The 114,078-nt window shown below is 69.5% G+C and carries 102 protein-coding genes and 1 riboswitch (2 of these 103 only partly in view); of the genes, 49 read left to right on the top strand and 53 right to left on the bottom strand.

The features are described 5' to 3' along the window. The 3 genes in view from ABRP18_RS05595 to ABRP18_RS05585 are tightly spaced (at most 37 nt apart) and all read left to right on the top strand, a layout consistent with a single transcriptional unit that may run on beyond the window. On the top strand, positions 1-89 hold the 3' portion of the coding sequence (locus ABRP18_RS05595; protein WP_141370193.1) for an amidohydrolase. It extends 1,555 nt beyond the left edge of the window; only the last 89 of its 1,644 coding nucleotides appear in the window; its start codon lies off the left edge, out of view; the stop codon is at positions 87-89. A 37-nt stretch (positions 90-126) separates the two neighbouring features. Beyond that, positions 127-483, top strand: a complete 357-nt coding sequence (locus ABRP18_RS05590) for a YidH family protein (RefSeq protein ID WP_127011929.1) — start codon at positions 127-129, stop codon at positions 481-483. Positions 484-496: 13 nt separating this feature from the next. After that, positions 497-868, top strand: coding sequence for a DUF202 domain-containing protein (locus ABRP18_RS05585; protein WP_227751372.1), 372 nt, complete (start codon positions 497-499; stop codon positions 866-868). Between the two features lie 88 nt (positions 869-956). Here ABRP18_RS05585 and ABRP18_RS05580 read toward each other — a convergent pair whose 3' ends face one another. The 5 genes from ABRP18_RS05580 to ABRP18_RS05560 are packed head-to-tail and all read right to left on the bottom strand — an operon-like array spanning position 957 to position 6,707. Continuing rightward, entirely contained in the window at positions 957-3,272 is a 2,316-nt protein-coding gene (locus ABRP18_RS05580) for an arylsulfatase (RefSeq protein WP_193762558.1), read from the bottom strand. After that, positions 3,273-4,064, bottom strand: a complete 792-nt coding sequence (locus ABRP18_RS05575) for an ABC transporter ATP-binding protein (protein WP_141370197.1) — start codon at positions 4,062-4,064, stop codon at positions 3,273-3,275. It abuts the gene before it with no gap. Next, complete coding sequence (locus ABRP18_RS05570) at positions 4,061-4,897, bottom strand: ABC transporter permease (protein ID WP_349885692.1); 837 nt, start codon at positions 4,895-4,897, stop codon at positions 4,061-4,063. Before ABRP18_RS05570 ends, ABRP18_RS05575 begins: the two co-directional genes overlap by 4 nt. Further along, positions 4,897-5,676 (bottom strand): ABC transporter permease, encoded by a 780-nt coding sequence (locus tag ABRP18_RS05565; RefSeq protein WP_046749066.1) that lies wholly within the window; start codon positions 5,674-5,676, stop codon positions 4,897-4,899. Before ABRP18_RS05565 ends, ABRP18_RS05570 begins: the two co-directional genes overlap by 1 nt. 5 nt (positions 5,677-5,681) lie before the next feature. Then, the gene (locus tag ABRP18_RS05560; protein ID WP_349885691.1) at positions 5,682-6,707 is read right to left on the bottom strand and encodes an ABC transporter substrate-binding protein; all 1,026 of its coding nucleotides are present in this window, start codon (positions 6,705-6,707) and stop codon (positions 5,682-5,684) included. Positions 6,708-6,847: 140 nt separating this feature from the next. On the opposite strand from ABRP18_RS05560, the gene ABRP18_RS05555 reads away from it, so the two are divergent. Continuing rightward, positions 6,848-7,459 (top strand): TetR/AcrR family transcriptional regulator, encoded by a 612-nt coding sequence (locus ABRP18_RS05555; protein ID WP_046748880.1) that lies wholly within the window; start codon positions 6,848-6,850, stop codon positions 7,457-7,459. A 20-nt stretch (positions 7,460-7,479) separates the two neighbouring features. Here the strand turns inward: ABRP18_RS05555 and ABRP18_RS05550 are convergent, their stop codons facing one another. From ABRP18_RS05550 to ABRP18_RS05530, 5 genes are all read right to left on the bottom strand, one after another. After that, positions 7,480-7,722: a GMC oxidoreductase gene (locus ABRP18_RS05550; protein WP_349885690.1), complete on the bottom strand. Its 243-nt coding sequence runs from the start codon at positions 7,720-7,722 to the stop codon at positions 7,480-7,482. Positions 7,723-7,734: 12 nt separating this feature from the next. After that, the gene (locus ABRP18_RS05545) at positions 7,735-8,970 is read right to left on the bottom strand and encodes a GMC family oxidoreductase (protein WP_349885688.1); all 1,236 of its coding nucleotides are present in this window, start codon (positions 8,968-8,970) and stop codon (positions 7,735-7,737) included. 2 nt (positions 8,971-8,972) lie between these two features. Continuing rightward, on the bottom strand, positions 8,973-10,412 hold the full coding sequence (locus ABRP18_RS05540; RefSeq protein WP_058632468.1) for an aldehyde dehydrogenase family protein: 1,440 nt from the start codon (positions 10,410-10,412) through the stop codon (positions 8,973-8,975). A 59-nt stretch (positions 10,413-10,471) separates the two neighbouring features. Next, positions 10,472-12,052, bottom strand: coding sequence for a DUF222 domain-containing protein (locus ABRP18_RS05535; protein WP_349885687.1), 1,581 nt, complete (start codon positions 12,050-12,052; stop codon positions 10,472-10,474). A gap of 162 nt (positions 12,053-12,214) precedes the next feature. Next, a complete protein-coding gene (locus ABRP18_RS05530) occupies positions 12,215-12,652 on the bottom strand; it encodes an Lrp/AsnC family transcriptional regulator (protein ID WP_058632470.1) in 438 nt (145 codons plus the stop codon). A gap of 150 nt (positions 12,653-12,802) precedes the next feature. On the opposite strand from ABRP18_RS05530, the gene ABRP18_RS05525 reads away from it, so the two are divergent. The 3 genes from ABRP18_RS05525 to ABRP18_RS05515 are packed head-to-tail and all read left to right on the top strand — an operon-like array spanning position 12,803 to position 16,388. Beyond that, on the top strand, positions 12,803-13,921 hold the full coding sequence (locus tag ABRP18_RS05525; protein ID WP_141370211.1) for a thiamine pyrophosphate-dependent enzyme: 1,119 nt from the start codon (positions 12,803-12,805) through the stop codon (positions 13,919-13,921). Next, on the top strand, positions 13,918-14,946 hold the full coding sequence (locus ABRP18_RS05520) for an alpha-ketoacid dehydrogenase subunit beta (RefSeq protein ID WP_058632472.1): 1,029 nt from the start codon (positions 13,918-13,920) through the stop codon (positions 14,944-14,946). The genes ABRP18_RS05525 and ABRP18_RS05520 overlap by 4 nt, the downstream gene beginning before the upstream one ends. Next, a complete protein-coding gene (locus ABRP18_RS05515; RefSeq protein ID WP_349885686.1) occupies positions 14,943-16,388 on the top strand; it encodes a dihydrolipoamide acetyltransferase family protein in 1,446 nt (481 codons plus the stop codon). The genes ABRP18_RS05520 and ABRP18_RS05515 overlap by 4 nt, the downstream gene beginning before the upstream one ends. Before the next feature lie 33 nt (positions 16,389-16,421). On the opposite strand, the gene ABRP18_RS05510 is transcribed toward ABRP18_RS05515, so the two are convergent. Next, positions 16,422-17,696 (bottom strand): sensor domain-containing protein, encoded by a 1,275-nt coding sequence (locus ABRP18_RS05510; RefSeq protein ID WP_193762565.1) that lies wholly within the window; start codon positions 17,694-17,696, stop codon positions 16,422-16,424. 255 nt (positions 17,697-17,951) lie between these two features. On the opposite strand from ABRP18_RS05510, the gene ABRP18_RS05505 reads away from it, so the two are divergent. The 5 genes from ABRP18_RS05505 (at position 17,952) to paaZ (ending at position 24,313) form a co-directional block, all read left to right on the top strand. Continuing rightward, positions 17,952-19,271 carry an MFS transporter gene (locus ABRP18_RS05505; RefSeq protein ID WP_349885685.1) on the top strand — a complete coding sequence of 440 codons (1,320 nt, stop codon included), beginning with the start codon at positions 17,952-17,954 and terminating at the stop codon, positions 19,269-19,271. Between the two features lie 122 nt (positions 19,272-19,393). Next, on the top strand, positions 19,394-20,584 hold the full coding sequence (locus tag ABRP18_RS05500) for an acetyl-CoA C-acyltransferase (RefSeq protein WP_349885684.1): 1,191 nt from the start codon (positions 19,394-19,396) through the stop codon (positions 20,582-20,584). Beyond that, positions 20,584-21,354 (top strand): enoyl-CoA hydratase/isomerase family protein, encoded by a 771-nt coding sequence (locus ABRP18_RS05495; protein ID WP_058632477.1) that lies wholly within the window; start codon positions 20,584-20,586, stop codon positions 21,352-21,354. Before ABRP18_RS05500 ends, ABRP18_RS05495 begins: the two co-directional genes overlap by 1 nt. Beyond that, a complete protein-coding gene (locus ABRP18_RS05490; RefSeq protein WP_058632478.1) occupies positions 21,351-22,235 on the top strand; it encodes a 3-hydroxyacyl-CoA dehydrogenase family protein in 885 nt (294 codons plus the stop codon). Before ABRP18_RS05495 ends, ABRP18_RS05490 begins: the two co-directional genes overlap by 4 nt. After that, the gene (paaZ, locus tag ABRP18_RS05485; protein ID WP_082738552.1) at positions 22,232-24,313 is read left to right on the top strand and encodes a phenylacetic acid degradation bifunctional protein PaaZ; all 2,082 of its coding nucleotides are present in this window, start codon (positions 22,232-22,234) and stop codon (positions 24,311-24,313) included. The genes ABRP18_RS05490 and paaZ overlap by 4 nt, the downstream gene beginning before the upstream one ends. Before the next feature lie 21 nt (positions 24,314-24,334). Here the strand turns inward: paaZ and ABRP18_RS05480 are convergent, their stop codons facing one another. From ABRP18_RS05480 to dhaK, 7 genes are all read right to left on the bottom strand, one after another. Next, the gene (locus ABRP18_RS05480) at positions 24,335-24,976 is read right to left on the bottom strand and encodes a TetR/AcrR family transcriptional regulator (protein ID WP_061017921.1); all 642 of its coding nucleotides are present in this window, start codon (positions 24,974-24,976) and stop codon (positions 24,335-24,337) included. A 106-nt stretch (positions 24,977-25,082) separates the two neighbouring features. Further along, the gene (gene paaK, locus ABRP18_RS05475; RefSeq protein ID WP_349885683.1) at positions 25,083-26,402 is read right to left on the bottom strand and encodes a phenylacetate--CoA ligase PaaK; all 1,320 of its coding nucleotides are present in this window, start codon (positions 26,400-26,402) and stop codon (positions 25,083-25,085) included. Between the two features lie 23 nt (positions 26,403-26,425). Then, on the bottom strand, positions 26,426-26,854 hold the full coding sequence (paaI, locus tag ABRP18_RS05470) for a hydroxyphenylacetyl-CoA thioesterase PaaI (protein WP_061017920.1): 429 nt from the start codon (positions 26,852-26,854) through the stop codon (positions 26,426-26,428). 136 nt (positions 26,855-26,990) lie between these two features. Then, positions 26,991-28,277, bottom strand: coding sequence for a hypothetical protein (locus tag ABRP18_RS05465; RefSeq protein WP_349885682.1), 1,287 nt, complete (start codon positions 28,275-28,277; stop codon positions 26,991-26,993). Between the two features lie 155 nt (positions 28,278-28,432). Next, on the bottom strand, positions 28,433-30,940 hold the full coding sequence (ptsP, locus tag ABRP18_RS05460) for a phosphoenolpyruvate--protein phosphotransferase (protein ID WP_349885681.1): 2,508 nt from the start codon (positions 30,938-30,940) through the stop codon (positions 28,433-28,435). Then, positions 30,937-31,581, bottom strand: a complete 645-nt coding sequence (gene dhaL / locus ABRP18_RS05455) for a dihydroxyacetone kinase subunit DhaL (protein ID WP_046748867.1) — start codon at positions 31,579-31,581, stop codon at positions 30,937-30,939. Before dhaL ends, ptsP begins: the two co-directional genes overlap by 4 nt. After that, positions 31,581-32,573, bottom strand: a complete 993-nt coding sequence (gene dhaK / locus ABRP18_RS05450) for a dihydroxyacetone kinase subunit DhaK (protein WP_349885680.1) — start codon at positions 32,571-32,573, stop codon at positions 31,581-31,583. Before dhaK ends, dhaL begins: the two co-directional genes overlap by 1 nt. Before the next feature lie 88 nt (positions 32,574-32,661). Here dhaK and ABRP18_RS05445 point away from each other — a divergent pair, with 88 nt between their 5' ends. Continuing rightward, on the top strand, positions 32,662-33,501 hold the full coding sequence (locus ABRP18_RS05445; protein ID WP_349885679.1) for an IclR family transcriptional regulator: 840 nt from the start codon (positions 32,662-32,664) through the stop codon (positions 33,499-33,501). Positions 33,502-33,538: 37 nt separating this feature from the next. On the opposite strand, the gene ABRP18_RS05440 is transcribed toward ABRP18_RS05445, so the two are convergent. Continuing rightward, positions 33,539-35,692, bottom strand: coding sequence for a DEAD/DEAH box helicase (locus tag ABRP18_RS05440; RefSeq protein WP_349885678.1), 2,154 nt, complete (start codon positions 35,690-35,692; stop codon positions 33,539-33,541). A gap of 118 nt (positions 35,693-35,810) precedes the next feature. Here ABRP18_RS05440 and ABRP18_RS05435 point away from each other — a divergent pair, with 118 nt between their 5' ends. The 8 genes from ABRP18_RS05435 to ABRP18_RS05400 all read left to right on the top strand — a co-directional run bounded on the left by ABRP18_RS05435 (position 35,811) and on the right by ABRP18_RS05400 (position 42,501). Continuing rightward, positions 35,811-36,230, top strand: a complete 420-nt coding sequence (locus ABRP18_RS05435) for a pilus assembly protein CpaE (protein ID WP_349885677.1) — start codon at positions 35,811-35,813, stop codon at positions 36,228-36,230. Positions 36,231-36,317: 87 nt separating this feature from the next. After that, entirely contained in the window at positions 36,318-37,292 is a 975-nt protein-coding gene (paaA, locus tag ABRP18_RS05430; protein WP_193762575.1) for a 1,2-phenylacetyl-CoA epoxidase subunit PaaA, read from the top strand. Continuing rightward, entirely contained in the window at positions 37,292-37,597 is a 306-nt protein-coding gene (paaB, locus tag ABRP18_RS05425) for a 1,2-phenylacetyl-CoA epoxidase subunit PaaB (protein ID WP_017828375.1), read from the top strand. Before paaA ends, paaB begins: the two co-directional genes overlap by 1 nt. Positions 37,598-37,617: 20 nt before the next feature. Then, a complete protein-coding gene (paaC, locus tag ABRP18_RS05420) occupies positions 37,618-38,475 on the top strand; it encodes a 1,2-phenylacetyl-CoA epoxidase subunit PaaC (protein ID WP_113680095.1) in 858 nt (285 codons plus the stop codon). After that, complete coding sequence (gene paaD / locus ABRP18_RS05415) at positions 38,469-38,963, top strand: 1,2-phenylacetyl-CoA epoxidase subunit PaaD (protein ID WP_046748862.1); 495 nt, start codon at positions 38,469-38,471, stop codon at positions 38,961-38,963. Before paaC ends, paaD begins: the two co-directional genes overlap by 7 nt. Before the next feature lies 1 nt (position 38,964). Beyond that, positions 38,965-40,128, top strand: a complete 1,164-nt coding sequence (gene paaE, locus ABRP18_RS05410) for a 1,2-phenylacetyl-CoA epoxidase subunit PaaE (RefSeq protein ID WP_113680093.1) — start codon at positions 38,965-38,967, stop codon at positions 40,126-40,128. A gap of 13 nt (positions 40,129-40,141) precedes the next feature. Next, positions 40,142-40,912: an enoyl-CoA hydratase/isomerase family protein gene (locus ABRP18_RS05405; protein ID WP_349885676.1), complete on the top strand. Its 771-nt coding sequence runs from the start codon at positions 40,142-40,144 to the stop codon at positions 40,910-40,912. A gap of 65 nt (positions 40,913-40,977) precedes the next feature. After that, positions 40,978-42,501: an ATP-dependent DNA ligase gene (locus ABRP18_RS05400; RefSeq protein ID WP_349885675.1), complete on the top strand. Its 1,524-nt coding sequence runs from the start codon at positions 40,978-40,980 to the stop codon at positions 42,499-42,501. A 58-nt stretch (positions 42,502-42,559) separates the two neighbouring features. On the opposite strand, the gene ABRP18_RS05395 is transcribed toward ABRP18_RS05400, so the two are convergent. Then, entirely contained in the window at positions 42,560-43,069 is a 510-nt protein-coding gene (locus ABRP18_RS05395) for a phosphoribosyltransferase (protein WP_046748858.1), read from the bottom strand. Positions 43,070-43,232: 163 nt separating this feature from the next. On the opposite strand from ABRP18_RS05395, the gene ABRP18_RS05390 reads away from it, so the two are divergent. Next, positions 43,233-44,882 carry a thiamine pyrophosphate-binding protein gene (locus tag ABRP18_RS05390; protein WP_141370243.1) on the top strand — a complete coding sequence of 550 codons (1,650 nt, stop codon included), beginning with the start codon at positions 43,233-43,235 and terminating at the stop codon, positions 44,880-44,882. Positions 44,883-44,971: 89 nt separating this feature from the next. Here ABRP18_RS05390 and ABRP18_RS05385 read toward each other — a convergent pair whose 3' ends face one another. Beyond that, complete coding sequence (locus ABRP18_RS05385) at positions 44,972-46,912, bottom strand: endonuclease/exonuclease/phosphatase family protein (protein WP_349885674.1); 1,941 nt, start codon at positions 46,910-46,912, stop codon at positions 44,972-44,974. Positions 46,913-47,005: 93 nt separating this feature from the next. Between ABRP18_RS05385 and ABRP18_RS05380 the strand changes: the two genes are divergently transcribed. Then, the gene (locus tag ABRP18_RS05380) at positions 47,006-47,398 is read left to right on the top strand and encodes a VOC family protein (protein WP_193762582.1); all 393 of its coding nucleotides are present in this window, start codon (positions 47,006-47,008) and stop codon (positions 47,396-47,398) included. A 24-nt stretch (positions 47,399-47,422) separates the two neighbouring features. On the opposite strand, the gene ABRP18_RS05375 is transcribed toward ABRP18_RS05380, so the two are convergent. The 6 genes from ABRP18_RS05375 to ABRP18_RS05350 form a co-directional block, all read right to left on the bottom strand. Beyond that, a complete protein-coding gene (locus tag ABRP18_RS05375) occupies positions 47,423-47,797 on the bottom strand; it encodes a VOC family protein (protein WP_349885673.1) in 375 nt (124 codons plus the stop codon). Positions 47,798-47,958: 161 nt separating this feature from the next. After that, positions 47,959-48,588, bottom strand: a complete 630-nt coding sequence (locus tag ABRP18_RS05370) for a response regulator transcription factor (RefSeq protein ID WP_061017891.1) — start codon at positions 48,586-48,588, stop codon at positions 47,959-47,961. Next, the gene (locus tag ABRP18_RS05365) at positions 48,582-49,703 is read right to left on the bottom strand and encodes a sensor histidine kinase (RefSeq protein WP_061017889.1); all 1,122 of its coding nucleotides are present in this window, start codon (positions 49,701-49,703) and stop codon (positions 48,582-48,584) included. Before ABRP18_RS05365 ends, ABRP18_RS05370 begins: the two co-directional genes overlap by 7 nt. A 28-nt stretch (positions 49,704-49,731) precedes the next feature. Next, the gene (locus tag ABRP18_RS05360; RefSeq protein ID WP_349885672.1) at positions 49,732-50,487 is read right to left on the bottom strand and encodes an ABC transporter permease; all 756 of its coding nucleotides are present in this window, start codon (positions 50,485-50,487) and stop codon (positions 49,732-49,734) included. Between the two features lies 1 nt (position 50,488). Continuing rightward, positions 50,489-51,463: an ABC transporter ATP-binding protein gene (locus tag ABRP18_RS05355; protein ID WP_141370249.1), complete on the bottom strand. Its 975-nt coding sequence runs from the start codon at positions 51,461-51,463 to the stop codon at positions 50,489-50,491. Between the two features lie 87 nt (positions 51,464-51,550). Continuing rightward, the gene (locus ABRP18_RS05350) at positions 51,551-53,422 is read right to left on the bottom strand and encodes an FAD-dependent monooxygenase (protein ID WP_349885671.1); all 1,872 of its coding nucleotides are present in this window, start codon (positions 53,420-53,422) and stop codon (positions 51,551-51,553) included. Positions 53,423-53,597: 175 nt separating this feature from the next. Between ABRP18_RS05350 and ABRP18_RS05345 the strand changes: the two genes are divergently transcribed. Further along, entirely contained in the window at positions 53,598-54,305 is a 708-nt protein-coding gene (locus ABRP18_RS05345; protein WP_058632496.1) for an IclR family transcriptional regulator, read from the top strand. 114 nt (positions 54,306-54,419) lie between these two features. Here the strand turns inward: ABRP18_RS05345 and ABRP18_RS05340 are convergent, their stop codons facing one another. After that, entirely contained in the window at positions 54,420-55,799 is a 1,380-nt protein-coding gene (locus ABRP18_RS05340; protein WP_046748849.1) for an MFS transporter, read from the bottom strand. Positions 55,800-55,949: 150 nt separating this feature from the next. On the opposite strand from ABRP18_RS05340, the gene ABRP18_RS05335 reads away from it, so the two are divergent. From ABRP18_RS05335 to ABRP18_RS05295, 9 genes are all read left to right on the top strand, one after another. Continuing rightward, entirely contained in the window at positions 55,950-57,419 is a 1,470-nt protein-coding gene (locus ABRP18_RS05335) for a fumarylacetoacetate hydrolase family protein (protein WP_113680323.1), read from the top strand. Beyond that, positions 57,416-58,144, top strand: a complete 729-nt coding sequence (locus ABRP18_RS05330; protein ID WP_058632498.1) for a GntR family transcriptional regulator — start codon at positions 57,416-57,418, stop codon at positions 58,142-58,144. Before ABRP18_RS05335 ends, ABRP18_RS05330 begins: the two co-directional genes overlap by 4 nt. Beyond that, a complete protein-coding gene (hpaE, locus tag ABRP18_RS05325) occupies positions 58,141-59,640 on the top strand; it encodes a 5-carboxymethyl-2-hydroxymuconate semialdehyde dehydrogenase (protein WP_349885670.1) in 1,500 nt (499 codons plus the stop codon). Before ABRP18_RS05330 ends, hpaE begins: the two co-directional genes overlap by 4 nt. 92 nt (positions 59,641-59,732) lie before the next feature. Next, a complete protein-coding gene (hpaD, locus tag ABRP18_RS05320; RefSeq protein WP_046748845.1) occupies positions 59,733-60,896 on the top strand; it encodes a 3,4-dihydroxyphenylacetate 2,3-dioxygenase in 1,164 nt (387 codons plus the stop codon). Positions 60,897-60,905: 9 nt separating this feature from the next. Next, the gene (locus ABRP18_RS05315; protein WP_113680325.1) at positions 60,906-61,691 is read left to right on the top strand and encodes a 2-keto-4-pentenoate hydratase; all 786 of its coding nucleotides are present in this window, start codon (positions 60,906-60,908) and stop codon (positions 61,689-61,691) included. Continuing rightward, entirely contained in the window at positions 61,676-62,476 is an 801-nt protein-coding gene (locus tag ABRP18_RS05310) for an HpcH/HpaI aldolase/citrate lyase family protein (RefSeq protein ID WP_349885669.1), read from the top strand. Before ABRP18_RS05315 ends, ABRP18_RS05310 begins: the two co-directional genes overlap by 16 nt. 113 nt (positions 62,477-62,589) lie before the next feature. Next, on the top strand, positions 62,590-63,819 hold the full coding sequence (locus tag ABRP18_RS05305; protein ID WP_058632500.1) for an MFS transporter: 1,230 nt from the start codon (positions 62,590-62,592) through the stop codon (positions 63,817-63,819). 38 nt (positions 63,820-63,857) lie between these two features. Next, positions 63,858-64,580, top strand: coding sequence for a DUF6882 domain-containing protein (locus ABRP18_RS05300; RefSeq protein ID WP_046748842.1), 723 nt, complete (start codon positions 63,858-63,860; stop codon positions 64,578-64,580). Between the two features lie 30 nt (positions 64,581-64,610). Continuing rightward, positions 64,611-65,168, top strand: coding sequence for a hypothetical protein (locus tag ABRP18_RS05295; RefSeq protein ID WP_058632501.1), 558 nt, complete (start codon positions 64,611-64,613; stop codon positions 65,166-65,168). A gap of 75 nt (positions 65,169-65,243) precedes the next feature. Here the strand turns inward: ABRP18_RS05295 and ABRP18_RS05290 are convergent, their stop codons facing one another. Together ABRP18_RS05290 and glyA are read right to left on the bottom strand one after the other, a co-directional pair. Then, entirely contained in the window at positions 65,244-66,122 is an 879-nt protein-coding gene (locus ABRP18_RS05290) for a bifunctional methylenetetrahydrofolate dehydrogenase/methenyltetrahydrofolate cyclohydrolase (protein WP_046748840.1), read from the bottom strand. Between the two features lie 168 nt (positions 66,123-66,290). Next, entirely contained in the window at positions 66,291-67,565 is a 1,275-nt protein-coding gene (gene glyA / locus ABRP18_RS05285; RefSeq protein WP_046748839.1) for a serine hydroxymethyltransferase, read from the bottom strand. Positions 67,566-67,603: 38 nt separating this feature from the next. After that, positions 67,604-67,688: riboswitch (ZMP/ZTP riboswitch) on the bottom strand. 108 nt (positions 67,689-67,796) lie between these two features. Here glyA and ABRP18_RS05280 point away from each other — a divergent pair. The 6 genes from ABRP18_RS05280 to ABRP18_RS05255 all read left to right on the top strand — a co-directional run bounded on the left by ABRP18_RS05280 (position 67,797) and on the right by ABRP18_RS05255 (position 75,448). Further along, the gene (locus tag ABRP18_RS05280) at positions 67,797-69,308 is read left to right on the top strand and encodes a family 20 glycosylhydrolase (RefSeq protein WP_349885668.1); all 1,512 of its coding nucleotides are present in this window, start codon (positions 67,797-67,799) and stop codon (positions 69,306-69,308) included. Then, on the top strand, positions 69,305-70,477 hold the full coding sequence (gene nagA, locus ABRP18_RS05275; RefSeq protein ID WP_349885667.1) for an N-acetylglucosamine-6-phosphate deacetylase: 1,173 nt from the start codon (positions 69,305-69,307) through the stop codon (positions 70,475-70,477). Before ABRP18_RS05280 ends, nagA begins: the two co-directional genes overlap by 4 nt. A gap of 736 nt (positions 70,478-71,213) precedes the next feature. Continuing rightward, positions 71,214-73,292: a sigma-70 family RNA polymerase sigma factor gene (locus tag ABRP18_RS05270; protein ID WP_349885666.1), complete on the top strand. Its 2,079-nt coding sequence runs from the start codon at positions 71,214-71,216 to the stop codon at positions 73,290-73,292. Between the two features lie 9 nt (positions 73,293-73,301). Beyond that, the gene (locus ABRP18_RS05265; protein WP_046748837.1) at positions 73,302-73,673 is read left to right on the top strand and encodes a YrdB family protein; all 372 of its coding nucleotides are present in this window, start codon (positions 73,302-73,304) and stop codon (positions 73,671-73,673) included. A 10-nt stretch (positions 73,674-73,683) separates the two neighbouring features. Beyond that, positions 73,684-75,048, top strand: coding sequence for an FAD-binding oxidoreductase (locus ABRP18_RS05260; RefSeq protein WP_046748836.1), 1,365 nt, complete (start codon positions 73,684-73,686; stop codon positions 75,046-75,048). Further along, positions 75,041-75,448: an NUDIX domain-containing protein gene (locus ABRP18_RS05255; RefSeq protein WP_046748835.1), complete on the top strand. Its 408-nt coding sequence runs from the start codon at positions 75,041-75,043 to the stop codon at positions 75,446-75,448. Before ABRP18_RS05260 ends, ABRP18_RS05255 begins: the two co-directional genes overlap by 8 nt. A 28-nt stretch (positions 75,449-75,476) precedes the next feature. Here the strand turns inward: ABRP18_RS05255 and nagB are convergent, their stop codons facing one another. From nagB to ABRP18_RS05230, 5 genes are all read right to left on the bottom strand, one after another. After that, positions 75,477-76,256 carry a glucosamine-6-phosphate deaminase gene (gene nagB, locus ABRP18_RS05250; protein ID WP_046748834.1) on the bottom strand — a complete coding sequence of 260 codons (780 nt, stop codon included), beginning with the start codon at positions 76,254-76,256 and terminating at the stop codon, positions 75,477-75,479. Continuing rightward, a complete protein-coding gene (locus ABRP18_RS05245) occupies positions 76,249-77,214 on the bottom strand; it encodes an ROK family protein (protein ID WP_349885665.1) in 966 nt (321 codons plus the stop codon). The genes nagB and ABRP18_RS05245 overlap by 8 nt, the downstream gene beginning before the upstream one ends. A 43-nt stretch (positions 77,215-77,257) precedes the next feature. Further along, positions 77,258-78,445 carry an ROK family transcriptional regulator gene (locus ABRP18_RS05240; protein ID WP_046748833.1) on the bottom strand — a complete coding sequence of 396 codons (1,188 nt, stop codon included), beginning with the start codon at positions 78,443-78,445 and terminating at the stop codon, positions 77,258-77,260. Between the two features lie 79 nt (positions 78,446-78,524). After that, positions 78,525-81,812, bottom strand: coding sequence for a family 20 glycosylhydrolase (locus ABRP18_RS05235; protein ID WP_349885664.1), 3,288 nt, complete (start codon positions 81,810-81,812; stop codon positions 78,525-78,527). Then, positions 81,803-83,020, bottom strand: a complete 1,218-nt coding sequence (locus tag ABRP18_RS05230) for an amino acid deaminase (protein WP_349885663.1) — start codon at positions 83,018-83,020, stop codon at positions 81,803-81,805. Before ABRP18_RS05230 ends, ABRP18_RS05235 begins: the two co-directional genes overlap by 10 nt. A gap of 25 nt (positions 83,021-83,045) precedes the next feature. Between ABRP18_RS05230 and ABRP18_RS05225 the strand changes: the two genes are divergently transcribed. Then, a complete protein-coding gene (locus ABRP18_RS05225; RefSeq protein WP_046748830.1) occupies positions 83,046-83,450 on the top strand; it encodes a RidA family protein in 405 nt (134 codons plus the stop codon). Positions 83,451-83,558: 108 nt separating this feature from the next. After that, positions 83,559-85,049, top strand: coding sequence for a L,D-transpeptidase family protein (locus ABRP18_RS05220; RefSeq protein WP_349885662.1), 1,491 nt, complete (start codon positions 83,559-83,561; stop codon positions 85,047-85,049). An 84-nt stretch (positions 85,050-85,133) separates the two neighbouring features. Here ABRP18_RS05220 and ABRP18_RS05215 read toward each other — a convergent pair whose 3' ends face one another. Further along, positions 85,134-87,353, bottom strand: a complete 2,220-nt coding sequence (locus ABRP18_RS05215; RefSeq protein WP_349885661.1) for an NADP-dependent isocitrate dehydrogenase — start codon at positions 87,351-87,353, stop codon at positions 85,134-85,136. Positions 87,354-87,528: 175 nt separating this feature from the next. Between ABRP18_RS05215 and ABRP18_RS05210 the strand changes: the two genes are divergently transcribed. Continuing rightward, complete coding sequence (locus ABRP18_RS05210; RefSeq protein WP_058632674.1) at positions 87,529-87,987, top strand: GNAT family N-acetyltransferase; 459 nt, start codon at positions 87,529-87,531, stop codon at positions 87,985-87,987. Positions 87,988-88,081: 94 nt separating this feature from the next. Here the strand turns inward: ABRP18_RS05210 and ABRP18_RS05205 are convergent, their stop codons facing one another. The 9 genes from ABRP18_RS05205 to ABRP18_RS05165 all read right to left on the bottom strand — a co-directional run bounded on the left by ABRP18_RS05205 (position 88,082) and on the right by ABRP18_RS05165 (position 100,005). Continuing rightward, complete coding sequence (locus ABRP18_RS05205) at positions 88,082-88,891, bottom strand: hypothetical protein (RefSeq protein WP_349885660.1); 810 nt, start codon at positions 88,889-88,891, stop codon at positions 88,082-88,084. 94 nt (positions 88,892-88,985) lie between these two features. Further along, positions 88,986-90,800 (bottom strand): ABC transporter ATP-binding protein, encoded by a 1,815-nt coding sequence (locus tag ABRP18_RS05200; protein ID WP_046748826.1) that lies wholly within the window; start codon positions 90,798-90,800, stop codon positions 88,986-88,988. Continuing rightward, positions 90,797-92,728, bottom strand: coding sequence for an ABC transporter ATP-binding protein (locus ABRP18_RS05195; RefSeq protein WP_061018546.1), 1,932 nt, complete (start codon positions 92,726-92,728; stop codon positions 90,797-90,799). Before ABRP18_RS05195 ends, ABRP18_RS05200 begins: the two co-directional genes overlap by 4 nt. A gap of 311 nt (positions 92,729-93,039) precedes the next feature. Continuing rightward, positions 93,040-94,083 carry a membrane dipeptidase gene (locus ABRP18_RS05190; protein ID WP_349885659.1) on the bottom strand — a complete coding sequence of 348 codons (1,044 nt, stop codon included), beginning with the start codon at positions 94,081-94,083 and terminating at the stop codon, positions 93,040-93,042. Between the two features lie 79 nt (positions 94,084-94,162). Continuing rightward, a complete protein-coding gene (locus tag ABRP18_RS05185; RefSeq protein WP_046748824.1) occupies positions 94,163-94,660 on the bottom strand; it encodes a methylated-DNA--[protein]-cysteine S-methyltransferase in 498 nt (165 codons plus the stop codon). Then, complete coding sequence (locus ABRP18_RS05180; RefSeq protein ID WP_349885658.1) at positions 94,657-96,168, bottom strand: AlkA N-terminal domain-containing protein; 1,512 nt, start codon at positions 96,166-96,168, stop codon at positions 94,657-94,659. The genes ABRP18_RS05185 and ABRP18_RS05180 overlap by 4 nt, the downstream gene beginning before the upstream one ends. 168 nt (positions 96,169-96,336) lie before the next feature. Next, entirely contained in the window at positions 96,337-97,944 is a 1,608-nt protein-coding gene (gene purH / locus ABRP18_RS05175; protein ID WP_349885657.1) for a bifunctional phosphoribosylaminoimidazolecarboxamide formyltransferase/IMP cyclohydrolase, read from the bottom strand. Between the two features lie 34 nt (positions 97,945-97,978). Next, entirely contained in the window at positions 97,979-98,566 is a 588-nt protein-coding gene (gene purN / locus ABRP18_RS05170; protein ID WP_058632670.1) for a phosphoribosylglycinamide formyltransferase, read from the bottom strand. Positions 98,567-98,628: 62 nt separating this feature from the next. Next, entirely contained in the window at positions 98,629-100,005 is a 1,377-nt protein-coding gene (locus ABRP18_RS05165; protein WP_349885656.1) for a DUF6350 family protein, read from the bottom strand. Positions 100,006-100,095: 90 nt separating this feature from the next. Between ABRP18_RS05165 and ABRP18_RS05160 the strand changes: the two genes are divergently transcribed. Further along, the gene (locus tag ABRP18_RS05160) at positions 100,096-101,571 is read left to right on the top strand and encodes an NCS2 family permease (RefSeq protein ID WP_046748819.1); all 1,476 of its coding nucleotides are present in this window, start codon (positions 100,096-100,098) and stop codon (positions 101,569-101,571) included. A 148-nt stretch (positions 101,572-101,719) separates the two neighbouring features. On the opposite strand, the gene ABRP18_RS05155 is transcribed toward ABRP18_RS05160, so the two are convergent. Continuing rightward, on the bottom strand, positions 101,720-102,121 hold the full coding sequence (locus tag ABRP18_RS05155; RefSeq protein WP_058632668.1) for a VOC family protein: 402 nt from the start codon (positions 102,119-102,121) through the stop codon (positions 101,720-101,722). Positions 102,122-102,197: 76 nt separating this feature from the next. Here ABRP18_RS05155 and ABRP18_RS05150 point away from each other — a divergent pair, with 76 nt between their 5' ends. Continuing rightward, positions 102,198-102,776 (top strand): TetR/AcrR family transcriptional regulator, encoded by a 579-nt coding sequence (locus tag ABRP18_RS05150; RefSeq protein ID WP_046748817.1) that lies wholly within the window; start codon positions 102,198-102,200, stop codon positions 102,774-102,776. Between the two features lie 258 nt (positions 102,777-103,034). Here ABRP18_RS05150 and sucD read toward each other — a convergent pair whose 3' ends face one another. From sucD to ABRP18_RS05135, 3 genes are all read right to left on the bottom strand, one after another. Then, complete coding sequence (gene sucD / locus ABRP18_RS05145) at positions 103,035-103,937, bottom strand: succinate--CoA ligase subunit alpha (protein ID WP_046748816.1); 903 nt, start codon at positions 103,935-103,937, stop codon at positions 103,035-103,037. Between the two features lie 27 nt (positions 103,938-103,964). After that, a complete protein-coding gene (sucC, locus tag ABRP18_RS05140; protein WP_045263776.1) occupies positions 103,965-105,131 on the bottom strand; it encodes an ADP-forming succinate--CoA ligase subunit beta in 1,167 nt (388 codons plus the stop codon). Positions 105,132-105,246: 115 nt separating this feature from the next. Further along, positions 105,247-105,600, bottom strand: a complete 354-nt coding sequence (locus tag ABRP18_RS05135) for a DUF2510 domain-containing protein (RefSeq protein ID WP_349885655.1) — start codon at positions 105,598-105,600, stop codon at positions 105,247-105,249. Positions 105,601-105,660: 60 nt separating this feature from the next. On the opposite strand from ABRP18_RS05135, the gene ABRP18_RS05130 reads away from it, so the two are divergent. Then, positions 105,661-106,323: a TetR/AcrR family transcriptional regulator gene (locus ABRP18_RS05130; RefSeq protein ID WP_046748814.1), complete on the top strand. Its 663-nt coding sequence runs from the start codon at positions 105,661-105,663 to the stop codon at positions 106,321-106,323. 62 nt (positions 106,324-106,385) lie between these two features. Further along, a complete protein-coding gene (locus ABRP18_RS05125) occupies positions 106,386-107,621 on the top strand; it encodes an acyl-CoA dehydrogenase family protein (RefSeq protein WP_349885654.1) in 1,236 nt (411 codons plus the stop codon). Positions 107,622-107,643: 22 nt separating this feature from the next. Here the strand turns inward: ABRP18_RS05125 and ABRP18_RS05120 are convergent, their stop codons facing one another. Beyond that, positions 107,644-108,933: an MFS transporter gene (locus tag ABRP18_RS05120; RefSeq protein ID WP_349885653.1), complete on the bottom strand. Its 1,290-nt coding sequence runs from the start codon at positions 108,931-108,933 to the stop codon at positions 107,644-107,646. Between the two features lie 54 nt (positions 108,934-108,987). Here ABRP18_RS05120 and ABRP18_RS05115 point away from each other — a divergent pair, with 54 nt between their 5' ends. Then, complete coding sequence (locus ABRP18_RS05115) at positions 108,988-109,785, top strand: helix-turn-helix domain-containing protein (protein ID WP_127011899.1); 798 nt, start codon at positions 108,988-108,990, stop codon at positions 109,783-109,785. Here the strand turns inward: ABRP18_RS05115 and ABRP18_RS05110 are convergent. Together ABRP18_RS05110 and ABRP18_RS05105 are read right to left on the bottom strand one after the other, a co-directional pair. Next, the gene (locus tag ABRP18_RS05110; protein ID WP_349885652.1) at positions 109,770-110,303 is read right to left on the bottom strand and encodes a GNAT family N-acetyltransferase; all 534 of its coding nucleotides are present in this window, start codon (positions 110,301-110,303) and stop codon (positions 109,770-109,772) included. The two genes, ABRP18_RS05115 and ABRP18_RS05110, sit on opposite strands and share 16 nt — an antisense overlap. Positions 110,304-110,305: 2 nt before the next feature. Next, positions 110,306-110,794 (bottom strand): hypothetical protein, encoded by a 489-nt coding sequence (locus ABRP18_RS05105; protein ID WP_113680550.1) that lies wholly within the window; start codon positions 110,792-110,794, stop codon positions 110,306-110,308. 72 nt (positions 110,795-110,866) lie between these two features. Here ABRP18_RS05105 and ABRP18_RS05100 point away from each other — a divergent pair, with 72 nt between their 5' ends. Beyond that, a complete protein-coding gene (locus ABRP18_RS05100) occupies positions 110,867-112,318 on the top strand; it encodes an NAD(P)/FAD-dependent oxidoreductase (RefSeq protein ID WP_349885651.1) in 1,452 nt (483 codons plus the stop codon). Between the two features lie 44 nt (positions 112,319-112,362). After that, on the top strand, positions 112,363-113,406 hold the full coding sequence (locus tag ABRP18_RS05095) for an ATP-dependent DNA ligase (RefSeq protein WP_058632663.1): 1,044 nt from the start codon (positions 112,363-112,365) through the stop codon (positions 113,404-113,406). Positions 113,407-113,459: 53 nt separating this feature from the next. Here ABRP18_RS05095 and ligD read toward each other — a convergent pair whose 3' ends face one another. Continuing rightward, on the bottom strand, positions 113,460-114,078 hold the 3' portion of the coding sequence (gene ligD, locus ABRP18_RS05090; protein ID WP_046748808.1) for a non-homologous end-joining DNA ligase. 455 nt of this gene lie beyond the right edge of the window; only the last 619 of its 1,074 coding nucleotides appear in the window; its start codon lies beyond the right edge, outside the window; the stop codon is at positions 113,460-113,462.

Below are 114,078 nucleotides of genomic sequence, written 5' to 3'. Positions count from 1 at the left end.
GCGATGCGATCGCCGGGCCCGCCGACGAGATCGTGCACACCTCGATCGAGTCGACGTGGTTCGCCGGTCGCCGTGTGCACGGGGACTGACCCGCGGATGCGGCGGTCGCGCCGATACGATGAGGCGATGCGACGCTTCCCCTCCTCCGTGTACGGCGTCGGAGAAGAGCCCGACCCGCGGTTCTCGCTCGCCAACGAGCGCACGTTCCTGGCGTGGACCAGGACTGCTCTCGCGCTGATCGCCGGGGGCGTCGCGCTCGAGGTGCTCGGCCTGGATCTGCATCCGGGGTTCCGCCTCGCGGCCTCGCTGCTGCTGATGGTGACCGGTACCGTGGTCGCGCCTCTCGCGTGGTGGGAGTGGATGCGGGCGGAACGCGCGATGCGGCAGTCACGGCCGCTGCCCGGCGCGCTGTCCGCCGTGCTGCTGGCGGCGGTGGTCGTGACGGTCGGGCTGCTGGTGCTCGCCGGCGTGCTGTGGCGTTGATCGGTCAGCGCGGATGATGCGACGTGCCATCGAACCGCAACGACGGTACGACCCCGGACTGCAACCGGAGCGCACCGAACTCGCCTGGCGACGCACCGCCCTCGCGATCGCGATCGGCTCGCTGCTGTCGCTGCGGGTCTTCCCGCTCGTCCTGCCGCCCGTGTTCGGGGCCTGGGGCATCGCACCAGGCGTGATCGGCGTCGGCACCGCATGCGTGCTCTGGATCGCCGCACGACGACGACAGCGCCGCACGACCGCCGTGCTCACAGAGACGGCGGCGGGGCCCCTTCCCGGTGGTTCGCTCCTGCTCGCGCTCACCGTGTTCGGGACCGGCTTCGGGGTGATCGCGGTGGTCCTCGTCGTCGTCGCACAGCTCGCGATGTGACCGGTCGGCACCGACGCCCCCTCAGACGTCGGTGCCGACCGGACCCGGTGCCAGCCGGACCCGGTGCCAGCCGGACCCGGTGCCGACCTCAGTCGGCGACCGTCAGCACGGCGCGTCCCACCGCGCGCAGCACGGTGGCGTCGTGCACGGAACGGGCACCCGGCACGTAGCGCACGCGCTGCAGCGAACCGCCGCGGAACGGATACGACCGGTGCTCTTCGTGCAGCTCCCAGTCGACGGGGCCACCGAAGTCGTAGCCGACGCTGATGCCCGTGAAGGGCGACATCCCGATCAGCATGGACACGTCGTCGATCCGGGCGTCGTCTCGCCCGTCGACCTCGACGCTCGCGCTCCAGCGCAGACCGGGCTGTTCGTCCATGCGCACCACGAGGCGATGCGGACCGGCGCCGAGCAGGGAACCTCGCGCGCGGTGCATGCGTCCGTACGCGTTGTACACGAGCAGCGGGGCGCCGCGGTCGAGCGCGAGCAGGTAGCCGCCGCCCTGGTCGCCGTGCGCCACGATCACCCCTGCGGCGTCGTGGCCGGCCTCGAGATCCACCTCGATCCGGAACGAGCGCAGCACCGTCAGCTTCGCCGCACGGAATCTCTCCAGCGGCGGGCGGAACGGGATCAGGTCGACCGGTGCCGACAACGGCTCCTCGGTGTCGGGTCGCACCCGGAACAGCGCACCCTCGTCGTCCAGCGGGAACACTGTGTTCCGCCATGCCTCGGCATGCCAACGATCTGCGAGTGCGGCGACGACCTCCGGGTGGGCATGCGCGACGTCGACGGTCTCCGTGGGATCGAGCTCCAGGTCGTACAGTTCCCAGCTCCCGCCTGCCGGTCCTTCGGCCGGTGTGGGGGTCACGGTCGAGAGCGCCTTCCAGCGGCCGTCCACGATCGCTCGCCGCCCCACGCACTCGAAGTACTGCACCTCACGCCCGTCCGCGCGAGGGTTCGCGAGCACATCCACGATGCTGCCGCCGTCCATGTCGAGCGCGGGCACGCCGTTGCGTTCGGCCAGGGCAGGCACCCCGCAGAGTTCCAGCAGCGTGGGCGCGAGGTCGGACACGAACACGAACTGGTCGCGCAGCCCGCCGCGCATCGGTGCATCGGGCCAGGACACGAGCAGAGGCGCGTGCACTCCCCCCTCGTAGGTGGTGGCCTTGAACGAGCGGAACGGGGTGTTGGACACCCGCGCCCACCCTGTGGGGTACTGCCCGAACAGGCGCGGCCCGCCGATGTCGTCCACGTCGCGCGGCACGTCGGTGACCCAGTCCTCGGGCATGCCGCCGTGGCTGCCGAACTGCGCGAAGTAGCTCCGCGTGCCGGTCGGACCGCCCTCCGCCGTCCCCCCGTTATCGCTGGCGATCACCACGATGGTGTTCTCGCGCTCCCCGCTGCGTTCGAGTCGATCGAGCAGGCGACCGACGCTCTGGTCGATCTCGTCCACGGCCGCCGCGTACACCTCCATGTGCCTCGCGAACAGGCGCCGGTCCTCTTCGGCGAGGTCGTCCCAGGCGGGGATCTGCGCACCGTCGGCTATCGCGTCCGTCGGCAGGTCGGCATGCGCCGGCACGATGCCCCGTTCGCGCTGCCGAGCGAATCGCTCCTCGCGCATCCGGTTCCACCCGGCCTCGTACCGACCGCGGTACTTCGCGATGTCGATGTCCTTCGCCTGGATGGGGCCGTGCACCGAGGTGTGCGCGTAATAGAGGAAGAACGGCTTGTCGGGGTCGTTCACGCGCAGATCGTCGATCATGCCGATCGCCCTGTCCGTGAGCTCGTCCGTCAGGAAGAAGCCGTCGGGGTACTCATGCAGATCGACCACTGCGTTGTCCTGCACGAGCCGGTGCGGGTGATGCAGCGAGGTGAAGCCGTCCATGCTGCCGAAGTACCTGTCGAAGCCGCGCTGCAACGGCCACGTGCGACGGTCGGCTCCGTCGTGCAGGCTCGACTCCAGGGTCAGGTGCCACTTGCCGACCATGAACGTCGCGTATCCCCCTGCCCGCAGCGACTCGGCGAGGGTCGGGGCGTCGGCGGGCAGCTCGCAGCTGAACCCCGGGTAACCGGGATCGACGTGCGCCACGAAGCCGAAGCCCGCACGGTGGGGGTTCAGGCCCGTGAGCAGGGCGGCGCGGGCCGGGGAGCACATCGGAGCGGTGCGGTAGTTCGTGAAGACCCAGCCGTCGGCGGCCAGCGCGTCGATGCGCGGGGTGTCGATCTCGCTGCCGAAGGGCCCGAGGTCGCTGAAGCCCAGATCGTCGATCAGCATCACGATCACGTTCGGAGCCCCCACTCTCGCGCGGCGAGGCTCCGGCCACCAGGGCTCGGAGGACGAGGTGAACTCCTCGGCGCGGCCCTGGAACCGTTCGTATCCACGGGCTTCGTACGACACGGACATTCAGCCCGCCTTCCGGATGAGCTCGAAGATGCGGGTGCGCAGCTCGGCGAACACCGGGAGGGCTCGTGTCGTGAGCTGATCACGATGACCGCTGAAGTCGATCTCGATGATCTCGGTGACCTTCGCGGGGCGTTCGCCGAGCACCACCACACGGTCGGAGAGGTAGACCGCCTCATCGATGTCATGGGTGACGACGACGATCGTCATCCCGAACTGCTCGCGGATGCGCAGGCACAGGTCCTCCAGCTCGAAGCGCGTCTGCGCGTCGACCGAGGCGAAGGGCTCGTCCATCACGAGCACTTCCGGCCGGTAGGCGATCGCCCGCGCGATCGCGACGCGCTGCTGCATGCCGCCGGACAGCTGCCAGGGGAACTTGGACTCCGCACCGGACAGTCCGACGGCGGAGAGGGCGGCGGCGATGCGCTCCTCGCGCTCCGCGGCGGGCAGGCGCAGATGCTTCAACGGCAGGCGCACGTTCTTCTCGACCGTGAGCCACGGCATCAGCGACCGGGTGTACTCCTGGAACACGAGCGCCATCTCCTCGGGAGGGCCGTCGATGGGGGTCCCGTCGATGGCCGCGCTCCCGGCGGTGATGCTCTGCAGCCCGGTGAGGCACTTCAACAGGGTGGTCTTGCCGATGCCGGAGGGACCGACGATGCAGCACACCTCCCCGGCGTGCACGTCGAAGGTGAGGTCGGCGATCACGGGCACAGGACCCGCCTTCGTCTCGTACGACTTCGCGAGGCCCTGCACGCTCAGGCGCACCGGCGCGGTGACGGTGGTGGTGGTCATGCGTTCTTCTCCTGTTGCTGGGAGGCGATGTACCAGCGCAGCACGCGGCGCCGGAAGAGGGTGAACACGGCGGTCGCGGTGTATCCGATGACGCCGAGGACGAGGATCCCGGCCCACATGTCCGGGATGGCGAAGGACTGCTGCGCGAGCAGGGTCGCCGCTCCGAGCCCCGTCGAGGAGCCGAGCATCTCGCTCGCGATCATGACGACGAACGCCGTGATCAGACTGACCTGCATCCCGGAGAGGATGCGCGGACTCGCAGCGGGGAGCATCACGGAGAACAGCCGCTCGCCGGCGCTCAGCCGGTACACGCGGCTCACCATCTCGAGTGTGGGCTCGCCGGCGCGGACGCCGTCGATCGTCGAGATCAGGATGGGGAACACCGCGGCCAGGGTGATGGAGAGGATGCGCGTCTCGGTGCCGAAACCGATGAGCGAGACGAAGATCGGCACCAGCGCGACCGGCGGGATCGCACGGAAGAAGTGGATGGTCGGCTCGGCGAACCAGCTCAGCGGACGGACGAGGCCCAGCAGCAGCCCCACGAGCACACCGATCACGGTCGCCAGCAGGAAGGACACCACCAGGTTGCCCACGGACGAGGCGATGTCGAGCAGGAAGGCGGGCGTCTGCGCGAGCTGCCAGAGCCGTTGCAGGATCGTCTGCAGCGGCGGGAAGAACGCGTTGGTCGACCCGGCCGAGGCGAACCCCCACAGCGCCAGCAGCGCGACGGGCACCGCGATCTCGGCACCGAGCAGAACGCCGCGCGGGAGTCCGTCCTGGCCGCGTCGTCGAGCGAGCCTGGTTCGGGTCTGGATCGACGAGGTGAGGGTCATCACACGACCTGCTTCCGGTATTGCGGATGCCAGTGCAGGAGCGTGCGCTCGCCCCACTGGCTGAGTCCCTGAATCAACAGGCCGAGCACGCCGAGGATCAGCACGTACGCGAAGAGCTGCGCCTGGTTGCCGGTGATCTGCGACAGCAGCAGGCTCTGGCCGAGACCCGGCCCTCCCCCGAGGAGTCCTGCCACCACCGCGACCACGAGCGATGTCGGTGCGGCGACCCGCACGGCCGTGCCGATGTAGGGCAGCGCGCTCGGGAGCACGATCCGGCCGAGGATCTCGGCTCTTCCCATGCCGTACGAGCGTCCGGTGGCCCTGGCGACCGGATCGGTGTCGAAGACGCCGGCCGAGGCCTGCACGGCGATCGCGATGAAGCAGCCGAAGAACACCAGGAAGATGCCCATGCTCGCCGTCGGCCCCATGACCAGCACGACGACGGGCAGGATCACGATCGGCGGGATGGGTTTCAGGAACTCCAGCGGCACCCGCGTCGCGTGCATCGCGAGCGGGGACGTGCCGATCGCGACGCCGAGGGCGACACCGACGACGATCGCCAAGACGAGTCCGACGAGGGCCATCGTGAGCGTGTCACCGAGGGCCGTCCACGTCGCAGGGGTTCCGAGCAGACGGATCGCCTCGCCGATCGCGGCCGTGGCTGCCGGCAGGGGTGACCCGGCGAGCGGCCCGGCGGTCGCCGACCATTCCCAGAGCGCGAGCGCCGAGACGACGCCGGCTGCTCCGATGAGCGGCGGGAGGAGAGAAGAGCGGTTCATGAGCATCATCCGGCGGCGAGGACGACGCCTTCGAGGTCGACCGGAGCCGCGAGGAAGCCGAGGGCGACGAGCTTGTCGTTCACGCGTTCGAGATCCACGGGCGCCACCTCGGCCGGCCAGAACGGCAGCTTGACGTCGTCGACCGTCAGCGTCGAGCCTGTGGCGTCGATCCCGGCCTGGATCGCGTCCTCCGGGTGCTCGTTCGCGTAGGCGTTGCTCTTGGCGACAGCGCGCTGGAAGGCGGCGATGGCATCGGCCTTCGCCGCGATCGTGCTCTTCCCCGCGGTCCACAGCCCCACGGCGCCCTCCTCGAAGAAACCGACGGACGGCGAGTCGAGCTGCACCGCACCCGCCGCATCCGCCTCCGCGGTGAAGGGACTGACGAGACCCGCCGCATCGACCGTGCCGCTCTGCAGCGCGGCGACCGCCGAGGTGAAGTCCAGGACGACCCATTCCACCGAGCCGGGGTCGACGCCGGCACGGTCGAGGGCATCGGAGATGACGACTTCGAGCTGCGCCTTGCGCGCGGGGATGGCGATGGTCGCCCCCTTCAGGTCCGCGACCGAGGAGATGCCGCTGGCGGCGGAGGCGAACAGACCGGTGTCGTCGACGGTCGCGGGGTCTTCGGCGTCAGCCGCTCCGGCGACGAATCCGTCCGCCGGTGCGACGACCTTCAGCGGGACGCCGCTGCTGAGTGCGTTCAGCAGCGGGATGCTGGGGGCGTACGCGATGTCGACCTGTCCGCCCTGCGCGGCGGCGAGTCCGGCCGGCGGGTTGGCGACCACCGAGGTCTCCAGCTTCAGCCCCTCCTCCTCGAAGAAGCCCTGCTCCTGTCCCCGTATCAGCGCCCCGTCGGAGACGAGGCCGATGGTCGCGACCTTGAGCGTCGTCAGCTCGCCGTCGCCGCCGGAGGAGGACGCGGGGCGGAGGTGCAGGCTGCGAGCGCGAGCGTCCCGGCCACCACGAGGGCGCCGGAGGCGCGACGTGCGAGTCTTGTGACGTTCATGAGAACTCCTCTTCGAGTTAGTCACCGGTTGGTGATTTTAAAGATCGTAGTCGCGCTTAGTACTTTGTTGATTACGATCGGGTTACATTAGTCACCGTTTGGTGACTAAAAACAGCAAATGGAGAATCGTGGATGTGAGAGTGCAGGACCGGAGAGGGGGGCGCGATGCCCAAGATCGTCGACCATGAGGAACGCAGGACCCACATCGCCGATGCGGCGACACAGGTGATCATCCGCGTCGGTTTCGACAACCTCACGATGCGCGAGATCGCCACGGAGGCCGGCTACGCGCATGGAGCGATCGCCCGGTACTTCCCCGACAAGAGGAGCGTCCTCACGGCGGCGTTCCTCCGTCTGTACTCGCTCGCCAACGACCGCATCCACGCCCGCATCGAGGGCGTCCGAGGACTCGAGGCTCTGGAGCGGATGTGCAGGGAGATCCTCCCCTACAGCCCGAACGGCCCGCTGTACGCCAAGGTGGTCATCGCGTTCTGGGATCACGCGTCGCAGGACGACGAGGTCACCAGGATCCACCGCGTGAACAACCTGCACTGGCGGGACCTGTTCCGCCAGTGTCTGATCGAGGCCAGGGACGACGGCGAGCTCGCCGACGGCATCGACATCGAGACCGCAGTGAACGAGATCGCGTCGCGCAATGCGGGGTGGCAGATGATCTCGGTGCTGATGCCGGACTCGGCGGGCGACGGGCGGCTGAACGACGGCCTCGACGCGCTGCTGTCGACGCTCCGTCGCCCCTCCGTCCCGCCCGCCCGCTGATCGCATCCGTCGTCCTGCCTTCAGCCTGCGAGGATGAACCGCGCGCCGCGTTCGCCGATCATGGCCGCAGGCGCGTTGGTGTTGCCGGTGGGCACGGTCGGCATGACGGAGGCGTCGACCACACGCAGCCCGTCGATCCCGCGTACCCGGAGCTGCGGATCGACCACGGACTCCTGGTCGCTGCCCATGCGGCAGGTGCCGACCTGGTGGTGGTAAGTGATGGCCGTGCGGCGCACCCAGTCCTCCACATCGTCGTCCGTCACGTCCGGCCCGGGTTACACCTCCACCGCTCCCCACTCCTCGGCGAGCGCAGGCTGTGCGCCGATGCGGCGGCACTGGCGCACGGAGGCGGCGAGGGCGTCGGCATCGCGCTGATCCTCCAGTGCCGCCAGGTCGATGTGCGGCAGGTCGTCGAGGCCGGGACCGGTGAGGCGCAGCTCGCCGCGGCTGTACGGCGTCACCAGGCCCGCCATGAGCGTGAACCCGTCGTCGCCCCGCGGTTCCAGGTCGCCCCACATCGGCACGGAGAAGTGGATGGGCTGCGTGTCCGGCTGCGTGAGGCCGTCGCGGCTGCGCCAGAACAGGTGGCTCTGCGTGACGGACACCCCCGACTGCGGCGGGCCGATGGGCTTCTTCTCGGTCGCGAAGATCACCGGGGAGAGGAGGTGGTCGTGCAGGTTCTTGCCCACAGCGGAGGCGTCGTGCACGACGGGGATGCCGAGCGCACTCAGCTCGTCGGCGGGACCGATGCCCGAGCGCAGCAGGATGACGGGCGTGCCGAGCGCTCCCGCCGACAGGACGATCTCGTCCGCGAACACTTCCTCGGTCTCATCGCCCTCCCCCAGCCGGATGCCGACCGCGCGCCCGTCGCGCACGATCACGGAGTGGACGGCGCGGCCGGTGAGGATCGTCATCCGGTCGGCGACGGGCTGCGCGTAGGCCGTCCAGGTGTTGACCCGACGGCCGTCCTTGATCGTGACCTGCTCCTGTGAGACCCCGTCGAGCGTGCCCCCGTTGTAGTTCGGGTTGCGCGGCAGCCCCTCCTCGACGGCGGCGTCGATGATCGAAGCCTGGATGGGCGAGAGCGCATAATCGTCGGTCACGGGCAGCAGGTCGTTCTCGATCGCGTCGTAGATCGGCTCGACCTCGGCCCAGCCCCATCCCGTCGCGCCGGCGGCCTCCCACGCGTCGTAGTCGGAGGCCGCGCCGCGCACCCAGATCATGGCGTTCAGCGCGTGCGAGCCGCCGGTGACCTTGCCGCGAGGGAGATGCAGACGTCGACCGGCCGCGTGCGGCTGCGGCACGGTGAAGAAGTCCCAGTCCTCGGCGGAGTGCCAGAGCTCCCCCGCCCGCGACGGGTCGTGGATGGCCGGGTTCGTGTCGTAGCCGCCGGCCTCGACGAGCGTGACGGCGACCCCGGCGTCGGCGAGACGCCGGGCGACGATGGCCCCCGAGGTGCCGGCCCCGACGACGATGGCGGAGCGCACCGCGCCGCTGTTCGCCGCGGTCACGCTCAGGCCTTCCGGCCCGGTCCGGAGACGACCTGGGTGACGGCGACGGACTTGAGTCCCTCGACGCCGAACTCCAGCCCGTAGCCCGAGCTCTTCACACCGCCGAACGGCACCATGGGGTGCAGCCCACCGTGCGAGTTGATCCACACCGTGCCGGACTGCATGCGCGCAGCGACGGCGCGGGCCTCCTCCGGGTCGCTGGCCCACACCGAGGCGCCAAGGCCCACGTCGAGGGCGTTCGCGAGCGCGAAGGCCTCGTCGACGTCGCTGTAGCGGATGACGGGGAGTGCGGGACCGAACTGCTCCTCCTGCACCAGCGCCGCATCGTTGTCGATGTCGGCGACGATGGTGGGCCGGTAGAACAGCTCGCCGAGGTCGGATGCCGGCTCGCCGCCGGTGACGATCCGGGCACCGCGGCTCTTCGCATCGTCGACCAGGCGGCTGACGATGTCGAACTGCGGCCGGTTCTGCAGCGGTCCGAGCACGTTGCCCTCGTCGAGTCCGTTGCCCATCGGCACCTGCTCGGCGATCGCGGCGAGTGCGTCCACGACCTCGTCGTAGACGGAGTCGTGCACGTAGAGGCGCTTCATGGCTGCGCAGGTCTGTCCGGTGTTGATGAACGCCCCCCAGAAGAGGTCTTCGGCGATGGCCGACGCGTCCGTGCCGGGAAGCACGATGCCCGCGTCGTTGCCGCCCAGCTCCAGCGTGAGGCGGGCGAGGTTGCCTGCGGAGCTCTCGATGATGCGGCGACCGGTCGCTGTCGAGCCGGTGAACATGATCTTGGCGATGTCGGGGTGTGACGCGAGGCGAGCGCCCACCTCACGGTCTCCGGAGACGCCGAGCAGCACATTCTCTGGCAGCACCTCGTTCATCACCGCGATCATCGCGAGCACGCTCAGCGGGGTGTACTCGCTGGGCTTCGCGACGACCGTGTTGCCCATCCGCAGCGACGGCCCGATCTGCCAGATCGTGATCATGAGCGGCCAGTTCCACGGCCCGATGGCTCCGACGACACCAGCCGCCTTGTAGACGAGCTCGGCGTGCAGCGTCTCGTCGTCGACGAGCACCTGCGACTCGAGCACGGTGCTGGCATTGGTGCGCAGCCATGCCGAGCAGGCACCGAGCTCGAACCGCGCGTTCGGGCCGTTGAGCGGCTTCCCCTGCTCCCGCGACAGGAGGTAGGCCAGACCCTCGGCGTTCGCATCGATCGCGTCGGCCGCGGCCAGGAGCAGTTCGCTCCGTTTCTCGTGACCGAGCGCCTCCCACGCGGGCTGCGCAGCCTTCGCACGGGCGATCGCGTCGTCGAGGTCGTCCACGGCGGCGACGGGTGCACGGCCGATGACCTCGCGGGTCGCAGCATCGGGGATCTCACGGCCCTCGCCTTCCGGCGCCTGGATGCGGTCGAGCAGCGCGGCGGCTGCGGAAGCTGCGGAATCGGACATCGGTGTCTCTCCTTCGAGCGTGGCGCTGACCGATGGCGGAGTGGCCGCCGGCCTTCCTCTCATTCTCGGATGCCCCTTCCCGCCGCACTTGTCGCGGAGCGCGCCGAAGATGTCCTCGCGCGAACGATGCGCCCGCTGGCAGGTGCGCGGCGAGCAGGCCTCTCGCGATCGGTTCGAGTCCCCGTCGCCGGTCGCGGGGTGCGCCATCGCCGCACCGGGTCCCACCACGCCGGCCCTCGCACCTGCGGCGCTCCCCCACGCATGCGGATCTGCCAACCTGAGGTGTCCAACGTGCGGTGATGGTGCCAGCAGAGCGCCACCCCGTTGTCGGTGTGGGTGGGACCCCCACGGGCGTACTCCGTGACGTGGTGGATCTCGCACCAGGCGGCCGGGACGTGGCACCCGGGAATGAGGCATTCGCGGTCCCGCACGCAGATCGCGCGGCGCTGCGCCGGGGTGAAGATCCGGTCGCTCGACCCGAGCCCGACGATCCTTCCGCCGGCCCCGTAGACGACCCGCTGGATCGAACCGCCGCACGCCGTGTGCGCGGCGACGCGGGTCGAGACAGGCGTGTCGACCCCGTCGACCTGCGCCCAGCCCCGCCCCGTGGCGTAATCCTCGGCACCGACCGTGACCACGAGAGTCGGGGCAGCACCGCCCAGCCGCGGCATCTCGTCGTGTCGGGCCGCTATCCCCAGAGCTGCCGCGAGAGCGTCGTGCTGCTTCTGTGCCCGCGTGCGCGCGTCGATCATCCCGCCAGGGTCCCCGGACGGAAGCACATCGTCATCCGGCGACACCGGAGCATGTGGACTCCCGGCGTCGGAATCCTCGAGCTCCGCGGACGGTACGAAGTGGACACCGGGAAGCGGCGGACCGTCGACCCTCGGGTTCAGATACGCGTCCCAGATCCGCTGCAGCTGCCCCGCGACCTCCGGCAACAGCGCGCCGCGGACCGGGATGACGCCGTCCTTGGCGCGCCCCAACACCACACCCCGCGCTCGCAACGCGATGTCCTCAGCCGGCTCCGCCCCGTCCGGGTCCAGGTACTGCACGATCAGCTGAGCTTGCACCCGCAGATCCTCGGGCGTCGGTGCCGGACCGGGCTCGTTCTCGGCACCGTCGTCGCTCTCCGCGCCACGAGCGACTCCCGCCAGGTACGCGTCCGCCTCCCACCGGTCGGCGACGCGCACGCGCGGACCGGCCTGCTCGATCGGCCCCGTCGCAGCCAGCAACCCGGTCACGCCGATCGCCCCGTCGAGGAGGGCCTCGCGCAGCGCCGGCCACCGCGCCGGCAGCCACTCTCCGGAGGAGAGGTCGACATCGCGTCGCACCAAGCGCGCGCCCTTCACAAGGCGCGCGGCACCCACCGCGTCGGTGCGGAGCACACGCTGCAGCAACTCGTTCATCGAGCGGCAGCCGAACAGTCCGCAGAACGCCGGCTCTCCCGACCCGGCAGGACGCTGATCGACGCTCGCCACGGCCTCGACGACCACGGCCTCCGCGCGTCGCTGGATCTCGCCCGCGACCCGCAGCAGGTTCATCATCTCCTGTGGGTCGAGAGCGCCCACCGCGCCCGATCGCAGAACGGCGTCGAGAGCGACGACCGTGTCGTCGAGAACCGCTGCCGGAGTGCCTTCCATACGTCGATTCAACAGAGGGCCACCGACATTCCCAGGCCGGATAACCCCCGTTCAGAGCAATATTCCAGTACGCCTGACTTACTCCTCCTGCACCCGTAGAGAGCCCAATCAACACTCCACAACACGAACCCACCTCCCCCGTCGTATCCGACAGGAGAACCCTCACACCAGGTCGGAGTCCTCGAAGATCAGGATCGTCCGTGTGGAGCGGATCGACGGGATCGCCTGGATGTCCTCCAGCACGATGCGACGGAGGTCGCGGGCGTCGTTGGCCCGCACGAGCAGCAGCACGTCGAAGTCGCCCCCGACCAGAGCCATGTGCTCGATCTCGGGGATCACCCTGAGCCGCGCGCTCACCTCCTGCCACGTGGCCTGCTCGATCGCGAGCGTCACATAGGCGCTCGCGTGGTGTCCGAGCAGTACGGGGTCGGTGCGCACCGTGTACCCCGTGATCACCCCGGCGTCGGTGAGTCGCTTGATCCGCGCGTGCGCTCCGGCGCGGGAGATGTGCACCGACTCGGCGATCGCGGTCATCGACGCGCGAGCATCCCGCCGCAGCTCAGCGAGGATCGCGCGATCCGTGTCGTCGAGCGCCGCCATGGCACCCCTCTCTCCTCCGGGAAATACTGACACTTCGGAGGCCATTCTGACACGGCGAGCGCAATCGTCCATGATTGCGCAGCGGTTCTTGGATGACTGTCGCATGCGCGGCATGCTGTCCTCATCGAGTTCGGCAAGGAAGGCGGACGGATGCACCCCCATGACATGCTCCCGCGAGACACCGCGGTACGACTGATCGACGAGGACGGGACCACCCTCCCCGACGAGGCATACGCGCTCCCCGCCGCCGACGTCCTGCTCGCCGCTTACCGCGGGCTCGTCGAAGGCAGACGCATCAACGACCAGGCGGGCGCGCTCGTCCGCCAGGGCCGCCTCGCGGTCTACCCCTCGTCACATGGTCAGGAGGCATGCCAGGTGGCAGCGGCGATGGTGCTCGGTGACACCGACTGGCTTTTCCCCACGTACCGCGACTCGGTCGCGGTGATCGCCCGCGGCATCGCTCCCGCTGAGGCGATGGTGCTCCTCAAGGGCGACTGGCACTCGGGCTACGACGTGCGCGCGCACCGCGTCGCCCCACAGGCCACCCCGCTCGCGACCCAGCTCCTGCACGCGGTCGGCTTCGCGCAGGCGGCGAAGCACCGCGGTGAGGACACCGTCGTGCTCGCGCTCTGCGGCGACGGCGCCACGAGCGAGGGCGACTTCCACGAGGCGATGAACTTCGCCGCCGTGTTCCATGTCCCGGTCGTGTTCTTCGTGCAGAACAACGAGTTCGCCATCTCGGTGCCCCTCTCCCGGCAGACCGCTGCCCCCTCCCTGGCACACAAGGCGGTCGGCTACGGCATGCCGGGGCAGCGCGTCGACGGCAACGACGTGGCCGCGGTCCTCGCGGTGCTCACGGAAGCCGTCGACCGCGCCCGCGCCGGGGGCGGCCCCTCCCTGGTCGAGGCGCACACCTATCGCATGCAGGCGCACACCAACGCCGACGACGACACCCGCTACCGCGAGCGCGAGGAAGTGCAGGCCTGGCTCGCCCGCGACCCGCTCCTGCGCCTGCGCGCGCATCTCACTGCGACAGGGGCGCTCGACGCCGCCGCCGAGGAGCGCTTCGCCTCGGGTGCCGAGGAGATCGCGGCGGCGATGAGGGCAGCTCTGAACACCGACGCAGACCTCGATCCCGAAGACCTGTTCCGCTTCGTGACCGCGACCCGCTCCCCTCAGCTCGACGAGCAGTGGCACCTGCTGCGCGACGAGATCGAACGCTCGCGTCTCGCCGACGCCGAGCACGCCACGACCGGAGGCCACCGATGACGATCGCACAGGACGACACGCGCATCGAGAGCGGAGCCACCACGACGACCACGATGACTATGGCCGCCGCCTTGAACAGGGCACTGGCCGACGCCATCGAGTCGGATCCGGACGTGGTGGTCTTCGGCGAAGATGTGGGAGCCCTCGGTGGCGTCTTCCGCATCACGGATGGACTCACCGCACGCTTCGGTGAGGACCGCTGCTTCGACACCCCGCTCGCGGAGTCCGGGATCGTCGGCACCGCGGTGGGGATGGCGATGAACGGGCTGCGCCCCGTGATCGAGATGCAGTTCGACGCCTTCGCCCTCCCCGCGTTCGAACAGGTCGTGAGCCATGTCGCCAAGCTCGGCAACCGCACGCGCGGTGGCATGCGCATGCCCCTGGTGATCCGCATCCCGTTCGGGGGCGGCATCGGGGGCGTCGAGCACCACTGCGACTCGTCCGAGGCCTACTACGCCCACACCCCCGGGCTCACGGTCGTCAGCCCGGCCACTCCGCAGGACGCGTACTCCCTGCTGCGTGCGGCCATCGCCTCGCCCGACCCGGTGATCTTCCTCGAGCCCAAGAAGCTGTACTGGAGCAAGGGCGAGGTCGACACCTCAGTCACCACGGAGCTCGGTTCGGCGCGTATCGCCCGCGACGGCACGGATGTGACGCTCCTCGCGTACGGCTCGTCCGTGCCGCTCGCACTGGAGGTCGCCGAGGTGGCCGCTGCGGAGGGGCGGAGCGTGCAGGTCGTCGACGTCCGCTCCCTCTCGCCGTTCGACGACGCCACCGTGACGGCCGCCGTGAAGTCGACAGGCCGTGCCGTGGTCATCGCGGAGGCGCCGGGCTACGTGAGCGTCGCCTCCGAGATCCAGGCACGCGTGTTCGAGCGCTGCTTCGAATACCTGGCGGCGCCCGTGCGACGGGTGACCGGATTCGACACGCCCTACGCACCTCCGAAGCTCGAGCACTGGTACCTGCCGGACGTCGACCGCGTGCTCGATGCGATCGACACCCTGCACTGGGAGGACGAATCATGAGCACTCCGGTGAAGCCGCAGACGGGCACGCGGGTGTTCCGACTGCCCGACCTCGGCGAGGGGCTGACCGAGGCCGGACTCGTACAGTGGCTCGTCGCGGTCGGCGACACCATCGTGACGGACCAGCCGATCGCCGAGGTCGAGACCGCGAAGAGCATCGTGGAGCTGCCGTCGCCGTTCGCCGGAGTCATCACGGCTCTGCACGGCACCGCCGGGGACACGATCGACGTCGGCGCCCCCGTGCTCGAGGTGGCGGACTCCCCGTCTTCCGCGGCGGCTCCCGAATCACCGGCGACTCCCGCTCCACCGGCCCAGCCCGAGCACGAGGCGTACCGCGAGGAGGAACGCGCGGGCTCAGGGAACGTCCTCATCGGCTACGGCACCACCGCTCGTGCGACCAAGGGACGGCGGCGCCCCCCGGTCGCATCGACGACGATTCACCCCGCATCGACGACGATCCACTCCGCATCGGGGACGCTTGCGGGCACTTCGCCCGCTGGATCGTCCGAGCGGCGCCCCGTCGCCGTCCGCTCCCCACTCGTGCGTCGTCTCGCGCGAGACCTCGGTCTCGACGTCCACTCGATCACAGCGACCGGCGCCGATGGTGCCATCACCCGCGCCGACGTGCTGCGTGCCGCGGTGGACGGCGCGGTCGACGCAGTGGCCGACGGCGCCTCCGCACACGACAGCGGCCGGACGACGCCAGGAACAGGCATGGGCCCCGAAGCAGGCGAGACGGTCGACGGTCTCGAGGTGCGCGCGCGCGAGCGGATGTCGCCGCTGCGCAAGGCTGTCAGCGCGAAGCTCTCCCGCAGCCGGTCCGAGATCCCCGAGGCCACGGTCTGGGTGGATGTCGACGCCACCGAGCTGTGGGATCTGCGTGCGCGGATGGCTCCGGAGGGAGGCAAGGCGCCGTCGGTGACCGCACTGCTCGCCCGCTTCGTCCTGCTCGCCCTCGAGGAGTACCCCGTGCTGGCCTCGCGCCTCAGCGAGAACGGGGACGAGATCCTCTCCTTCGACGGAGTGAACCTCGGCATCGCCGCCGACACCGAACGAGGGCTCCTGGTCCCGGTCGTCTCCCGCGCCCATGCCCTCTCCGTGACCCAGCTCGACTCGGCGCTGCGCGAACTCACCACCACGGCCCGCACCGGCGCGATGCCACCGGAGCGGCTGCGGGGATCGACCTTCACGCTCAACAATTACGGAGGCCTGGGCGTTGACGGTTCGGCCGCGATCATCAACCATCCCGACGTGGCCATCCTCGGGATCGGCCGGATCATCGAGCGCCCGTGGGTCGTGGACGGAGCGATCGCCGCCCGCCGCATCGTGCAGATCTCGCTGGTGTTCGACCATCGGGTATGCGACGGAGGCTACGCCGCGGGCTTCCTGCGCCGGGTGACCGAACTCATCGAGCATCCGTTGCGGGCATTCGGGAGGGTGTAGGCGCTGCGCGCTCGGTTGAGCCGCGCCTCCGGGTCAGCCGAACACGAGCGGACGCTTCGTGGCGTCCTCCACCGTGATGCCGATGATCGTGGCGCCCGGCTCCTCGACATCGCGATCGGCATGGAACCGCAGCAATCGACCATCGCGCGACGCCATGTCGTACCAATGCTCCTCGGAGGAGACGACCGAGACCGTCGTGCCCTGCGGGTACGCCGCGACCACGTCCGCGACCGGAGCCCCCACGCGAAGTCCGTCGATCGCCGGGAGGTCCGCGCCGACCTGAGTCGTCCCGGAGACGGAGCGGGCGTCGCCGACGGTGACGGATGCGACGGCGGCGCCGTCTTCGGTCGCCTGGACGAGCATCGAGCTCGTGCCCGCGTCGTTCACGAGCTTCGAGGGGTCGCCCGGGAAGGGCGGGGGGATCACCTGCGCCGCTCGCGCCGCAGAGATCGCCTCGTCGACGGGGTCTCCGAGACGGATCGGCCCGACACCGCCGGCCGTGATCATCCAGTCACCCCAGGGGGCCGAGGCATTCTCAGCAGGTTCCGGTTGCTCCGTCGGGGGGTTCGCGGTGAGCTTGTCCATCAACGCGGCGCGAGCTTGTTCCGCTCGCTCCTGGAGCTTCTCCGCGACGGCTTCGGCATCCGGCCGGGCCTCTCCGTCGAGCGACTGCGATACCTGCACGAGAACGTTCCCGACCGTGGCGTAGGCACTGAACGTCGACCATCCCCCCTCGATCTCCGGCAGCGTCAACGTGCCGGCCAGTGCGCGCACGTTGTCCGAGGCCGCGGGAGTGACGGATTCGAACGAGGCAGGGCCGTTGTAGTCGAAGCTCGCGCACTGTGCCGCCGCGTCGACGAGCTGGTCCAGTCGCGCCTGTGCATGCGCTTCATCGGCGAACTGGAGAGCAAGCATCTGCCCGAAGCGATAGTCCGAGTCGGCCGTCGTCGTCCACGACACGTTGCGCGACCCGACGCTCCACAACGATTGCTCGGCGAACAGCGCGCCGCAGACCTCCGGGACGATCGCCGGGCCGCCGCCATCGGAGATCTGCTCGAGAACGGAGGACGGCTCACCGATGTCGGTCGAGCCGGGAAGGAGCGAACCGATCTCGTCGGCGGTGAACAGGAATCCTTCCAGTTCCTCACCGACGAAGATCGCGGGCCCCGTATAGGGCTCCGGTGGCGACGTCGTCTCCGGAGCAGCGGTCGGCTCGGGATCGGCCCCCGGCGCGCAGCCGGAGAGCACGAGAAGTGCGGCGACCGCTATTCCTCCGACGTGGATGCGAGCGATTCCAGAACGCGCCATGCGAACCCTCCGATTTGTCATACAGCGCCGATCCGGCGCCCCCTGCGTTGATCGTAGGGTTCCCGGACTCGATGGCGCGAGAAGGGCGACCGTGTCGAGATCAGACCGAGACCGATCGCATGCCCTCGAACGCATACGTTCCACGCAACCCCGATGCGGTACGCTCGGCAATTACTGACCGATCATTCGGTTAGGAAAGTCCCGAGCACCGCCACAGTGCTCTCTCCCCCGGAATCGCAGAACAATGGAGTTCTCATGACGTCAGCAGTCTCCGACCGCACCCCATCCACACGGATGCCCGCCGAAGAACGGCGCGTACTCGCCGGCACCCTCGTGGGCACGTCGATCGAGTGGTACGACTTCTTCATCTACGCGCAAGCAGCGGGGCTGGTGCTCGCGCCCCTCTTCCTGGCTCCGATCGCACAGGAGAACCCCGGCTTCGCCCAGGTGCTCTCGTTCGCGACAATCGGCATCTCCTTCCTCTTCCGCCCGCTCGGCGCGATCGTCGCGGGCCACCTCGGCGACAAGCTCGGTCGCAAGAAGATGCTCGTGCTCACCCTCGTCATGATGGGCCTGTCCACGTCGTTGATAGGCCTCCTTCCGACGTATGCCGCGATCGGCGTGGCCGCGCCCATCCTGCTGATCCTGCTCCGCATCGTGCAGGGATTCTCCGCGGGTGGCGAATGGGGCGGAGCCGCCCTGATGGCCGTCGAGCACGCGCCGAACAGCCGCAGAGGACTCTTCGGGGCGTTCCCGCAGATCGGCGTCCCCGTCGGCATGATCCTTGCCACTTCCACCCTGTGGGTGCTCACCAGTTCGATGTCGCCGGAGGCCTTCCTCGAGTGGGGCTGGCGCATCCCCTTCCTGCTCTCGATCGTGCTCATCGCGGTCGGCTACGTGATCCGACGCGCGGTCGATGAGAGCCCGGTGTTCGAGGACCTGCGGCGCCGCCGCAAGGAGGCATCCGCTCCCCTGCGCCGGCTCTTCCGTCAGAACACCAAGCAGGTCGTCCTCACCGCGATCATCTTCATCGCGAACAACGCGGCGGGGTACCTGCTCATCGCGTTCTTCGCGACCTACGCCGTCACCACCCTCGGCATGGACCGACCCCCGGTGCTGCTGGCGACCACCCTCGCCTCGTTCGGGTGGCTCATCTTCACCCTGTGGGGCGGACACCTCTCCGACCGGCTCGGCCGCATCCGCACGTTCCAGATCGGCTATGTGGCGCTCGCACTCTGGGCGGTGCCGATGTGGTTCCTCATCGACACCGCGAACATCCTCTGGTACTTCGTGGCACTGTTCGTGATGACGTTCGCGCTCGGACTCTCTTACGGCCCGCAGGCAGCCCTGTACGCGGAGATGTTCCCCGCGAACGTGCGCTATTCGGGCGTCTCCATCGGCTACGCCCTCGGTGCGATCCTCGGCGGAGCGTTCGCGCCGATGATCGCGGAGGCGCTGATGAACCAGTTCCACGCGGCCTGGACGATCGGCGTGTACATCGCGGTGGCATCCGTGATCTCGCTGATCGGCGTCTCGCTCGTCAAGGAGACGAACGGCGTGGACCTGCTCAGCTGAAGCCGCCCCGATCGCGGCGCCGGCCACACCTGTGACATAATTACCGGACGATCGGTCAGTAATTCGGGCCGATCGTCCGGACAACGGGCAACCCGTCGAGACAACGCAGTCAGGAGTTCCGCATGACCGAGGCCTACCTCGTCGGAGGCGTACGCACCCCGGTCGGTCGCTACGGCGGAGCCCTGGCCTCCGTCCGTCCCGACGACCTCGCAGCGATCGTCGTCCGCGAGGCCGCGCGACGCGCAGGCGTCGACCCCCTCCAGGCCGAGATCGACGAGGTCATCCTCGGCGCCGCGAACCAGGCGGGCGAGGACAACCGCAATGTCGCCAGGATGGCGGTCCTGCTCACCGGCCTTCCCGACAGCGTCCCCGGCATCACGGTCAATCGACTGTGTGCCTCCGGCATGTCCGCCGTCACGATCGCCGCTCAGGCGATCCGAGCCGGCGACGCCGACCTCATCATCGCCGGCGGCGTCGAATCGATGACCCGCGCACCCTGGGTGCAGGCCAAGCCCGAGAAGGCATGGGCGAAGCCCGGCGCCGCCTTCGACACCTCGATCGGCTGGCGATTCCCGAACCCGCGGCTCCTGGCCCGCGAGAAGGCGACGTACACGATGCCGGAGACCGCGGAGGAGGTCGCGCGCGTCGACGGCATCGGACGCGAAGAGGCGGACGCGTTCGCCCTGCGCTCGCAGCAACGGGCCGCCGCGGCGATCGCAGACGGACGGTTCGAGGCGGAGATCGTCGGAGTCCCCGTCGGCTCGGGTGAGGTGCTCGTGGACGAGGGCCCTCGACCGGAGACGACGCTCGAAGGCCTCGCCCGACTGCGGCCCGTCGTCGCGGGCGGTCAGGTCGTCACCGCCGGAAACTCCAGCGCGCTCAACGACGGTGCCTCCGCGATCATGGTCGCGAGCGCGGAGGCGGTCGAGCGGCACGGGCTGACACCGCGGGCGCGGATCGTCGTCGGCACCAGCGCAGGACTCGCGCCCGAGATCATGGGCCTCGGACCGGTGCCCGCCACGGAGAAGGCGCTGCAGCGCGCCGGGCTCTCCATCGACGACATCGGCTCCGTCGAGCTCAACGAAGCGTTCGCCACCCAGTCCATCGCCTGCCTCCGACGCCTCGGGCTGGACGAATCCCGCGTGAACGCCGATGGCGGAGCGATCGCGCTCGGTCACCCGCTCGGCTCGTCCGGCTCCCGCCTTCTGGTCACGCTCCTCGGACGCATGGAGCGCGAGGGCTCCCGCTACGGACTCGCCACCATGTGCGTCGGCGTCGGCCAGGGCGCTGCTCTGATCGTGGAGAAGGTGTGATGCCGCGGTCTCCCCTCGGCGATACGCAGGCGCACGACGAACCCCTCCTCGTCGAAAGGCGTCACGACCGCGTGGTCGCCACCCTCAATCGGCCGCACAAGCGCAACGCGATCGACCAGGCCACGATCGACGCGCTGCACGCGCTGTGCACCGAGCTGGAGACCGTGCCGCTCCCGCTGATCCTCACCGGCGCCGGCGGGGTCTTCGCGGCGGGTGCCGACATCGCCGAACTGCGCGAACGGCGTGCCGCCGACGCGCTGCGCGGGATCAACGCTCACGCGTTCGTCCGACTCGCCGAACTGCCGATGCCCGTCATCGCGGCGATCGACGGCTACGCGCTCGGCGGTGGAGCCGAGCTCGCCTACGCGGCGGACATCCGCATCGGGACGCCGACGCTCGCGATCGGCAACCCGGAGACCGGACTGGGCATCCTCGCAGCGGCCGGCGCGAGCTGGCGTCTCAAGGAGATCGTCGGCGACGCCAGGGCGATCGAGCTGCTGCTCACGGGTCGCACGGTGAAGGCAGAGGAGGCGCTGCGCATCGGGCTGGTCTCGGCGATCCACGAGACGACGGACCTGCTGCCGACCGCCCACGCCATCGTCGACCGCATCGCCCGCAACGACCCCGCAGCGACCATCGCGACCAAGCGGGTGTTCCGGGCACCCCGCGACCACCATCCCGCCGCCGATCTGGAAGCCCAGGCCGAGCTCTTCGAGAGCCCGGAGAAGTTCCGACGGATGACCGACTTCCTCGAACGGAGAGACCGATGACCGAGAGCACGTTCATCGCGCCCGAACAGGTGGGGGTGCTCGGCGGCGGACGTATGGGCGCGGGCATCGCGCACGCCTTCCTGCTCGCCGGCTCCCGGGTCGGCATCGTCGAACGCGACGCCGACGCGGCAGAGGCGGCCACGGCACGCGTGCTCGAGTCCATCGACGCCTCGGTCGCACGCGGCACGGCCCTCGACTCCCCCGAGGCCTATCGGGCGCGCCTGACCACGGGCACGGATGCCGCCCTGTTCGCGCAGTGCACGCTCGTCGTCGAAGCCGTTCCGGAGGACCTCGCCCTCAAGGTCGACGCGCTCCGTCGGGTCGAGGCGCAGATCGCACCGGACGCCGCCATCGCCTCGAACACCTCGTCCATCTCGATCGATGAGCTGGCTGCGGTGCTCGATCGCCCCTCGCGGCTGCTGGGCATGCACTTCTTCAATCCGGTGCCCGCCTCCACCCTCGTCGAGATCGTCCATGGTGCGAGCACCGCTCCTGCGCTCGTCGATGCCGCCCGCGGCTGGGTGGCCGCCATCGGCAAGACACCGATCGTCGTGGCCGATGCTCCCGGATTCGCGTCGTCCCGCCTCGGCGTCGCGATCGGGCTCGAGGCGATCCGCATGCTGGAGGAAGGTGTGGCCTCCGCCGAGGACATCGACGCCGCGATGACGCTCGGATACAAGCACCCCGTCGGTCCGCTGCGGCTCACCGACATCGTGGGCCTCGACGTGCGCCTGGGCATCGCCGAGTACCTCTCCGCACAGCTGGGTGAGCGCTTCGAACCTCCGGCCCTGCTGCGACGCCTGGTCGCCGAAGGCCACCTCGGCCGCAAGAGCGGACGCGGCTTCTACGAATGGGACGCCTCAGGAAGGGAACAGAAATGATCGAGATCCTCCCCAGCTACGTCGAGGGAGCGTGGTGGACGCCGTCGTCCGACGCCGAGGCCACGGATGTCCGTGACGCCTCAACGGGAGAGGTCGTCGCCCGCGTCTCGACCGACGGGCTCGATCTGGGGCCCGTGCTCGACCACGCCCGCACCGTGGGACAGGCGTCGCTGGGAGAGCTCACCTTCCATCAGCGCGCCGTGGTGCTCAAGCAGCTCGCCCTCGCCCTCACCGAGCGCAAGGCCGAGCTGTACGAGCTGTCCAGCCGCACCGGTGCCACAGCGCAGGACTCCTGGGTCGACATCGACGGCGGGATCGGCGTGCTGTTCGCGTACTCCAGCAAGGGCCGGCGCGAGCTGCCCAACGCGAAAGTGTACGTCGACGGGGGTGTCGAGAACCTCTCCAAGGACGGCTCGTTCCTCGGCCGCCACATCTACACGCGACTCCGCGGCGTCGCCGTGCAGATCAACGCCTTCAACTTCCCGGTCTGGGGGTCTCTCGAGAAGTTCGCACCCGCGTTCCTCGCCGGCGTCCCCACCGTCGTGAAGCCGGCCACCCCCACCGGATACCTCGCCGAGGCCATGGTGCGCGTGATGGTGGAATCGGGGCTCCTCCCCGACGGGTCGCTGCAGCTGGTCTCCGGCAGCGTGCCGGGTCTCTTCGACGAACTGCGGCTGGGCGATCTGGTCGCCTTCACCGGCTCCGCGTCGACCGCCGAGAGCCTGCGTGCCCACGATGCCGTGCAGACGGGAGGGGTGCGCTTCACGAGCGAGACCGACTCGATCAACGCGTCGGTCCTCGGAACGGATGCCGTCTCGGGCACGCCGGAGTTCGATGCGTACGTCAAGCAGCTGGTCGCCGAGATGACCACGAAGGCCGGGCAGAAGTGCACCGCGATCCGCCGGGCGATCGTGCCGGCGGAAGCTGTCGACGACGTGATCGCCGCGGTCCGCGAGCGGCTGTCGTCGCGCGTGATCCTCGGCGACCCGCGCGCCGAAGGGGTGACCATGGGCCCGCTCGCCTCCACCGCGCAGCGTGAGGAGGTGCTGCGCCAGGTCGACCGCCTGCAGGCCGGAGGCGGCGAACTGGTGATCGGCACGACCGACGCGCCGATCGTCCGCCATGCCGACGGCACCGAAGGAGCAGCCCCCGACGGCGCCTTCGTGGCGCCGATGCTGCTGCGCTTCCCCGATCCCACGAGCCCCGCCGTGAACGAGATCGAGGCGTTCGGACCCGTGTCGAGCATCGTCGGCTATCGCACCCTCGACGAGGCGAGCAGCCTCGTGGCTCGCGGCGGCGGCTCGCTCGTGACGAGCGTGGCGACGCACGACCCCGAGGTGGCCGTCGCCCTCGCCACCGGCATGGCCGCCTACAACGGGCGCGTCCTCTTCCTCGACCGGGACGACGCCCGCACCTCGACGGGGCACGGCTCTCCACTCCCGAACCTCGTGCACGGTGGCCCGGGCCGCGCGGGCGGAGGTGAGGAGCTCGGCGGCATCCGGGCGGTGCTGCACCACATGCAGCGCACCGCGGTGCAGGGTTCCCCGGAGATGATGACCGCGCTCACGGGAGTCTGGCACCAGGGCGCGAGCTCGCGCCCGTACGAGCGGGGCGACGGCGTGCACCCGTTCCGAAAGTCGCTGGCCGAACTGCACGTCGGCGATCAGGTGGCCAGCGGCTCGCGCACGGTCACCCTCGACGACATCGAGACGTTCGCGGCGTTCACCGGCGACACGTTCTACGCGCACATGGACGAGGACGCTGCCTCCGCGAATCCGTTCTTCCCCGGACGCGTGGCGCACGGATACCTGCTGGTGTCGTGGGCTGCGGGGCTGTTCGTCGACCCGGCTCCCGGCCCCGTGCTGGCGAACTCCGGGCTGGAGAATCTGCGATTCGTCACGCCCGTCTCCCCCGGCGACGACATCAGGGTCGAGCTGACCGCGAAGCAGATCACCCCAAGGGAGACCGACGAGTACGGGGAGGTGCGGTGGGATGCGGTGCTGAAGAACCAGCACGATGACATCGTGGCCACGTACGACGTGCTCACCCTGGTGGCGAAGGAGCGTGCGGCGGCGTGACGCTGAGCGCCGGAGCCCCGGTCAGACGACCGCGGCTCCCGCGCCATCGTCCGTGCGCAAGCCGTCCAGGGCGATGGCCACCACGTCGTCTGCGAGACGGTCGGCGCCCTCGCGCCCGCCGGGCCGATACCACTCGACGATCGAGTTGATCATCCCGAACACCAGACGCGCCACCACACTCGCGTCGATGTCGGCCCGCAGCTCCCCCTCGCGCTGCGCCTCAGACACGAGAGCGGTGATCCGACGGTCGAACGCCCGGCGACGGATGAGAGCCCTGCGCTCCACCTCGGTGTTGCCCCGCACCCGCAGCAGCAGCGTCACGGCCGGCAGCTGCTCCACGAGCACCCGGACGGCGCCGCGCAGCACCTGCTCGAGCCGGTCGACCGCGCTCGATGCCCCTTGAGCGGCAGCCGAGTCGGGAATCGGGCCGTCCACCACGGCTTCCAAGCCGCTCAGCGCCGCGTCCAGAGCGAGGTCGAGGATCTCGTCCTTCGAGCCGAAGTGATGGTAGATCGCCGACTTCGACAGACCGAGGCGCTCGGCGAGCATCCCGATCGACGTGGCGTCGTACCCGTACTCGTTGAACGCGGCGACGGCGACGGCGAGGATCCCCTGCTGGTCGTACCCCGGTCGGCCTCGTCGCGTGCTCTGCATCTCGGACATCACCCCACAGTCTCGCACTCGAAGCGGCGGGCGGGCGGGAGCACCGACCGCGAGGCGGGCGCGACGACTCTCCGTGTCAATCCCCGCATCGCCCGCATCGCCCGCATCAGCGCAGGTCGTACACCCGCTTGTACTTCCCCTCGCTCCGGGGCAGCGCTCCCGGCTCCTCGAGTTGGACGGCCACCGTCGATCCGACGAAGATCTTGATCCGCTGCGCCAGCACCTCCGCGGCGCTGCGGCAGGTCTCGACGGACAGGTCGGGGTGCCGCTCGATGCGGACCTTCAGCGTGTCCATGCGCCCCGCCTTCGACAGCTCGAGGATGAAGTGCGGGGTCAGCTGCTCGATCCCCAGCACCAGCTCCTCGATCTGCGTGGGGAACAGGTTCACGCCCCGCAGGATGATCATGTCGTCGTTGCGGCCGGTGATCTTCTCCATCCGCCGCATCCCGGGCCGGGCCGTCCCGGGAAGCAGGCGGGTGAGGTCGCGGGTGCGATAGCGGATGACCGGGAACGCCTCCTTGGTCAGAGAGGTGAACACGAGTTCTCCGAGTTCGCCGTCCGGCAGCACGGCGCCGCTCTCTCCGTCGATGATCTCCGGCAGGAAGTGGTCCTCCCACACATGCGGACCATCCTTGGTCTCGAGGCACTCGTTGCCCACACCGGGCCCCATCACCTCGCTGAGACCATAGATGTCGAGCGCGTCGATGCCGAGGCGCTGCTCGAGCTCGTGACGCATCTCGTTCGACCAGGGCTCCGCTCCCAGAACCGCGACCTTCAACGAGGTGGAGCGCGGGTCGACTCCCTGCGCGGCCATCGCATCGGCGATCGTCAGCAGATAGCTGGGCGTGCACAGGATCGCGTCGGGCTCGAAGTCGAGGATCAGCTGCACCTGGCGTGCGGTCTGGCCGCCGGACATCGGGATGACCGTCGCGCCGAGCGCTTCGATGCCCGCGTGTGCGCCGAGCCCGCCGGTGAAGAGTCCGTAGCCGTAGGCGTTGTGCACCTTCATGCCGGGGCGGATGCCGCTGGCTCGCAGCGAACGCGCGACCAGCGCGCCCCACCGCTGGAGATCGCCTCTGGTGTAGCCGACGACCGTCGGGCGGCCGGTGGTGCCGCTGGAGGCGTGGATGCGGGCGACGTCGGACATCGGCACAGCGAACATCCCGAACGGATAGGTCTCGCGCAGATCCGCCTTGGTCGTGAAGGGAAGCAGCCGCACGTCGTCGAGCGTGCGGATGTCGTCCGGGTGCACGCCGGCCTCGTCGAACTTGCGCGTGTAGAGAGGCACGTTCGCGTAGGCGTGGCGCACGGTCTGCTGGAGTCGACCGAGCTGGAGCGCGGCGATCTCGTCGGGCGACATCCGCTCTTCCGCGTCGAGCTCGGCGGATGCGGGCGGGTGGACGTGGGAGGGTGTTGCGGTCGTCATCGACACGAGGTTCTCCGGAGCGTTCAGAAGGTCTGGCTGGTGGTGCGGGAGCGCCCGCGGAACTCGGCGACGGGATCGCCGCGTTCGTCGACCACGGTCACGTCGTAGATGCCGGAGCGTCCGCTGAGCGACCGTCGGACGGCGGTGGCGGTGAGGGTCTGTCCCGATACGGTCGGCTTCAGGAAAGAGATGTCCGCGCCGGCGGCCACGGTGACCCTGTCGTCCTCGTTGCACGCGATCGCGAAGGCGGTGTCCGCCAGGGCGAAGACGAAGCCGCCGTGGGTGATGTGGAAGCCGTTGGTCATGTCGTCCCGCACGCGCATCGAGACGACCGCGTGGCCGGGGTCATCGCGTTCGACCACGAGGCCCAGCGAAGCCGAGGCGCGGTCGCGCTCCATCATCGCGCGGTTCGGGCGCGCGTCGTCCGTCGTCCGCGCCGTCGCTTCCGTCATCGTCGACCTCCTCGTCGAGCGGGTTCGGGCGCTGCACCTGCGGTACCCGATCCGCTCATACTAACCGACCGATCGTTCAGTTAGTCAAGCAGGTCAGCCTCGTCTGCTCCGGGATCCCGGCCTGTGGACGAACCCCTCAGCTGAAGTCGGGAAGCCGGCGCAGTGTCGCATCCTCCGTCAGGATGCCGGTGATCACGGCACTCGGGTCGCCGTCGTCGCGATCGACGCGGAACCGGATCGCCGCTCCCTCGCGCGTCGTCCACTGATAGACGTACTCGCCGGAGGACACGATACGGATCGCCGTGCCCCCGGGGAACGCATCCTCGGCCTCGCCGACGGTGTCGCCGATCCGCACCTCGCCTGCCGTCGGCAACGCGGCAGGATCCTCCTGGGGCTCGTTCCCGACGTTCGCGGAACCGATGGATGCGGCATCGACGACGGAGTCGCCCGCGTCGGTCCACAACAGCACAGAGGCCGAACCGTCCGGACTGACGATCCGCGTCTGCCCCCCGTCCCACTCCGGCCTGATCACCGTCGCTCCCGGGACGGCCGCGATGGCCTCGTCGAGGTCGGAGCCGAGGACGATCGGCCCGATCCCGGTAGCGCTCACCTGCCAGCTGCTCCACGCCGCAGCAGGGTCGACAGCAGGCGGCGTCGCTGCGGGCGCGGGCGGGTTCGCGGTCAACTCCTCGATCAGCTGCGACCGAGCGTCGGACGCCTGGTCGCTCAGGAACGCGGCGGCCCGCTCAGCGTCGAAGGCGGCGTCGCCGGTGAACGGCTGCCAGAAGTTCACGAGGACGTTGCCGACCGACGCGTACCCCTGGTAGAGCCGGTGTCCGCCGCCGAGTCCGTCGTCGAGCACCAACGCTCCGGTGACGGCGCGGATCCCATCCCCGGAGTCGAGCGTGGTCGAGTCGAACGTCGACGCGCCGCTGCCGTAGGTGAAGTCCGCACACTGCTTCGCCACCTCGACGTACCGGTCCATCAGCCCCTGCGCCGTCGCCTCGTCCGCGAACTGGAGCACATGCATCCAGCCGTCCCGCCCATCGGGGAGGGAGCTGGTCCACGTGACCGAGCGCGCGCCGATCGACGCCTGGGAAGGCTCGTAGAGGAAGAGGTTGCAGATCGCCGGCGAGAGCTCGGGGCCGCCTCCGTCGGAGATCTGGATCAGCGACGGTGACGGCGACCCCACGTCGCCGACGTCGGGGAGGAGACCGGCGATCTCGTCGGCGCTCGGCAGGAACCAGTCGAGCTGGTCTCCGACGAACACCGTCGGACCGTCGTACGGCGCCGGAGCAGGGCTCTCGGTTGCCGGAGTCGGCTTCGGTGTGGCTTGCGGTGCGGGCACGCACCCCGACAGGGCGATGATCGCCCCCGCCGTGAGCACTCCCAGGACAGTTCGTGACGACCACCGTGTGGACATGGACCCTCCGATTGCTCGCGACGCCACGATCGACGCCCCCTCGCTGACGAGCCTAGAGCCGGATCCATCGCCCTCACGCTTCTGGACCATGTCCATATCAGAATGGAACGAAACGCATGCCGAGATGCGCATACGACGTGGCAGGACCGTCTCGTTCACCCCTCGACGAGAGCCGAGGAAGCGGCAGCGCGCGCGGCATCCGCAGAGCTCGTACCGACCGCTGCCTCCGCGGCTCGTCGGCAGTCATCGACGGACAACTCCTGCAGGCGCGCGGCCACGCGACCGAGCGATCGCGGCGCCATGGACAGCGACGTCACCCCGAGGCCGATCAGGACCGGAGCGAGCGCGGGGTCGCCGCCTGCTTCGCCGCAGACGCCCACCGACTTTCCGGCAGCCCGACCTGCGGCACCGACGGCGGCGATGAGTCGCAGCACTGCAGGCTGCCACGGATCGTTGAGGTCGCCCAGATCGCTGAGCAGCCGATCCGCCGCCATCGTGTACTGGGCGAGGTCGTTGGTGCCGAGGCTCACGAAGTCGACGACCTCGAACAGCTCCGCGGCGAGCAGTGCGGCGGACGGGGTCTCGATCATGATGCCGACCCTGTCGAGCCCCGCGGACCGACAGCGTTCGGCGAAGTCCCTGGCCTCGTCGACCGTCGCGACCATCGGAGCCATCACCTCGACCTCCGCCGCTTCCGCCGCAGCCGCTCGTGCGAGGGCGACCAGCTGATCATCGAGCAGCTGCGGGCGGCGTCGGGCGATCCGCAGCCCGCGCACGCCGAGCGCGGGGTTGTCCTCGCTGTCGGAGTTGGCGAAGGGAAGGGGCTTGTCGCTCCCCGCGTCGAGGGTGCGCACGACGACCTTGCGCCAAGGGAAGGCGGACAGCACGCCGCGATAGGCGGTCACCTGTTCGTCGATGCTCGGCGCCTCGGCGCGGTCGAGGAAGCAGAACTCCGTGCGGAAGAGTCCAACGCCCTCCGCATGCGCCGAGGCCGCCACCGTCGCGTCCGCCGCTCCTCCGACGTTGGCGAGCAGCGGTATGCGCTGCCCGTCGGAGAGCGCTCCGACGCCGTCGAAGTCGACAGCGGTCGCCGAGGCGCGCGCTTCGGCGACGCGGGATTCCGCCGGGGCGACCTCCACCGTGCCGCGGTCGCCGTCCACGAGGACCATCGTCCCCACCGAGATCGCCTGGGCGTCGACGACACCGACGACAGCCGGCAGCCCCAGGGAGCGCGCGATGATCGCCGTGTGCGAGGTCGGTCCGCCCTGGACCGTGACGAGGGCGACGCATCGGCCCCCGGCGAGCAGAGCGGTGTCAGCGGGAGCGAGGTCGGCGGCCACCAGCACGAAGGGATCGTCGCGCTCGGGGACACCCGGCATGTCGACTTCGAGGATCTCGGCGATGATCCGGTCGCGTACATCGCGGATGTCGGCGATGCGCTCGGCCATCCGACCCCCCAGCGCGGCGAGGGCCCTCTCGTGGACGACGGCGGTCTCCCAGACCGCACGGGCGGCGGTGCGCCCCTTGGAGAGGACCAGAGCCGTCGCCTCGGACACCAGCTCGGGGTCGGAGGCCAGCAGGCGCGAGGCGTCGAGGATGGCCTTGGTCTCTCCCGTCGCCTGCGCCGTGCGTGAGCGGAGCTGATCGGCGACCGCGACGGCGGCCCACTCGATCGCCGACACCTCGGAATCGCGGTCGGCGGGGGGCACCAGCACGTCCGGATCGGGTTCGGGAAGCGGCGGTGCGAGATGCACGACGGGGGCGGCGGCCCGGCCGGAGCTCACCCCGCGCCCGCGGAGCACGGCGCCCGGCGCGACGGTTCGCGTCGGCTCCTCCTGCGCACGCGATTTCGGTTCATCCGCGCGCGTCGGCAGACCGGGTGCGGGTGCGATCGCGGTCGAAGTCGCGTCGCCATCGGGTCCGGTCTCCTCGGTCCCCTCCCCGAAGCCGTCATCGAACAGAGCGACCAGGCGATCCAGCGCCTCCTCTCCCCCATCGCCCCGTGCGGTCAGCTCGATCTCGTCCCCCTGCCGCGCACCGAGCACGAGCAGCCGCGTCAGGCTCGCCGCCGACGCGTCGGGGCCGTCGGGGAGCCGGCGCACGCGCACATCCGCGCCGGACGACGCCTTCGCGATCAGTGCCGCAGGACGCGCATGGATCCCCTGCGGGTTGCGGACCCGCACTCGTCGCACCTGCGCGTCATCGTCCTTCGGAGCATCGGAGGTCTCCGCCTCGTGCGCCTCCTCGACACCGAGGGCGCCGGTCTTCGCCGCCAGGGCCGTAGAGGCCTCAGCCGCCACGGTGTCGAGCGATCCGCCCGCCGCAGCGGACACGACAGCGGCGAGAAGCCCCTCCACGAAGGGTGCGGGAGCGAGCCGGACGGGCACGTCGCTCGAACGCAGCTCCACCGCGAGTTCCGCGCTGAGCACGGCTGAGCCCAGATCCATGAGCACGAGGACGCCGTCGCACTCCGTGGCGAGCTCATCGATGGCGGCGGACACCGCGACAGCGTCCGTACCGAGGATCGGTACGCCCTCGGCGTCGACTCCGGCGCCGGCGGCGACCCGCACCCGCACCTCGCCGTCGTGGACCATCTGCAGGGCGAGCTCCAGCGCCGCCTCCCCGAGCCGTGCACTGTGGGAGACGGCGACGATGCCGATCATCTGGCGCTGTCCTCGATCGTCTCGGCGAGCGTCTCGAAGAGGATCGCCGTCGAGGCCGCTCCGGGGTCGAGGTGTCCGGCGCTGCGCTCGCCCAGGTAGCTCGCCCTGCCCTTCCGGGCGACGAGAGGGAGGGTGGCGTCCCGACCTGCCGCCGCGGCATCCGCAGCGGCTCTGGCGGCGTCGGAGACGGAGGTGCCCGCGGCGAGCGCGGCATCCATCGCGTCGACCGCCGGCGCCATCGCGTCGAACATCGTCTTGTCCCCCGCCTCGGCCTTGCCGCGCGCGACGATACCGTCGAGCCCTGCCCGCAGTGCGGCCGCGAGAGCGTCGCCGTCGAGATCGGACACGGCACCCGCGGCCATGCCCATGCGGAGGAAGAACGTGCCGTACAGAGGCCCGCTGGCACCGCCGACCGAGCTCACCAGCGTCATGCCGACCGTCTTCAGGAGCTCGTCCACCGTTGCCGGCGCGCCGGCGGACAGCTTCTCGCCGACAGCGCCCATGCCCCGAGCCATGTTGGCCCCGTGATCGGCGTCGCCGATGGCCGAGTCGAGTTCGGTGAGCCAGTCGCGCTTCTCCGTCACGGCGGCGCCGAAGCGTGCGATCCAGTCGGCGAGGAGCGTGGTGTCGACCGCGGCCATCAGACGCCCCATCGCAGACCGGGGGTGTTCACCGGGGCATCCCACAGCCGCAGCAGCTCATCGTCGGCTTTGAGCAGGGTCACCGAGCACCCGGCCATGTCGAGCGAGGTGATGTAGTTGCCGACGAGGTTCCTGGCGACCTGCACTCCGGCCTTCTCCAGCAGCGCGGCGACCTCGCCGTACATGAGGTACAGCTCGATCAGCGGGGTCGCACCCATGCCGTTGAGCATCACGATCGCAGGACCGGTGCCGTCGATGTCGGCCAGGATCGGCTCGACGAGCTGCCGGGCGATCTCGGAAGCCGGGGCGAGGGGTTCGCGATGCCGACCCGGCTCCCCGTGGATCCCTATGCCGATCTCCATCTGATCGTCCGGAAGGTCGAAGGTGGGCTTGCCCGCTGCGGGCACCGTGCAGCTGGTGAGGGCCATTCCCATCGAGCGGCCCTGTCCGTTCACCTTCTTCGCCAGCTCGACCACGGCCGGGAGGTCGCGCCCCTCCTCCGCTGCCGCACCGAGGATCTTCTCGAGCAGCACGGTGAGGCCCACCCCGCGGCGTCCCGCGGTGTACAGGGAGTCCTGCACCGCGACGTCGTCGTCCACCGTGATGCTGCCCACCTCGATGCCGTCCATGGCGGCGAGCTCGGCGGCCATCTCGAAGTTCAGCACGTCACCGGTGTAGTTCTTCACGATGTGGAGCACACCCGCTCCGCGATCGACGGCCTTGGTCGCGACCTGCACGCGGTCGGGGGTGGGCGAGGTGAAGATCTCTCCGGCGACAGCGGCGTCCAGCATCCCGGTGCCGACGAAACCGCCGTGCAACGGCTCATGGCCGGAGCCTCCGCCGGAGACGATCGCGACCTTGCCCTGCGCCTTGGGCGTGGCGCGCGTGATGACGTGGGTCTCCAGGTCGACGGAGAGCTCGGGGTGAGCGAGCGCGACGCCTCTCAGCGACTCGACGAGAACGTCTTCCGGGGCGTTGATGAGCTTCTTCATCGTTCGATCTCCTTTGATCTTTCGCGGACTCTTTCGCAGAAATCCGAAAGCAATTCGTTAATGTCGAATATGCTCGGAGCCTGCCGGGTTGTCAAGATCAATCGTGAAGCCCGGCTCCATCGACACCGGCTCGACGACGCACCGGAAGGAGGCCCTCCCCGTGATCCAGGCGATCGACCGCGCGGCGAAGATCCTCGAACTGCTCCAGGGGGCACGCCACCTCGGCATCACCGACCTCTCTGCAGCCCTCGGCCTGCCGCCGTCGACCGTGCACGGGATCGTGAAGTCGCTGCGCGCGCACGGGCTCGTCGCGAAAGAGCGGGGTGGCCAGCGCTACATGCTCGGCCCCACCCTGCTGCGCCTGAGCAACGTCTACCTCGACACCCTCGACGTGCGCGCCAGAGCCATGCGGTGGACGCAGGAGCTCGCACGCCGCACCGACCTGTCCGTACGGCTGGGCGCTCCGCACTTCACCGATGTGCTCGTCATCCACCACAACCTGCGCCCCGATGACAGCCAGCAGATGCTCGAGACCGGTGTCGCCATCCCCGCCCACGCCTCGGCGATGGGCAAAGTGCTCCTCGCCTACGACCTCGGGTTCCAGCGGAGCGTCTTCGAACAGCCGCTGCGCAGCCTCACCGGCGACACCGTCACCGACGTGGCGCGCCTGACGCTGGAGCTGCCGTCGATCGCCGAACGCGGCATGGCCGGGGAGTTCGACGAGGCCGTCCTCGGCGAGTCCTCGATCGCCGCCCCCGTCGCTGACGCGTCGAACGACATCGTCGCCGCGGTCGCCGTCGTGTTGCCCACCTCGCAAGCGCCGGCGTCGGATGCGATCCTCAACGCACTGCGGGAGACGGCACGCAACATCTCACGCGAACTCGGCGCCACCGCCTGGCCCCCGCGCATCGCGCCCGCCGACGACTGACACCTGTCCCACGCAGCGCCACCCCGACGGCCGGCTGTCAGCCGCGCAGCGCCAGCGCGAAGGGCAGCACGCCCGTCGCCCCGGCACGACGGAGCTCACGCGCCGCGACGGTCATCGTCCACCGGCTGTCGACGAGGTCGTCGACGAGCAGCACCGGCCCGGTCGGCACATCCAGATGCCGAGCGCTGAAGCGCTCCCAGAGTCCCGCCAGGCGGAAGACGCTGTTCCCACCCGGCCCACCGGAAGGCCCTCCTCCCACGAGTTCGAGCGCCCCGAGATACGGCAGGCGCCCGACATCGGCGAGTCCGCGCGCGAGCGAGTCGACCAGCAGCGGGTGCGAGCGCGAGGGCATCGCAACCACCGCCACGGGGCGCTCCTCCCACCCCCATCCTGCGAGCACGCGGACGCACGCCTGCAGCAGCTGCGGTGTCACCGCGGCATCGGGCGCCCCGGCCGCGAACAGCTCGCGCAGCGCCCCGCCCCAGCCCAGATCGGTAAGACGCGCGAGTGCACGCCCCTCACTCGCCTGCTCGTCTGCCGGGATGCGCCCCTTGACCGGCACGTCCAGCCGGTCCGCACCGGTCGGCCAGGCACGACGAGGCTCGATCGGCACTCCGACGCGGTCGAGCGATTCCACGGCCTGCGAGCTCGCGGAGGCGCCGATCTCCCGCGGGAACCACTCTCCTGCGCAGTTGTCGCACCTCCCGCACGGAGCGGCCGTGTCGTCGTCGAGCGCGCGCTGCAGGAACTCCATGCGGCACCCGTCGGTGTGCTCGTACTCGATCATGTGCTGCTGCTCGGCCACACGCTCGGCGGCGATGCGCTCATACCGCTCGGCGTCGTAGCTCCAGGGTGCACCGGTCGCGACCCACCCGCCCTGCACGCGCCGGACCGCCCCGTCGACGTCGAGCACCTTCAACAGCAGCTCGAGCGGCGTGCGGCGGATGTCGACCATCGCCTCGAGCGCCGGCGTCGAGATCGGAACGTCGCCGAGGGCCCCGATCACCCGCTCGGCTCGTTCACGATCGGGCATCGAAGCTGTCGCGAAGTAGTGCCAGATGTCACGGTCCTCGACGCCGGGGAGCAGCAGCACGTCCGCGCTCTCGCTGGCACGTCCGGCACGACCCACCTGCTGGTAGTACGCCACGGGGGAAGACGGCGCGCCCAGGTGCAGCACGAAACCCAGATCGGGCTTGTCGAACCCCATGCCCAGCGCGCTCGTGGCGACGAGAGCCTTGACCTCGTTGCGCTTGAGCATCCCCTCGGACTCGGCGCGCTCGTCGGGGTCGGTCTGCCCGGTGTAGGCACGCACGTCGTGGCCGTGCTCACGCAGCAGGCGTGCGGTGTCGACGGCGGCCGCGACCGTCAACGTGTAGATGATGCCGGAACCGGGAAGGTCGTCGAGGTGGCTCAGCAGCCAGGCGAGGCGACTCGCCGAATCGCGCAGGCGCAGCACTCCCAGTCGCAGCGACGTCCGGGCGAGCGGCCCGCGGATCGTGAGCACCGGAACCGCATCGGCGTCGGCGGCCGTCCCGTCGTCCGCTCGGAGGCTGCCGAGCTGCTCGGCCACGTCGGCCACGACACGGCTGTTGGCGGTCGCCGTGGTCGCGAGCACCGGCACGTCAGGCGGCATCTGGGCGATCAGGTCGCGCAGGCGGCGGTAGTCGGGACGGAAGTCGTGCCCCCAGTCGCTGATGCAGTGCGCCTCATCGACGACCAGCATCCCGATGCGCCGGACGAGCGCCGGCAACTGCTGCTCACGGAAGGCGGGGTTGTTGAGCCTCTCGGGAGAGACCAGCAGCACATCGACCTCATCGCGATCGAGCTGCGCGAGCACATCCGACCACTCGTGCGCATTGGTGGAGTTGATCGCCACGGCCCGCACCCCCGCACGTTCGGCGGCGGCGATCTGGTCGCGCATGAGGGCGAGCAGCGGAGACACCAGCACGGTCGGGCCCGCCCCCTGCCGACGCAGCAGGAGCGTGGCGACGAAGTAGACAGCGGACTTGCCCCACCCGGTGCGCTGCACCACGAGCGCGCGGCGGCGTCCTTCGACGAGCGCCTCGATCGCCTCGTACTGTCCGTCGTGGAAATCGGCATCCGGGCGTCCGACGAGTTCGCGCAGCGCCGCACGGGCGGACTCGCGGAGGTCGGCGGCCTCGGGGGATGCTGCAGCGGCGTCGGCGGTCATCCCCCCACTCTGCCCCACACCTCCGACACCTCCCACACCTCCCACACCTCCCACACCCGTGGTCGCGTTCCACAGGTTCGCCGGGCCCCGGGCGAGTGCCGTCGTCTAGCGTGAGGGGATGATCACACGCGAGCTCGCCGTCGCCCTGCGGGACACCGGACTGATCTGGCATCCGGCCGATGGCGACCGCTTCCAGCTCGATCTCCCCGACGACGTGGAACTCGAAGCGGAGGCCGACGTCTTCACCGTGAGTGAGATGACGATCGAGGCCCGTCAGACGCCGAGCGGCACCGATCTGGCGTTCAACGGCACGACGGAGTGGGCGCTCGACGCGGTGACGCTCGCGGACGCCGTATGGCTGCCGCGGGAGGACCAGCTTCGCGATCTGCTCCGCGGCACGTTCCGTTCGCTGGTGCGCCTCGAGGACTCCTTCCGCGTCGAGATCGAGGTCGGGGGCGAGCCGCTCGCTTTCGAGCACCCCGACCCCTCGGAGGCGTACGGCCGCGCCCTCCTCGATCTGATCTCCCGCTCGCGCTGACCCCGCCGTCTTGAATCCGGCAGTCCACTGTGTCAGAATTACCAAACGATCGGTCAGTAAAGATGGCCCGATGCCGAGGAGTCGATGATGACCAGTCCAGCAGACCTGTCCCTGGTGGGCGAGATCTCCGATGAGGAGCGCCTGTTCGACGAGCTCATCGCCAACGAGCAGCGCATCGAACCCCGCGACTGGATGCCCGACGCCTATCGCAAGACACTGGTGCGGCAGATCTCGCAGCACGCGCACTCCGAGATCATCGGCATGCAGCCGGAGGGCAACTGGATCACGCGCGCGCCGAGCCTCAAGCGCAAGGCGATCCTGATGGCCAAGGTGCAGGACGAGGCCGGTCACGGCCTCTACCTGTACTCCGCCGCCCAGACCCTCGGCACCACGCGCGACGAGATGATGGACCAGCTCATCAGCGGCAAGGCCAAGTACTCGTCGATCTTCAACTACCCCACCCCGACCTGGGCGGACATGGGCGCGATCGGCTGGCTGGTCGACGGCGCCGCGATCTGCAACCAGGTGCCGCTGTGCCGGGCGTCCTACGGCCCCTACGGCCGCGCCATGGTGCGCGTCTGCAAGGAGGAGTCGTTCCACCAGCGTCAGGGCTTCGAGATCCTGCTCACCCTGATGCAGGGCACCGAGGAGCAGCGCGCGATGGCTCAGGATGCGGTGAACCGCTGGTACTGGCCGAGCCTCGCCATGTTCGGGCCGCCCGATGACCAGTCCCCCAACTCGGCGCAGTCGATGAAGTGGAAGATCAAGCGGTTCTCCAACGATGAGCTGCGCCAACGCTTCGTCGGCATGCTCGTGCCCCAGGCCGAGATCCTCGGCGTCACGCTGCCCGACCCCGACCTGCGCTTCGACGAGGAGAGCGGACAGTACGTGATCGGCGAGATCGACTGGAACGAGTTCTTCGAGGTGGTGCGCGGCAACGGGCCCTGCAACGCCGAACGCCTCGAACGCCGCCGGACGGCTCATGAAGAGGGCGCCTGGGTGCGCGAGGCCGCGGCCGAGTACGCGCGCAAGCAGTCGCCGAAGACGAAGGCGGTGGCGTGATGGCGACGCCCGGCGCCGACGAGCGCGAGCCCTGGCCGCTGTGGGAGGTCTTCGTCCGAGCGAACCGCGGACTGAGCCACGTGCACGTCGGCTCGCTGCACGCGCCGGACGCCGAGATGGCGATCCGCAATGCGCGCGACCTGTACACGCGTCGTGGAGAGGGCGTCTCGATCTGGGTCGCCCCCGCAGACGCGATCACCACGAGCGACCCCGACGCCAAGGGCGCCTACTTCGAGAGTCCCGCCGGCAAGAACTACCGCCACGCCGTGTACTACACCGCCTCAGAGGGAGTGCCGCACCTGTGAGCACGGCACACGAGGACACAGTGCACGAGGAGACAGTGCACGAGGAGACGGTGCACGAGGACATCGACGTGCACGGGAACGTCTCGGTCGACGAACTCGACCTGGCGCAGGAGCTGTCAGGCACCGGCGCGGTCGCCGCATCGGCCGACGTGGCGGAGTACGCACTTCGTCTCGGCGACGACGCGCTGATCCTCTCGCAGCAGCTGGGCGCGTGGATATCCCGCGCTCCCGAGCTCGAGGAAGACGTGGCCCTGGGCAACATCGCCCTCGACCTGCTCGGTCATGCGCGCTCGTTCCTCCACTACGCCGGGTCCTTCGACGGGCGCAGCGAAGACGATCTGGCCTTCTTCCGCGACGAACCCGATTTCCGCTGTGCATGGATCGTGCAGCAGCCCAACGGCGACTTCGCCCAGACCATCGCTCGCCAGTTCGTGGTGGCCACGTACATGTTCGAGCTGTACTCGGCCCTGCGCGGCAGCAGCGACGAGACGTTCGCCGCGATCGCGGAGAAGTCGCTCAAGGAGGTCGACTACCACCGCGACCACGCCGTGCAGTGGATCCTGCGTCTCGCCGGAGGCACGGAGGAGTCGCGCGCCAGGATCATCCGCGCACTCGGCGACGTGTGGCCGTACGTCGATGAGCTGTTCCGCGACGACGATCTGATCGCGCGGCTCGGCGACGCGGCCGTGGTGCCGTCGACGCTGCGGCCTGCTTTCGACGGCGTGGTCGAGACGGTGTTCGCGGAAGCGGAGCTCTCGGTGCCCGCCGTGATGTCGTCGTCGGCCGGCGGGCGCACCGGTGCGCACGCGACCCCGCTCGGCCACATCCTCGCCGAGATGCAGGTGCTCGCCCGCAGACATCCGGGGGCGACATGGTGACTCTCACGCCGACGCAGGCCGCGTGGCGGATCGCTGCCTCCGTGCCCGACCCCGAGGTTCCTGTGCTCACGATCGAGGACCTCGGTGTGCTCCGCGCGGTGGAGGTCGACGGCACCGCGGTGCATGTCGACATCACCCCGACCTACAGCGGCTGCCCCGCGATGGACACGATTCGCGACGATGTGGTCCTGGCTCTCACCGCCGCCGGCTTCGACGAGGTGTTCGTGCGCCTGGTCCTCTCCCCCGCCTGGACGACCGACTGGATGACACAGGCGGGCAAGAGCAAGCTCGCCGAGTACGGCATCGCACCGCCCTCGGGCCGCGCCGCCGTGTCGACCGGCCCCATCCGCCTGGCGTTGAGCGTGCGCTGCCCCCGCTGCGGGTCGCTCGACACGCGCGAGGTCTCCCACTTCGGCTCCACGTCATGCAAAGCCCTGTTCGAGTGCCGCGCCTGCCTCGAACCCTTCGACCACTTCAAGGTGCACTGACATGTCGCTCTTCACCTCCGCGCCAGCGCCCATCCCGCAGGCGACGACGCCCCGCGAGACCGCACCCCGCAAGCGCGCCCGGTTCCACACCCTCACGGTCGAAGACGTGCGCCCGCTCACCGACGACGCTGTCGAGGTGACCTTCACGGTTCCCGCCGCCCTCGCCGACGAGTACGACCACCTGCCCGGTCAGTACGTCGCGCTGCGCACGACACTCGACGGCGTCGAAGTCCGGCGTTCCTACTCGCTGTGCCGCGCCCCGGAACACCGCGGCGACGGTCAGGACACGCGCTTGAGCGTCGCCGTGAAGCGGGACGAGGGAGGTCTCTTCTCCACGTGGGCGCAGACCGGTCTCCACGCCGGCTTCGAGATCGACGTGATGAGCCCGCAGGGCACCTTCACCTCCGCTCTGCCCGACCTCGACGACCGGCACGTGGTGGGGATCGCGGCCGGCTCCGGCATCACGCCGCTGATGGCCCTCGCGCACACTGTGCTCACCCGGTCGGACACGTCGCGATTCACCCTGCTGTACACGAACCGCGCCACGCTCGACGTGATGTTCCTGGAAGATCTCGCCGACCTCAAGGACCGCTACCCCACCCGACTCGTGCTGCACCATGTGCTGTCCCGTGAACAGCGGGCCGCTCCCGTCCTCTCCGGGCGCATCGACGAGGAGAAGCTCCGCACGATCCTGGCGACCCTCATCCCCCCGTCGACCGTCGACGAATGGTTCCTGTGCGGCCCTCTCGCTCTCGTCGACCTGTGTCGCGAGGTGCTGGCCGACCACGGTGTCGACCGCTCCCACATCCGCTTCGAGCTGTTCACGACGGGTGATGAACCCGTGCGCGCGGCACGGCCGGTGCAGGTGCGTGCCGGCGAGAAGACGGTGCGTATCGAGGTCACTCTCGACGGCGTCTCGTCGACCGTGGAGAGCCCCGTCGACGCCAGGGAGTCGGTGCTCAATGCGGCACTGCGCGTACGGCCCGACGCTCCGTTCGCCTGTGCCGGCGGAGTCTGCGGCACCTGCCGCGCACGCGTGATCGAGGGCAGCGTGACGATGACCGAGAACTACGCCCTGGAGCCCGACGAGCTCGAGCGCGGCTTCGTGCTCACCTGCCAGTCCCACCCCACCAGCGACCGCGTGGTCGTCGACTACGACGTCTGATCGAGGAGCGCCCATGATCGACCTCACCATCGCCGACGACGTGGCCATGATCGTGCTGGACGCGCCATCGAAGCTGAACGCTCTCGACGAGAGGGCACTCGCCGAACTGGATGCCGCCTATGTCGAGGCCGAGGCTGCGGGAGTGCGAGCACTCGTGCTCCGTGGCGAGGGGCGCGCGTTCTGCGCGGGGCGTGACATCTCCGGCGTCGACCCACGGGACGACGATGTGCTCGGCTATCTCGGCGGTCTGGTGACCCCTCTGCTGCAGCGCATGTCGAGGTTCCCCGCGCCGACGTTCGCTGTCGCCCACGGCGCCTGCCTCGGCGTGGGCCTCGGCCTGCTGATCGCGACCGACGTGGTCTATGTGGCGGAATCGGCGAAGATCGGCTCCCCGTTCGCCGCCCTCGGTGCGACGCTGGACTCCGGCGGACACGCGCTCTTCCTCGATCGGCTCGGCGCGCACAAGACGCTCGACCTCATCTACACGGGACGCCTGATGAGCGGCACCGAGGCCGTGGCGTCCGGCCTGTTCTCCCGCGTGTTCCCCGATGATGGGGTGGTGCAGGCCACGACCGACGCGGCCGCCGCCGCCGCTCGCGGTGCGACGGCGGCGTTCCTCGCGAGCAAGGAGCTCATCGCCCGCATCCGCGACGAGCGACTCGCCCTGTGGGATGCGGTCGGGATCGAGAACGCCGCACAGGCCGCGCTCTGCGACACCGACGACTATCGCGAGGGCTTCGCGGCGTTCCAGGAGAAGCGCAGGCCCGAGTTCCGCGGGCGCTGACGCCCGGGTTCCCGCTTTTCGGCAGCGTCGTCTCCAGCGTCGGAGGCCGATGCGACAATACGGAGATGATGCTCTCCGAGGTCGTCTCCACGGCAGAAGAGGTCTCCGCCACGGCGTCCCGCCTCACGAAGATCGATGCCCTCGCACGGCTGCTGGCGCGTTCCGCAGCGGACGAGCTCCCAGCCGTCATGGGGCTCCTGCTGGCCGCTCCGCGCCAGGGACGGCTCGGCGTCGGTTGGCGGGGACTCGCCGCCATCGAGATCACGCATGCGGAAGATCCCACCCTCACGGTGAGCGACGTCGATGCCTCGCTCACCGCCCTCGCCGCCGCCTCCGGATCAGGCTCCGCGGCAGCCCGCACCGGGATCCTCGGCGAGCTCGGCTCGCGAGCGACGGCCGCCGAGTGGGACTTCCTCGTCCGCGCCATGCTCGGCGAGCTTCGCACCGGGGCATTGTCCGGCGTCCTTCTCGACGCGGTCGCGAAAGCGTCCGACCGGCCACTCTCCCTCGTCCGCCGCGCCGCCATGCTCTCCGGCGATCTCGGCGAGACCGCTCGTGTCGCCCTCACCGAAGACGCAGACGCGCTGGACGCGGTCGGCCTCGAAGTCGGTCGCCCTGTCCTTCCCATGCTCGCCTCCACCGCGGCGACGCCATCGGCTGCACTCGAGATCACCGGCACGGCGTCGGTGGAGTACAAGCTCGACGGTGCTCGCATCCAGGTGCACCGTCACGGCGACGACGTCGGCGTCTACACGCGGAGCCTGGCCGACATCACCCACCGCGTACCGGAACTCGTCGAGATCGTGCGCGCTCTCCCCGTGGACGATGTCATCCTCGACGGCGAGACGCTGTCGCTCGATGAAGACGGTGGGCCCAGGCCCTTCCAGGAGACGATGTCGAGGTTCGGTGCCGATGCCTCCCGCGAACTGGTGCTGCGGCCATGGTTCTTCGACGTGCTGCACGTGGACGGACGCGACCTGATCGACGAGCCGCTCTCGATCCGCCTCGCCGAGCTCGAGCGCGTGGCCGGCGACTGGCGGATGCCCGGCATCGTGACCGACGACCCGGATGCCGCGGAGCAGCTGTCGCACGAAGCCCTCGCCGCCGGCCATGAAGGCGTGGTGGTCAAGGGTCTCGACGCGCCCTACGCCGCCGGCCGTCGGGGCAAGTCCTGGGTCAAGGTCAAGCCCGTGCTGACCTTCGATCTCGTCGTGCTCGGCGCGGAGTGGGGTTCGGGCCGCCGCCGGGGATGGCTGTCGAACCTGCACCTGGGTGCGCGCGACCCCGACGGCGAGTTCGGCGACGCCGGGGAATTCGTCATGGTGGGCAAGACCTTCAAGGGCCTCACCGACGAGCTGCTGCGCTGGCAGACCGAGGAGTTCCCCGAGCATGAGACCCACCGCACGGCGTCGACCGTGTTCCTGCGCCCCGATGTCGTGGTCGAGATCGCCATCGACGGCGTGCAGCGCTCTCCGCGGTATCCGGGAGGTGTCGCGCTGCGTTTCGCCCGGGTGAAGGGCTATCGGCCCGACAAGTCGCCGGCCGAAGCCGACACGATCCAGACGCTGCGCTCCCTGCTGCGCGGCTGACGAACCACGCGAGTCAGGCAGACCGCGTTCAGGCCGACGGCATTCAGGCCGACGGCATTCAGGCCGACGGGGCGAGTCCCAGGTCCTCTTCCCGCACGGTGCCGCGGAACGACCACGGGAAGTTGATCCAGAGGTCTGTGTCCTTCCATGCGAAGTCGGGCTGGATGATCGTGGAGGGCTTGGTGTAGATCGTGACCGACCGCACATCGGCGCCCTTGTCCTTCAGCAGCTGCACGGCCAGGGCGAGCGTGCGTCCGGAGTCGGCGACGTCGTCGACCAGCAGCACGCGGCGGCCATCGAGGTACGCCATGTCGAGCTCGGGAGGCAGCACCTCGGGCGCGTCGAGCACCGTGCCGATGCCGGTGTAGAACTCGACGTTGATGGCGCCGCAGTTCTTCGCACCCAGCCCGTAGGCGATCGCCCCTGCCGGGAGCAGGCCGCCCCGGGCGATGGCGACGACGACCTCCGGCATGAAGCCGCTGTCCAGGATGCTTCGTGCCAGATCGCGCGTCGCCTCCCCGAAGCCGTCCCAGGTGAGTGTCTCGCGCTCGATCTCCGCATCAGTCATTCCTGCATTCTCCCGCATCTCTGCGGGCTCGCTCGCCGATAGACTGAGCTGGTCCGGCCAGGCCGGTGCCTGAAAAAGAGGCACGAAGCACTTCGCGAAGACGCGGAGGCGAGACACATACGGATCCCGCAGTTCCTCCGTCCCTGTCTCGAAAGGCTTTCCCATGCCCTCCGTGTCCGCCCATGTCGCCCTCACCCTCGCCCAGCACATCGATGCCGTCTTCGGGGTGATGGGCAACGGCAACGCCTACTTCCTCGACGCGATCGAGACGCAGACGGATGCGGTGTTCACCGCCGTCCGTCACGAGCAGGGTGCTGTGGTCGCAGCCGACGCCCACTTCCGCACCTCGGGTCGCATCGCCGCAGGCACCTCGACGTACGGAGCCGGCTTCACGAACACGCTGACCGCCCTCGCCGAGGCCGTGCAGGCGCGGGTGCCTCTGGTGCTGGTCGTCGGCGATGAGCCCACGTCCGGCCCCCGCCCATGGGACGTCGATCAGATCGCCCTCGCCTCGGCCGTCGGCGCCCGCACCTATACGGTCGGACGGGCCGACGCCGCCGCCACCACGGTCATCGCGATCGAGCACGCCCTCACGTACCGGGTGCCCGTCGTCCTCGCGATCCCCTATGACGTCGCAGCGCTCGAAGCCGGTGAGGTGCCGGAGGCTCCCTCACCCCGGATCCCGGCCCCGCTCGCCCCTCGCGGCGAATTCGCCGATGCGATGCTCGACGAGATCGCCACCGCCCTGGCCGGGGCAGAGCGCCCGTTCCTGCTCGCCGGTCGCGGCGCGTGGCTGTCCGGTGCGAGCACCGCGCTGGGAGAGCTGGCCGCGGCCACCGGCGCTCTCACCGCCTCTTCCGCTTTGGGCCGCGGAGTGTTCCCCGACACCAGGTACGACCTCGGTGTGACCGGTGGCTTCGGGGCGGACGGAGCGATGGAGCTCGTGCGATCTGCAGACGTCGCCGTCGTCTTCGGAGCGGGCTTGAACCAGTTCACGATGCGTTTCGGCGACCTGTTCGCGCCGGGGACCCGGGTCTTCCAGATCGACATCGCGGCGGCGGCGACGCACGCCCACGTCGGAGGCTTCGTCCGTGCGGACGCCCGTCTCGCCGCGGAAGAGCTCGTGGCGCGGATCGGAGACGCCGGCTCGGCGCACTCCTGGCGCGAGAGCGTGGACGTGGCGGCCGCACGCACCTACGACCGCGGCGACGACCTCGCCCCCGACGGGCGTCTCGACCCGCGCTCCGCCGCTCGTCGCATCGCCGAGCTGCTTCCGGAAGACCGCGTCGTGGTGTCGGACGGCGGGCACTTCATCGGGTGGGCGAACATGTACTGGCCGGTCGCCGCCCCCGACCGCATGATGATGGTCGGCACCGCTTTCCAGTCGATCGGGCTCGGTTGGCCGAGCGTGGTCGGGGCCGCTCTCGCGCGCCGCGAGTCCACCGTGGTACTCACCTCCGGCGACGGCGGCGGGCTGATGGCCATCGCTGATCTGGAGTCGGCCGTCCGGGCGGCTGGAGGACGCGGCATGGCGGTGGTCTGGAACGACGCGGCCTACGGAGCCGAGGTCAACCTCTACGGTCTCAAGGGACTGGCGGAAGGACCGATGCGCATCCCCGAGGTCGATTTCGCCGCGTTCGGCGCGGCCGTCGGCGCAGAGGGCGTCGTGGTGCGCACGCTCTCCGATCTCGACCGTCTCGCCAACTGGGTCGAGGAGGACCCGTCCTCACGGCCCTTCCTGCTTCTCGATCTGCGCGTCTCGGGCGATGTGATCGCGCCGTACCAGCAGGAGATCATCCGCGTGAACTCCTGACGCCGCGGGACAGTCGGCAACGCGAGGGGGCCGGCACGACGCGAACGTCGTGCCGACCCCCTCGTCGCACCCGAGCGTCGTTCAGTCGCTCACCCGAGACGCCAGCGCCTGCGCGCGATGCCGAGGCCCGCTCCGACTGCCAGCAGCAGCACCCCGGCGAGGAGGAACGGGACGCTGTCGGCTCCTGTCGCGGCGAGGTCGCCGTTGCTCGTCGTGCCGGGGCCGGAACCCGCGTTCCCCGACCCGTCGGCGGGAGCACCACCCGGAGCGCCACCGGGAGTGCCTCCGCCTGGGGTTCCGCCGCCGGGAGGTGTGCCACCGGGCGCAGCCGTGACGGCGATCGCCGCCGTCGTCTCCACGCCGTCCGGGTCGATGAGCACGATGCTGTGGGTGCCGGGTTTCGTAGCGGCCGGAACGGTCACGGTCACGCGGAACCCGCCGGTCGCGTCCGTCGTCACGGCACCGAGCGGAACCGGCGTCGAACGCAGCTCGATCCGCAGCGCTGTGGCGGCGGGGAAGCCGGCGCCGGAGATCGTGATCGCATCGCCCGCGGCGACCGATGCCGAAGCGAGCGTCACGGTCGGCTGCTCGGGCTCAGGCGTCGTGCACCCGCCGCCGCAGACGGTGAAGTTCGCCAGCACCGCCTTGTGGTCGGAGGGCCAGACGGCATCCGGCGTCAGGATCTCATCGGCACTGTCGTCGACGACACGCTGATTGCGCACGATCGTCGACTGCGGTCCCACCACGCTCGCTCCGTCGATCGACAGTCGCTCGTCCGGCGTGGCGAAGACGTAATCGATGCGGTCGCGCTCATCGGCGTCGGGAGCCCAGGTCAGAGATGACGTGGGGAACAGAGGATTGTCCGACGGCCACGTGAAGCCCGGGTTCGCCGCGGGATCGGGATGCACGGTGCGGAAGGCATCGACCAGTCCCCCGTCGAGCAGCGTCTGCGTCGTCTGCCAGGGAACGACGACGCCGTTGTGGTCGAACAGCTCGGCTGTCGCCGCGGTCCAGTCCTGCGACGGCGGCTCGTTGAAGTCGCCGCCCACGATGGCGATCCGTCCAGTCGTGCGCTCTGCGGCGATGTCGGCGAGCAGCTCGGCAGCGGCGGCCGGTCGGCCCGACTGCGCGTTCGCCGCCAGGATGGCCTCGACGTCGGTCACCGGGGCGTCGAGCTTGTTCCAGGTGTTCCACCCGGCCGGCCAGTCGCCGTGGATCTCCCCGCCGTAGCCGCGCGGGAGGTACGTGGTGTACCAGCGGTACTCCAGGTGGCCGCCGTACACCACGACCTCCGATCCGTTCACGTCGAGAACCGCCTTCGACCACCAGCGGCCGATCGTGTCGGTGGAGACGATCGGGTAGCGCGAGACGATCCCGGTGTCGGTCGCCGTGAGGTGCTGGTAGCCGAGCAGTGCGGCGACCTGAGCGGGCGCCTGACCCACTTCGGGGAGGAACGTCACGTCGGCGTCGGTCTGCGTGATGACATCGGCGATCTGACGCGCACCGTCGGCCACCTGGGTGCCCCCGTGCCAGACGTTGAAGGTGAGCACGTTCAGGCCGCTCTTCCCTCCGACCTCGGGCTTCGGTTCGGCCGGGGCGACCGGCTGCGCCTCCTCGTCCGTGACGGTGAGATCGATCGGCCCGGCCAGCACGGTGTAGCCGTCGTCTTCGAGGAGGTAGACGTCGTACTCGCCCGCCCCCATCGTCGCCGAGTTGCGGGTCCAGCCGTCCCGACGCGAGGCGTTCCACGTGACCTGGCCGGTCTGGTCTGCGACGTATCGCCAGTCGAGGGATGCCGGACCGCCGGGCACCGCGCCGTCACGATAGATCCCGATCCAGTTGCGATCGTGGACCGCCGAGCCGGCGTCGAACGAGAACGTGACCGTCTCGTCGAGCCCGATGCGGGGCGTGTCCAGCGTGAGCATCCCTTCCGCCGCCTGAGCGGCGGGAACGACGAGGAGACCGGCGAGAACGATGCCGGTGCCGAGCAGGGCGAGGAGCCCCCGCTTCGGCCGAGTGGCGGAGGTCATGACGACAAGGTCCTTTCGACGACGTGGCGCATCGAAAGCTACGGCCGCCGGATGACCGGACCGTGACCGTGAGGTGAATGGCAGAATCGGACGATGCCTGGTCTCCATCACGTCGAGCTGTGGATCGCCGACCTCGATGAGGTGCGCGCGCAGTGGCGGTGGATCCTCGAGCGCGTGGGGTTCTCCCTGACGAGCGAATGGAGCAGCGGCGAGTCGTGGGCCGCAGGGGGCAGCTATCTCACGCTCACGATGTCTCCGAACCTGTCGAGCTCCGCGCACGACCGTCGACGCGCCGGCCTCAACCATCTGGCATTCCAGGGCGGTGATCGCACCGCGGTGGATGCGCTGATGGCCGAGGCCGAGCGCCACGGCTGGCGACCGCTGTATGCGGAGCGCTACCCGCACGCCGGCGGCGACCAGCACTACGCGGGCTGGCTCGAGAACGCCTCCGGCTTCAAGATCGAAGTGGTCGCGGACCCGTCGTAGCCGAGCCGGCCTGCTGCCGGACCCCTAGGCGCCGTAGTCGGGCAGCTCCTGCAGCGTCCAGGTGTTCCCGTCGGGATCGTCGAACGACACGAACCGTCCCCAGTCGAGGTCCTGGACGCCACGGGCCTCGACGCCGAGCCCCTGCAGGTGCGCGAGCGCCTCGTCGGCATCGGGGACGACGACCTGGATCGAGTTCTGCTGTCCCGGCTCGAGCTCGATGCCCAGCCCGGTGCCGAACGCGATCGAGCAGGCGGACCCCGGCGGCGTCATCTGCACGAAGCGCAGCCCATCGACGGGCGTCTGGTCGTGATCGGGGGTGAATCCGACCCTCTCGTAGAACTCCTTGGACCGGTCCACATCGGTGACCGGCACGAAGATGAGTTCGATCTTCCAGTCCATCACGCACTCCTCCTGTCGGGCTCCGTCGCCCGTCGGCACCCACGGTACGCGGGGCCACCGACACCGCAGAGACACCGACACCGCACAGTCGCCGATCGTGCATGGACGCCGAGACCTCAAGGACACCGAGACGCGATGTGGAGCCGCCGCGAACCTCGGCGTCAGATCCACCCCTTGTCGAGCGCGATGCGCACCGCCTGCGCACGATTGGCCGCACCGGTCTTGCCGATGGCAGCGGACAGGTGGTTGCGCACGGTGCCGGCCGACAGGAACACCTCGGCGGCGATGGCGGCCGCCGAGCGCCCGTCGGCGGCGAGTCGCAGCACCTGGCGTTCCCGGTCGCTCAGCGGATTCGCTCCGTCGAACAGGCCGTCGGCGGCGAGCTGCGGATCCAGCACCCGCAAACCCGAATGCACGCGGCGGACGGCGTCGGCGAGCGTCTCGGCGGGAGTGTCCTTCACGATGAATCCGCTCGCCCCGGAGTCCAACGCGGAGCGCAGATAGCCCGGGCGTGCGAAGGTGGTCACCACGAGGACGCGCGTCCTCGTGCTCACCTGTCTGATCCGCCGCGTCGCCTCCACACCGTCCATGCCCGGCATCTGGATGTCCATCAGGCACACGTCGGGGTGCAGCTCCTCAGCGAGCCGCACGGCCTCCGCGCCGTCCGAGGCCATGCCGACCACGGTCAGGTCGGGCTCGAGGTCGAGCAGCGCACCGAGCGCACCACGCACGAGCGCCTGATCGTCGGCGATCAGCAATCGGATGGACCCATCGTCAGGCGCCGTCACCATGTCACCTCCACGCGGGTTCCGTCCTTCTCGGTCGAGCCGAGGGCGAACGCCGCCCCCGCAGCCGCCGCGCGCTCCCGCATGCCGCGGATGCCGTTGCCCTCTGCGGTGGCGATACCCGCGCCGATGCCCACTCCGTCGTCCTCCACGGCGAGCCGTCCCGGCCACAGGATGACCCGCACGGTGCGGGCACCCGAATGCCGCAGGACGTTGGTCGTCGCCTCGCGGAGGATCCAGCTCGCCGTGATGGCCTGCACCGGCGACAGCGCCTCCGGCTCCCCCTCGACCCGCAGCTCGATGTCCGCCGCGCGGAGCGAATCCCGCGAGGAAGCGAGCTGCTCGATCAGGGTGGTCGCCCGCGCGCCCGCGACCGTCGAGCGCACTCCGGCGATCGCCTCGGCCGTCAACCGCTCGATGTCTGCGAGCTCGGCCCTGGCGCGTTCCGGGTCGGAGTCCATGAGTCTCCGCACCAGCTGCGCTTTGAGACCCACCACCGTCAGCGAATGCCCGATCAGATCGTGCACATCGCGGGCCACGGCTTCGCGTCCCTCGCTGGTCGCGAGCTCCAGACCGAGCCGCTCCGCCTCGGCCGAACGCAGGATGAGCCACGTCGACACCGTGTTGACCACACCGAGCAGCGCGACGATCGCGAGCACCGACAGGTAGCTCAGCCCGCCCGGGAGCAGGAACACGCAGAGCGCCGTCACGGCGACCGCCGCGATGGTCGTGATCCAGTGCCATACGCGCGTCAGGCCGTAGGACGCGAACGACATAATGAAAGGCAGGAAGCTGAGCGCCGATCCGCCTTCGGCCGGCACCGAGACCAATGCGCAGACGATGAGCGCGGCGAACGTGGCCCACTGCCGCTTCGAGGGAGTGCGCCCCAGCCCGCCACCCCCGCGCATGCCGTGCATGAACCCGGTGACGTACAGCACGACGAACGTCACCAGAGCGACCCATCCCCCGACCACCCAGGCGAGGGGCGCCTCGGAACCGAGCAGGGCGATCACGGGGTAGACGAGGAACACCAGCCAGACCACCGCCATCAGCCAGCCGAACCGCGCCCACGGGTCCTTTCCCGTGGCGCGGCTCGTCGTGCGCTTCTCGTGCGGGGTCATCCGTCCAACCTAGTGTCGCCGCGTGCCACTACTGCCGCGCCCGCGAGCGCTTCATTCCCATCGCGACGAGGAGCGCGAAGAGGACGAGCCAGACGGCCACGTTGAGGAACAGCATCCACAGCGGATCGGTCTGCCCCGTCGTGAGCATCCCGTCGGTGAGGGGCCAGCGGCTCAGGGCCACGAAGCCGTACAGCGGGGTGAACCGGGCGATGTCGAGCATCACGCCGTCGAGAGGCATGAACACGTTGCCGAAGAACGCGAAGAACGTCATCGAGATGGAAGCGAGCGCCGCGGCCGAGTCCGAGCTGAAGAACAGTCCGACACCGAGGCCGAACAGCCCGTACATGAGACCGATCCCGAGGATGATGCCCGCCGTCGCGACCCACCGCCAGGCGTCCTCGGCCTGAGCACCGGTCATCATCCCTGCCACGAACACCGCGACCAGGGCGAGCGCGGCGAAGGACACGGCAGTGAGCAGTTTGGTCAGCGCATACCCCGCGGTGGTGAGCGGGGTCATCGCGAGCTGCCGTCCCCACCCCTGCTTCGCCTCGGTCGCCGCGAGGGAGGTGAGCGAGCTCATCGCGACAGCGGTGCCGTACGCGGCCATCGAGGTCATGACGTAGAACGAGACGTTCCCGTGGCCGGCAGAGAGCGAGCCGTATCCCATCCCGGCACCGAACAGCAGGTACATCGCGACGGGCATCGCCAGGGTGAACGCGAGAGTGTAGGGGTCGCGCAGCTGGCGGACGCCTTCGATGCGCAGCATGGTGGGTGAGACGAGCATGTCAGTTCTCCGTCAGAGCCGTGAACGCGGTTTCGAGGGTGGGGGCGGCGATCTCGAGGTCGTGCGCGCCGCCGGCGAGGAGGATCCGCGCTGCCGCATCGGAGTCCGTCGCGCGCAGGCTGAGACGATCACCGTCCACACGCACAGCCGCGATCCCCTCCGTCGACGTCAGCGTCGCGACGAGCGCGGTCGGGTCGTCGTCGACCGTGGCGGACACCGTCCGCTCCCCGAGGCTGGCGCGCAGCAGCGCGGTGGGGGCGTCGGCGACGACCGTTCCGCGATGCATCACGACGGTCCGCCGAGCGAACTGCTCCGCCTCTTCGAGGTAGTGGGTGGCGAAGACGATCGTGCGGCCGGCGTCGGCATCCGCACGCATCACGTCCCAGAAGTGGCGGCGGGCCGTGACGTCCATCCCCGCCGTCGGCTCGTCGAGCACCAGGATGTCGGGGTCGGAGATCATCGCGAGCGCGAACTTCACGCGCTGCTGCTCGCCACCCGAGCACTTCGACACCCGTCGGCGGGCGAGAGCGGTGAGGTCGGCGCGCGCCATGACCTCGTCGACCCTCCCCCGCGCCTCGTCTCCGTAGAGGGAGGCGATGAGGCGCACGGTCTCCCCGACGGTGAGGTCGCCCAGCAATCCGCCCGTCTGCAGCACGGCGCCGATCGCACCGCTGGAGGTCGCACGATCCGGAGTCACCCCGAGCACGCGGACGGTGCCGCTGCTCGGTTCGGTGAGGCCCAGCAGCATGTCGAGCGTGGTCGTCTTGCCTGCCCCGTTCGGTCCCAGCAGTGCCACGACCTCGCCCCGCCGGATGGACAGGTCGACCCCGTCCACGGCCTGCACACGGCGCTCCCCTGCGCCGAAGTGTCGTCTCACGGCGCTGAGCTCCAGCACCACGGGGTCATCGATCGGGGCAGCGGAAGCCGGTCGCGCGATGACCCGCGTCGCCGATCCGTCCCTAGAGGTGTCGTCCATGCCTCCAGCCTCGTCCGATGCCGACGAGGAGTCCGGAGGGCGGTGTCATCTCCTCGACGTGACACGTGTCATGTCGAGACCCTCGGCTCATCGTGCCGGGAGCAGCGCCCCCTCGAGGAATTCGGAGAGCTCTGCCGTGTCGTCCAGCGGCAGGATCGCCGCCACGTACTGGTCGGGGCGCACCACGACCACCACACCGTCGCGCGAAAGCTCACGCGCTGCGAAGATGTCGGTCTCCGTCCACTTGCTGGGGCCCGCCGCGTAGACCTTCTCCCAGTCGGTGAGTCCGAGCGGGCCGGTCTTCGGCTGGAACAGCTCGGGTGCCGAGGTGACCTCGACCTCCTCGAAGGGCTGCTGGTAGACGGCCTTGACGTCGAAGATCGCATCCACGTCGGCATCCGTCGGAGTGAAGCGCGCGAACAGCGGAGCGGCCTGCTCCGCCCAGGCGGCGAGCGCCTCGCCGGTGCGGTCGCCGAACGCGTACACGCGCCAGCGCCCGTCGGCCTTCGCGTGGTGTCCGAGGTGCACCACATTGCCGTCGCCGACGCGCACGACCTCGGCCGATTTGAACCGCTTGCCCAGCGGGTAGCCGGGCGCCAGCGCCTGGTGCGCGGCGGTCCCCGTGATCATCGAGGAGGTGTACTGCGTCATGAACCCGGACGGGAACTCGGCCGTTGCGAGGTAGTACGTGGCCAGTTCGTTGGGGTCGGAGATCTCCTCGGGCTTGCGGGCCATCAGGCTCGACCATTCGCGGTCGAAGTCGATCAGCTGCTGGGCGACGGGGCGTCGTTCGGCGCCGTACGTGGCCAGGAGCGCCTCGGGAGCGCGGCCCGTGAGCACAGACCCGAGCTTCCATCCGAGGTTGAAGCCGTCCTGCATGGAGACGTTCATGCCCTGCCCGGCCTTGGCGCTGTGCGTGTGGCAGGCGTCGCCGGTGAGGAACACGCGGGGTGTGCGTCCGGAGCCGTCGATGACGTCGTCGAAGCCGTCGGTCACGCGGTGGCCGACCTCGTACACGCTGTGCCAGGCCACTTCGCGCACGTCGAGCGTGTACGGGTGCAGGATCGCGTTGGCGCGACGGATGATCTCCTCGATGGGCGTCTGGCGCACCCGGTGGTCGTCGTCCTCCGCGACCTCGCCGAGGTCGATGTACATGCGCGAGAGGTATCCACCCTCGCGCGGGATGTGCAGGATATTGCCCGCCTCCGAGTTGATGGCGCACTTGGTGCGCCAGTCCGGGAAGTCGGTGTTCACGAGCACGTCCATCACACCCCAGGCATGCGCGGCGGAGGCGCCGACATGCGTGCGGCCGATGGCCTGTCGCACACCGCTGCGTGCGCCGTCGCACCCGGCGACGAACTTCGCGTGGATCGTGCGTTCTTCGCCCGCGCGCTCACCGGCGACGTAGCGGATCCCCACCTCGACCGGGTACTCCCCCTCGTCGTGGACCGTGAGCCCGGTGAACTCGATCCCGTAGTCGGGCACGATCCGCCCCGGGCCGTTGGCCGCGGCTTCGGCGAAGTAGTCGAGCACGCGCGCCTGGTTCACGATGAGGTGCGGGAACTCGCAGATGTCGTAGGCGTAGTCGGCCGTCCGGGAGGTGCGGACGATCTCGTCGCGCTTGCCGGGGTTCGGGCCCCAGAAGTTCATCCAGCCGATGTTGTAGGCCTCGGCGATGATCCGCTCGGCGAACCCGAACGCCTGGAACGTCTCGACGCTGCGCGGCTGGATGCCGTCGGCCTGGCCGAGCGGGAGGCGGCCGTCGCGCTTCTCGATGATGCGGGTGGAGATCTCGGGGTACTGCGCCATCTGGGCGGCCAGCAGCATTCCTGCAGGCCCCGATCCGACGATGAGCACGTCGATCTCGTCAGGGAGGTCGGTGGGGCGGGCTGCGCCGATGCCGGCGGCGTCCTGCACACGCGGGTCAGCGGACACATAGCCGTGGTGGTGGAACTGCATCGTCGTCGATTCCTTCCGGACGTCTTCGTCGGGTCAAGCGCGTCGGGTCATACGCTTCGGGTCGTGTGTGAGGAGCTCTTGCGCGAAGAACAGGCGTGTTCTATATTCGAACAGAGAGTTCTACTATTGAACACAGCCTAAACCGCGCCGTCCGTCATCGCAAGGGAGTGCCCCCATGCCCGGCAGCACCACCTCTCCCGCTTCGCAGACTCTGAGCCGCGGCATCCGGATCCTCGAGGTGCTGGCCGATGCCCGCACGCCCCTGTCGATCGACGAGCTCGCGTCCCGCCTCGGCGTGCACCGCTCGATCGCCTATCGACTGCTGCGCACGCTGGAGGACCACGGTCTCGTCACGCGCGACGCCGCAGGGGCCGTGAGCCTCGGCGCCCGGATGGCCGCACTCGCCGCCGGCGTCGCGCACGACCTCCAGGCCGAGGCGCTCCCCGAGCTCACGGCCATCGCCAACGAGCTCGGCATGACCTGCTTCCTCGGCGTGCTGGACGGCGAGGAGTGCATCACCCTCGCGAGCGTCGAGCCCCGACATGCAGTCGCGAGCGTCGCCCAGCGCCCTGGCGCCCGTCACCCGGTCACGGTCGGCGCACCCGGCAAGGCCATCCTGTCGCTGCTCCCCGAGGATGAATGGCCGGACGTCGTGCCGCCGACCCTCGCCGGCGATGTGGAGTCGACCCGCATCCGCGGCTATGCGACGAGCCACGACGAGGTCATCCCCACGGTGCAGGCCGTCGCCGTCCCCCTCGCCCTGCGCGGACAGCGCCCCGCCGCGATCGCCGTGGTGCACGTGTCCACAGACCTCGACGACGCCGAGATCGCCGCACGGCTCCAGCGTGCAGCATCGGACATCCGCGACGCTCTCGACGGCTGACGTCCGGCTCCGCCGAGACCGCGCACAGACGAACACTCCCGCCGCGCTTCCGGTCGGTCGCCGTAGGGCAGATGACAGGGAGCGCGACGGGAGCAGGTCGACGAGCGGCGCGGCTCAGGCCTTCGCGAGTCCGTAGATCGGGCTGACGGACTGCTCCTCCTCGTGATCCGGTCCGAGCGGGATGCCCGAGCGGTCGCGCAGCAGCAGGGTCGCGACGAGGCCCAGCACGGTCATGCCGGCCAGGTACCAGGTGACGGCGCCCGTCGAGCCGGTCGCCTTCACGATGGCCGTCGCGATCGTCGGGGCGAACGCGCCGCCGGCGATGGCACCGATCGCGTACGAGATCGAGACACCGGAGAAGCGGATGCTCGCGGGGAACAGCTCGGCATACAGCGCCGCCTGCGGGCCGTAGGTGAATCCGAGGCCGATCGTGAGGATCGCGAGTCCAGTGAACAGCAGCCCGATCTCGCCGGTGTTGACCAGCGGGAACAGCGTGAACACACCCACCAGCTGCAGCACCCAGCCGACGATGTACGTGGTGCGGCGGCCGATGCGGTCGGAGAGCCACCCCGCGAGGAGGGTGGTGAGCAGCCAGGTGACCGCAGACCCGGCGACAGCCCAGAGCACGGGGCCGCGCTCGAGGCCGATGGGACCTGCGGGGTCCGTGGCGTACCCCTGGATGTAGCCACCGGTGGTCATGTAGCCGACCGCGTTGTTGCCGGCGAAGACGAACGCGGCGACGATCACGAGCAGCAGGTGCTTGCGGAACAGCTGCGCGATCGGCATCCTGGCCTTCTCCTTGCGGGCCGCGAGCTCGGTGAACACGGGGCTCTCCTCGACCTTGCGACGCACGTAGTAGCCGACGAGGATCAGCACGACGCTCAGCAGGAACGGCACGCGCCAGCCCCACGCGAGGAACTGGTCGCCGGGGGCGATCACCGTCATGAGCGCCATCACGCCCGAGGCGAGCAGCAGACCGAGCGGCACTCCGATCTGCGGCGATGCGCCGAAGATGCCGCGCTTCTTGCGGGGAGCATGCTCGACGGCCATCAGCACCGCGCCGCCCCACTCGCCGCCCGCCGAGATGCCCTGCACGATGCGCAGCAGCACCAGCAGGATCGGCGCCATCAGCCCGATGGTCTCGTAGGTGGGGAGGATGCCGATGAGGGCAGTGGCCGCGCCCATCAGGATCAGCGTCCACATCAGCACCGTCTTGCGTCCGAGCTTGTCACCGTAGTGACCGGCGAGGAAGGCGCCGAGGGGGCGGAACAGGAAGCTGACGCCGACCGTGGCGAAGCCGATCAGGGCGCTGTTCTCGCCGAGCGGGGCGAAGAAGAGCTGCCCGAAGACGAGCCCGACCGCCGTGGCGTAGATGAAGAAGTCGTACCACTCGACGGTGGTGCCGACGACGGTGGCGAACACGACACGGCGCCGATCAGCCGCTGTCGCGATGGTTCCGGTGGGCGTGAACCCAGCCTGTGACTGCCCGCTCATGGGGTGTCTCCTTTGGTTGTGACCGCATTGTCACGGCGCGCGGCGGACGTGAATCCGAAGTGCTTGCCGAGGGGTGAACCGATAATATATGATTTCGAATACGACGCACAAGGCGTCGCGCAGGACACTGACAGCGCGAGGAGGCGCCCCGTGACGGAACCCATCGACCGCCCCGGCAAGATCATCGCGATCCACCTGAGCTACGCCTCCCGAGCGGATCAGCGCGGCCGGCGCCCCGCCGCCCCCTCCTACTTCTTCAAGCCGGCCAGCTCCGTCGGCGTCTCCGGCGGCACCGTCGAGCGGCCGGCCGGTACCGAGCTGCTCGCGTTCGAGGGAGAGATCGCGCTCGTGATCGGCTCGGCCGCGCGCCGCGTCTCCCTCGACGACGCCTGGTCCCACGTGGGCTGGGTGACCGCCTCGAACGACCTCGGCCTGTACGACCTGCGCGCCAACGACAAGGGCTCGAACGTCCGCTCCAAAGGCGGCGACGGCTACACCCCGATCGGCCCCGAGCTGATCGATGCCCGCACCGTCGACCCCGCGGCGCTGCGCGTGCGCACCTGGGTCAACGGCGAACTCCGCCAGGACGACACCACGGCAGGACTGATCTTCCCGCTTGCCCAACTCGTCGCCGACCTCTCCCAGCACTTCACGCTCGAACCCGGCGATGTGATCCTCACCGGCACCCCCGCCGGCTCATCCGTCATCGTCCCCGGCGACGTCGTCGAGGTCGAGGTGGACGCACCGGATGCACCGGGAGCCCCGAGCTCGGGACGGCTCGTCACCACCGTGACCCAGGGCGAGACTCCGTTCGACGGACAGATCGGCTCGCTCCCCGCCGTGGACGACCTGCAGCGCACCGAAGCATGGGGCTCGCGGGCGGAAGCAGGACTGCCTCCCGTCGAGAAGGCTCCCGGCCTCTCCCCCGAACTGCGCGCACAGTTGCTGGAGGCGCCGACGGCCGGGCTCTCGGCGCAGCTCCGCAAGCGCGGACACCACTCCTGCTTCATCGACGGGGTCTCGGTCAACATCCCGGGACAGAAGATCGTCGGCACCGCGAAGACGCTGCGCTTCGTCCCGTTCCGCGAAGACCTCTTCGCCTCGCACGGCGGCGGCTACAACGCCCAGAAGCGGGCGTTCGACGCCGTGGAGGACGGCGAGGTCATCGTGATCGAAGCTCGCAGCGATGCCACGACGGGCACGCTCGGCGACATCCTGGCCCTGCGCGCCAAGGTGCGAGGCGCAGCGGGAGTCGTCACCGACGGCGGCGTCCGCGATTACGACGCGGTGGCCGAGATGGGCCTTCCCGTGTTCTCGCAGGGCGCGCACCCGTCGGTGCTCGGTCGCAAGCACGTGCCGTGGGACGTGGACGTCACGATCTCCTGCGGCGGCGCGACCGTGCAGCCCGGCGACATCATCGTCGGCGACAGCGACGGCGTGATCGTGATCCCACCGGCCCTGGCCGCCGAGGTCGCGGCGAGCGCCGTCGCGCAGGAGATCGAAGACGCCTGGATCGCCGAGCAGGTCGCCGCAGGACACCCGGTCGACGGCCTCTTCCCCTTGAACGCCGAGTGGCGGGCACGCTACGAGAAGGCCGTGTCCGACGGGAGCACACGATGACCACGACGGCCGCGAGCAAGTCCGAGGTCGCGTACGAGTGGCTGCGCTCCCGCATCACGGGACACATGTTCAGCCCCGGATACCGGCTGGTGCTGGGATCCATCGCCGACGATCTCCAGATGAGCGTCGTCCCCGTGCGCGAGGCGATCCGCCGTCTCGAGGCCGAAGGGCTCGTGACGTTCGAGCGCAACGTCGGCGCGCGGGTGACCCTCGTGGATGAGAGCGAGTACGCGCACACGATGCAGACGCTCGGCCTCGTCGAGGGCTGCGCCACCGCCCTGTCCGCTCCCCTGCTCGACGACCAGGCCCTCGAGGAGGCCGCCCGGATCAACGACCGGATGGCGCAGATGCTCGACCACCTCGACGCGCACGCCTTCACCGAGCTCAACCGCCAGTTCCATTCGGTGCTGTTCGAGCCGTGCCCCAACCCGCACCTGCTCGATCTCGTGCACCGCGGCTGGTCGCGACTCTCCGGCATCCGCGAGACGACCTTCGCCTCGATTCCAGGGCGCGCTCAGCACTCGGTCGAGGAGCACACCGAGATCCTCGACCTCATCCGAGCAGGCGCCGATCCGCTCGAGATCGAACTCGCCGCGCGCAACCACCGCTGGCGCACCATGGACGCGTTCCTCGACGCCCTGCACACCCGTTCCGCCCAGACGACCTCAGCTCAGACGACTTCATCACAGACGACTTCCGCACAGACGACCGGAGAAACCTCATGACCGATTCGCGCATCCCCGCCGACCTCCCCGACCACATCCAGCACTACATCGACGGCGCCTTCGTGGATTCCGTCGACGGCGACACGTTCGACGTGCTCGACCCGGTGACGAACAAGACCTACACGACGGCCGCTGCCGGCAAGAAGGCCGACATCGAGCTCGCGGTGGCCGCAGCCAAGCGCGCCTTCGACGAAGGTCCCTGGCCGCGCATGCTGCCGCGCGAGCGCTCCCGGGTGCTGCACAAGATCGCCGACATCGTGGAGTCGCGCGACGCCCGGCTCGCCGAGCTGGAGTCGTACGACTCCGGCCTGCCGATCACACAGGCGTTGGGGCAGGCCCGCCGCGCCGCCGAGAACTTCCGCTTCTTCGCCGACCTGATCGTCGCGCAGTCCGACGACGCCTTCAAGGTGCCGGGCAAGCAGATGAACTACGTCAACCGCAAGCCCATCGGCGTGGCCGGACTCATCACACCCTGGAACACGCCGTTCATGCTCGAGTCCTGGAAGCTCGGTCCCGCCCTCGCCACCGGCAACACGGTCGTGCTGAAGCCGGCCGAGTTCACGCCGCTGTCGGCATCCCTCTGGGCGGGCATCTTCGAGGAGGCCGGCCTCCCCCAGGGTGTGTTCAACCTCGTGAACGGCCTCGGCGAAGACGCGGGCGACGCCCTGGTGAAGCACCCCGACGTGCCGCTCATCTCGTTCACCGGCGAGAGCCGTACGGGACAGATCATCTTCGGCAACGCGGCCCCCTTCCTCAAGGGGCTCTCGATGGAGCTCGGTGGCAAGTCGCCCGCCGTGGTCTTCGCCGATGCCGACCTGGAGGCCGCCGTCGACGCGACCATCTTCGGAGTCTTCTCCCTGAACGGCGAGCGCTGCACGGCAGGTTCGCGCATCCTCGTCGAGCGGTCGATCTACGAGGACTTCGTGGAGCGCTACGCGGCGCAGGCGAAGCGCGTCAAGGTCGGCTACCCGCACGACCCCGCCACGGAGGTCGGAGCGCTCGTTCACCCCGAGCACTACGACAAGGTGATGAGCTACGTCGAGATCGGCAAGGGCGAGGGCCGCCTGGTCGCCGGCGGTGGCCGTCCGGAGGGCTTCGAGGAAGGGAACTTCGTCGCACCGACCGTGTTCGCCGATGTCTCCCCCGATGCCCGCATCTTCCAGGAGGAGATCTTCGGTCCGGTCGTCGCGATCACGCCCTTCGACTCCGACGCCGAGGCGCTGTCGCTCGCGAACAACACGAAGTACGGTCTGGCCGCCTACATCTGGACCAACGACCTCAAGCGTGCGCACAACTTCGCGCAGTCGGTCGAGGCCGGCATGGTGTGGCTGAACAGCAACAACGTGCGGGACCTCCGCACCCCGTTCGGCGGTGTGAAGGCATCGGGCCTCGGCCACGAGGGCGGCTATCGCTCCATCGACTTCTACACCGACCAGCAGAGCGTGCACATCACGCTCGCTGAGCACTCGCACAACCCGACCTTCGGCAAGAACTGACCACAACCCCTCCGCTCCGGTCGCGATATGACAGGCTTCTCGCCCGAATTCCCTGGAATATCGCGACCGGAACCGTAAGCAAGGACGCTGACATGACACACCGCGACGACATGACCCTGACCTCCTCGGGCTTCTACGTCTCCCAGGAGGCGCCGATCCGCTCGGACAACCCCATCGCGACGCCGCAGAGCTCGCCTCCGGACATCCTGCGCTGCGCCTACATGGAGCTCGTGGTCACCGACCTCGCCGCGTCGCGCCAGTTCTACGTCGACGTCCTGGGTCTGTACGTGACCGCGGAGGACGACGAGGCGATCTACCTGCGCTCGACCGAGGAGTTCATCCACCACAACCTCGTCTTGCGAAAGGGACCGATCGCCGCCGTCGCCGCGTTCTCGTACCGCGTCCGCACGCCGGAGGACCTCGACCGCGCCGTCGAGTTCTACACCGAGCTGGGCTGCGACGTGCGCCGCAAGGAGGGCGGCTTCGTGAAGGGCATCGGAGACTCGGTGCGTGTGGTCGACCCCCTCGGCTTCCCGTACGAGTTCTTCTACGCCACCGAGCACGTCGAGCGGATGTCGTGGCGGTACGACCTGCACATCCCCGGCGAGCTGGTGCGGCTCGACCACTTCAACCAGGTCACCCCCGACGTGCCGCGCGCCGTCGGCTTCATGCAGGACCTCGGCTTCCGCGTCACGGAGGACATCCAGGACGAGGAGGGCACGGTCTACGCCGCCTGGATGCGCCGCAAGCCCACCGTGCACGACACGGCCATGACCGGCGGCGACGGACCCCGCATGCACCACGTGTGCTTCGCGACGCACGAGAAGCACAACATCCTCGCGATCTGCGACAAGCTCGGAGCTCTGCGCCGTTCCGACTCGATCGAGCGCGGTCCCGGCCGTCACGGCGTGAGCAACGCGTTCTACCTCTACCTGCGCGACCCCGACGGGCACCGCGTCGAGGTGTACACGCAGGACTACTACACCGGCGACCCCGACAACCCGGTCATCACCTGGGACGTGCACGACAACCAGCGCCGCGACTGGTGGGGCAACCCCGTCGTCCCGTCCTGGTACACGGATGCGTCTCTGGTGCTCGACCTCGACGGCAACCCGCAGCCCGTGGTCGCCCGCACCGACTCCAGCGAGATGGCAGTGACCATCGGTGCCGACGGCTTCTCCTACACGCGAGCGGAAGACGACAAGGACATGCCCGAGTACAAGCAGGGCGAGTACAAGCTCGGCCACCAGCTCTAGGAGGATCCGATGCTGCCAGAGGAGACGATCGCCGCGATCGCCGCAGAACTCGCCGATGCCGACCGCGCGCACAGCGTGATCCCGCGCATCACGGCGCGGTACCCCGAAGCCACGGTCGAGGATTCCTACGCGATCCAGGGCGTCTGGAGGGACTCGCAGATCGCTGCGGGACGTCGCCTCGTGGGGCGCAAGATCGGCCTGACCTCCAAGGCCATGCAGCAGGCGACGGGGATCACCGAACCGGACTACGGCGTCATGTTCGACGACACCGTGTACGAGTCCGGCGCCGCGATCCCCGTCGACCACTTCTCGAACGTGCGCATCGAGGTCGAGCTGGCCTTCGTGCTGAAGACGCCGCTCGAGGGGCCGGACTGCACTCTCGAGGACGCTCTCGCGGCGATCGACTACGCGGTGCCGGCGCTCGAGGTGTTGAACTCGCACATCGAGCTCGAGGGCCGGACGATCGTCGACACCATCAGCGACAACGCCGCCTACGGGGCGATGGTGCTCGGCACGGTGCACAGGCGTCCGGACGAGATCGATCTGCGCTGGGTGCCCGGCGTGCTCTCCCGCAACGGAGAGATCGAGGAGACCGGTGTCGCCGCCGGGGTGCTCGGGCATCCGGCCACCGGAGTGGCATGGCTCGCGAACAAGTTCCACCAGCACGGCGCGCGTCTCGAAGCGGGCGAGATCATCCTGGCAGGATCGTTCACGCGCCCGATGTGGGTGTCGCGCGGCGACGAGGTGCTGTGCGATTACGGACCGATGGGAACAATCGCATGCCGCTTCGTCTAGCTCCGTCCTTCCGCGAGCAGTTGGCCGACTCCGACCGATCGCTCGTGGGGATGTGGGTCTGCTCCGGCAGCCCGCTGCTCGCCGAGGTCGCCGCGGGGTCGGGTCTCGACTGGCTGCTGATCGACATGGAGCACTCGGCGAACACGCTGGAGTCCGTGCTGGTGCAGCTTCAGGCGGTCGCCGCCTACCCGATCGCTCCCCTCGTTCGGGTGCCGTCGAATGACACCGTCGCGATCAAGCAGGTCCTCGACCTCGGGGCGCAGAACCTCATCGTCCCGATGGTGTCGTCCGCCGAAGAGGCGCGCACCGCCGTCGCCGCGACCCGGTACCCGCCGGAGGGCGTGCGCGGAGTGGGCAGCGCTCTGGCCCGCAGCGCCCGCTGGAATCGCGTCGACCGGTATCTGCAGGAATCCGCGCAACACGTGTCGTTGACGGTGCAGATCGAGACGGCTGCGGGCGTCGAAGCCGCCGCCGACATCGCCGCGGTCGACGGGGTGGACGCGGTGTTCGTCGGTCCCTCCGACCTCTCCGCGTCGATGGGATTGCTCGGCCAGCAGACCCACCCCGAGGTCACGGCCGCTGTCGAGAGGGTCTTCACCGCCGTCAAGGCTGCAGGCAAGGCCGTGGGTGTGAACGCCTTCGACCCCACGGCCGCCGATGCCTATCTCGCGGCGGGCGCCGACTTCGTGGCGGTCGGAGCCGACGTGGCGCTGCTCGCCCGAGCCTCCGAGGCCCTGGCCGCCCGCCTCATCGCCGTGGATGCCGCCGACCGCGCCAGCTACTGACCGTTCGACTCGCGCGAATCGTCGTATCCAGGTCCTGGATGCACCCCTTTGCGCGATTCGAAGGATTCCGGGCCGTGGCAGGATAGCCGGGTGCACAGAGGCGAGGTCGTGAGGTGATCCGCGGGCTCGCCGCGATGCAGGACCGCAACTTCCGCTGGTTCTTCCTGGCGCGCGCCATCACGATGATCGCCGGCTCGATGTCGTCGATCGCGCTCGCGTTCGCGGTCCTCGAGATCGACAACGACGCCAGGTCGCTGTCGTTCGTGCTCGCCGCCTTCACGATCAGCAACATCGTGTTCGTGCTGTTCGGTGGAGTGATCGCCGACCGTCTCCCCCGTGCCCTGATCATCCAGGCCTGCTACGTGGTCGACATCCTCTCGATCGGCACGATCGCGGCTCTGCTGTTCACCGGCACCGCCACGATCCCCCTGCTCATCGTGCTGTCGATCGTGAACGGCGCCTCCACGGCGTTCGTGCTGCCCGCGATGCAGGGCATCATCCCGCAGCTGACGACGCCGGAGCACCTGCAGCAGGCGAACGCGATGCTGTCCTTCGTGCGGTCCGCCGTGACCATCGGCGGCCCGATCATCGCGGGCGTCCTGGTGGCGACGGCGGGGCCGGCGTGGGCGATGGTGGTGCAGGCCGCCGGCTGGGTGATCGCGATCCCGGTGCTGGCGCTCGTGAAGCTCCCGCCGCCATCGCACGCGGGCGGCACCACGATGTTCCACGACCTCCGCATCGGCTGGCGGGAGTTCTGGAGCCGGTCGTGGCTGTGGACGATCGTGCTGGCCTTCATGATCATGAACGCCATCCATGTGGGCGCGTGGGGCGTCGTCGGTCCGTACATCGCCAAGAACAACGACCTGCTGGGCATCACCGGCTGGGGATGGGTGGTCAGCGCCGAAGGCGTCGGGGTGCTGCTGATGACCCTGCTGCTGATGTGGTTCCCGCTGCGACGACCGCTGCGCTACGGGATGATCGGCATGGCCGCGTTCGCGATCCCCGTCACGATGCTGGGCGTCCACCCCGCCGTGGTCCTGCTCGCCATGGCCGCCTTCATCGCGGGTGCCGGCGCCGAGGTGTTCAGCACCGGCTGGAACCTCGCGATGATGGAGAACATCCCCGGCGAGAAGCTCTCCCGGGTGTCGAGCTACGACATGCTCGGGAGCTTCGTCGTGATGCCGATCGGAACCCTGGTCTACGGCTGGCTGATCACGCACGCGGATCCGGCGACCGTTCTGATCACGTCAGGGGCGGTCTACGCGGGTGTCGCGCTCGTCACGCTCGCGGTGCCGAGCGTGTGGCGGATGGGCAGGCCGCAATCCGCGACGCTCCCCGTATGAGCGAGCGGATTCATAGCATCGACCGCGAGACTGTGGGCATGACCTTCGCCGCGCTCCAGCCCCTCGCCGATCGTGCCGCTCTCTTCGTCGCACTCCGTCAGGACGCCCTGTCCGCCGCTGCCGACGCCCTCGGCGAGCACCGCTGGGACGCCGACCTGGCCGCCGGCACGATCACCTTCACGTCCGACGCGGATCCGTCTCGCCAGCTGGTCGCCCGCGCCCACCTGATCGCGACGATCGCGCCGGGCCCCCGCTCTCTCCTCTGGGCCTGGGCGCATCCGAGCGGCGACCCGCAGGGCGTCGCGGGTCAGCTGCACGCCTATGGCAGCGAGCACGGGATCACAGAACTGACGACGGCGGAGGTGCCGTTCCCCGACGGCGTGTCCGGCGACGACGCGTGGATCGCTCAGGCTGCGCACACGATCGGCGGTGTCGCCGTCGAGCTCACTGGCCGCTCCCCGTACTACTCCGCCCCGGTCGGCAACGGAACCCGCGCCGTGTTCCTCCTCGATGCCCCGCTCGCACCGCTCACGGTCGCGGATGCGGTCATCGCACTGCCCCGTGTCCTCTCCGCCACGGCACTCCCCGACGCGCGCACGGCGGTCTGGGACCTCGCGCGTCTCGCGGGGTGGACCCTCACCTGGACGGACGAGGCGTTCTCCGGGGCGACGGTGTCGGATGCCACGGGAACCGCGAGCTTCCGCTTCGACGAGCAGGCCCGCATCAGCGGGATCGAGAGCACCCTGCAGACCCAGGGGTGATCGCTCCCTGAGGTGTGGGATTCTGGTCGCATGAAGAACGGAATCGTCCGGTTCGCCGCGCTCTACGTGTTCAACGTCGCGGTCCTGTTGCTGATCGGTCTGCTGCTGCCGGGCGTCTCCGTCGGCCTCAACGCCCTGTGGGCATCGGTCGTCCTGACTCTCGCCGCCCTGTTCGTGAAGCCCCTGCTCGCCGGGGCCTTCCGCAGATCGGCGGCGAAATCGGCGGCCGAGCGCACGAAGACCGGCGAGAAGATCGTGCAGTACGTGCTGGTGTACCTCGTCGAACTCATCATCTGGGTGCTCACGGTCTGGCTGAGCGGTGTGCGCGCTTCCGGGTTCTGGGCATTCGTGCTGCCGCCCCTGGCGCTGCTGTTCGGGTGGATGATCTACGACCAGATCGACGATCGCCTGCGGGCGAAGGCCGGCGAGATCTACGAGTCGGTGCAGGCGAGGATGAAGGGCGGGACGAAGACCGCGCCCTCCGCCGCCGCGCCCGTCCCCGAGACCCCCGAGACCCGAGCCGCACGTGACGAGCTCGGAGACGGTCTGACGGCCGAGCAGCGTCGGATGCTCGACGAGCTGGGCTGATTCGACCCCGCTCCGCGAAGACGAGAGGCGCCCATCCTCCAGGATGGGCGCTTCTCGTTTCGAGTTCGGTCGTCGTCAGAGCGACCGCTCAGCGGCCTCCACGACGTTCGTCATGAGCAGGGCGACCGTCATGGGGCCGACGCCGCCCGGGTTCGGGGAGATGTACCCCGCGACCTCGGCCACATCCGGTGCGACGTCGCCGAACACGAGGCTCTTGCCGGTGTCGGGGTCGGTCTCGCGCGTCACGCCCACGTCGAGCACGGCGGCTCCGGGCTTGACGTCTTCCGCGCGGATCAGGTGCTTCACCCCGGCGGCGGCGACGATCACGTCGGCTTCACGCAGGTACTTCGGCATGTCGACGGTGCCGGTGTGGGTGAGTGTGACGGTGGCGTTGAGGTCGCGTCGGGTCAGCAGCAGGCCGATGGAGCGACCGATGGTCACCCCGCGTCCGACCACCACGACGTGCTTGCCCTTGAGGTCGTAGTCGTTGCGCAGCAGCAGCTCGATCACACCGCGCGGCGTGCACGGCAGCGGGGTGTGGATCGGGCTGTTGACGTTCAGCACCAGCCGACCGAGGTTGGTCGGGTGCAGGCCGTCCGCGTCCTTCGCCGGGTCGATCCGCTCGAGGATCGCGTCCGTGTCGATGTGCTTCGGCAGGGGCAGCTGCACGATGTAGCCGTGGCAGGCGGGGTCGGCGTTGAGCTCGTCGATCAGGGCCTCGACGTCGGCCTGCGTCGCATCGGCGGGCAGTTCACGCTGGATCGAGTTCATGCCGATCGCCTCGGACTGCCGGTGCTTCATGCCTACGTACAGCTGCGACGCCGGATCGGCACCCACGAGCACCGTCGCGATTCCCGGCGTGATCCCCTTGCTCTTCAGCTCGGCGACACGCTCGGTGAGCTCGGCACGGATCGCCGCAGAGGCCGCCTTCCCATCGAGGATCTTCGCGGTCATGTCTTCTTCCTTCTTTCCCTGTCGTGTCCTGTTCCTGCTCACCTTGCCCCCTCGCCCCACTCGGCCCGTCGAGTGCACCGGTACTCGGCGAGTGCACGGCCGGTTCGCGTGAACGAGCCGTGCACTCGGCGATATCGCGTGCACTCGCGGAGCGAGGAGCGAGAGGTGCTACTGCTGCAGGTCGGGGTAGAGCGGGAAAGCGGCGGCGAGGGCGTCCACGCGCGCGCGGAGGGCCTCGATATCGGCACCGGGGAGCAGCGCGAGCGCGATGATGTCGGCCACCTCTGTGAACTCGGCATCACCGAAGCCGCGGGTCGCGAGCGCGGGCGTACCGATGCGCAGACCCGAGGTCACCATCGGCGGACGCGGGTCGTTCGGCACGGCGTTGCGGTTCACCGTGATGTGGATGTCGTGCAGGAGGTCCTCGGCCTGCTTGCCGTCGATCTCGGCGTCGCGCAGGTCGACGAGCACGAGGTGCACGTCGGTTCCGCCTGAGCGCACGGCGATGCCGGCGTCCTGAACGTCCTGCTGCGACAGACGCTCGGCGATGAGCTTCGCACCGCGGAGCACGCGCTCCTGGCGCTCCTTGAACTCCGGCGTGCCTGCGAGCTTGAAGGCGGTCGCCTTCGCGGCGATCACGTGCATGAGCGGCCCGCCCTGCTGGCCAGGGAACACCGCGGTGTTGATCTTCTTGGCGAGCTCGGCGTCGTTGGTGAGGATGAAGCCGGAGCGCGGTCCGCCGATGGTCTTGTGCACGGTCGAGGAGACCACGTGCGCGTGAGGAACCGGGTTCGGGTGCAGACCTGCGGCGACGAGGCCGGCGAAGTGCGCCATGTCGACCCAGAGCAGCGCCCCGACCTCGTCGGCGATCGCACGGAACGCCGCGAAGTCCATCGTGCGCGGGTAGGCGGACCAGCCGGCGATGATCACCTTGGGCTTGTGCTCGATCGCGAGACGACGCACCTCGTCCATGTCGATCGTCGAGGTCTCAGGGTCGACCCCGTAGGCGACGATGTCGTAGAGACGACCGGAGAAGTTGATCTTCATGCCGTGCGTGAGGTGGCCGCCCTGGTCGAGCGACAGGCCGAGCAGGGTGTCGCCGGGGCGGGCGATCGCGTGCAGCACAGCGGCGTTCGCGGATGCACCTGAATGCGGCTGGACGTTCGCGAACTCCGCGCCGAACAGGCTCTTGGCGCGGGAGATGGCGAGCTCCTCAGCCACGTCGACCTCTTCGCAGCCGCCGTAATAGCGACGACCGGGGTAGCCCTCTGCGTACTTGTTGGTGAGCACGGAGCCCTGCGACTGCAGCACCGAGACGGGCACGAAGTTCTCCGATGCGATCATCTCGAGGAAGGTCTGCTGACGCTTCAGCTCGCGGTCGAGCACCTGGGCGATCTCGGGATCGACCTCGGAGAGCGGGGCGTTGAAGTAACGGTCGGTCATGACGTGCTCCTTTTGACGACGGATTCGAAAGGGGTGTTCCTATCGGCCCAGGCGCGCGGTCGAATTCCGTGGTCAGTCGCTCCCCGGTGGTAGTCCACCCAGACGCCAGTCGCGACGGTTACGAGCATAGCCGATCAGAGCCGGCGCGCACGTTGCTGATCCGGCCATCGTCGCAGAATCGATTCGATCTCGACCATTCCCCTCGACGACACCGACGGGTAGGTTTTGTTCATGGTCCTTCCTCATCCTCTCCCTCTGGTCCCCGCACCCGTTTCGCCCGTCCCGCGCGAAGGACGGATGCCGATCACCGCGACGACGCGTGTTCTCGGCTCCTCCCCTGCTGCCGACCAGCTGATCGAGGCGGTCGAGCGTCGCAGCGGTATCCGCCTGTCGCTCGCGGACGAGGCGCCCGCCGACATCGAGCTGCTGATCGATGCGACCTCTTCCGCACCCGAGGGGTACACACTCGAGGTCGGCGAGCGGGCTGTCGTCGTGGGTGCCGACGAGGCGGGACTGTTCTACGGCGTGCAGACACTGCTGCAGCTGCTGCGCCAGGACGAGTCCGGCTGGGGCCTGCTCGGCGCGGACGTCGCGGATTCCCCCCGCTTCCCGCGGCGCGGAGTCATGCTCGACGTGGCGCGTCACTTCTTCGGCGTCGACGACGTCAAGCGGTTCATCGACAGCACCAGCGCCCTCAAGTTCAACCACCTGCACCTGCACCTCAGCGACGACCAGGGGTGGCGCGTGCACATCGACTCCTGGCCCCTGCTGACCGAGCGGGCATCCCTCACCTCGGCGGACGGCGACCCCGGCGGCTTCTACACGAAGGACGACTACCGCGAGATCGTGAGATACGCCGCCTCGCGTCACATGATCGTCATCCCCGAGATCGACCTTCCCGGCCACACCCACGCGATCGGCGTCGCCTACCCCGAGCTCGTCGAGGCACCCGTGCTGAACGACAACCTGATCGCGGAGTCGGAGCGGCTCGGCCATCCCCTCCCCGTCGCCGGTGAGACCTACCTGGGGTGGGGGGTCGGCCACTCCAGCGTCCGCATCCACGATGAGCGCACCTACGACTTCGTGCGCGACGTCGTGCGTGAGCTCGCCGAGATGACCCCTGGCCCATACATCCACATCGGCGGCGACGAGTCCCTCGGAACACCTCAAGCCGACTTCGATCTCTTCGCGGAGCGCGCGACCGCGATCGTCGTGGAAGCCGGCAGGATCCCGGTGGCCTGGCACGAGATGGGCTCGGCGGCGCACATCGCCGAGGGCACGGTCGGACAGTACTGGGGGAAGACCACCCCCGAGGGCACACACGCCGAGGAGGCCGCCCACTTCGTCGAGCGCGGCGGCGCCCTGATCATGTCGGCGGCGGACGTCACGTATCTCGACATGAAGTACACCGAGGACTTCCCGCTGGGCCTCACCTGGGCAGCGATCATCGATGTGCGCTCCGCCTACGAGTGGGAACCCACCGACGTCCTCGACGTGCCGGACAGCGCGATCCTCGGCATCGAGGCTCCACTGTGGTCGGAGACCACCCGCACGCTCGACGAGGTCGAACAGCTGGTCTTTCCTCGCGCAGCCGCGCAGGCCGAGGTCGCCTGGTCGCCGAGAGAGGCACCGGAACGCGCGTGGGAGTCGTTCCGCGTGCGCGTCGGGTCGCTCGCCCCGTTGTGGAAGGCTGAGGGGGTCGACTTCCACCCCGCAGACGAGATCCCCTGGAGCGCACGTTGAGCACCCACTCCTCCGCGACCGGTTCGCTGGTCATCCACTCCGCACGGATCGTCGACCACGGCGACATCGTCGAGGACGGCTGGGTCCGTATCGACGACGGCATCGTGACCGAGCGCGGGACCGGTCCGGGGTGGACGTCCGCGGATGAGGTCGTCGACGCGACGGCCGTCGCCGGTGCCGGTGCTCTGCTCACCCCGGGATTCGTCGACATCCACGGCCATGGCGGCGCCGGCGCGGCGTTCGACGACGGGGCGGAGGCGATCCGCATCGGCCGCGATCTGCACCGGGAGCACGGTACGACCCGCGCCGTCGTGTCGCTGGTCACGGCGTCGCTGGATTCGCTCGCCCGCAGCGTCGGGCTGATCGCCGACCTGACCGAGACGGATGCCGACATCCTGGGCTCGCACCTCGAGGGCCCGTTCCTCGACCCCGGTCACCACGGTGCGCACGAACCGTCACTGCTGCGCCATCCGACGACCGCCGACGTCGCGCGACTGCTGGACGCCGGACGTGGCACCATCCGCCAGGTCACGATCGCTCCCGAACTTCCAGGCGGGCTCGACGCGATCAGGCAGATCGTCGCAGCCGGTTCGGCGGCTGCGGTCGGACACACCGACGCGGACGCGAGCATGGCGGTCGCGGCGTTCGAGGCCGGCGCTTCCATCCTCACGCACGCGTTCAACGCGATGCCGGGCATCCATCACCGTGCCCCCGGACCTGTGCTCGCCGCGGCGGCAGACCACCGTGTGGTCCTCGAGGCGATCGCCGACAACGTCCACCTCGACCCGCACGTCATCAAGCTGGTGTTCGACTCCGCGCCGGGACGAGTGGCGCTGATCACGGACGCGATGGCGGCCGCAGGAAGCGCCGACGGCCACTACGACCTCGGCGCGGTGAGCGTGACGGTCGAGAACGGAGTCGCGAGAGCCGATGACACCGGGTCGATCGCCGGCTCCACGCTGACGCAGGATGTGGCTCTGCAGCGCGCCGTGCAGGCAGGGGCGAGCCTGGCGGAAGCCGTCCGGGCTCTCACCGAGACCCCGGCGCGTGCGATCGGGCGCGACGCCTTCCTGGGAAGACTCAGTCCCGGGATGCTCGGCGACGCCGTGCTGCTGGATGCGGAACTGCGCGTCGCGCGCGTGTGGTCAGGACCACGGCTGCTCGTCTGAGACGGCGCCGCGCGCGACGCGCAGCTCTGCGCTCTCCGGTCATGCATTGGTGGGGTGGGAGGCCGCCGTTCCCCAGTTCGGCGGCCTCGTCCCCCCTCGTGAGACGGGCGGCCGGGTTCTCCTCCCCCGAGGATCCCGACCCGCCCGACCGGCGCGAATACCCCCCGCACCAGTGCCTGGATCCCGCCCCCCGGTGGGATCGCTACGGCTGTCTACATGGGATGAGACGTGGCACATCCCGATTCATTACGCGACTTCCCGAAAAAACTTCGAGAAATCGCTCTCGATCATCTGATCAACGTGTGGGAGGCCGCCGTTCCCCAGATCGGCGGCCTCGTTCCCCCTCGTGAGACGGGCGGCCGGGTTCTCCTCCCCCGAGGATCCCGACCCGCCCGACCGGCGCGAATACCCCCCCCGCACCAGTGCCTGGATCCCGCCCCCCGGTGGGATCGCTACGGCTGTCTACATGGGATGAGACGTGGCACATCCCGATTCATTACGCGACTTCCCGAAAAAACTTCGACAGCCCGAAAAGACGTCGTCGATCCCCGGCCCCGCACATCGCACGCCCGCTCGGCGGTGACAGTGCCCGAAGCCGGGCATCCGCTTGGAGTTCCGACGGAGGGTGGCTTACCTGGGAGATTCGCGAGAGAATGATGAAGTCGCGTGATGAGAGGCGCTCTCCTGCGTCTCTTCCGGTGGAGGCGCAGCTGCGCCCCGCGACAGATGGATGATTGTGCACGAAGAGAACACGACTCACGACGAAACGATCGGCGACGCCGACCTGATCCTCCGCACCCGCTCGGGAGACACGGGGGCGTTCGGTGAACTCTGGCGCCGACACTATCCGTCCGGACTCTCCGTCGCGCGCTCCGTGACCTCGTCGATCGACCCGGACGATCTGGTGCAGGAGTCGTACACGCGCATCTATCAGGCGATCCTCAAAGGCGGCGGCCCCAACGGCTCGTTCCGCGCCTACCTCTTCACGAGCATCCGCAACACGGCCGCAGGGTGGGGGCGCGCGCGCCGCGAGACGGCGATCGACGAACTCGACACCGTCGCCGACCCCGACAGCACCGACCAGGCTGCGAGCGAGGCACTCGACCGCAGCCTCACCGCTCAGGCGTTCCGCAGCCTCCCCTCCCGTTGGCAGGAGGTGCTCTGGTACACCGAGATCGAGCAGATGAAGCCGCAGGAAGTCGGGCCCCTGCTCGGCATGAAGGCCGGCGCCGTGTCGCAGTTGGCCTTCCGCGCCCGCGAAGGCCTGCGTGAAGCGTGGATCCAGGCCCATCTGCGCAGCGCCGAAGACGGCTCAGAGTGCCAGTGGACCATCGAGCACCTGGGCGCGTACTCGCGCGGCAACCTCAGCACTCGCGATCACAAGCGCCTCGAACTGCACCTGGACGAGTGCGCGCGGTGCATGATCGTCGCGGCCGAGGCGAAGGACGTCTCCAAGCGTCTGGCCCTCGTGCTGCTGCCACTCGTCCTCGGCGTCACGGGCGCCGCGGGGTACCTCGCCACGCTCCAGGGCGCCGGCACGCCGATCGTCGCCCTGGCGGCGATGCCGTCCAGCATTCCCGGTGCCGTCTTCGCCGGAGACCCGGGCGCCACGCATGCCGCAACCGGTCTCGCCGCGGCCGGCGGTTCCGGTTCTGGTTCCGGTGCCGGCGGCTCAGCGGGTGGAACGGCCGGCGCTTCGTCAGGAGCCGGATCCGCAGGTGGCATGTTCACCGGTATCGGTGCACTGGTGGGAGTGGGATCCGCCGCTCTGGTCGTGGCCGGTGTCGTCGCCGCCGCCGCGATCGTCCCCGGGCTCGCCGGTGCCGATCCCGCGACGTCGCTTCCGAACGCCGGCGATGAGGACCCGTCCTCGATCTCTGCAGATGTCGGACCCGACGAGACGATGAACCTCGACGAGCCCGTCGTCATCGAACCCCCGGTCACCGTCCCCGACGAGACCCCAGCGCCGCCGGCCGCAGAACCTCAGCCCGGCGCAGATCAGGTGGGCGCACCCGTTCCTGTACCGCCCGCCACCGTCCCGCCCGTCACGGTCCCGCCGGTCATCGTTCCGCCGGTCGTCGTCCCGCCTGTCGATCCCGTGGACCCGGTCGACCCTGTGGACCCGGTCGACCCTGTGGACCCCGTCGACCCGGTGGACCCCGTCGATCCGGTGGACCCCGTCGATCCGGTGGACCCGGTCGACCCTGTGGACCCCGTGGACCCCACGGAGGCACCTACGTGGCAGACCGCCACCATCTGGTTCAACGGACTCCAGGTCCACTACAGCATTCCGGTCTCGGGTGTGGCCGGCCAGAGGGTCGAGGCGCTCCTGGACGACAGCACCGGCGGAGGCGACAGCATCCTGCTCGACGAGTCCGGCTTCGGAGTCATCGATCTCCGTCCCACCTTCTGGCAGTTCATCGACGCCGACCTCACGACCGTCACGTTCCGATACGTCCTCGCATCCGGCACGGGCCCTTCCGCGGTCACCACCCTCCTCGATCTCGAGCCCAACCGCCCCGAGACTCCGGGTGAGGTGGTTCCGGTCGAATCGGCCACAGCGGAGCCCTCCACGACGAGCGACGTTTCCGCGTCGTCTGTGCCGTCCGAGTCTGCTCCGGTCGCTACCGAGCCGGAGGCACCCGCGTCAGACCCGACACCCACACCGGTCGAAGCAGCACCGGCACCGATCGAAGCAGCACCCGCTCCGGTCGAGACGGCCCCCGTCCAGACTCCGCCGGCCGAGACCACGCCCGCAGCAGCGCCCACGGAGGCGCCCGTTGCACCGGCTGAGGAAGCCCCCACCGGCGAATAGACTGGATCCATGTCCTCGGATCCCGCTCCCGTTCCCGGCGTCGACCGTCCGGTGGTCACCGCACTCGACATCGTGCGCGCTGTCGTCCTCATCGTCGCCGTCGCCTCTCTGGCCTTGTGGGGCTTCGCGAGCTGGGATCTCCCGTGGAACATCGTCATCGGTATCGGCGCGCCGGTACTGGTGATCCTGGTGTGGGCTCTCTTCCTCTCGCCGCGACCTGTGCTGCGCGTGCACCCGTTCCTCCGCGCCGCGGTCGAGCTGCTGATCTACGTCGGCGTGACGATCGCCTGGTGGTCGATGGGGCAGGCACTCATCGGCACCGCCTTCGCCCTCGTCGCCGTGGTCGCCGGTGTGCTCAGCGGCCGGCGCGCATTGTCGTGAGATCTCCCTCATGAGTGTGCTCGCGCTCCTTGAGGAGTCCCTCGGAGCGCTCGTCGACACCGATGAGGCGACGCTCGAGGAAGCCAGAGCCGACCGCTCAGGGCACGCTGCCGCCGGCAGACCGCTCGCTGTGATCCATGCGGAGCGGGTCGAGCACGTGCAGCAGACCATGCGCATCGCGACCGCCACCCGCACACCGGTCGTGGTGCGTGGTGCCGGCACGGGTCTCGCCGGTGCCGCGAACGCCGGTACGGGCGAGATCGTCCTCTCCCTGCGCAGGATGACCGCGATCAACGAGATCCGTGCCGACGATCTGCTCGCGGTCGTCGAACCCGGCATCCTCAACGCCGACCTCAACGCCGTGCTCGCGGCTCACGGGCTGTGGTGGCCACCTGACCCCGCCAGCCGCGACATCTCCACGGTGGGTGGGAACATCGCGACAGGTGCCGGAGGGCTGCTCTGCGCCAAGTACGGGGTGGTTCGCGACGCCGTGCTGGGGGTGGACCTGGTGCTCGCCGACGGGCGCCTGCTGCACCTCGGACACCGCAGCGTCAAGGGAGTGACCGGGCTCGATCTCACCGCGTTGGTGGTCGGCTCGGAAGGCACGTTGGGCGTCGTCGTGGGCGCGACCCTCAAGCTCCGCAGGCTCGTCCCCGGGGAGACCTGCACGATCGCCGCGACCTTCTCGGGGGTGCGTCACGCTGCCGCCGCCTCGGCCGCTGTGACAGCCGCCGGCGTGCAGCCAGCCATCATGGAGCTGATGGACGCCGCGAGCCTCACCGCCGTGCACGCGCTCCTCGCTCTTCCCATCCCGCATCAGGGAACAGCTCAGCTGACCATCCAGACCGATGGTCCGGCCGCCGCGGCCGAAGCGGATGCGATCGCCGCGATCCTGCGCGCCCATGACGGCCTCACTGTCGTCTCACACGACCGCGACGAGGGCGAGCGCCTCCTGGCGGTGCGCCGTTCGATGCATGCAGCGATGGCCTCGCTGGGGACGACGCTGATCGAAGACGTCTCGGTACCACGGAGCGCCATGCCGGCGATGTTCGACGAGATCGCCCGCATCGAACGCGAGTACGACATCGTCATCCCGACGGTGGCACACGCAGGCGACGGCAACCTGCACCCGAACTTCATCTTCGAAGGGACGCAGACGCCTCCGCATGTGTGGGCGGCCGCCGACGAACTGTTCCGCGCCGCCATCCGCCTCGGAGGAACCCTCACCGGGGAGCACGGCATCGGGGTGCTCAAGCGCCGCTGGCTCGCCGACGAACTGGGCGACGACCAGTGGCGACTCCAGCGCCAGATCGCCGCGGTCTTCGATCCTCTCGGCATCCTCAACCCAGGGAAGGTCTTCAGCCCCGATGCCTGACATCCACGTGAGCGCGGCCGTGATCGTCGATGAAGCGGGGAGGGTGCTCGTGGTCCGCAAGCAGGGAACGACCATGTTCATGCAGCCCGGCGGCAAGCCGGAATCCGGCGAGTCCCCGGCGCAGACGTTGATCCGCGAGATCGAGGAGGAGCTCGGGGTGGTGCTCGATGAAGCGGCGCTCCGTCCTCTCGGCACGTTCGTCTCCGCCGCAGCGAACGAACCGGGTCACCGTGTCGTCGCCGAGGCCTTCGCGACCTCCATCGATCCCGCGACCGTCGCCGTCCAGGCCGAGCTCGCCGAGCTGCGCTGGATCACGCCCGCAGACGTCGGAACGCTCCCGCTGGCGCCGCTGAGCCTGGAGCACCTGCTCCCGATCGCCTGGCCCGCCCCGGCGAACTGAGTTCACCAGGGCAGGCATCAGGCACGTCTCAGATGCCCTGCCAGGCCGGCTTATTGGCGAACGTGTACCGGTAGTAGTCGGCGAGCGCGAGACGCGACGCAGCCGCTTCGTCGACGACGATCGTCGCGTGCGGGTGCAGTTGGATCGCCGATCCGGGCAGGATCGCCGACAGCGGGCCCTCGACTGCACCGGCCACAGCCTCTGCCTTGCCCTCGCCGAAGGCGAGCAGCACGAGGTGGCGCGCCTCCAGGATGGTGCCGAGCCCCTGCGTGATGCAGTGCATCGGGACGTCGTCGATCGACTCGAAGAAGCGGGCGTTGTCCTCGCGCGTCTGCTCCGTGAGGGTCTTCACACGCGTACGCGATGCGAAGGAGGAGCCGGGCTCGTTGAACCCGATGTGCCCGTCGGTGCCGATCCCGAGGATCTGCAGGTCGACTCCACCGGCAGCCGCGATGGCCGCGTCGTAGTCCTCACCCGCATGCTGGATGGTGGCCTCCGCGCCGTTCGGCACGTGGATGCGCGCGGGGTCGAGACCGAGCGGCTCGACGACCTCGCGGGTGATGACCGAGCGGTAGCTCTCCGGGTGCGCCGGGTCGATGCCGACGTACTCGTCGAGGGCGAAACCACGCACCTGTGAGACGTCGCGGCCTGCGAGCTGCGTGCGCAGCGCCTGGTAGACCGGCAACGGGGTCGACCCCGTTGCGAGGCCGAGGACCGCGTCGGGACGACGCGCGATCAGCTCCACGATCTCGGTGGCGACCAAAGCGCCTGCGGCCTCGGCATTCTCGACGATGACGACCTCAGCCATGCGGGACGATCTCCTTCTCGGTGGTGGAGGCGCCGACGAGTGCGGCGCCGAATGCGGCAGCGGGGGAACCCGCGGGAAGCAGTTCGATTCTCTCATCCAGGCGGAGCGACCGCATGAACGGCGAGGCCTCCGCGCCGGCATGCAGGGCCGCGCGGAGTCCGTTCTCGAGTCGGTCGCCGAGAGCGGTCAGCCCTCCCCCGATGACCACCCTCTCCACGTCGGCGGAGAGCACGAGAACACGCACTGCGGCGGCGGCCCCGTGATAGAGGTCGTCACGGAGGGAGACAGCATGCGGATCCCCGGCGTCCGCCGCATCGAAGATGTCCCTGATGGGCAGAGTGCCGGGTCGGCCCCAGGCCTTGGCCAACGCCCCTCCGCCGCAGAACGTCTCGACGCACCCGTACTGCCCGCAGCCGCACAGGCGCCCTCGCGGATCGACGGAGAGATGACCGACCTCCCCCGCGGTTCCGCGTGCGCCGCGCCAGATCCGTCCGTCGATCACGATCCCGGCAGCGACGCCGGTCCCGAGATTCAGGTAGGCCATGGAACCGGCGACTCCGCTCAGCACCGCAGCGCCGAGGGCCGCGGCCTTCACGTCGTTCTCCACGCGGAACGGGACTCCGAGAGCGAGTTCGGCCCTGACGGCGAGGTCCAGGGACTCCACGCCGAGGTTGACCGCGTGGTCGACACGGCCGGTCTCGGCGTCTACGAGGCCGGGGATGCCGATCCCGACGGAGCCGACGTCGACAAGGGGGAACCCGTTCTCCTCCGCGAGTGCCTTCACGGCCGTGACGATGCTCTCGACGACCGCGTCATCGCCCCAACCCGTCGGTCGGCGCAGGCGTCCGCGGATGGCCCCGGAGGGGTCCACGGCCACCGCGTCGATCTTCGTGCCGCCGACGTCCAGGCCCACTCGAATCGGCCGACCGGCGCGGTCGGCAGTGCTCGCACCCGTCATCGGATGCTGCTCCCGGCCGTGCCGTCCACGGTGCAGATGACGTTCACGACACTCCCAGCTGTCCCGAGAGCACCATGACCGCAGCGCCGCGCAGGACGATGTCCTCCTGGTGCGTCAACCGCACGACGACGTCTTCGAACACGCCCTCGAGGGTGCGCGCGCGCAACGTCGCGATTGCGGCCTCGATCAAGATGCCGTCGAGCAGCTCCGCCGGACCGGAGATCACCACCTCGGAGAGGTCGAGGGCAGCGACGATCGGAGCGGTCGCGATCGCCATCCGCGTCCCGGCATCGCGGAGGATCTCATCGCGTGCCTCGGGATCAGCGGCGATCGCCGCCTCGAGCCGACTCACGCTGAGCCACGCCTCGAGACAGCCGTCCTTCCCGCACGCGCAGCGAGGGCCCCCGTCGGTACCGACGACGACGTGACCGATCTCTCCCGCGGCGAAGCGGCTGCCCAGCAGAGGCTGGCTGCCGGTGATGAGGCCGGCGCCGACACCCTTGCCGATCTTGATCAGCATGAAGTCGGCCTTCGCCTCGCCGAACGTGTACTCGGCGAGCACCGCCGCGTTGGCGTCGTTGCGGGCGAGGACCGGAAGGTCGAGATCGACGCCGAGCTTCGCCTCCAGCGGGAAGTTCGTCCAGCCGAGGTTGGGAGAGCTCAGGACGAGCCCGTCGGGACGCACGACACCCGGGGTGCCGATGCCGACGCCCAGCAGCGGCTGAGTCGAGGCCTCGACCAGCGTCTGTGCGAGTTCCCGCAGCGCCGCGTATGCCGCCTCCCCGTCGGGGGATTTCGGACGCGGCACCTCGCGCCGCTCCAGCACGTCTCCGTCGAGGCTCAGCACCGCCCCGGTGAAGGCGTCGGGGCCGGAGAGATCGAGGCCGACGATCTGATGGCCGAAGCGATCGATGTCGATGAGGATGGGCGGCTTGCCCGGCCCCACCGCTTCACGGACGCCCATCTCGATGACGATCCCATCGGCGATGAACTCGGCGACCAGGTCGGAGATGGTGACACGGGTGAGGCCCGTCTCCCGGGAGAGGTCGGCGCGACTCATCGCCCCCGCGTGGTACAGCGTCTGCAGCACCAGTGCACGGTTGTGACCGCGCGCATGCTCTGGCAGCACCTTTGATCGCGAGCGCAGGTGGCGCCCCGGGCCGAAGGCGTGCGCATTCGCACCGGCGTACTCTGACGGCGATGCGGAACGCTGTTCATCCGAAACGGACATGTTTGTTAGTAGACCTTACGAACAAAATTTGCGCAACCTCTGCCCGCGGACGCGCTGGCAGGGTTACCGAAACGTTACATTACTTTCGATCGTCGACGACGACCGTGCGCGAGCGCCCGATGAGGCGCTCGACCAGGCCTGCGACGATCTGCTCCCGCGCCTCGATCGTGAGCGGCTTGCCCGGCACGCCGGGACGGCGCTGCTCGGGCTCCGGCCCGTCAAGGGGACGATACCGCACCCCCGCTGCGGCGAGCCGGCGCAGGTGCATCGGCAGACGCCGCTCGAAGTCGGCGTAGGGTCCCGGCTCCCCGCCGTCCCACAGACGCTCCGCGATCGCGGCGAGTCGAGGGAACATCGCGAAGTCGACGCGGTCCCTGGTGGGCAGGTGCTCGCTCCACACGTTCGCCTGCCCGCCCACAGCGCCGTCTTCGACACGCAGGGAGTACGCGCGCTCGATCGTGAGAGGCGGGCCCACTCTGATCGGCTCCTCCTCCGACTCCGACTGCGGGTAGTCGAGGTAGACCTCGAGGTCGGGGCACGCGACGACCTCGATGCCGAGCCGCAGCGCCTCACGCATCGCGGCGGGACCCCGCCACGCGAGGATGCGCACGCCCTCGGGCACGTCGCCTTCGAGGACCTCGTCCCAGGCCAGTGCCGTGCGGCCTCGTCCGCGGACATGCGCGACGAACTGCTCCGTGAACCACGGCTGCACGTCGTGTGCAGACTCGAGTCCGAGTTGTCGCATGCGCTCGGCCGCCGCGGCGCTCTGCTCCCACTCGGTCACCGGCACCTCGTCACCGCCGATGCCTATCCACTCCGAGTCGAACGCATCGCAGAGAGCATCGATCGCGGCGAACCCGAAGGCCAGGGCCTCGTCCGTCGGGGCGAGGGTGCGCGGATTGACCCCGAAGCGCTCCCATGCAGACAGCACAGGCTCTCCGACGTCGACGTTGCCGAGCTCCGGATACGCGGCGAGACCCGCTTGGATGTGTCCGGGCAGCTCGACCTCCGGCACGAGCGTCACGAAACGTTCTCGCGCATAGGCGACGAGCTCTCGCAGCTCCGCTGTCGTGTAGAAGCCCTCGTGCACTCCCGGCTCCACGGTGGACAAGGGGCCGTGTCCGAGCTGGGTGGCTTCCCGTCGCGCGCCCACTTCCGTGAGCCGGGGGAAGCCGGGCACCTCGAAGCGCCACCCCTGATCGTCTGTGAGATGAAGGTGCAGCACGTTCAGGTGATGATCGGCGAGGAGATCGACCAGACGACGGACCTCGTCGACGGTCCGGAAGTGCCTGGCGACGTCGAGCATCGTCCCTCGCCAGCTGTACGCGGGCGCTCCCTCCCACACTCCGGCGGGGATGTGGGCCGATGCGGCGTCCGGATCCCGCAGCTGCCGCAGAGTGGTGGCACCGCGGAACACGCCGGCGGGGCTCGCTCCTCTGATCTCGACTCCGGCTGCACTCACGCTCACCCGGAAGGCCTCGTCACCGACACGTCCTCGCGCCGCGGCCTCAGCGCCGAGGTTCTCGTCGACCATCAGTCGGATCGGCGGGAGTTCGGCGTCGCCCGCGCCGGCGAGACCGCCCAGCCGGGCGGCAGCGGCGACGAGCTCAGGGGCCGAGAGGATCGGCGTGCGCTCCGTCCACGCGAATCCGGGGGCGACCGGATCGATGCGGGCACCCATGTGCGGCACGGTGGCGCGATGCGGCGGGGGCGGCATCCGCAGTGCGCGTCCGGGGGTCCGCCCCGTCGCCTCGCCCTCCGACACCACCGGCACTCCCCCGACAAGTACCTCGATGATCCCGCGCGGCGGTGCGAAGGGGGAGTCGAACGTGGCCCCCGCCTCGACCGTCTCCGGGTCGAAGAGCACGAGGTCGGCGGTCGCTCCCCGCCGGACGACGCCCCGAGGTGCGTCACCCCGGTCGAGTCCCAGCCGATGCGCCGGCGTCCCCGACAGGTGTCGGACGGCCTCCTCCCAGGTGAGGATGCCGAGCTCGCGCACGTAGTGTCCGAGGTACCGCGGGAACGTACCCCGCCCACGCGGATGAGGCCGCGCCCCGATCAGGATCCCATCACTGCCTCCCGTGTGCTGCGAGTGACGCATGATCGTCCGGACGTTCTCCTCGTCTCCGATGTGCATGAGGATTCCGGTGGCGGCGGCGTCCTCCACGATCGTGTCGAGCACCACATCGACGGCACGGCGACCGGTCGTGGTCGCGATCTCGGCGATCGTGCGGCCGATCAGACCCGAGAGGGCGGGGTTCACGGTGCCGGAGACCTGGATCTGCGTCCAATCGGCCCTCTCGCCGTGGAATCCGTCGCAGCCGACGTCTTCCAGTTCCACGCGGACGGCCTCCCTGCCCGCTTCGTCGAGCTCGGAGACGGCAGCGAGCAGGTCGCCGGATTCCGCCAGCCTGCTCGGCAGCAGAGCGGAGAGCGTCGTGGCGCCGGGCAGATACGGGTACGTGTCGAGCGTCACGTCGACACCGTCCTCGATCGCCTCGTCGATCAAGGCCAGGAGCTCATCGGCGCGGCCGCGGTTCGGGGCGAAGTTCATCGTCGCGTGTGTGAGATGCACGGGGCACCCGGTGCGACGACCGATGTCGAGCGCCTCCCGGTAGGCCTCCAGCGCCGCTCCCCCGTAGCTCCGGGTGTGCGGCGCCCAGTAGCCTCCTCGCTCGGCGACGATGCGGCACAGCGCTTCGAGCTCCGCCGTGTCCGCGTACATCCCCGGCGTGTAGGTGAGGCCGCTCGACATCCCGAAGGCTCCCGCGTCCAGCGCGCGACCCAGGATCTCCCCCATCGCGGTGAGCTCCGCAGCGGTCGCTCGACGGTTCTCGTGGCCGACGACCATCATCCGCAGATTCCCCTGGGGGACGAGGACGGCGGCGTTCGCGACCGCTGCGGCGTCGATCGCCGCGAGCAGGTCGCCCATCGTCCGCCACGGCACGTCGGACGGAGTTCCGTTCCACCCGGCGATCTGCGCGGGGATGATCGCCGCCGCCGCATCGTCGAGGGGCGCATAGCCCAGGCCGTCCTGACCGAGCACCTCGGTCGTCACACCCTGGCGGATCTTGGCGTCGTGCGCCGCGCCGCTCAGCACTGCGAGCTCGCTGTGCGCGTGCATGTCGATGAATCCGGGCGCGAGGACGAGTCCCTCTGCCGCGACCTCCACGGCGCCCTCGGGAAGTTCGAGTTCGGGGAGCTCGAGTTCAGGATTCACCGCATCGGCCGGGAGGATGGCGACGACCCTCGCGCCCTCCACCGCGACGTCGGCCACGTACCGGGGCGCCCCCGTCCCGTCGATGACGGTGGCTCCGCGGTACACCCGCACCTGTCCGGCGGCGGCCTTCTCGGCACTCAGAAGCACGTCGCCACCGCCCCGATCACGCGCGGATCGGCGGCATCGGGGTCGTCGATCACGGCGACGACCCTCCACTTGTCGAAGGCGGTGCACGGGTGGGAGAGCCCGAGACGGACGACATCGCCCACCGCGACCGTGTCATCGCCCGTGAGGCTCAGGAACGCATGCTGATCGTTCAGCGCCGTGATCTCCCCCCGCACCCCCTGCGGGATCGGCAGATCCAGGTCGAAGGGCACATCGCGCCGTCCGGCGTCGAGGAGCGCAAGGCCGTCTTCGGGCTGCGACACCACCCGCGACCAGGCGTGCATCCCCGAGCGCAGAGGCGCGGTGCCGACGAGCGGTCCGAACGGAGACATGCGCGAGTAGAAGCCGTCGTCGTGGATCTGGAACGCCCCCGAACGCAGGACGACGTCCACCTCGTCCCCGGCGGCTGCGAGGACGGCGGCCGCCCGATCAGGGAAGGCGCTGCCTCCCGCGCTGAGAATCGGACGGAGACCGTGCGGGTACTCCAGTCGGGCGTGCAGATCCACGAGCGTCTGCAGGTACGCGTCGACGGCGGCGACCGAGGCATCGGAGCGATCGGGACCGAAGGGCCCCTCGTATCCCGCGACGCCGGCGAGGCGCAGCCCGGATGCGTCCGAGACGGCCTTCCCGATCCGCTCGCCCTCCTCCACGCTCCGTGCGCCCGTGCGGCCGTGCGCGCCGCCGAGTTCGACCAAGACATCGAGCGGACGCGCGGCATCGTGCATCCCCCGCGCGAGGATGGCCACTCCCTCGAGAGAGTCCGCCCAGCACAGCACGCGCAGGTCGGGGTCGGCTGCGAGCAGTGCCCCCAGGCGACGCACCGCAGTGAGATCGGTGACCGCGTTCGCGATCAGCACGGTCGAGACGCCCGCGTCGACGGCGACTTCGGCCTGCCAGGGCGTCGCCACGGAGATCCCCCATGTTCCCGCGTCGAGCAGTCGCTGCCAGAGGGCCGGAGCCATCGTGGTCTTGCCGTGTGGTGCGAGGAGCACCCGGCGCTCCCTCGCCCATGCGAAGACGGTCTCCTCGTTGTGCGCGAGGGCGCCCTCGTGCACCGTCAGCACCGGCGTCACCAGGTCGGAGAGATGCAGATCCGCATCCCCCACCTGCGAGAGGCGGAGTCCCGCTGCGTGCGCAGGAAAGCCCTTCGTCCAGGTGCCGAGAACGGGATCCGGAATTTGTAGAGGCATCTAACAATGCTACTAGGCTGGCGGCATGACCGCGAAGATCCGAGTTTCCACCGACGCCGCCCCCGCCCCCGCCCACACCTTCTCGCAGGGTATCCGCAAGGGCCCGTTCGTGCAGGTCTCCGGCCAGGGACCCGTCGACCCGAAGACCAACGAGTACCTGCACCCCGGGGACGTCGCTGCCCAGACCACCCGCACGCTCGAGAACGTGAAGGCGATCGTCGAGGCGTCCGGCGCGACGTTCGACGACGTCGTCATGCTGCGCGTCTACCTGACCAAGCGCGAGGACTTCCCCATCATGAACGACGCGTACGGCGCCTTCGTGACCGCTCACACGACCAACGGCGTCCTGCCGTCGCGCACCACGGTCTTCACCGGCCTGCCGCGCGAGGAGATGCTCGTCGAGATCGACGGCATCGCCATCATCGACTGACGTCTGCGTTGCGGGGAGGCACGTTATCACGGACCGTTGCCTCCCCGTTACCTCCCATCCCGTACCATTGGACGTCAGGACACGTTTGAGAGCCGGGGGGTGAAGTTCGTGACCGATCTGATTTCTGCGCCGGGCGCAGCAGCCGAGGCGCGTGGAGACGACTCCGCGCCCACTGCAGTGCTCGCGCCGACGGACGCTCCCACGGAGACCGTCCCGCCGACCACCGGTGACCAGCCGCTCGCCTGGGCTCCGATCGAACCGTCCCCCAAGAAACGTCGCCTCGGCCTCTGGATCGGCCTCGGGCTGGGAGTCGTCGCGCTCGGCGCCGGAGCCGCGTCGATGATCCTGATCGCACCGGGAACCACGGTCGCCGGGATCCCGGTCGGTTGGATGACCCCTGGTGCCGCCGCCGACGCCATCGACGCCCGCCTCGCTCAGACCGAGATCACGCTCACCGGCGCGGGAGACGGCACCGTCCTCACCGGCGCCGACCTCGGTGCGGACGTCGACGCCACCGCTCTCGCCGACAAGGCTTTCGCGGAGCACCCGCTGTGGAACCTCGGCGCCTGGATGGGCGACCCCGTCCCCGCGGAGATCGCCTTCGACACCGCGAAGGCGGACGCTGCGCTGCGCGGCTCCGTGCCGACCAGCTTCGACGACCCGGTGGATGCCGGTGTCGTCTTCGATGCCGCCAGCGGCACCTTCGTGATCACACCGGCAGAGGCCGGAACAGGGATCGACCTCGCCGACCTCAACGCCGCCTTCACGGCAGCCGTCGGAGAGGGTCGCAGCGCGCTCGAGTATTCGGGAGACGCCGCGGAAGCCGCGCCGGCCGTCTCCGATGACGACGCCACCGCCACCGCCACCGCTCTCAACACGATGCTTCCCACCGTCGGCTTCTACGTCGGCGAGGAGCGGACCGTCCCGGTCGATCCCGCCGTCGCCGCCTCCTGGCTCACGGTCGTCGATGACGACGGACAGCTGAGCATCAAGGCCGACCCCCAGGCGATCCAGGCCACCGTGGACAGTCTCCCCTCCGTCGTCGACCGCGCGCCGGTCAACGCGACCAACATCGTCGACTCCGCCGGCACCGTGCTCCGTGCGGAGCAGGAGGGTGCCACCGGTCGAGCGCTGGGAGACACGTCAGGCATCGCGGACCAGTTCGCCGAGCAGCTGGCAGCCGGAAACGGAGCCTTCGCGCTCTCGGTCACCGAGACGCCCTTCGAGACGGTGAACCTGTTCCGCCGCATCGACATCAACCTCAGTTCGCAGCGGGCCGTCCTCTACGAGAACGGCGCTGTCGTGAACTCGTGGGCCGTGTCCACCGGGCTGCCAGGGACTCTGACGCCCACCGGCAACTTCAAGGTGTTCGCGCACACGCGTATCCAGGACATGGGCTGCTACGAGGGCGCCCCGTACTGCACGAAGGACGTGCCCTGGATCACCTGGTTCGCTCCGAACATCGGCTTCCACGGCACGTACTGGCACAACAACTTCGGCCAGCGCATGAGCCACGGTTGCGTCAACCTGCCGATCGACCTCGCCAAGTACGTCTACGACTGGTCCCCCAAGGGGCTCGAGGTCTCCGTCCACTACTGACGAAGCGCTCCGCGCTCGCTCGGGCAGACGGGCCGAACACGAAGAAGGGGGCGGATGCCGAAGCATCCGCCCCCTTCCCTCGTCTCAGCGCAGGGCGTCGACGATCGTGTTCAGCGTCGTGGACGGGCGCATGACGGCCTCGACCAGCTTCTCGTCCGGACGGTAGTACCCGCCGATCTCCGCGGGCTGTCCCTGCACGGCGTTGAGCTCGGAGACGATGGCCTCCTCGTTCGCGGCGAGCTTCTCGGCGATCGGCGCGAAGGCCGCAGCGAGCTCGGGATCCTTCGTCTGCGCTGCCAGCTCCTTCGCCCAGTACAGGCCGAGGTAGAAGTGGCTGCCGCGGTTGTCGATCGTGCCGAGCGCACGGCCGGGCGAGCGGTCCTCCTCGAGGAAGGTTCCGGTCGCGGCGTCCAGCGTCTCCGCAAGCACACGGGCCTTGTCGTTGCCCGTGCGGTCGGCGAAGTGCTCGAGCGAAGCCGCCAGCGCGAAGAACTCACCCAGCGAGTCCCAGCGCAGGTAGTTCTGCTCGACCAGCTGCTGCACGTGCTTGGGAGCGGAACCACCGGCACCCGTCTCGAACAGCCCACCACCGGCGAGCAGCGGCACGATCGAGAGCATCTTGGCGCTCGTGCCGACCTCGAGGATCGGGAACAGGTCGGTCAGGTAGTCACGCAGCACGTTGCCGGTCACCGAGATGGTGTCGAGCCCGTGACGCATGCGGGCGAGCGTGTACCGCGTGGCCTCTTCCGGCGCGAGGATCGTGATCGTCACGCCCTTGGTGTCGAGCGTGGCGAGGCCCTGGTGCACCTTCGCGATGATCTGGGCGTCGTGCGAGCGGTTCGCGTCCAGCCAGAACACGGCGGGGTCGCCGGTCGCGCGTGCACGCGTCACGGCGAGCTTGACCCAGTCCATGACGGGGATGTGCTTGGTCTGCGTCGCGCGCCAGATGTCGCCCTTGCCGACCTCGTGCTCGATGAGCACGGTGCCCTCGCTGTCGAGCACCTGGACGATGCCGTCCGCCGCGATCTCGAAGGTCTTGTCGTGGCTGCCGTATTCCTCGGCCGCCTGCGCCATGAGACCCACGTTCGGGACGGTACCGATCGTGGCGGGGTCGAGCGGGCCGTTCGCGATCACATCGTCGATGACGGCCTGGTAGACGCTCGCGTAGGACGAGTCCGGGATGACCGCGATCGTGTCGGCCTCCTCGCCGTCCTTGCCCCAGAGCTTCCCACCGTTGCGGACGAGGGCGGGCATCGACGCGTCGACGATGACATCGCTGGGCACGTGGAGGTTGGTGATCCCCTTGTCGGAGTTCACGTACGACAGGCGCGGCCCCTCGGCGATGGCCTTGTCGAACGCCGCAGCGATCTCCTCGCCACCGGCGACATTCGACAGCCCCGCAAGGATCGAGCCGAGGCCGTCGTTCGCGCTGAGTCCGGCTTCGGCGAGCTGCGTGCCGTACTGGTCGAAGACGTCCTTGAAGAACGCCTTCACGACGTGACCGAAGATGATCGGGTCGCTGACCTTCATCATCGTGGCCTTGAGGTGCACGGAGTAGAGCACGTCGTCGGCCTTGGCCGCCTCGAGCGTCTCCGCGAGGAACGCGTCCAGCTCCTTCGCGGAGAGGAACGTGGCGTCGATGATCTCACGCGGGAGGACCTTGAGGCCCTCCTTGAGGATCGTGACGGTGCCGTCCTGCGCCGTGTGACGGAACGAGAGGACGTCGTCGTGGGCCGCGACCCACGAGCGCTCGTTGTGCTTGAAGTCGTCGTGGCCCAAGGTCGCGACGCGGGTTTTCGAGCCGTCCGCGAAAGGCTTGTTGCGGTGCGGGTGCTTCTTGGCGTAGTTCTTCACCGCGAGCGGTGCGCGACGGTCGCTGTTGCCCTCGCGCAGCACGGGGTTCACTGCGGAGCCCTTGATGCGGTCGTAGCGGGCGCGGACGTCCTTCTCCTCCAGGGAGGTCGGCTCGTCCGGGAAGTCGGGGATGTCGAAGCCCTGCTTCTGCAGCTCGGCGATCGCACCCTTCAGCTGCGGGATGGACGCCGAGATGTTCGGCAGCTTGATGATGTTGGCCTCGGGGAGGGTGGCGAGGCCACCGAGCTCGGCGAGAGCGTCACCCACCTGCTGCTCGGGAGTGAGCTTCTGCGGGAAGGCGGCGAGGATGCGTCCGGCCAGCGAGATGTCGCGCGTCTCGACCTCGATGCCGGCCTGGCCGGTGTATGCCTGGATGATCGGGAGGAACGAGGCGGTGGCGAGCGCCGGTGCCTCGTCTGTGTACGTGTAGATGATGGCGTCGTCGGTCACCGGGAGGTACTCCGTTCGCGGGGAAATTTGTCTCGATACCAAGATACCTGAGCCGGTCTGGCCCTGTGGTCCGCGCCTGCGACCGCCGACCACCCCATGTCGACGAACGGCCACAGAGAGGCGAAATCTTCGTCGGAAACGTGTCCCGCCTCTCCGGAGGGGTTAGCCTGGGTCCATGTCCGAACTGCGCATGGTCGAACTCTCCGCTGCGACGATCGTCGCCGTGAACAACCTGTCGCTCAAGCCCGGACAGGAGCAGTTCCTCGCTCCGGTCTCGTACGGGATCGCCGCGACCGTCATCAACCCGCAGACCTCCTGGCAGCGGGTGATCCTGGACGGCAACGAGGTCGTCGGCTTCGTCAGCGCCAACTTCGACGACGAGGCCCCGGAGGAGCACTTCCGCTCCGTGCTGTGGCGCATCAACGTCGACGCGGACGACCAGGGTCGCGGCGTCGGCCGCTTCGCCGTCGAGGCGCTCATCGACGAGGCGCGTGAACGCGGAGTCGACCACGTCAACGTGATCTACGAAGCCGGCGAGGACGGCCCGGAGGCCTTCTTCCGTCGCGTCGGCTTCACCCCCGTCGGGGAGACGGCCTACGGCGAGGTCATCGCCGAGATCCGGGTCACATCCTAGACCGGGCGGCGGGGTCTCGAATCCCCTCCCCCATCGAGACCTCGTCGCCCTTCACTCCCCTTCGGGGGAGCGCTCTCACAGCCCTGGCGGGTTCTCAGGAACGGTCGTCGGGGGTGCCCCCGGGTTTCCGCCGGCTCGTCCACGATGAGAGAGCGGCCGCGGCCGCTCCGGCAGCGCGATCGATGGCCTCGGCGGAACGGTTCAGCATGTCTTGAGCGGCGTCCTGCCACGCCGGCGCCTCCCCCGCGTGCACCTTCGCGGCGTGTTCGGCGGCTTCGAACGCCCGCTCGAGCTCGGCGACAGCGTCACGATAGGCGGCGAACTCAGCCGGGGTGATGCGTCCGGAGGCCGCGCGGCGCATCTCCGTCGCGTGTCCGGCGGCACGGAAGTATGCGGCCGTCTCCGCGGACTTCACGTCGGTCATCGCCGGATAGGAGATCTGCAGAGCGGGGTCGGTCTCGTAACGCATCCAGCGTGCCGTCACCGCGTCATGCGCGGCGTGGAGTCGCTCGATCGGGCGCGGCTCCGCCGCGGAAGGCACGGCGGCGCGAGCCGCGTTCAGCCGCACCTGGCGCGCGCGCACATCGGCCGACGCGGCCTTCGCATCGCGCTCCCGCTCCTTCAGCATCCGCCGAGCCCCTGCCACCTGTTCGGGCGTCGCTCGCTGGGCCGCCCGCTCCGCCGTGACGCGAGCCAGGTCGGCGCGCGCGATCTTCCACGCGGTGCGCCGCTCGGCGGCGACCAGCTGTGCCTCTCTCAGATCGTGGCGGGCGGCATCGACCGCGAGCCTGCGTCCGCTCACCGTGCTGTTGCGACGTCGCATTCCCATCACACCCACCGTTCCCGCGGCGACTGCCGTCGGCGCGATCCACCACCACTCGGCGACGAGCAGCAGGGGGTCCATACCTCGATGCTACCCAGACGCAGACGACTTCCGGTCGCGATATGACAGCTCAACTGCGCCAGACGGCTGTCATATCGCGACCGGAAGAGGCAGATCAGACGAGGGTCTCCTGCCAGGCCGCATGCAGCTGCGCGAACTTGCCGGTACCGCCGATCAGGGCAGCGGGAGTGTCGTCCTCGATGATGCGGCCGTGCTCCATCACCAGCACCCTGTCGGCGATCGCGACCGTCGACAGGCGGTGCGCGATGATGATCGCCGTGCGGTCCTTGAGCAGGGTCTGCAACGCATCCTGGATCAAGCGCTCGGATGGGATGTCCAGCGAAGCCGTCGCCTCGTCGAGGATCAGCACCGCGGGGTCGGCGAGGAAAGCCCGGGCGAACGAGATGAGCTGACGCTGCCCCGCCGACACCCGACCACCGCGCTTGTTCACATCGGTGCCGTATCCGTCGGGCAGCGACGAGATGAACCCGTCGGCGCCCACGGCCCGTGCCGCGGCCTTGATCTCGTCGAGCGTCGCATCCGGCTTGCCGAGCGCGATGTTGTCGGCGACGGTGCCGCTGAACAGGTAGGCCTCCTGCGTGACCATGACGATCGCGCGGCGAAGGTCCTTCGGGTGCAGCGACCGCAGATCGACGCCGTCGAGCGTGACCCGCCCTTGGGAGGGGTCATAGAAGCGCGAGATGAGCTTGGCGAGCGTCGACTTCCCGGCGCCGGTCGTTCCGACGAGGGCGATCGTCTGCCCCGCCGGGATGTCGAGGGAGAAGTTCGGGAGGATCGTCTTCTCTCCGTTGTATCCGAAGGTCACCTCGTCGAACTCGACATGCCCACGGGACTCCCACAGGTCGACGGGGTTCTCGGGGTCGGGAACCGTCGGCACCTCCTCGAGCACGCCCGAGACCTTCTCCAGCGCGGCCGTGGCCGACTGATAGGAGTTCAGGAACATCGCGATCTCCTGCATCGGCGCGAAGAAGTTGCGGACGTAGAGCACTGCCGACAGCAGCACACCCACGGTCAGCGCACCCTCGGAGACGCGGATGCCTCCCCACAGCACGACGATGCCGAGCACGAGGGCCGCGACGCCCATCAGGCCGGGCTCGAACGTGCCGAACAGCAGCATCGAGCGACGGTTGACGTCGCGGTAGTCGCCAGCGATCTCCTGGAACGCCTTGTCGTTGCGCGGCTCCTTGCGGAACGCCTTGACGGCGCGGATGCCGGTCATCGTCTCGACGAACTGCACGATCACCTTCGCACTGATCACGCGCGACTCGCGGTAGACGAGCTGCGAGCGCGAGTAGAACCAGCGCATCAGGTAGAACAGCGGCACTCCGCCGATCGCCAGGATCAGGCCCGACTGCCAGTCCCAGAAGCACAGCGCGATGAAGGTGAACAGCCCGAAGAGCACGCCGGAGACGAGTTCGTTCAGGCCACCGTCGAGCAGCTCCTTGATCGAGTCGAGGTCGCTGGTCTGACGGGAGATGATGCGCCCCGACGTGTACGACTCGTGGAACTCCAGGCTCAGGCGCTGGGTGTGCAGGAAGATGCGCTTGCGCAGGTCCAGCAGCACCGCCTGCGTGAGCTTGGCCGCGATGATCACGTACCAGGCGATCAGCACCGCAGCGAGGGCACCGGCCAGCAGGTAGATGCCTCCGATCATGAACGTCGGCATCCAGTCGGCACGCTCGATCACCGCAGGCAGCGCTCGGTCGAGGCCCAGGCTGATGAGGATGGGGCCGGCGACCTGGAGCGCGGTCGACACGACCAGCACCGCGGCGGCGAGCACGATCCTCGGCTTCAAGGGGCTGACCAGGGATCCGAGCAGTCGGAGGGATCGACGACGGATCTCCCTGCTCTCCTCGCGGGTGTACTCGGAACGATCCTCGTTCCTGGTTCCGGTGATGGCGGAGCTCATCGCTGCACCTCCTTCTCGGTGATGGGGTCTTCGTCGGCGGCCTGGATCCCGAGGCCCGCACGGACCTCTTCATCGATCTCGGACTGCTCATCGCGGATCACCGGGATCGTCCCGGTGCGCGCCGCCTCCTCCGCCTCGAGGCTGGAGATGACATGACGGTAGTGCCGACTGGTCTTCAGCAGCTCGGAGTGCGTGCCCACCGCCGTCACGCGACCGGCCTCGAGCAGGGCGACGCGATCGGCGAGCGCGACGGTCGAAGGGCGGTGCGCCACGATCAGGGCGGTGGTGTCGGCGAGCACGTGCCGCAGCGCCTCCTCCACGAGGGCCTCGGTGTCGACGTCGAGCGCCGACAGCGGGTCGTCGAGCACGAGCACCTTCGGATTCGCCGCCACCGCACGGGCGAGGGCGAGCCGCTGGCGCTGACCGCCGGAGAGGCTGAGCCCCTCCTCGCCGATCACCGTCTCGACGCCGTCTGGCAGGGAATCCACGAACGAGGCCTGAGCGACGTCGAGAGCTTCGCGCAGCACACGCTCGCCCTCTTCGCCGTGCACGTCGAGCTCGGCACGACCGAGCAGCACGTTCTCCCGGACCGTCGCCGAGAACAGCGTCGCGTCTTCGAACGCCATGGCGATGTGCCGACGGAGCTCTGACAGCGGCAGGTCGCGCACGTCGACGCCGTCGAGGGTGACCCTGCCTCCCGTCACGTCGTACAGACGCGTGGGCAGCGTGGTGAGGGTGGTCTTGCCGCTGCCGGTGAGACCGACCAGCGCCATGGTCTCCCCTGGTCGCAGCACCAGGTCGATGCCGTCGAGCAGGTCGCGTTCGTGCGCGCCGGCGTCCTGATAGCGGAAGTGCGCGTTCTCGAACGTGAGCTCTCCGCGCGGGTTCTCGATGTGCACCGGGTGCTCGGGGTCGGTGATGGTGTTGGTCTCCGAGAAGATGTCGAACACGCGGTCGGTCGCCGTGCGCGCATCGAGCATGAACGAGAACAGGAAGCCGATCGACTCGATGGGCCAGCGCAGCACGACGGCCATCGCGAAGAAGGCGAACAGTTGCGCCTCGCCGATCTGCCCGACGGAGATCAGCCAGATGCCGGACATCAGGCTGAGGCCGAACGCGATCTGCGGCATGAGGTCGAGCCAGAACCAGATCGACGCGATCGCACCGGCCTTGCTCATCTCGGTCTCGCGCAGCGTCTCGGCCTGCCTGCTGAAGCGGCTCAGGGCGTGCTTGCCGCGCCCGAAGGCCTTCAGCACGCGGATGCCGTGCACGCTCTCCTCGACGCTGGTGGCGAGGTCGCCGGCCTGATCCTGGCTGCGACGGGTGAGCGCGCCGTAGCGCTTCTCGAAGAGGTAGCCGCGGATCCACAGCGGGATCGCCGTGACCAGGAAGATCGTGCCCAGCAGCCAGTGCCACCGGAACAGCAGCACGGAGCCGATGATGATCGTGAGGATGTTGACGACCAGTAGCACGAGGCCGAACGCGAGCCAGCGGCGGATGAGGCCGATGTCCTGCATCATGCGGCTGAGCAGCTGTCCTGAGCCCCACCGGTCGTGGAAGGACACCGGGAGGGTCTGCAGGCGCGAGTAGAGCTCCGTGCGCATCTTGTACTCGACCTGCGTGGCCGGGTTGAGCACGAACTGACGTCGCAGCCATACCATGAGGGCCTCGCCCAGGGCGAGCGCGAACACGGCGACAGCACCCCAGATGATGGCGCTGATCTCACCCGAACGGACGGGTCCGCTGATGATCTGCTCGAGGACGATCGGGATCATCAGGGCGATGACGGCGGCGATGAGCGCGCTGGCGGCACCGCCGGCGAGCCGCCAGATGACCGGCTTCACGAAGGGCTTCAGGCGCCACAGTGCGGCCGGAGTGGAAAGGGTCGATGAAGGCGAGGGATTCTGCGCGGAAGGCGAGGAGGACATGTCTCTCAGACGAGTTTCGTATGGACAGCGGTTGCGGAAGGGGACGGATGCGAGAGCGGACCCACAGGGTCCGGCATCCGACGGAGAAGGGGCGGGGTGGCTCTAGGAGAGCGGACGCGCCGGGGTCGAGCCGAGAGCTGCGATCCGCGCGGTGGCGATCGTGAACATGGTGTCCTCCTCAGGGGCTCGGCGATGTCGTCCGGTTGGCGCGACAGCCCACCAGCCTATTGCTGTGAACCAGCTGAAAGCAAGAGTCATTCCCGATTCGCCCTGCTCTTTCCCGGCGACCGCGGCGAGGTGGCTCGGGTGGCTCACCCCTGGACAGCGAGCCCGGTTCGGAGAAAGCGCTGCAGGTTGCCGCCCAGCACGGCCAGGACATCGGCGTCGCGCCAGCCGCGACGCAGCAGAGCCTCGGTGACGAGCGGAAGCCCTTCCGGACCCTCGAGCCCGGGAAGGTACCGATCGGCGGGGACGCCCTCGATCGTCGTCTGCACGCAGCACGGGGCCGTGGTGTCTGCGAGCACCTCGCGGACGAAGTCTGGTCCCATCCCGACGTGGTCCACCCCGGCGACGGACACCACCCGCTCGAAGTGGTCGATCAGGGTGTCGATCGTGTAGTCGCTCGCATGCAGATACGGGGCGAAGAAGTTGACGCACACGACTCCCCCCGTCTCCGCGACTCCGGCGATCTGCGCATCGGTGAGGTTGCGGTGGTGATCGAACAGGGCGCGGGCGGACGAATGCGTTGCCATGACGGGTCGCGTGGCGAGCTCGAGCACGTGGTCGACGCCGCCCGCTCCGAGGTGGCTGACATCGAAGATCATGCCGATGCGCTCCATCTCGGCCAGCGCCTGGACGCCCGTGCGCGTCAGCCGGCTGCCCGCGGCGTCTTCTCCGCTTCCGTCCGCGAAGGCGCTGCGACCGAAGTGGGCGACCGAGCCGACGCGCACTCCGAGCCGATGCACCGTCTCGAGGAGCTCGACATCGTCGGCGATGCCGGGCATGCCCTCGAGAGCGAGCACCAACGCGATGCGCCCCTCACCGATCACCCTGTCGATGTCGTCCCCGTCGAGGCAGAGCCCCACCGCATCCGCGTTTCCTTCCGCCACCCGGTGCGCGGCTTCGATCATGCGGAACGTACGACGCAGCGCGCCCTCCGGCCGGTAGACGTCATCGACGAACACGGGCAGGACCTGCAGGTCGACACCACCCGTGCGCAGCTGCGGCAGCCACTGGGCCCGGAAGTAGTCCGACCACTCGGCGGGCGGACGACTCGTCACCGAGCAGAGCAGATCGTTGTGCGCATCGGCAACGACGGCGCGGCGGTGGAGATCGAGGGCATCGATGGCGGTCACGGCTCGAGCCTATGGCCGCGTCGGAACGGACGGTTCGTCGTAGCGCACCATCACCGGTGCCGGATCTGGTGCTCCTGGCTCACGCCGCGGCACTCTCGCGGGCCAGCAGACTCTCCTTGACATCGACGCCCCACGCGAAACCGCCGAGGCTCCCGTCGGTGCGCAGCACCCGGTGGCAGGGCACGAAGAGCGCCGGGGCGTTGCGGGCGCAGATGGACGCCGCAGCCCGAACGGCCCGGGGGTTGTCCAGGCGTGAGGCGAAACCGGTGTAGGTCAGCGGCCCGCCCGGCTCGATCTCCCGGAGCGCCGACCAGCCGGCGAGCTGGAGTGCCGTGCCGGTCTGCTTCACGGCGACATCGTCGATGGCCGAGAGGTCGCCCGCGTAATAGGCGACCACCGCGTCCGCGGCGTCCGTCGCACCATCGCGCAGCGCCTCCGGACGGTTCGCCGCCGACAGCCGCCCGAGGATCGCCTCGACGTCGGACGTCCAGCCCGAGGCCAGCACGCGCTGATGGTCGTCGGCGAGGATCGTGAAGGCGCCGTCCGGCGTCTCGATGGTCTGGATGAGGGCGGTCATGAGTTCTCCTTCGTCGTGATGTCGGTGGGACGGTGCGCTGCGGGGACCCGCCGCGGCCCGACGGGGCGCACCGGAGCGGCGCGCCACAGATGCGCGCTCAGATAGCTGCGCCATGGTGCCGCGCGCAGGGCCCAGTCGGTGAGCGCCCGTGGCTCGCCCGGCACGCCGGAGGCCGCCGCGCCGGCGCGCAGCGCGACGTCTCCCGGGAGCAGCACATCCGGATCGCCGAGCACACGCATGCGCACGTAGTCGGCTGTCCAGGGTCCGATGCCGGGCATCGCGAGCAGGGCAGCACGCTGGTCGACGCCGTCATCTCCGACCGTGAGCGTCAGGGATCCGTCGGCGAGAGCGGCCGCAGCGCCGGTGATCGCGCGGATACGGGCGGCCGGCCCTCGCAGCACCTCGGCTCCGTGGGCGGCGATCGCCGTCATCGTCGGGAAGAGCAGTCCGTTCTCGGTGCGCTCCCCCAGCGCCTCGGTGAGTGCCGTGAGCGCGGTTCTGGCGGCGACCACGGTGATCTGCTGCCCCACCATGGCGCGGATGAGCATCTCATGCGGATCAGCCGACCCCGGCACGCGGATGCCGGGGGTGCGCGCGACGAGCGGCGCGATCTCGTCGTGTTCCGAGAGCGCCTCGTCGATCGCCAGCGGGTCGGCATCGAGGTCGAAGATGCGTCGCACGGTCGAGACCAGCGGTGCCAGGTCCCCCAGCCGCGCGACGCGTGCCCGCAGGTGCAGGCGCTCACCCTCCTCCTGACGCACCTCGAACCAGGCGGGACCACCGGCCATGCGGAGGTGACGCGAGAAGGACGTCGCCGTGGTCTCTTCGACGCCGGGGATCGCACGCGCCGCCATCCAGGCAAAGACGCCGCTCGCGTCGAGTGGACCGCGATAGGGCAGCACGAGGTCGATCGAGCCGGGAGCCGCGGACGCCGGAAGCCGTCGCCGCGCCCTGAGCTCCCCCGGCGTGAGGCCGAAGACCTCGCGGATCGTGTCGTTGCACTGTCGGATGCTGGCGAACCCGGCGGAGAACGCGACATCCGAGATGGGCATGTCGGTGCCGACGAGGAGCATGCGCGCGGTGTGCGCCCTGTGTGCCCGCGCCAGTGCGAGCGGCCCGGCGCCGAGTTCGGTGGTCAGCAGCCTCGTGAGGTGCCGACCGGAATAGCCCAGTCGCGCGGCCAGGCCCGGCACGCCCTCCCGTTCCACGACGCCGTCGGAGATCAACCGCATCGCTCGCGCGGCGGTGTCGCCGCGGATATCCCACGCCGGCGAGCCGGGAGCGGCCTCGGGCAGGCAGCGCTTGCAGGCGCGATACCCGGCCTCGTGCGCTGCGGCGCTGGTCGGATAGAACGTCACGTTCTGGGGTTTGGGCGTGCGCGCGGGGCAACTCGGACGGCAGTAGATCCCGGTCGAACGGACGGCCGTCACGAACTGCCCGTCGAAGCGGGTGTCGCGCGCGCTGATCGCACGGTAACGCTCGTCGAAGTCCGTCACGGGGAAGCTCATGCCTCCACTGTGTCACGCCCCACCGACAACGACTGGCGGAAATCGGACATGACTGTCCGGGCCCGAACGCCGAGACCCACCCGCCTCGCCGACACCCATCGCCGCCGCAGTGGGCGCGTGTGGGTCTCGGCGTGGAGAGTGGGTCTCGAGGTATGCGCAGGCGCGCGTTCAGTGGAAGAAGTGGCGCTCACCGGTGAAGAACATCGTGACGCCGGACTTGCGCGCCGCGTCCACGACCTCCTCGTCGCGCACGGAACCGCCCGGTTGCACGATCGCCGTGACGCCGGCATCGATCAGCACCTGAGCGCCGTCGGCGAAGGGGAAGAACGCGTCGGAGGAAGCGACGGATCCGGCCGCCCGGTCCCCTGCACGCTCGACCGCGAGGCGGCAGGAGTCGACGCGGTTGACCTGGCCCATGCCCACGCCCACCGTGGCGTTGTCCTTCGCGAGCACGATCGCGTTCGACTTGACCGCTCGGCAGGCCTTCCACGCGAAGATGAGGTTCTCCATCTCCTCGTCGGTCGGACGCTCACCCGAGACCAGCTCCCAGTTCTTCGCGACGGAGACGATGTCGTCGGGGAACCGGTCGGCATCCTGCAGCAGCAGCCCACCGGAGACGAGACGCACGTCCATGCGCTCCTGCTGCCAGTCCTCGGGCAGCTGCAGCAGTCGCAGGTTCTTCTTCGCCTTGAACACCTCGAGCGCCGCGGGTTCGAACGACGGCGCGACGATGACCTCGGTGAAGATGTCCTTGAGGTTCTCGGCCATCTTCAGCGTGACCGTGCCGTTGGCCGCGATCACACCACCGTATGCCGAGACGGGGTCGCACTCGTGCGCACGCAGGTGGGCGCTGGCGATCGGGTCGAGCGCGTTCGGCGCCGTGGTCGCGATACCGCACGGGTTGGCGTGCTTGATGATGGCGACAGCCGGCTTGACCATGTCGTATGCCGCGCGCAGGGCGGCATCGGCGTCGACGTAGTTGTTGTACGACATCTCCTTGCCCTGCAGCTGCGTGGCCTGGGCGATGCCGTGTCCACCGGCGCGCGTGTAGATGGCGCCGCGCTGGTGCGAGTTCTCGCCGTAGCGGAGAGTCGCGAGCCGCTCAGCCTGGATCGTGAGATGCGTCGGCAGGTCGCCGTCGTCCTGCAGCGTCCCCTCGGCGAACCACGAGGCGACCGCGGTGTCGTATGCCGCTGTGTGCGCGAATGCTCGGGCGGCGAGCTCACGACGCTGCGTCAACGAGGTGCCGCCCTCGCCGATCGCCGCGATGATGCCGGGGTATGACTGCGGCGAGACGACGATCGCCACGTTCGCGTGGTTCTTGGCCGCGGCGCGTACCATCGCGGGGCCGCCGATGTCGATCTGCTCGACCACGTCGTCGCCGACCGCGCCGGAGGCGACGGTCTCGATGAACGGGTAGAGGTTCACGACCACGAGCTCGAAGGGAGTGATGTCGAGGTCGGCGAGCTGGCGCTCGTGGTCCTCGAGACGCAGGTCGGCGAGCAGGCCGCCGTGGATCTTCGGGTGCAGCGTCTTGACGCGACCGTCGAGCATCTCTGCGACGCCGGTCACGGCGGCGACGTCGGTGACCTCGAATCCCGCCTCGCGGATGGTCGACGCCGTCGAACCCGTCGAGACGATCTCGATACCCGCCTCAGCCAGAGCCGCAGCCAGCAGGAGCAGGTCGGTCTTGTCGCTCACCGAGACGAGCGCGCGCCTGATCGGCACGGTGTCGCGATCGCGGTAGAGCGTGGGGTCGTGGCGGGGGCCGGCCATGATGGGCTCCTTCGTGCGGGGCGTCGGGTGGGGGTCAGGAGGAAGAGCTGAGGACGAGGTCGCCGGTGGCGATTCCGCGGACCACGTCGATGAGCAGTCGGCGCTCGACGGGCTTGATGCGCTCGTGCAGGCTGTGCTCGGTGTCGCCGTCGAGGATGGGGACGCGCTCCTGGGCGAGGATCGGACCGGTGTCGACGCCGTCGTCGACGACGATCACGCTGGCCCCGGTCTCGGCGACGCCGGCCGCGAGCGCGTCGCGGACGCCGTGGGCGCCGGGGAACTCGGGCAGGAACGCCGGGTGCGTGTTGATGAGGCGCGGCGAGTACTGTGCGACGAGCGACGGCGGAAGCAGGCGCATGAGCCCGCTGAGCACGACGAGGTCCGGCTTCCAGACGGCGAGCTGGCCGGCGAGTTCCGCACCCCACGCCTCGCGACTCTCGTGCTCATGCCACGGCACCGTGAAACTGGGGACGCCGAACTCCTCGGCATGGGCGAGCCCCTCGGCTTCGCGATCGGCGCCGACCACGATCACCCTGGCGGGAAAATCGGGATGACGAGCGGCCTCGAGGAGGGCGCGAAGATTCGAGCCGGTGCCCGAGATGAGAACGGCGACCGTGAGCACGCGCCCAGTCTACCGGGGCGCCGAAGCTCGTTCCGCCTGCGTCGCACGCACACCGCGAGCCGTCAGTCGCGGTCGTCCCTCGGCGGCGTGAAACCGCGGACATCATCCAGCGGAGCCGTGTCATCGAAGGCCTGCGTGTGGGGGAAGGGGATGCCAGGCACCGGGACCACGGACGCTGCGCTCGGATCGAGCTCGGACATCTCGGCTATCCACCGATCGGTGCGCTCCTCCGCCAGTTCATCGCGATGTCGTGGGGACAGGAGCAGGATCGCGGCGCCGACGAGCACCTCGAGGCCCAGGGCGAGCATGAAGGGCAGCGCCGCTGGTCCGACGTCCGACAGCCGTCCCGGTCCCATCGACCCGCTCGCCAGCACGGCGGCGATCCCGGCGATACCGGCGGTGACGACCGCGATCCCCACCGCGATGACGGCACGCTGCGCCGTTCCCAGCGGAGTGCCCTCCCAGACGAGACGGGAGCGAACCGCCCACCCCGCGAACGCTCCGGCGGCGATCGGGACGAGCACCACGATCAGCATCCACATCGAGCTGTTCTCGGGCAGCAGTCCGAACATGGGGATGCCGGGCACGACTCCCAGCTGGGTGCCCGCTGGCGACACCGCGGTGCCGACGCCGACGGCGAACCCGGGGCCGGCGAGCCAGGACGCGACCCAGACGATGAGGGTCGGCAGGTACACCAGCTGCGCCAGGGTCATCACCGTCGCACCCAGCGCATCGACGCGCGAGGCCTGGAACAGCGCGACGACTTCACCTCCCCGGAACAGCGTCACCACCGCGAGGGCCAGAGCAGAAGCGCCGACCACGCCCATCAGGGTGAAGGCCGCGCCTCGAACGACGGCGGCGGGGACCGGTGCCCAGTCGTCGCGGACGTCGATGCGATCGTGCAGACGGTCGAGGATGCCGCCGTCGCCCTCTTCCCAGGCGATCCGGACGGCGCCGCACAGCGCGCCGACGAAGTAGACCGCCGCGGGAAGGGCGATCGCGAGCAGGAGGGGCGTCTGCGCCGCATCCAGCCGCGCCGTCAGCGCGACACCGGCGGAGATCGCGGTGAACACCACGGTGCCGGACACCACGCCGAGCAGCCAGGTTCCCGCCGTGGCGGCTCTGGCTCCGGAGCGCGCGGCGAACAGCAGTGTGAAGAGCAGGAATGCCAGCGGGGTGATCGACACCGCGAACGAGGCGGCCTGGGCGGGGATCGCGAGGGCGACCAGAAGCTCGTCAGGAATCGTCACCGCCAGCGGCACCCCGTGTCCGAACTCCCAGAGCGTGCCGGTGAGCGGCCAGAGCGCACCCCAGTCGGCGCTGATCCCGAAGGCGAGAGTCCACAGCAGTGTCAACGGCGCGAGCAGCACGACGAGACCGACCGCCGCGGCGATGGCGGCGTCGAAGGCGGCGAGGAGCGCGACGAGGAGGCGTTGCATAGCGCTTCGAGACTACGACGAGTTCCCGACGAAGCCCCGGGGGCGCGCGTGGGGTCGGCGACACGATAGCGTTTCTCCGGAGGTTTCCCGATGACAACTGCCCCGCCCGCCCCGGCACCCACCGAGCCCAAGAACTCCCTGGACCGCTTCTTCGAGATCAGCAAGCGCGGATCCACGATCGGCACCGAGATCCGAGGAGGTCTGGTGACGTTCGTCACGATGGCCTACATCGTGATCCTCAACCCGATCATCCTCTCCGGCAAGCCCGACGTCGCCGGAGACATGCTCAGCTTCAACGCCGTCGGCGCCGCCACCGCGTTGACCGCCGGCGTCATGACGATCCTGTTCGGTCTCGTGACGCGCCTGCCCTTCGGTTTCGCCGCAGGACTCGGCATCAACGCCTTCGTCGCGTTCTCCGTGGTCGGGCAGGTGACCTGGCCCGAGGCGATGGCACTCGTGATGATCAACGGTGTCGTGATCGTGCTGCTCGCGGCCACCGGGCTGCGGAAGGCGATCTTCGACGCCGTGCCCTTCCAGCTGAAGATCGCCATCACGGTCGGCATCGGCCTGTTCATCGCCTTCATCGGCTTCGTCAACTCGGGCTTCGTCACCGCGACCGGCGCCTCGTCCCCTCCGGTCGGGCTCGGCGTCAACGGTTCGGTCGCGACCGTGCCGACCCTGCTGTTCGTGATCACCCTGCTCCTCACCGGCATCCTCGTCGCCCTCAAGGTCAAGGGCGGCATGCTCATCGGTCTCATCGGCGGCACCGTGCTCGCAGTCATCGTCGAGGCGATCTGGCACATCGGCGCCCGCGGCTTCGACGACGAGGGCAACGTGGTCAACCCCGGCGGCTGGGGCCTCACGGTCCCGGCACTGAACGGCTCCCCCGTCGGCATCCCGGACCTCAGCCTGATCGGCGCCGTCGACTTCAGCTTCGACCTGAGCAAGGTCAGCCTGGTCGCGATCGTGATGATCGTCTTCACGCTGCTCTTCACGAACTTCTTCGACGCCATGGGAACCATGACCGGCCTGGCGAAGGAGGCGAATCTCGCCGACGACAACGGGGACTTCCCCCGCATCAAGTCGGCACTGGTCGTCGAGGGCGTCGGCGCGATCGCCGGTGGTGCGACCTCGTCGTCCTCCAGCACCGTCTTCATCGAGTCGGGTGCCGGCATCGGCGAGGGAGCCCGCACGGGACTCGCGAACGTCGTCACGGGTGTCGTGTTCCTGATCGCGATGTTCCTGACCCCGCTGACCTCCATCGTCCCGACCGAGATCGCGGCCGCGGCCCTGATCATCGTGGGTGCGATGATGATGGCGCAGATCCGCTACATCGACTTCAGCGACTTCCGCGTGCTGCTGCCGGTGTTCCTCACCGTCTCGGTCATGCCGCTCACCTACTCGATCGCGAACGGCATCGGGGCGGGCTTCGTCAGCTGGGTGCTCATCCACGCGTTCTCGGGCAAGGCGAAGACCATCAGCCCGCTGTTGTGGGTCGTCGGCGCCGGCTTCCTGATCTTCTTCGCGAGAGGCCCCATCGAGGCGCTGTTCGGCGTCGGGATCTGACGCGAGAACACGAGGGGCGGATGCTGCGGCATCCGCCCCTCTTTCTGTTCGGTACCGTCGCCCGGATGCATGACCGTCGCACGGATGCATTGCCCACACGGAGTCCTCGGTCATGCAGGTGTCGGCCGATCATGCATCCGACAGGGTCTCAGGAATAGGCCTCGGCGAACTCCGCTGACGGCTCGATGGGCTCGATCACGTCGATCAGCACACCCCCGGGCGCCTCGACGATGAAGTGACGCTGCCCGAAGGTCTCGTCCCGAAGCGCGAGGCGCTCGACCAACCCGTGCTCACCCACGAGCCGACGGTGCGCTGCCGTCGCGTCGACGACCTCGACGTTGAGCAGCAGACCTCGGACGGGCTCACGGAAGCCGTCGGGGATCGTCTCGTGACCCCGGTCGAGGAGCGCGAGCTCTCCTCCTTCGACGCGCAGGCTCACGTACCAGTCCGCCTCGAACGTCGTCTCGAAGCCCAGTTCCTCACGATAGAACTGCGCGGCAGCGGCGACGTCATCGACCATCAGAACCGGGTAGAAGCTCGTGATCTCCATGAACTCTCCTTTACATACAGTGTGTTTGTAACATCGGTGGCTAGAATACATACAAGTCGCACGTAAAGGAAGTCCCATGCCGCGAGCATCCGCTGCCGACGCCGCCGAGACGGCGCGACGCATCCTCGAGACCGCCACCGCGCACTTCGCCGAACACGGCTACGCATCCTGTTCCGTCGATGACCTCGCACGCGCCGCCGGAGTGACCCGCGGGGCCGTGTACCACCACTACGCATCGAAGCCGGGACTGTTCGCCGCGGTCGCCACCCGCCAACAGCAGAGCGTCGCCGAGGCGATCGTGGCCGCGACGAGGGACAGCACCCCGGAGACCGCACTCCGCGAGGGGAGCCATGCCTACCTCGACGGCATCACGGGCAGGACGGCCGCGCGCGTACTCCTCATCGACGGACCCTCCGTGCTCGGCTGGGAGGAGTGGCGCCGCCTCGACGCGGAGGGGCCGGAGCGCGAGCTGCGGACGGGACTGCGTGAAGCAGGAGCCCCGCCCGCGCTCCTCGACGCCCTGACCGCAGCCCTGTCCGGCGCCATGAACGAACTCGCCCTCTGGCTCGCCGTTCGCCCGGACGACGCGGAGGCACGACAACAGGCCCACCGCGCACTCGACGCGCTTCTGGACACGGCTGCCAGCCGAAGCTGAGCGGTGCTTGCGCGGCCACCGTCGACCGCGCGAGGGTGGAAGCTCGACGACCGGGAGGAGCTGCGTGCACATGCCACACGACCATCACGCCCCCTCTCGAGGCAGCTGTCGGCACCGTCGCCCGGATGCATGAGCGTCGCACGGATGCATGACCCACACGGGGTCCTCGGTCATGCAGGTGTCATCGGGTCATGCGGCCGGGCATGAAAGAAGGCCCCGGGGTGGAGCCCGGGGCCTTCAGATCAAGCGTAACTCAGATCAGAGCGACTCGATGATCGCGCGCATCAGATCCGCCGTCTCGGACGGCGTCTTGCCGACCTTGACGCCGGCGGCCTCGAGGGCCTCCTTCTTCGCCTGAGCGGTACCGGCGGAACCGGAGACGATCGCACCCGCGTGACCCATGGTCTTGCCCTCGGGGGCCGTGAAGCCCGCGACGTAGCCGACGACGGGCTTGGTGACGTTCGCCTTGATGTAGTCGGCCGCCCGCTCCTCGGCGTCGCCGCCGATCTCGCCGATCATCACGATCGCCTTGGTCTCGGGGTCGGCCTCGAACGCGGCGAGCGCGTCGATGTGCGTGGTGCCGATGACCGGGTCGCCGCCGATGCCGATGGCGGTCGAGAAGCCCAGGTCGCGCAGCTCGAACATCATCTGGTAGGTCAGGGTGCCCGACTTCGACACGAGGCCGATCGGACCCTTGCCGGTGATGTTAGCGGGCGTGATGCCGACGAGCGCCTCACCGGGGGTGATGATGCCGGGGCAGTTCGGTCCGATGATGCGGGTCTTGTTGCCCTTGCTCTGCGCGTACGCCCACGCCTCGGCCGAGTCGCCGACGGGCACGCCCTCGGTGATCACGACGAGCAGCGGGATCTCGGCGTCGATGGCCTCGATCATCGCGTCCTTCGTGAAGGCGCCGGGGACGAAGGCGATCGACACGTCGGCGCCGGTCTCCTTCATGGCCTCGGCGACCGATCCGAAGACGGGAAGCTCTACGGCGTTGCCGTCCTTGTCCGTGTGCGAGACCGTGGTACCGGCCTTGCGGGCGTTGACGCCACCGACGACCTGGGTGCCGGCCTTGAGCATCAGCGCGGTGTGCTTGGTGCCCTCGCCGCCGGTGATGCCCTGGACGATGACCTTGGAGTCCTTGTTGAGGTAGATAGACATAGCTCTGGTTCCTTGTGTCTCAGGCGATCAGGCGTTGGCGAGCTCGGCGGCCTTGTCGGCGCCCTCGTCCATGGTTGCGGCCAGGGTGACAAGCGGATGCGCGTACTCGGCGAGGATCGCGCGACCCTCGTCGACGCGGTTGCCGTCCAGACGCACGACGAGCGGCTTGGAGGCCGTGGCGCCGAGCGTCTCGAGCGCGCCCTTGATGCCGTTGGCGACGGCGTCGCACGCCGTGATGCCACCGAACACGTTGACGAACACGCTCTTGACCTGCGGGTCGCCGAGGATGACGTCGAGGCCGGCGGCCATGACCTCAGCCGAGGCTCCACCACCGATGTCGAGGAAGTTGGCGGGCTTCACGCCGTTGTGGTTCTCGCCGGCGTAGGCGACCACGTCGAGCGTCGACATGACGAGTCCCGCGCCGTTGCCGATGATGCCGACCTCGCCGTCGAGCTTCACGTAGTTCAGGCCCGACTCCTTGGCCTTGGCCTCGAGCGGGTCGGCGGCGTCCTTGTCCTCGAGCGCCTCGTGCTCGGGGTGGCGGATCTCGGAGGCGTTGTCGTCGAGCGTGACCTTGCCGTCGAGCGCGATGATGTCGCCCTCTTCGGTACGCACGAGCGGGTTGACCTCGACCAGCGTCGCGTCCTCACCCTTGTACACGTCGAACAGCTTCACGAAGACGTCGGACACCTTGTCGACGAGGTCTTCGGGGAAGTTGGCCGCACGAGCGATCTCGACGGCCTTCTCCTTGTCGATGCCCGTCAGCGGGTTGACCTCGACGCGCGCGAGCGCCTCGGGGCGCTCGACCGCGAGCTCTTCGATCTCCATGCCGCCCTCGACCGAGCACAGGCTCAGGTAGGAGCGGTTGGCACGGTCGAGCAGCACGGAGAAGTAGAACTCCTCGGCGATACGCGCACCCTGCGCGACCATGACGCGCTTGACGACGTGGCCCTTGATGTCGAGGCCGAGGATGGCCTTCGCTGCCTCGTACGCCTCGTCGGGCGTCTTGGCGACCTTGACGCCGCCCGCCTTTCCACGGCCGCCGGTCTTCACCTGAGCCTTGACGACGACCACTCCACCGATCTTCTCGGCGGCCGCCCTCACCTCTTCAGGGGTGTCCGCGACGATGCCGGCGAGGACCGGCACTCCGTACTTTTCGAAAACGTCTCGTGCCTGGTACTCGTACAGATCCACTGTGGTTCCTTCACTGGGCTGCTGTCTGGTAATTCTCTCGATGTCGAGACATCGACCAGTCCCCCAGCCTACTACCTCGGCCTGGGCGCTCCTGCGGCCGCGAGGCCGCCCTCCCTCAACGCAGCGGGGGAACGCCGACTCGTCGCGCCGGCACGCCGGCCAAGCGGAGCTGACGCCTGATCGCGAACGGCGTGAACACGAGCGCGGCACCGACCGCGACGATCAGCGGACGCACGACGACCACGGGCAGACCGCCCACGAAGGCGACCAGGATCGCGACCACGAGGACGACGGCCAGCACGACCTCGACCATCAGGAGTTGGCGGCGCACCGAGGCCCCGTCGTCCGCCAGGGTGGTCTCCCGCCCCCGCACCCGGATGTGCTCGGTCCACCGCACCCCGTCCCACCACCGCCGGGTGCCATGTCGCCGCGTGTCGAACCAGCCGGCCGGGATCCCGTCGTCTCTCACGCTCCTCAGTATGACGGCGATGCCTGGGCGTCTCCGCGCGCTCCGGTCTAGGCTTTCGCCATGCACGAATCCGCAGAACTGCGCACCGGCGTCGTCGCCGCCGCGCTCGAACTCTTCAACGCCCAGGGGTTCGACCAGACCTCGGTGGAGCAGATCGCGAAGGCCGCCGGGGTCTCCCGCTCGACGTTCTTCCGTCAGTTCGGCGGCAAGGAGGACGTCGTCTTCGCGGATCACGAGGTGCTCCTCGAGCAGCTCAGGGAGTTCCTCGACGAGGGTCATGACGATCCATGGGGTGCCGTGTGCGCCGCCTCCGAATCCGTCTTCGCGCACTTCGCCCGCGACCCGGAACTCGCCAGGCGTCGCTACCAGATCGTGCGCCAGGTCCCCGTGCTGCGCGAGCGCGAGATCATCACGGTCTTCCGCTACGAACGACTGTTCGACGACTACCTGCGCAGCGCGCTTCCCGGCGTCGATCCGCTCGACGCGGTCGGCTTCGCCGCTCTGGTCACAGCGGTGCACAACCACGTGCTGCGCCAGCTGCTGCGCGGCCGCAAGAAGGTGCCGCTGTCCACGCTCCAGACGGCGCTGGTCGATGTACGCCGGCGCTACGGTGTCGCGGCCGATGAGGCCGCGTCCGCTCCGGATGACATGGTGGTCGCCGTCTTCCCCCGCTCCATGCCCATCGCAGAGGTGAGCCGCAGGCTGCAGTCCCAGCTCGACTGACGCGTCCCGGTCGTGGAACCCAGTATCGAGGAGTACGATACTTGGTGCCACGAAGGAGCCCCATGAGCACTGCAGCCTCCCCCTTCCCCGGCGAGCGCGTCTCGTCGTACGACATCACCGGACGTCAGGACAGCGACTACTACGCGGTCTTCACCGACATCCCCTCCGCCGACCGGGAGGCGTGGGACCGCGCGAAGGCCTACATCGACGAGGTCGCCCCGCAGATGGCGGATGCCTGGGACCGTGCCGAGTACCCGCTCGATGCCGCACGCCGGATGGGCGAGATGGACCTCGTCGTCGACGGGGTCCAGCACCCGTCGCTCACGAGCCTGTCACCGCTCGCCGCAGGCCTCGTGAACATGGAGATCTCCCGCGGTGACGGCTCGCTGGGCACGATCCTCGCAGTGCAGGGCGGACTCGCGTTGCGCACCCTGGCCCTGTTCGGCTCCCCCGCGCAGCAGGAGCGATGGCTGACGGCCCTCGCCGACGGTTCGGTGCTCGGTTCGTTCGCTCTGACCGAGCCTGATCACGGCTCCGACTCGGTATCGCTGGAGACGGTCGCCCGCCGCGACGGCGAGAGCTGGGTCATCCGCGGCACGAAGAAGTGGATCGGCAACGGCGCCTCCGGCGGTGTCACCTTCGTCTGGGCGCGTGTCGACGACGAGGGCGCCGACGAGCACGGTGCCGTCCGGTGCTTCCTCGTCGAGCAGGACACCCCCGGCTACACCGGCACCGTGATCCGCGGCAAGGCCTCGCTGCGCGCCATCCACCAGGCCCACATCGAGCTCGACGACGTGCGGGTGCCGCTCGATGCCGTACTGCCGGGGACGAAGAGCTTCAAGGACGCATCGACCGTGCTCTACGCCACCCGCTCCGGTGTCGCCTGGTCGGCGCTGGGGCACGCGACCGCCTGCTACGAAGCGGCGCTGGCCTACGCGACCCAGCGCGTGCAGTTCGGAAAGCCCCTGGCGAAGTTCCAGATGGTCCAGGAGCGCCTCACCCACATGCTCGAAGACCTCACAGCCATGCAGCTGTACTGCCGGCGCATGGCCGACCTCGAGACGGCCGGCGAGCTGCGTCCGACTCAGGCGTCGCTGGCGAAGTACCACAACACGCGTGCCGCGCGCCGGATCGCCTCGACCGCCCGTGACCTGCTCGGCGGCAACGGCATCCTGCTCGAGAACGGCGTGATGCAGCACCTGGCCGATATCGAGGCGATCCACACCTACGAGGGCACCGAGAGCGTGCAGGCCCTGCTGCTCGGACGCGACATCACGGGTATGAGCGCCTTCGCCTGAGCCTCCGTCCGCGAGGACCGGTTCACCTGCGCCGCGCGCGCACGTGACGCTCGCGACTCGCTGCCGCCCCGGCCACGGCCTGCACGCCGAGCAGCAGGACCAGCGCCACGACGGGGACGCCCCACCCTCCGACGGCAGCGTGCAGCACGCCAAGACCGATCGGGCCGAGCCCTGCCAGCAGGTAGCCGATCCCCTGGGCCATGGTCGACAGGTGCGCGGTGTGCTGTGCGTCGGGGGCACGCAGCACGATGTAGGTCAGCGACAGCGCGATGGCCGCACCCTGACCGAGTCCGAGGAGGGTCATCCACACCCAGGGCGCGGCTCCGCCCGGCGCGACCAGAAGGCCGATCAGACCTGCCGCGCACAGGAGTGCGGAGAGCAGGACGGGAAGCCAGGTCGGCCGCAGGTGTCGCTGCATCGTCGGCACGAGCAGCGCGGCGGCGATCCCCGGGAGACTCGAGTACGACAGCAGCAGTCCCGCCTCGGACACCGGCACGCCGGCGTCCTGCAACATGGTCGGGATCCAGGTCAGGGCTGCGTAGTAGCTCAGACTCTGCAACCCCATGAATCCGGTGACCGCCCAGGCGACGGGATCACGCAGCAGAACCGACATCCGCGGCTCGTCTCGAGGCTCGACGATCGCATCCGCGGGAGCGCCGGTCGCGGGCGAGCGGACCGGCGCTCCCGAGACCCCGCGCAACGCCCACGGCAGCCACACCAGCAGTGCGAGCACGGCGGGAATCGCCCAGACCGCGAGGGCACCACGCCAGGAACCGTCGAGAGCGGTCATGAAGGGCACCGTGAGGGCCGCAGCCGCCGCAGCACCGAGGAAGAGCGCGGTCGAGTACAGCCCCATCATGAGCCCGACGCGGTGGGCGAAGTCCTGCTTGATGACAGCGGGCATGCACACGTTCGCCACTGCGATGCCCGCGCCGACCAGCACAGTGCCGCCGAACAACGCCACGGGTGAGGGAAGCAGGCGGACGCCGATGCCGATCGCCACGACGACCATGGTCAGGGCGAGCAGCCGATGCAGGCCCACCCAGCGCGTCAGCGCCGGCGTCAGGAAGGCGAAGGCGCCGAACGCGAACACCGGGATCGTGGTCAGCAGTCCTGCCGCGGCTGCCGGGAGCCCGAGGCTCCGCTCCATCGCGGGGAGCACGGGCCCGACCGAGGCGACGCCCATGCGGAGGTTCAGCGCGATCAGGAGCAGGCCGACGCCGACATATATCCCGGTGAGGACTCCACCACGACGAACGGACGGCGTCAGTGGGGTCGGGGCGGTGTCGAACGGTTCCTGCATGGTGGTCATGCTTCGAGTCCAGCATCCGCGCCGTGCGTCAGGAAACACGTACACTGCAGTCTGATGTCGAATACCCGCCAATCCCGAATGGTCGACCTGCACCTGGTCGATTTCGACGCGCTGACCACTCTCCCCCTGGAGGGCGCCTACCGGTTCGCGCACGCCGAGACATCTCCGCGTCATGCTCATCCGCTCGGACATCTGGTGCATGCCGCCTCCGGTGTGCTCTCCCTGCTCACCGACGACGGAGCCTGGATCGCGCCCTCCACGCGCATGGCCTGGGTGCCCGCCGGCGCCGAGCATCGCCATCGTGCGCACGGTCGCACCGACATGCGCATCGTGCACCTGGACGACGAACTCGCAGCACTCCTGCCCTCCGCTCCTGCCGTTCTCGTCGCCACGCCTCTTGCGCGGGAGGCGCTGCTCGCGATGACGTCCGACCGCCCCCGCAGCTCCAGCGCACTGGACCATCTGCGTCATGTCGTCGTCGACGAGGCGGTGACGGCGCCGGAGCAGCCGCTGCATCTGCCCGAGCCCCGAGATCCGCGACTGCGCAGGGCGGCGCGCATCGTCGAGCATGACCTCGCCCGCCCCGTGCCGCTGGGTGAGCTCGGCATGCGCACCGGTACGGCCGAACGGACGCTGAGCCGCCTGTTCCAGCAGGAGACCGGGATGGGCTATCGGCAATGGCGTCTCCAGCTGCGGGTGCACCGCGCACTCGTCCTGCTCGCGGACGGAGCTTCGGTCACCGGGACGGCTGCCGCGTGCGGCTGGGCGACGACGAGCCAGTTCATCGAGCAGTTCACGCCGCTCGTGGGGATGACCCCCGGCCGATACCGACAGTCTCAGCCCGCGGTGTGAGACAGCTCCATGCACACGAGGCGCGCACGCTCGTCCCAGGACGGGACGCGTTCGAAGCCTCGCGATTCATAGAGGCGCACCGGCCCGGCCCGCCAGGCCCAGACCGACAGGCGCACCCGCGCGGCGCCGAGGTCGCGCGCGTCGTGGAGCGCGGCGTCGAGCAGTGCGGACCCGACGCCTCGGCCACGCACCTCCGGCACCGCCCACAAGCGCTTGATCTCGGCCACGTCGTCGCTCACGGAGAGCACGACGACCCCGACGACGCGATCGCCGAGCTGGGCCACACGCACGCGGTGACCCGCGTAGGCCGCTGAGGGGTCATCGATCTCGCGGCGATAGCGCTCGGGAAGTGCTCCGGAGGGATCGGGCGCGCTGCCGCCTTCCTGCTGCCTCTTCTCACGCTCGGTCTGCAGCAGATATGCCCGCACCGCAGCGCGGACCTCGTGCGCATCGGCTCCGGACAGGTCGGCGAGCCGGATCACCGGTCGATCCGCCTCGGGTCCGAGCGCGACGCTCACGCTCAGTCGCAGCCGCAGCCGCCGGACGGCGTCTTCACCATGAAGCACACGTCGCAGACGCCGTAGTCGCGCTCCTCGACGGGCTTCGGCGCCTTCTCCGCGCGGGGGGCGGAGACGCGAGGAGTCGTCGCACGCTTCGCCGCACGCTGCGGAGTCAGCGGGATGAACTCGCTCGGGTGACTGACGTAGAAGTACGGCGGGCGCCCCTCACTGGGCTGCAGTCGCAACGGCGCGGAACCGACGATGAGTCGCTCGTCTTCCGTGAAGCCGTTCGTGTAGGTGCGGCCGATGTGGAGGGATGCTCCCTCGCCACGACGGATCGCCTCGATGTATCGACCGCGGTCGATGAACGAACTGATCCCGATGGCCTCGACGATCGCCGTGATGAACGCGTGGTTCGACGGGTCGATGCGGTGCGCGCGCAGCGCCTCCGGGAGCGAACGGTATGGACGGGAGGTGCCTGCGGGGGTCGGGCCCTGTACTTCTTTCATCCCTTCCAGGATCCCACGCCGCGAGGGGTGCGGCCGACCGTTTTCTCCTCGTATACGTGCCAAACTGACGTCATGGCTCAGGCGACGATCATCGGATCCGGCCCGAACGGCCTCGCGGCGGCGGTGTCGCTCGCTCGTGCCGGCTACACGGTGCGCGTCCTCGAAGGCGCGGACACGATCGGCGGCGGGGTCCGTACCCGCGAATCCACGCTCCCCGGCTTCCAGCACGACGTATGCTCCGCCGTGCACCCCGCTGCCCTCTCCTCTCCGTTCTTCCAGGCGTTCGGTCTCGATCGGCGGATCGAGTGGATCCGGCCGGAGGCGTCCTACGCGCATCCCCTCGACGACGGACGTGCGGCGGTGGCATGGCGCGATATCGATCGCACCGCGGCACAGCTCGGCGTCGACGGCGGAGCCTGGCTGTCCCGACTGCGGCCTCTGAGCCGGCACATCGAGGGGGTCGTCGACTTCACGGGCAATCAGCTGCTCCGGATCCCGCGCGATCCGGTGACCGCCGTGCGCTACGCCCTGCGGATGCTGGATCAGGGCACGCCCCTGGCCGCCGCGGCGTTCCGCACGGAGGAGGCCGCCGCACTGATGTCGGGGGTGGTGGCGCACGCGAACTCCCCGCAGCCGTCGCTGGCGGGCGCTGCCGCAGGGCTGCTGCTCGCCGCACTCGGTCACGCGGGAGGCTGGCCCTATCCGCGCGGTGGTGCGCAGCGCATCGCCGACGCCATGGTCGCCGACCTCGAACACCACGGCGGCACCATCGAGGTGAGCACCGCCGTCTCCGATCTCGCGACGCTGGACTGGGGCGACCCGCAGCGCGGCGACCTGCTGCTGCTCAACACCTCGCCGCGACTCGCACTCACGCACCCCGACGTCCCCGCAGGCTACGCCCGCTCCGTCCGTTCCTATCGCTACGGCCCGGGTGCCGCGAAGGTCGACTTCGCCCTCGACGGCCCGGTTCCGTGGACGAACCCCGACGTCGCCGGCGCACCCACCGTGCACCTGGGGGGCACCCGCGCGGAGGTCTGGGCGAGTGAGAACGCCGTCGCCGCAGGCCACGTGAGCGATCGCCCCTACGTGCTCGCCGTGCAGCCCTCTGTCCTCGACGACTCCCGTGCTCCCGCCGGGAAGGCCGTGTTCTGGGCCTACATCCACGTCCCTCCGGGCTCCGACCTCGACCCCACAGAGCTCATCACCGCGCAGGTGGAGCGCTACGCCCCGGGTTTCCGCGACCTGATCCTGGCACACCACGCGGTGCCGGCGTCGTCGCGGGAGGCGATCAACCCGACCGAGATCGGCGGCGACATCTCCGGCGGAGTGTTCGACATCCGTCAGGCGCTGCGTCGCCCGGTGCTCTCCCCCGCCCCGTGGCGCACCCCGATGCACGGCGTGTATCTGGCCTCCGCCTCGACGCCCCCCGGTCCGTCCGTGAACGGGATGGCCGGTTGGCACGCCGCTCGCACCGCGCTGCGGGATGCGGGAGAACCCGCGGCGCTCTCCGACCTGTTCGGCTGACCGCCCCTCTTCCCTCGCCGATCACGCGCAGCCAGGATGGGAGCATGCGCTACGACATCCCCGCGCCGATGCTCGCCAAAGCGGTGCCCGCGGTGCCCGACCCCGCGAAGACCCCGGGTGGGCTGCTGTACGAACCGAAGTGGGACGGCTTCCGCGGACTCATTGCGTGGGACGGCGAGACGGTGGAGATCGGCTCGCGGGGCGCCAAACCGCTGACCCGCTACTTCCCCGAACTGGTCGATGCGATCCCCCAGCTGCTGCCTGAACCGTGTCTGCTCGACGGGGAGATCGTCGTCGCCACCGGTCCGCACGGATCGCAGCGACTGGACTGGGAGGCGCTGAGCCAGCGCATCCATCCCGCTGCCTCGCGCGTGGCGAAGCTCGCCGTCGAGACACCGGCGATGTTCATCGCCTTCGATCTGCTCGCCGCCGGCGAGGACGATCTGCTCACCCAGTCGTTCGAGACCAGGAGAGCGCGCCTCGAGACGCTCCTGGAGACCGTCGAGCACCCGCTGCACCTCACCCGCGCGACCCGCGATCGCGACGCCGCGGTGCGCTGGCTGGCCGAGTTCGAGGGAGCCGGACTCGACGGCGTCGTGGCGAAACCGCTCGATCAGCCCTACGCACCCGGCAAGCGCACGCTCTTCAAGATCAAGCACGCCCGCACGGCCGACGTGGTCGCGCTCGGCTACCGCGTCCACAAGTCCGGCTCGGGCGTCGGCTCCCTCCTGGTCGGGCTGTACGACGAGGACGGGACTCTTCGCCAGGTCGGCGGTGTGGCGGCGTGGAGCGATGCCCGTCGGCAAGAACTCGTCGAGGAGCTCGCCCCGCTGGTCGAGCGCGATGAGGCGGGCGAAGCCGTGACCGCGGAGGGCGAGCGATCGCGGTTCAGCGGATCGAAGGATGTCTCGTTCGTGCGGTTGCGTCCTGAGCGCGTGCTCGAGGTGCGATACGACCAGCTCGAAGGCGCTCGCTTCCGTCACACCGTGCAGTTCGAGCGCTGGCGGCCCGATCGCGATGCCCGCTCGTGCACCTACGAGCAGCTGGAGACCGTCGCGGGCTACGACCTCGCAGACGTCCTGAGCTGAAAAGCGCTAGCTGAAACCGTCGTGCGCTGAGGTCCCCGACTCGACGGCGGGGGTCAGCCCTTCTCGGCCGGGGTGCCGTCGTCGTCCCAGTTCGCCGCGACCTTCTTGCTCGGCTGCACCCGCGGGGGCTCGCCGGGCATCTTCGGGAACTCCGGCGGGAAGGGCAGCTCGCCCAGCCCGTTCTCCTTGTCGCGCTCCCACCACTCCAGCAGCGTGTCGATGCGTCCTGGGCTGTCCTGCAGCGATGCCCACGGATCGCCGATGTCATCGAGGCGCTTCGGAATGCTCCGGACGGTGAACGCCGTCGGGTCGAGGCCGTCGAGTTCCTCCCACGCCACCGGTGTCGAGACGGTCGCTCCCGGCAGGGCACGCGGGCTGTAGGCGCCCGCCATCGTGCGGTCGCGGTTGGCCTGGTTGAAGTCGACGAAGATGCGCTCGCCCCGCTCCTCCTTCCACCAGTTCGTCGTGACCTGCTCGGGCATCCGCCGCTCGAGCTCGCGTCCGGCGGCGATCACCGCGTGACGCACATCCAGGAACTCGTGAGTCGGTTCGATCGGCGCGAACACGTGCAGCCCGCGGTTGCCGCTCGTCTTGGCGAAGGCCTCGAGTCCGGCCTCGCGGAGCACCTCGCGCAGCGTGTGGGCGGCTGTCACGGCGTCTGCGAAGTCGGTG

The sequence above is a fragment of the Microbacterium sp. WHRI 7836 genome (assembly GCF_040223885.2).
Lineage (GTDB): Bacteria > Actinomycetota > Actinomycetes > Actinomycetales > Microbacteriaceae > Microbacterium > Microbacterium oxydans.
The sequence above is the reverse complement of the archived record's forward strand: the minus strand, read 5'-3'. Positions and strand labels throughout refer to the sequence as shown.

Excerpts from the sequence above, each read along its gene's own strand:
- ABRP18_RS05330 (WP_058632498.1), top strand. The coding sequence starts at position 57,416 with ATGACCACGACGGCCGCGAGCAAGTCCGAGGTCGCGTACGAGTGGCTG.
- ABRP18_RS05380 (WP_193762582.1), top strand. The coding sequence starts at position 47,006 with ATGCCTGGTCTCCATCACGTCGAGCTGTGGATCGCCGACCTCGATGAG.
- ABRP18_RS05395 (WP_046748858.1), bottom strand. The coding sequence starts at position 43,069 with ATGACTGATGCGGAGATCGAGCGCGAGACACTCACCTGGGACGGCTTC.
- paaK (WP_349885683.1), bottom strand. The coding sequence starts at position 26,402 with ATGACGACCGCAACACCCTCCCACGTCCACCCGCCCGCATCCGCCGAG.
- paaE (WP_113680093.1), top strand. The coding sequence starts at position 38,965 with ATGTCGCTCTTCACCTCCGCGCCAGCGCCCATCCCGCAGGCGACGACG.
- ABRP18_RS05155 (WP_058632668.1), bottom strand. The coding sequence starts at position 102,121 with ATGGAGATCACGAGCTTCTACCCGGTTCTGATGGTCGATGACGTCGCC.
- dhaL (WP_046748867.1), bottom strand. The coding sequence starts at position 31,581 with ATGGCCGCGGTCGACACCACGCTCCTCGCCGACTGGATCGCACGCTTC.
- ABRP18_RS05370 (WP_061017891.1), bottom strand. The coding sequence starts at position 48,588 with ATGGTGACGGCGCCTGACGATGGGTCCATCCGATTGCTGATCGCCGAC.
- ABRP18_RS05095 (WP_058632663.1), top strand. The coding sequence starts at position 112,363 with ATGCGCTACGACATCCCCGCGCCGATGCTCGCCAAAGCGGTGCCCGCG.
- ABRP18_RS05205 (WP_349885660.1), bottom strand. The coding sequence starts at position 88,891 with ATGGACCCCCTGCTGCTCGTCGCCGAGTGGTGGTGGATCGCGCCGACG.
- ABRP18_RS05535 (WP_349885687.1), bottom strand. The coding sequence starts at position 12,052 with ATGGAAGGCACTCCGGCAGCGGTTCTCGACGACACGGTCGTCGCTCTC.
- ABRP18_RS05520 (WP_058632472.1), top strand. The coding sequence starts at position 13,918 with ATGACGATCGCACAGGACGACACGCGCATCGAGAGCGGAGCCACCACG.
- paaA (WP_193762575.1), top strand. The coding sequence starts at position 36,318 with ATGACCAGTCCAGCAGACCTGTCCCTGGTGGGCGAGATCTCCGATGAG.
- ABRP18_RS05555 (WP_046748880.1), top strand. The coding sequence starts at position 6,848 with ATGCCCAAGATCGTCGACCATGAGGAACGCAGGACCCACATCGCCGAT.
- paaZ (WP_082738552.1), top strand. The coding sequence starts at position 22,232 with ATGATCGAGATCCTCCCCAGCTACGTCGAGGGAGCGTGGTGGACGCCG.
- ABRP18_RS05500 (WP_349885684.1), top strand. The coding sequence starts at position 19,394 with ATGACCGAGGCCTACCTCGTCGGAGGCGTACGCACCCCGGTCGGTCGC.
- ABRP18_RS05405 (WP_349885676.1), top strand. The coding sequence starts at position 40,142 with ATGATCGACCTCACCATCGCCGACGACGTGGCCATGATCGTGCTGGAC.
- ABRP18_RS05490 (WP_058632478.1), top strand. The coding sequence starts at position 21,351 with ATGACCGAGAGCACGTTCATCGCGCCCGAACAGGTGGGGGTGCTCGGC.
- nagB (WP_046748834.1), bottom strand. The coding sequence starts at position 76,256 with ATGGCTGAGGTCGTCATCGTCGAGAATGCCGAGGCCGCAGGCGCTTTG.
- ABRP18_RS05540 (WP_058632468.1), bottom strand. The coding sequence starts at position 10,412 with ATGTCCGATTCCGCAGCTTCCGCAGCCGCCGCGCTGCTCGACCGCATC.
- ABRP18_RS05105 (WP_113680550.1), bottom strand. The coding sequence starts at position 110,794 with ATGAAAGAAGTACAGGGCCCGACCCCCGCAGGCACCTCCCGTCCATAC.
- ABRP18_RS05360 (WP_349885672.1), bottom strand. The coding sequence starts at position 50,487 with ATGCTCGTCTCACCCACCATGCTGCGCATCGAAGGCGTCCGCCAGCTG.
- ABRP18_RS05195 (WP_061018546.1), bottom strand. The coding sequence starts at position 92,728 with ATGTCCTCCTCGCCTTCCGCGCAGAATCCCTCGCCTTCATCGACCCTT.
- ABRP18_RS05570 (WP_349885692.1), bottom strand. The coding sequence starts at position 4,897 with ATGACCCTCACCTCGTCGATCCAGACCCGAACCAGGCTCGCTCGACGA.
- hpaE (WP_349885670.1), top strand. The coding sequence starts at position 58,141 with ATGACCGATTCGCGCATCCCCGCCGACCTCCCCGACCACATCCAGCAC.
- ABRP18_RS05225 (WP_046748830.1), top strand. The coding sequence starts at position 83,046 with ATGACCGCGAAGATCCGAGTTTCCACCGACGCCGCCCCCGCCCCCGCC.
- ABRP18_RS05230 (WP_349885663.1), bottom strand. The coding sequence starts at position 83,020 with ATGCCTCTACAAATTCCGGATCCCGTTCTCGGCACCTGGACGAAGGGC.
- ABRP18_RS05495 (WP_058632477.1), top strand. The coding sequence starts at position 20,584 with ATGCCGCGGTCTCCCCTCGGCGATACGCAGGCGCACGACGAACCCCTC.
- ABRP18_RS05580 (WP_193762558.1), bottom strand. The coding sequence starts at position 3,272 with ATGTCCGTGTCGTACGAAGCCCGTGGATACGAACGGTTCCAGGGCCGC.
- ABRP18_RS05345 (WP_058632496.1), top strand. The coding sequence starts at position 53,598 with ATGCCCGGCAGCACCACCTCTCCCGCTTCGCAGACTCTGAGCCGCGGC.
- ABRP18_RS05440 (WP_349885678.1), bottom strand. The coding sequence starts at position 35,692 with ATGACCGCCGACGCCGCTGCAGCATCCCCCGAGGCCGCCGACCTCCGC.
- ABRP18_RS05100 (WP_349885651.1), top strand. The coding sequence starts at position 110,867 with ATGGCTCAGGCGACGATCATCGGATCCGGCCCGAACGGCCTCGCGGCG.
- ABRP18_RS05340 (WP_046748849.1), bottom strand. The coding sequence starts at position 55,799 with ATGAGCGGGCAGTCACAGGCTGGGTTCACGCCCACCGGAACCATCGCG.
- ABRP18_RS05165 (WP_349885656.1), bottom strand. The coding sequence starts at position 100,005 with ATGCAACGCCTCCTCGTCGCGCTCCTCGCCGCCTTCGACGCCGCCATC.
- ABRP18_RS05160 (WP_046748819.1), top strand. The coding sequence starts at position 100,096 with ATGACAACTGCCCCGCCCGCCCCGGCACCCACCGAGCCCAAGAACTCC.
- purH (WP_349885657.1), bottom strand. The coding sequence starts at position 97,944 with ATGGCCGGCCCCCGCCACGACCCCACGCTCTACCGCGATCGCGACACC.
- ABRP18_RS05255 (WP_046748835.1), top strand. The coding sequence starts at position 75,041 with ATGCCTGACATCCACGTGAGCGCGGCCGTGATCGTCGATGAAGCGGGG.
- ABRP18_RS05590 (WP_127011929.1), top strand. The coding sequence starts at position 127 with ATGCGACGCTTCCCCTCCTCCGTGTACGGCGTCGGAGAAGAGCCCGAC.
- ABRP18_RS05315 (WP_113680325.1), top strand. The coding sequence starts at position 60,906 with ATGCTGCCAGAGGAGACGATCGCCGCGATCGCCGCAGAACTCGCCGAT.
- ABRP18_RS05300 (WP_046748842.1), top strand. The coding sequence starts at position 63,858 with ATGACCTTCGCCGCGCTCCAGCCCCTCGCCGATCGTGCCGCTCTCTTC.
- ABRP18_RS05385 (WP_349885674.1), bottom strand. The coding sequence starts at position 46,912 with ATGACCTCCGCCACTCGGCCGAAGCGGGGGCTCCTCGCCCTGCTCGGC.
- ABRP18_RS05180 (WP_349885658.1), bottom strand. The coding sequence starts at position 96,168 with ATGAGCTTCCCCGTGACGGACTTCGACGAGCGTTACCGTGCGATCAGC.
- ABRP18_RS05130 (WP_046748814.1), top strand. The coding sequence starts at position 105,661 with ATGCACGAATCCGCAGAACTGCGCACCGGCGTCGTCGCCGCCGCGCTC.
- ABRP18_RS05465 (WP_349885682.1), bottom strand. The coding sequence starts at position 28,277 with ATGTCCACACGGTGGTCGTCACGAACTGTCCTGGGAGTGCTCACGGCG.
- ABRP18_RS05530 (WP_058632470.1), bottom strand. The coding sequence starts at position 12,652 with ATGGCGGCGCTCGACGACACGGATCGCGCGATCCTCGCTGAGCTGCGG.
- hpaD (WP_046748845.1), top strand. The coding sequence starts at position 59,733 with ATGACACACCGCGACGACATGACCCTGACCTCCTCGGGCTTCTACGTC.
- ABRP18_RS05245 (WP_349885665.1), bottom strand. The coding sequence starts at position 77,214 with ATGACGGGTGCGAGCACTGCCGACCGCGCCGGTCGGCCGATTCGAGTG.
- paaI (WP_061017920.1), bottom strand. The coding sequence starts at position 26,854 with ATGACGGAAGCGACGGCGCGGACGACGGACGACGCGCGCCCGAACCGC.
- ABRP18_RS05510 (WP_193762565.1), bottom strand. The coding sequence starts at position 17,696 with ATGGCGCGTTCTGGAATCGCTCGCATCCACGTCGGAGGAATAGCGGTC.
- ABRP18_RS05125 (WP_349885654.1), top strand. The coding sequence starts at position 106,386 with ATGAGCACTGCAGCCTCCCCCTTCCCCGGCGAGCGCGTCTCGTCGTAC.
- ABRP18_RS05575 (WP_141370197.1), bottom strand. The coding sequence starts at position 4,064 with ATGACCACCACCACCGTCACCGCGCCGGTGCGCCTGAGCGTGCAGGGC.
- paaD (WP_046748862.1), top strand. The coding sequence starts at position 38,469 with ATGGTGACTCTCACGCCGACGCAGGCCGCGTGGCGGATCGCTGCCTCC.
- ABRP18_RS05390 (WP_141370243.1), top strand. The coding sequence starts at position 43,233 with ATGCCCTCCGTGTCCGCCCATGTCGCCCTCACCCTCGCCCAGCACATC.
- paaB (WP_017828375.1), top strand. The coding sequence starts at position 37,292 with ATGGCGACGCCCGGCGCCGACGAGCGCGAGCCCTGGCCGCTGTGGGAG.
- ABRP18_RS05585 (WP_227751372.1), top strand. The coding sequence starts at position 497 with ATGATGCGACGTGCCATCGAACCGCAACGACGGTACGACCCCGGACTG.
- ABRP18_RS05435 (WP_349885677.1), top strand. The coding sequence starts at position 35,811 with ATGATCACACGCGAGCTCGCCGTCGCCCTGCGGGACACCGGACTGATC.
- sucD (WP_046748816.1), bottom strand. The coding sequence starts at position 103,937 with ATGTCTATCTACCTCAACAAGGACTCCAAGGTCATCGTCCAGGGCATC.
- ABRP18_RS05260 (WP_046748836.1), top strand. The coding sequence starts at position 73,684 with ATGAGTGTGCTCGCGCTCCTTGAGGAGTCCCTCGGAGCGCTCGTCGAC.
- ABRP18_RS05295 (WP_058632501.1), top strand. The coding sequence starts at position 64,611 with ATGAAGAACGGAATCGTCCGGTTCGCCGCGCTCTACGTGTTCAACGTC.
- ABRP18_RS05280 (WP_349885668.1), top strand. The coding sequence starts at position 67,797 with ATGGTCCTTCCTCATCCTCTCCCTCTGGTCCCCGCACCCGTTTCGCCC.
- ABRP18_RS05200 (WP_046748826.1), bottom strand. The coding sequence starts at position 90,800 with ATGAGCTCCGCCATCACCGGAACCAGGAACGAGGATCGTTCCGAGTAC.
- ABRP18_RS05290 (WP_046748840.1), bottom strand. The coding sequence starts at position 66,122 with ATGACCGCGAAGATCCTCGATGGGAAGGCGGCCTCTGCGGCGATCCGT.
- ABRP18_RS05480 (WP_061017921.1), bottom strand. The coding sequence starts at position 24,976 with ATGTCCGAGATGCAGAGCACGCGACGAGGCCGACCGGGGTACGACCAG.
- ptsP (WP_349885681.1), bottom strand. The coding sequence starts at position 30,940 with ATGATCGGCATCGTCGCCGTCTCCCACAGTGCACGGCTCGGGGAGGCG.
- ABRP18_RS05210 (WP_058632674.1), top strand. The coding sequence starts at position 87,529 with ATGTCCGAACTGCGCATGGTCGAACTCTCCGCTGCGACGATCGTCGCC.
- ABRP18_RS05565 (WP_046749066.1), bottom strand. The coding sequence starts at position 5,676 with ATGAACCGCTCTTCTCTCCTCCCGCCGCTCATCGGAGCAGCCGGCGTC.
- ABRP18_RS05115 (WP_127011899.1), top strand. The coding sequence starts at position 108,988 with ATGTCGAATACCCGCCAATCCCGAATGGTCGACCTGCACCTGGTCGAT.
- ABRP18_RS05505 (WP_349885685.1), top strand. The coding sequence starts at position 17,952 with ATGACGTCAGCAGTCTCCGACCGCACCCCATCCACACGGATGCCCGCC.
- ABRP18_RS05120 (WP_349885653.1), bottom strand. The coding sequence starts at position 108,933 with ATGACCACCATGCAGGAACCGTTCGACACCGCCCCGACCCCACTGACG.
- ABRP18_RS05355 (WP_141370249.1), bottom strand. The coding sequence starts at position 51,463 with ATGGACGACACCTCTAGGGACGGATCGGCGACGCGGGTCATCGCGCGA.
- ABRP18_RS05365 (WP_061017889.1), bottom strand. The coding sequence starts at position 49,703 with ATGACCCCGCACGAGAAGCGCACGACGAGCCGCGCCACGGGAAAGGAC.
- ABRP18_RS05265 (WP_046748837.1), top strand. The coding sequence starts at position 73,302 with ATGTCCTCGGATCCCGCTCCCGTTCCCGGCGTCGACCGTCCGGTGGTC.
- ABRP18_RS05375 (WP_349885673.1), bottom strand. The coding sequence starts at position 47,797 with ATGGACTGGAAGATCGAACTCATCTTCGTGCCGGTCACCGATGTGGAC.
- ABRP18_RS05350 (WP_349885671.1), bottom strand. The coding sequence starts at position 53,422 with ATGCAGTTCCACCACCACGGCTATGTGTCCGCTGACCCGCGTGTGCAG.
- dhaK (WP_349885680.1), bottom strand. The coding sequence starts at position 32,573 with ATGAAGAAGCTCATCAACGCCCCGGAAGACGTTCTCGTCGAGTCGCTG.
- ABRP18_RS05310 (WP_349885669.1), top strand. The coding sequence starts at position 61,676 with ATGCCGCTTCGTCTAGCTCCGTCCTTCCGCGAGCAGTTGGCCGACTCC.
- ABRP18_RS05240 (WP_046748833.1), bottom strand. The coding sequence starts at position 78,445 with ATGTCCGTTTCGGATGAACAGCGTTCCGCATCGCCGTCAGAGTACGCC.
- ABRP18_RS05185 (WP_046748824.1), bottom strand. The coding sequence starts at position 94,660 with ATGACCGCCCTCATCCAGACCATCGAGACGCCGGACGGCGCCTTCACG.
- ABRP18_RS05400 (WP_349885675.1), top strand. The coding sequence starts at position 40,978 with ATGATGCTCTCCGAGGTCGTCTCCACGGCAGAAGAGGTCTCCGCCACG.
- ABRP18_RS05515 (WP_349885686.1), top strand. The coding sequence starts at position 14,943 with ATGAGCACTCCGGTGAAGCCGCAGACGGGCACGCGGGTGTTCCGACTG.
- ABRP18_RS05150 (WP_046748817.1), top strand. The coding sequence starts at position 102,198 with ATGCCGCGAGCATCCGCTGCCGACGCCGCCGAGACGGCGCGACGCATC.
- glyA (WP_046748839.1), bottom strand. The coding sequence starts at position 67,565 with ATGACCGACCGTTACTTCAACGCCCCGCTCTCCGAGGTCGATCCCGAG.
- ABRP18_RS05525 (WP_141370211.1), top strand. The coding sequence starts at position 12,803 with ATGCACCCCCATGACATGCTCCCGCGAGACACCGCGGTACGACTGATC.